We start from the raw sequence: 115,343 nt of genomic DNA on the forward strand, positions 1-115,343 counted from the left end.
AACGGTGGCTCAGGTGAATGTTTGGTCGCACAAACATCTTTACCTGAAGTCACCGTTCTTTTTTATCCGGGCTCCCCGGACTTCCGCGAAGAACCTTTTTTTTGCTCGATCTCAGCATGCGTATGCCGTGTATGCGACTTGGCTAAAGCCTCAACGCGCGCTCGTGGGTTGGGCAATGCCTTTGGCGACTGCCTCATCCAGCAATTGATCCATCTGCTGATTCGCCCTTTCCGACGTGAGCCGCATGCGCCCGGACAACGCCTTCTGTTGCTTGCCGAGCTCGGCCTGCTGTTTGCCGAGCTCGACCTGTTGCTGACGCAGGACATCCTCTCGCCGGCGGAATTCGTCACGCGACGCCTGTTGGGCCAGTCGCGCTTCCTGCGCCGCCGCGCGCGCGTCCTGATTGGGTTGTGCCACCAGCTGTGCGTCGAGCATGGCCTCACGGGCAGCCATCTGCCCCTGCTGCGCCCCGAGTTCACCTTGCCGCGCACCAAGCGCACCCTGCTTGCCGCCTAGCCGACCTTGTTGTGCACCGAGTTCACCCTGCTGCCGGGCAAGCTCTGTGATGGGTGCATAGGTGGCCTTGGCATGCTCGATGTAGCTCGCATCACGAATCATGTAGGCCTTGTCGCCACGACGAAACCACAGCACGGGTCCTTTGCCCTGGTGCAGCTGTTTTGCTACATCGAGATCGTTGTCGTTGCCGCTGATCATCACCGTATCGCCTTCGATCATCACAAACCCGCGGCCGGCATTCGCGTGGATGTCGACGTCGATATGGTTCGCATTGAAGCCGAGGTCAGGGGGGGGAGCCGGCGGCGGAGGCGGTGCCGGAGGTACAGGCGGCAGCGGTGGAACGGAGCGATTGTGGGGAGCAGGAGGAATCGGCGGCGTTGGCGCAGCGGCTGGTACTTGCTCGCCGGAGTCGGATTGCGTCATGCCCTGGGTCTGGTTCGGGCCCGCCGCAGTGACGCGGTAGGGGAGAACACCCGCGATGGCGACCAGCACCACCAGTAGCCAGCCGCGCGCGCGCGGCCTCGTATCGTTGACGGTTTGCTGCAACATGGTCAATCGCCTTTTCAGGTTCTGGAACGTGGGAGAGGCTCCGGCCAGGCCGGCATGCATGGGGTGGGCCACGCCGAGGCGCAGCAACAGGCGGCCATAGGTCTGTGGTGCGGCGCGATGCTGCTGCAGCACCTGTGCATCGCAGGCGGCTTCGCGATTGAGCGCGTACTCGCGCATCGCCCACGCCACCAGCGGGTGAAAGAAAAACAGCCGCTGTGCCATCGCCGGTATCCACACCAGCCACAGGTCGCCGCGACGCAGATGGGCCAGTTCGTGGGCGAGTGCCATCGCCGATTCCTCGGGCGTCAGCAGCTGGCTGGCGGGCAGCAGCACGATAGGTCGCCACAGGCCAGCGACCTGCGGCGACGCAATCGCGAGCGACATGCGCAGCTGTGGACAGCGACGTAAACCCAGTGCCCGAGCCTGTTGCGCACATAGCGACTGCAGCGTTTCGTCATGCAACGGCAAGGACCCGCGCAACACAGTGCGGGCCCATAGCCATTGGCGGGCGACCAGCAACAGTTGCACGAGCAGGCCAGCGAGCCACACCGCCAGCAGCAGACGCTGCCAATGGAACGAGTGGGTTGTCGTCGACGCGATGGGCGTTGCCGAAGAAGGTGATGCTGCGGCGAGTTCCGATGGCGCCATCGGTTCGGACAGCGGTGTTGTCGCGGTGCTACGCAGATCCGCCGACGCCGCTATGGCGAGGTCATGCGATGGCGTCGACAGCAGCGGCAGCCGTACCGGCGTGCTGGCTATCAGCCCCACCAGCAACTGTGCGGCGAGCAGCCACCACAGCATGCAGCGGATCGCCGGCGACAATCGCGGCATCCAGCGGCCTAGCAGCCACAGGGCGCCGATCAACAAGGTGGCCTGCGCACAGGTCCAGGCAAGGCGGACGAGCAGGGTATCGGCGAGCATGTCGATGGCGTTCATCTCAGGGCTCCTTGCGCTTGGATTGCAGCTGCACCACCAGCGCCTCAAGTTCGGCCAGCTCGGTATCGCTGACCTTGGCGCGCTCGGACATCCAGGCCACGAACGGGGACACCGAACCGCTCAGCGTCTTCTCGACAAAGCTGCCGACCGCGCTGCGCATCGCCTCGCCAGGACCGGTGGCCGTGCTGTAGCGATACATTCCCTTGAGCTGACGGCGCTTGAGATAGCCCTTGCTACGCAAGCGCTCCATCATCGTCAGCACCGTCGACCGTGCCAGCCCACGCGGCTCGCCAAATCCAGCGGCCACTTCACCCACTGAGGCGCTTTGGTGGTCAGACAAGTAATGCAGGAGCCCCAGCTCCTGGTCGCCGATGGTTGGCTTGGACATGTTCGCGGCACTTCGTGACTACAAGTGTAGTTAAAGCTACGCCTTGGCGACACGTGTAGTCAATAGGCCATGCGACCGAAGCTCTGGTAGGTCGGGGTGAGCAAAGCGATGCCCAACATCACGTCACGGATGACTGCCATGCGTTACCGAAGAGCCCATGTTTCCGGCGGGACATTCTTCTTCACCGTTAACCTGGATGACCGTTCCAGCGGCCTGCTCGTCGAGCACATCGACGCGCTTCGCCATGCGGTGCGCGCGGTCAAACAACGACATGCGTTTCAGATTGACGCGTGGGTCGTCTTGCCCGATCACATGCACGCGGTTTGGACGCTGCCGCCTGGCGACGCAGATTTCTCCACCCGCTGGATGCTGATCAAGGCTGGTTTTTCGCGCGCCATCGGATGAGGCGAGCGCATTCGCCGCTCAAGAGTGAGTAACGGCGAGCGCGGCATCTGGCAGCGGCGGTTCTGGGAGCATCAGATCAATGACGAAGCCGATCTCGCCAACCATGTTGATTACGTGCACATCAATCCGGTGAAGCACGGTCATTCCGCACGAGCGAGCGATTGGCCTTATTCGTCCATCCACCGGTATATCCGACAGGGTCATCTCAATGCAGATTGGGCGTGTGATGTTCTTGCGTTGCGATCTGGTGGCGAGCGATGCCCAACATCCCGTAGCCGTCAAAACGCCATGTCGAACGCCACCTCTCCCTGCACGCCGACCTGATATGCCGACACGCGGCGTTCGAAGAAGTTGGTGACTTCCTGCACGTCCTGCAGGTCCATGAAGTCGAACGGATTCCTGACGCCGTATTTTTTCGGCATGTCGAGCTGGGCCAGACGCTGGTCGGCGCAGTATTCGAGGTACTGGCGCATGTCCTTCACCGACAGGCCAACCACGCCGCCGGAAAGCACGTCCTCGGCAAACAGGGTTTCACAGGCGATCGCATCCTCCATCATCTGTTCGACTTGTACGCGCATGGCGTCGTCAAACAGTTCCGGTTCCTGCTCGCGCACGGTACGCACCACCTCGAACGCGAACGCCATGTGGCCGCTCTCGTCGCGAAACACCCAGTTGGTACCCGCCGCCAGGCCGTGCAGCAGTCCGCGTGAGCGCAGGTAATAGACGTAGGCGAACGCGGCGTAGAAGAACAGGCCTTCGATGCACGCAGCGAAACAGATCAGGTTGAGCAGGAACTGCCGCCGCTGTTCGCGCGTCTCCAGTCGGCGCAGGTTTTGCACCGAGTCGATCCACTTGAAGCAGAACTCGCCCTTGGCGCGTATCGAGGGGATGCTCTCGATCGCCGCGAACGCCTTGTTGCGTTCGGTGGGATCGGGAATATAGGTGTCAAGCAATGTGAGGTAGAACTGCACGTGCAGCGCTTCCTCGTACAGCTGGCGCGATAGATACATACGCGCCTCGGGTGCGTTGATGTGCTGATACAAATTCAGCACAAGGTTGTTCGACACGATGGTGTCGCCGGTGGCAAAAAAAGCCACCAGCCGATGAATCAGATGGCGATCGGCGACGGACATCTTCGACGTGAGATCGCCGATGTCCATCGAGAAATCGACTTCCTCCACCGTCCATGTATTGCGAATCGCCGCGCGATACATCTCGTAGAAACCGGGATAGCGCATTGGGCGCAGGGTGAGCTCGAAACCGGGATCGAGGATGTGCGCGTTGCGGGCAGATTCGGTGGACATGGGTTACCTCAAAATGGATTTGTGTAGGAGCGCACCGTGTGCGCGAAAAGGCTCGCCTCGGTGCTCACTGCTCCCTCCCCTGCTTGCCCCAAAAAAGGGACTATCTTCGGGCCGCAGGGGAGGGCCGGGACAGGCTGCTTTTGACTTTCCGCAAGCTCGGGCAACCCCCTCCCAGCCTCCCCCTGCCGAGCAGGGGGGGGGGCGCGAAGCGAGCCTTCCGCGCTCATGGAGCAAAGCAGGCTTACTGACAGGCCTCGCAGTACTCGGGATTTTCCAGCGAGCAGAACACCGCGGCATTGGCTTGCGCCTGATCCACGACCAGCACGGTCCGCTCCGCCGTCACCGTCGTCTTGGTGATCTTCGTCGCCGGGCGTGAGCGCAAGTAATAGGTCGTCTTGATGCCGGCCTTCCACGCGTACATGTACATCGAACTCAATTGGCCGATGTTCGGGTTTTCCATGAACAGGTTCAGCGATTGGCTCTGATCGATATAGGCGCCACGTGCGGCACCGAGTTCGATCAGTGCTTTCTGTGGCAGTTCCCATACCGTGCGGTAGATCGTGCGCAGGCGTTCCGGGATCGCCGCGATGCCCTGGATCGAACCCTCGGCGAGCTTGATCGCATCACGTATCTCGGACGTCCACAGGCCGAGTGACTTCAGCTCTTCGGCGAGATAACGATTCACTTGCAGGAAATCGCCGGACAACGTCTCGCGCTTGAACAGGTTGCTGACCTGCGGCTCGATGCACTCGTAGCAGCCGGCGATCGAGGCAATCGTCGCGGTCGGCGCAATCGCGATCAGCAGCGAGTTGCGCAGGCCGTGCTGTTTGATGCGCTCACGCAGCGCGTCCCAGCGCGCGCCATCGTGTGGTGTAGCACTCGGCCAATAGTCGAACTGCAGTTCACCGTTCGCTGCACGGCTCTCCTGAAAGCCCGGGTGCGGACCCTCTTGTTGGGCCAGCTCGGTAGACATAGTCAGCGCGTGGAAATAGATCTCCTCGGCGATACGTGTGGACAACGCCAACGCTTCGGTCGAGTCGAACGGCAGGCGTAGTTTAAAGAACACGTCTTGCATACCCATCACGCCAAGACCCACCGGGCGCCACTTCATGTTCGCGGTGCGGGCGGTGTCGATCGGATAGAAGTTGAGATCGATCACCCGGTTGAGCTGACGCACGGCAGTGCGCACGGTCGAAGCAAGCTGTTCGAAGTCGAACACGCTGCCTCCATCGGCGGCGCGCACAACATGTCGCGCAAGATTCACCGAGCCGAGATTGCATACCGCCGTCTCGGTGGCTGAGCTCACCTCGAGAATCTCGGTGCACAGGTTGGACAGGTGGATCACGTTGTCGGGATGCGCGGTCTGATTGCTGGTGGCGTTGCAGCGATCCTTGAACGTCATCCAACCGTTGCCGGTCTGCGCCAGCGTGCGCATCATGCGTGCGTAAAGTTCGCGCGCCTTGACTGTCTTTACCGCCAGGTGTTCGGCTTCGGCCTTGATGTAAGCCTCGTCGAACGTCGCGCCCCAGCTGTCGACCAGATGCGGTACCACTTTCGGATCGAACAGCGACCAGTCGCCGTCGGCCTCCACGCGGCGCATGAATTCGTCGGGGATCCAGTTTGCGATGTTGAGGTTATGCGCACGGCGCGCATCGTCGCCGGTGTTGTCGCGCAGCTCCAGAAAATCTTCGATGTCGGCGTGCCACGATTCCAGATACACACAGGCCGCGCCCTTGCGCTTGCCGCCCTGGTTCACTGCGGCGACTGACGCGTCCAGCGTCTTCAGCCATGGCAACAGGCCGTTGGAATGACCGTTGGTGCCGCGGATCAGCGAGCCGCGCGAGCGCACCCGTGAGTAGGCCAGGCCGATGCCGCCGGCAAACTTGCTGAGCTTGGCGACATCCGCATATTTGTCGTAGATCGACTCCAGCGAATCGGTCGGCGAGTCGAGCAGGTAGCACGAGCTCAGCTGCTCATGGCGGGTGCCGGCATTGAACAAGGTTGGCGAGCTGGCGATGTATTCCAGCGACGACAGCAGTCGATAGAGTTCAAGCGTTTCACCGATCTCGTTACCGCCGAGCGCGCAGGCAATGCGCATGAAGAAATACTGCGGGGTCTCGATCACCAGGCGCTGTTGCGGGTGCCGCAGCAGATAGCGGTCGTATACCGTGCGCAGGCCGAAATATTCGAAGCGGCGATTGGCGAGCGTATCGATCGCATCGTTCAACTTGCGCGCGTTCGCAGCGACGAAATCGCGCAGGCGATCGTTGAGGATGCCGATCTCCGCACCACGCGCGATCGATTGCGAGAAACTCTGGATCTCCTGGCCGCTCACTTCCTTGTCGATGTACGCACCGAGCAGGCGCGCCGCGAGCTGGCCGTATTCGGGCTCCTCGGCGGTCAGTGCCGCGGCGGTGCGGATCGACAGTTGGTCCAGTTCCTGCGTTGTGGCGCCGTCGTACAGGCCGCCGATCGTCTTCAGCGCCACGCGCAACGGGTCGACGCCGTGCAGGCCTTCGCCGCTGCGGGTCACCGCGCGCACGATCTTGTTGACGTCGACAATCTCCTGGCCGCCGTTGCGCTTGGTCACGCGCATCTGGCCCGGGTTGTGCGGTGGAGTCAGCGCAAAAGCGCTGTCGCCGGTTGTGGTGGATTGTGTCGTCATGGGGTGGGCATCGGACAGGGACGTCGTCATAGGTTCGGCATGGAAAATCGCGGGTGAATCCGTACGGGCGACGATGCGCTCGCGTGCAGCGGTATCGGCAGGTTGCATGGCAGTGGCTCCCAGCATGGGTCGTCAAACACCTGCTCCCGCGCGCAGGGCCTGAAGTGACGAATGCCGTGGAAAGTCACGGGACAGTCGCCCATCGGCGACCGTTCCGACGTGCTTCCCCACGGAAACCGTCACTACTCACCAGGGCACGTTCACCCTGATGTGCCGGCAGGTCTTCGGACTTGCGGACGAGGATCTTTCGATCCGCCTACTTGCCCCCGCTTCCCAGCCGCTGAGGGCCAGTGCTTGTGGGAGCTTTCGTTTCCGCTTTACCGCTGCGGGGCAGTTCCGGATTCACACCGGATTCCCTTTTAAGCCCGACCGACGATCGCGTCTGGACAGGCACCGACAGACACAACATATCGGGTGCCCCTGGCACGGTCAACCCAACAACTTGTGGACAAGTCGGGGGATAAGCCGCGCGGCACGAGGTGGGGCGGTGCGTCACGGGGCACCAAAAAATAGTTGCCGGAGTGGTTTCGTCGGTGGGCTGGTCTCGGAGCACGCTTGGGTGGTAGCCGCTATGCTTTCTTCACTGCGCGCTGGAGACCGTTGGTTGATGGAAGCCATGCCGAGTTACGTCCACGGCGTCAGCGTCAAGCCGTTGCTGGGCGATACCGTGGGCTCATTGCTTGACCGCATGGCGGCCGCGTACCCGCAGCAGCCGGCACTGGTGGTGCGCAGCCAGGGCGTGCGGATGAACTATCGGGAGTTCCATGCCGAAGTGGAGCGCGCCGCCGCCGGCCTGCTCGCGCTGGGCCTGCTGCGCGGCGACCGCATCGGCATCTGGGCGCCGAACCGCGTCGAATGGGTGATCCTGCAGTTTGCTGCGCCGAAAGCGGGGTTGGTGCTGGTCAATATCAATCCAGCGTACCGCGCACACGAACTGGAGCACGCCCTCAACCATGTGGACTGTCGCGCGCTGGTGTTGCCGCGCCGCTTCAGGACCTCGCGCTATATGGATGTGCTGGGTGAGCTGGCGCCCGAACTGGCCCATGCCGCGGCCGGTGCACTTCGCGCCGCGCGGCTGCCGGGTCTGCGCGAGGTGATCCTGCTTGACGATGTGGCTGCACCGGGTACGCATACGTGGTCGCAACTGCTGGCCGCCGGCGATGGGTCGGCCATCGTGCGACTGCGCGAGGTGGAGCGTGACCTGGGGTTCGACGACGCGGTGAATATTCAGTTCACTTCCGGCACTACCGGCACCCCAAAGGGCGCCACGTTGACCCATCACAATATCATCAACAATGCTTACTCCATCGGGGAGGCGATGCGCCTCACCGAGCAGGATCGGCTGTGTATTCCCGTGCCGTTCTACCACTGCTTCGGCATGGTGCTGGGCAATCTCGCCTGCGTTACCCACGGCGCCTGCATGGTTATCCCGGGCGAGGGCTTCGATGCGCTGGCCACCCTGGAAGCCGTGGAAGCGGAGCGCTGCACGGGCCTGCATGGCGTGCCTACGATGTTTATCGCCGAGCTCGAGCACGCACAATTTCATCGCTTCGATCTCACCAGTTTGCGCACCGGCATCATGGCCGGCTCGCCGTGCCCGATCGAGGTGATGCGGCGGGTAGTCAGCGAGATGCATATGGATCAGGTGACCATCGCCTACGGCATGACCGAAACCAGCCCCGTGAGCTTCCAGACCGTGCCGGAAGATCCGCTGGAGCGCCGCGTCGACAGTGTCGGACGCATCCATCCGCACCTCGAGGCAAAGCTGGTCGACGAGCAGGGGCGGACGGTGTCGCGCGGTGCGGTGGGTGAGCTGTGCACCCGCGGCTATTCAGTGATGCTCGGTTACTGGGGTGACGAGGCGCGCACGCGCGAGGTCATCGACGCGGCGAGCTGGATGCACACGGGCGATCTCGCTGTGCTCGACCCGGACGGGTACTGCAGCATCGTCGGCCGTCTGAAGGACATGATTATCCGCGGCGGCGAAAACGTGTACCCGCGCGAGATCGAGGAATTTCTGTACAGCCATCCGAAAGTGCAAGACGTGCAGGTATTCGGCGTGCCCGATGCGAAGCTCGGTGAGCAGGTCTGCGCTTGGGTGCGCTTGCGCGAAGGCAGCAGTGCAAGCGAGGCGGAGATCCAGGACTACTGCCGGCATCGTCTGGCTTACTACAAGGTGCCGCACTACGTGCGCTTCGTCGACGCGTTTCCGATGACCGTGACCGGCAAGATTCAGAAGTACCTGATGCGCGATGCCATGCTCAAGGAGCTTGGTCTGCCCTTCGCGCCGTCGGGCTGAATGCCGCAGGTGTCTGCGTCGCCCTCGACTTCAGAGCGCGTCGTGATCCAGTTCACCGGTGCGGATACGTATGACCTGCTCCAGCGTGCTGACGAAGATCTTGCCGTCACCGATCTTGCCGGTGCGGGCAGAATGCTGGATCGCCTCCAGCACGCGCTCCAGCTGGTCGTCGGCAATCGCCACTTCCAGTTTGATCTTGGGCAGGAAATCGACCACGTATTCGGCACCGCGATATAGCTCGGTATGGCCCTTCTGGCGGCCGAAGCCCTTCACTTCAGTGACCGTCACGCCCTGCACGCCGACCTCGGCCAGCGCTTCACGGACGTCGTCCAGCTTGAATGGCTTGATGATCGCCACGACCAGCTTCATGGGTTTTCCTCTACTCGACAGGCATCGGCGCGACGGGCGACGCGGCACTGCATTCTGCCTGCACGGCCGGGTGTTGTCGCCTGATAACGAGCCATGTAGGACAATCCTTACAGTTTCTGGCGGAGCATACCGATGGCACACCCAATTTCCATTCACCTAAACTTCATTTCGACGAGCTTGAGGCGCTATCCATGATGGATAGGCAGGATATCGATCAGATTGCCCTGCGACTTGTGTCGTTGGTACCGCCAGGACTGGCACAGGCGCAACAGGATTTGCGCGCCAACTTCCAGGATGTTCTGGCGCAGGGATTGCGCCGCCTCGATCTGGTCACTCGCGAAGAATTCGAAGTCCAGACTCAGGTGCTGGCGCGTACTCGCGCCAAAGTCGACGAATTGGAGCGACGCGTGGCTGAACTTGAGGCCGCCGTGGCTGCCCGCGGGAGCTAGTACCACCGACCTTCCGGAAGCCGCCCTCGATCCGTCACCTCACCTCGAGAACGATCGGGGGCGGTTATTTATCCAGCACTGCCGATGGAGTCGCTTGATGTCTGTACATATCAGCGACCCTTTCGTTCGTCAGCGACCTCTGGCCGCATGAGTCTTGCGGTCACCCTTAGCCGCGCCCAGGAAGGGATCGCCGCTCCGCAGGTCATGGTGGAGGTCCATTTGTCCGGTGGCCTTCCGGTGACGAATATTGTCGGTCTGCCGGAGGCAGCGGTACGCGAGGCGCGTGATCGGGTGCGCGTGGCGATCCAGAACACCGCTTTCGAATACCCCAACCGTCGCGTCACGGTGAACCTGGCGCCGGCCGAGCTGCCCAAGGACGGCGGCCGCTTCGACCTGGCCATTGCGCTGGGCATCCTAGCGGCGAGCGGCCAGGTGCCACGCGAGAAACTGGACGACTGCGAATTTCTTGGTGAGCTGGCCTTGACCGGAGCGTTGCGCGGGGTGCCCGGTGTGCTGCCGGCATTGCTGCGGGCACGGGCTTGCGGTCGTCGCGTAGTGGTGCCGCGCGAAAATGCCGCCGAGGCGGCGTTGGTGTCGGACGTAGACGTGCGCGTGGCGGACACGCTGGCCGAGGTGTGCGGCTGGTTGCGTGGCGCGCAAGAGTTGTCATTGCCGGTAGGCATTCCCTGCGATGGCGGCGCGCAAGATGGCCCGGATCTGTTGGATGTGCGCGGTCAGCTGCAGGCTCGGCGCGCATTGGAGATCACCGCCGTCGGTGGCCATCATCTCTTGCTGATCGGGCCGCCAGGTACCGGCAAGACCATGCTGGCCGAACGCCTGCCCGGCATCCTGCCGCCGCTGTCCGAGTCGGAGGCGCTGGAAACCTGCGTCGTACGGTCGGTGGCCGGACAGCACGCGGACCTCACTCACTGGCGACGACGACCGTTCCGGGCACCGCATCACACCGCCTCGGCGGTGGCGCTGGTGGGTGGCGGCTCGACTCCGCGGCCGGGCGAGATCTCACTGGCGCACAACGGCGTGCTGTTCCTGGATGAGTTGCCGGAGTTCAGTCGACACGTGCTGGAAGTGCTGCGCGAACCGATGGAATCCGGCCATATCGTGATTTCCCGGGCGGCGCGGCAGTCGACGTTTCCCGCGCAATTCCAGATGGTGGCGGCGATGAATCCATGCCCCTGCGGCTACGCCGGCGATTTGCGCCAGCGTTGTCATTGCACGCCGGATCAGATCAAGCGCTATCGCTCGCGTATTTCCGGACCGCTGCTCGACCGCATCGATCTTTGCGTGGAAGTTCCACAGGTGCCTCTGGCCAGCCTCGGCACACCGCGCGGCGTGCATGACGAGGATTCGGCCACGGTACGCGCGCGCGTACTCAAGGCGCGGCGACAGTCGTTGATGCGTGCGGGGCGGCCGAACGCAGAAATCAGCACGCGCGAACTGGAACGCGACTGCGCACTGGGGCCAGCCGAACGCCGCTGGTTCGAATCCGCGCTGGAGCGGCTGGGCTTGTCCGCGCGCGCCTACCACCGCGTATTGCGGGTCGCGCGCACGATCGCCGATATCGACGGCGGCGCCGCCCTGCTGGATCAATCGCATCTGGCCGAGGCGCTGCAATATCGCCGGCTGGGAAGCTGAAGGGGGCCGGCCCGTAGGTTGGGGTGAGCGCAGCGATGCCCAACAATCACGGCGCCTCTGTTGGGCATCGCTGCGCTCACCCCAACCTACGCACCCGCACCCACGCGTTACTTGCTGGACGTGTCGATCTCCGCATGCTCCGATAGCGCTCCGACGTTGGCCCAAGGATTGCGATGACTTTCGAGCTGGGCCTGATGCTCGCCGGCATGCTGATGATCGGCTTTCTGGCGCAATGGCTGGCGTGGCGGGTGAAGCTGCCGGCGATCCTGTTCCTGTTGCTGGCCGGGATCCTGCTGGGACCGGTCAGTGGCGTGCTTGATCCCGACAAGTTGCTGGGCGGGTTGCTGTTCCCCATTGTGTCGCTGGCGGTGGCGCTGATCCTGTTCGAGGGCAGCCTGACATTGCGCTTCCACGAGCTGCCGGGCATCGGCCATGTGGTCCGCGGGTTGGTCAGCTACGGCGCCGTGACGGCGCTGCTGCTGCTTGCGCTGGCGGCGCATATCGTCGCTGGACTGAGCTGGTCGATTGCCCTGCTGTTTGGCGCGCTGGCCTGCGTGACGGGCCCAACGGTGATTGCGCCGATGTTGCGCACGTTGCGTCCGAACGCACGCATCGCCAACACGCTGCGCTGGGAAGGCATCGTGATCGATCCGCTCGGCGCGCTATTCGCGGTGCTGATCTTCGAGGCGATCGTGTCGCGGCAGGAAGGTCACACGATCGGTATTTTCATCGCCACGATCGGTTGCGGCACGGTGATCGGGGCGCTGGCCGCGGTGCTGGCGGGTTTCCTGTTACGTCGGCAGATGATCCCCGAATACCTGCAGAACTACGCCGTGCTGGCGGCAGTGCTGCTCGCCTTCAGCGTGTCCAACGTGATCACGCATGAGTCCGGACTGCTGGCCGTGACCATCATGGGCATCGCGCTGGGCAACATGCGCGGCGTGCATATCGACGACATTCTCGACTTCAAGGAAAGCCTCACCACGGTGCTGGTATCGGTGCTGTTCATCCTGCTGGCGGCGAGGTTGCACTGGCCGTTGCCTCACGGGATGCTGGCTGCAGGCATCGCGTTGTTCGTGATTGCCCAACTGGTCGTGCGACCGCTGACCGTGCTGCTGGCGAGTCTGGGTAGTGGGCTGACTTGGCGCGAGCGCGCCTTGATTGGCTGGGTTGCGCCACGCGGCATCGTTGCCGCTTCGGTCTCGGCGCTGTTTGCTTTACGCCTCGATGCGCTCGGCGTCAGTGGTGGCGACGCCCTGGTGCCGCTGGTGTTTATTCTGATCATCGGCACTGTGGTTTTTCAGAGCGCGACCGCACGACCGCTGGCGAAGTGGTTGAAGGTGGCCGAGCCGGAGCCGCGTGGCCTGCTGATCTTTGGTTCCGATTTAGTGGCGCGCGCGATCGGTGGTGCGCTGGACGAAGCGGGTTTTCGCGTTGTGCTGGCCGATGACGATTGGGAAGGCATCCGCCAGGCCCGCATGGAAGGGCTCGGCACGTTTTTCGGCAACCCGGCCTCGCCGCATGGCGAGCGTCATCTGGACCTCACGGGAATCGGCCGGCTGCTGGCTCTGTCTACCCATCGCGAGCGCAACTCGCTGGCCTGCGTTCACTATCGGCAGGAGTTCGGTCGCGACAAGGTCTATCGGCTACGCAATCTGACGCCGCAACAGAACACCGATCGCCTTGCCCTATCCGGAAACCTGCTTGCACCGCCGTTGTTCAACGAGGAGATGACACACGGCCGTTTTGCCGAAATGCTCGGCCAGGGTTGGCGCATCAAGTCGACCAGACTAACGGCCACCTTCGACTGGCCGCATTTCATCGAGCAATACGGCTCCAACTCCGTGCTGCTGTTTGGGGTAGAGGAAAAGGGCGCGCTGCGGGTGGCCTCGGTCAAACGCGAACTCGAGCCGAAGCCAGGCTGGTTGGTGATCGCGCTGGTGCCGCCGGCCTCAACGTAAACGATGTAGGTTGGGGTGAGCGCAGCGATGCCCAACATTCACGGTGCCCCTGTTGGGCATCGCTACGCTCACCCTAACCTACGCGGCTGGTAGCGTCCGCGAATGCCCTTGTGGGAGCGGCTTCAGTCGCGATGCTCTTGGGCGTCGCGCAAGAACCGATCGCGACTGAAGTCGCTCCCACAGGTTGTTTCGCACACGGCGTGTGTGGCTTACGCGGCCGAGACCTGCCGCGGGGCGAATTGCGCTTCCTCGGTGGAGCCGGTCAGTGCGGTGGTCGAGGACTGGCCCTGCTGGATCGCCTGCGTCACCGCGTCGAAGTAGCCGGTGCCCACTTCGCGCTGATGCTTGACCGCGGTGAAGCCGCGGTCGGCAGCGGCAAATTCCTTTTCCTGCAGCTCGACGAACGCGCTCATCTGGCGGCGTGCGTAGCCGTGGGCGAGATCGAACATGCCGTAGTTGAGGCTGTGGAAGCCGGCCAACGTGATGAACTGGAACTTGTAGCCCATCGCGCCCAGCTCTTTCTGGAACGTGGCGATGGTGGCGTCGTCCAGGTTCTTCTTCCAGTTGAAGCTGGGCGAGCAGTTGTAGGCGAGCAACTTGCCGGGGAATTTCGCATGAATCGCCTCGGCGAATTTGCGCGCGTCATCCAGATTCGGCTTGCTGGTTTCGCACCAGATCAGGTCGGCGTAGGGCGCGTAGGCGAGGCCGCGGCTGATCGCCTGATCCAGCCCCGGGCGCACCTTGTAGAAGCCTTCAACAGTGCGCTCACCGGTAACGAATGGCAGATCGTTCGCGTCGATGTCGGAGGTCAGCAGATCGGCAGCATCGGCATCGGTGCGCGCCACCAGCAGGGTCGGTACGCCGCAGACATCGGCGGCGAGACGCGCGGCGTTCAACTTGTCCACAGCCTCGCGGGTTGGTACCAGCACCTTGCCACCCATGTGGCCGCACTTCTTCACTGAAGCCAGCTGATCCTCGAAATGCACACCGGCGGCGCCGGCCTCGATCATGGCCTTCATCAACTCGAATGCGTTCAGCACGCCGCCGAAGCCGGCTTCGGCATCGGCCACGATCGGCACCAGCCAGTCGGTGTCGTCGTTGCCCTCCGCATGGTGCAGCTGGTCGGCGCGCAGCAAGGTGTTGTTGATTTTCTTGACCACCAGCGGCACCGAGTTGGCCGGATACAGCGACTGGTCCGGATACATCTCGCCGGCCACGTTCGCATCCGCGGCGACCTGCCAGCCGCTGAGATAGATCGCCTGCAAGCCGGCCTTCACCTGCTGCATCGCCTGGTTGCCGGTGAGCGCACCCAGCGCGTTGACGAAGTCCTCTTTGTGCAGCGACTTCCACAGCCGCTCGGCGCCACGACGCGCGAGTGAATGCTCGATTGCAACGGTGCCGCGCAGGCGCACCACGTCCTCAGCGCTGTAGTTGCGCTGGATACCGGCCCAGCGGGCATTGTTTTTCCAGTCCAGCGAAATTTGTTCGGCGGTGGGCAGCGTGTTCTTCATGGTGTGGCTCCGTGGAATCGAAGGCGTGCAATCGAGGGTTTTGCGAGGTTCTGTGGGTGTGGCTTCAGCTGCGACGCTTTTCGTGTCGCGACTGAAGTCGCTCCCACAAAAGGCAGTCAGGCGAGCTGGTCGTAGGCGGGCAGGGTGAGGAAGTCGCCCAGCTGGTCGGCATGAGTCAGTGCGGACAGCAGCGCGGCCGCCGCGTCGGCGCGGGTGGCGCCAGGCAGATCGCTGTCACGCAGCCGGTGGACGTGCGCGGCGAGCGCGTGATCGAACAGGGCGAAGTCGATCGGCGCATGGTCGGGAAATTCCAGTCCACCGTGATGCAGCCACTGCCACAGCTGCGCGCGGGCGATCTCGGCGGTCGCGGCATCTTCCATCAGATGATGGATCGGTACGCAGCCGAGGCCGTCCAGCCAGGCGGCGGTGTAGCGCAGGCAGACCTCGACGTTGTTGTCGAAGCCGGCGCGACTGATCGTGCCGGCGCATGGCGCGATCAGCTGATCGCGCGTCACCTGCACATCCTTGCGCAGCACATCGAGCTGGTTCGGCGCTGGCATGTACTGGTCGAAGATTTCCTGCGCCACCGGCACCAGCGCGGGATGCGCGACCCAGGTGCCGTCGTGACCGGCTTGCACCTCGCGCAGCTTGTCGGCGCGAACCTTGGTCAGAGCAGCCTCGTTCGCTGCTTCATCGCCCTTGATCGGAATCTGCGCGGCCATGCCGCCCATGGCGAAGGCGCCGCGGCGATGGCAGGTCTGGATCAGCAACTCGGAATAATTCTTCAGGAACGGCACGGTCATCAGCACCTGACCGCGCTCGGGCAGCAGGCGGTCGCGATGACTGCGCAGGGTTTTCAGGTACGAGAAGATGTAGTCCCAGCGACCGCAATTGAGACCGACGATGCGACCGCGCAGCGCGTGCAGGATCTCGTGCATCTGGAACGCCGCAGGCAGCGTCTCGATCAGCACAGTGGCTTTCATGCAGTTCGATGGAAGCGCCAGCTCGGCCTCGGCTAGCGCCATCACCTCGTTCCACAGCGCCGCTTCTTCCATCGACTGCAGCTTGGGCAGATAGAAATAGGGGCCACGATCGCTGGACTGCAGGGTATGGGCGTTGTGGAAGACAAACAGACCGAAGTCGACCAGCGCACCGGCCATCGGCTCGTCGTCAACGCTGATGTGCTTGTCGACCAGATGCCAGCCGCGTGGGCGCACCACCAGCACTGCCGGGTTGTCGTGTACACGGTACTGCTTGCCCTCGGGCGTGCTGAATTCGAGTGTGCCATTCACTGCATCGCGCAGATTGATCTGGCCGTCCATCTGGTTCGCGAAGGTGGGCGCCGAGGAGTCCTCGAAGTCGGCCATGAAGACCTTCGCGCCGGAATTGAGCGCGTTGATGATCATCTTGCGTTCGACCGGGCCGGTGATTTCAACGCGACGATCCTGCAAGGCAGCTGGAATCGACGCCACGCGCCAGTCCGACTCGCGGATCGCGACGGTGTCGGCGCGGAAATCCGGCAGCGCGCCGGCGTCAAAGCGTGCCTGGAGTTCGCGGCGGCCCTGCAGCAATCGCTGCCGCGTGGCCTCGAAACGGCGATGCAGCCGGGTCAGAAAAGCCAACGCCGCCGGGGTCAGGACGTCCTCGTAGCCCGCGCGATCCGCGTGGATCTCAATCGCTTGGGGACCGAGCGCACCGGTATCGGGCGCGCCGTTGTCGAGAATCTCCCTGGGTACTGCCATGACTTCGCTCCGTTCTCGTTGGATAGAGCTCGAAGCTAGGCCGGATACCGTTATTTGACAAAGTGAATGTTTCAATCATTACTATGAGCATTACCAATACACCAGTCAACGTATTGAATAACCAGCATGAAAAAGCCCGCTGACCCCCTGAAAGAAACGAAAACGATGCGCCGTAAGGCATCAAAAAAGCCCGCCGCCGGTGACCGGGCGCCGGACGAAGGTGGGCGTTACTACTACAAAGGTAATCGGCACAAGCAGCTGCGCGCCTTTGTAACGGTGGTGAAGTTGGGCACGCTGACCCGCGCGGCCGAGGCACTGTTTTTGTCGCAGCCGACGATCAGCCTGCAATTGCAGGCGCTGGAACGCGAGCTCGGCGTAAGCCTGGTCGAGCGCCGCCGTCGCCGCATCAATCTCACCAATGCGGGCGAGGCGCTGTACGAGCTGGCGCGCCCATTGGTCGAGGGCTGGGAAACTCTGGATCGCGACTTCCAGGCCCGGGTGCAGGGCTTGCAGGGTGGCCGGCTGACCATCGCCGCTGGCACCTCGACGATCCAGTATTTGCTACCCGAGCTGGTGCGTCGCTACCGCGAGCGTTTTCCTGCCGTGCAGCTGCAACTGGCGAATGTCACCGGCAAGGATGGGCTGGCACTGCTGCGTGCGGATCAGGCCGACTTCGCGGTCGGCTCGATGCTGGATGTGCCGAACGACATCGCCTGGGCGCCAGTGCATCACTACGACCCGATGCTGATCATGCCGAGGGATCATCCCCTTGCCAGCAAGGAGAAGGTCACGCTGGAGGATCTGTCGCCCTACGGGCTGATCCTGCCGCCGCAGCGGCTATCCACCTACCGGTTGGTCGACCTGATGTTCCAGCAGCGTCAGGTGCCTTATCAGGTGGCGCTGGAGGTTGGCGGCTGGGACGTGATCAAGGAGTACGTGGCGATGGGGCTGGGCATCTCGATCGTCACCGGCATCTGCATCACCGAAGCCGATCACGCGCGTCTGGCCGTGCGCAACATGAAGCAGTATTTCCCGCAGCGCAGCTACGGTGTGGTGATGCGCAAGGGCAAGTTTCTCAGCGCGGAAGCGCGCGCCTTCATCGACCTGATCCGCCCCGGCCTGCTGACCCATCGTGATTATGATGAATCGGGGCACTCGCAGCGCTGATGCGTTGCCCACCGCCAAGGGCCACCCCACCCCAGCCCTCCACCGCCAGCAGGGGAGGGAGCACATCGAGGGCCTCTCGGAGATTCAAACTAGCTCAGACGTCGTGATGCTTGCCCTTGAATGGCGCGTAGAACGCGCGCAGTCGGGCGATGTCCGCGTCCATGTCGTCGCTGGTTTGGAACAGCGGCCCGACGCCGATGGTTCGGTTCGCGTAGTTGAAATACGCCGGCACGATCGGCACGCCGGCGTCGCGGGCGATGTGCCAGAAGCCGCTGCGCCAGCGCGCCACATGCCGGCGCGTGCCTTCCGGCGCGATGCCCAGCCACAGGGCGTCGCGCTGGCGGAACTGGTCGATCATCTGCTCGACGATACCCTTGGCAGCGCCGCGATCGATGGCCATGCCGCCGAGTTGGCGCAGCAGACTGCCGAGGGGTCCGACAAACAATTCCTGTTTGGCCATGAAGTGCACATCGGCGCCGATCGCCGCCTTCATCAGCAGTCCCCAGATGCCGTCCCACCATGACGAATGCGGCGCGGCGATCAGCACTGCCTTGGGCACGTCGGGGAACTCACCTGCCAGGCACCAACCGCACAGGCGAAGTATCAGGCGGCAGGTTCGGCGCCGCAATCCATCGCGCAGCCGCGGCATGCGCGGCGGTAGCTGCGCCGGCGAAGGGATGCGTTTGCTCATTCGAAGTCCGGTTTACGCGAACGGGTTTGCTTGATCTTGCCGCGCTGCTGCTTGCCGACCAGGCGACGTTCCTTGGAGGCCCGCGTCGGGCGGGTGGCGACGCGCTTTTTCGGCGGCACCAGCACGCCGCGGATAATCTCGACCAGTCGCTCGCGCACATCATCGCGATTGCGTGCCTGATCACGGAAGCGACGCGCTTGTATCACCAGCACGCCTTCGCTGGTCAGTCGGCGGTCGCGTCGGGCCAGCAGCCGCGTGCGAATTTCTTCGGGCAATGATGGCGAGTTGATCACGTCGAAGCGCAACTCGACCGCGCTCTCGGTTCGATTCACATGCTGCCCGCCCGGACCATCGGCGCGTAGGAAACGTTCGAAGAGTTCGGACTCAGGCAGGGTGATGGTGTCGCTGATGATCAACATGGCGGAAGTGTAGGGGGAGCAGGAGCGAGAGACGAGGGGCGAGTAGCGAGGGCGCAAAAATCGGACCGGTTGGCCGCACCCGCGAAAGCCTGCCATCGAGCGCCCTCGCTACTCGTCTCCCGCTACTCGCCCCTCTCCCGGCAACGTCCACTCGAAGCGCGCCAGCAAGCCTGCGTACGCCGCATCCAGCGGTGCCGCGATCAGCATCGGCGCACCGCTGAGCGGATGTGCGAAACGCAGCTGCCATGCATGCAGCAGCATCCGGTGACAATGAAAATATTGCTTGTACAGACGATTGTGGTCGCCGCGACCGTGCTGGCAATCGCCAATGATCGGATGATGGATATGCGCCAAGTGCTTGCGGATCTGCCGGAAGCGGCCGCTCTCCGGCTCGGCCAGCACCAGCGCGTAACGCTGCTGCGGATAACGACCCAGTTCGATCGGCACTTCGATGGTGGCGAGTCGCTGATAGTGCGTGCGCGCCTCACGGCGGGGGCCGGTTTCGCGTGAGCCGGGCAGCGGGTAGTCGATGCACCCTGCATCCGGCTCGGGCCAGCCACGCACTACCGCGAGGTATTGCTTGCGAACCGAGCGACCCATGAACTGCTCGCCAAGTGTGGCGGCAATTTCGCTGGATCGTGCGATCAGCAGCACGCCGCTGGTCGCGCGATCCAGCCGGTGCGCCAGATACACAATGCCACCGACCTGCTCGCGCAGCTGGTCAATCAGAAACTCTTCGGCATTGCCCACCATCTTGGAGCGATGCACGGCCAGGCCGGCGGGCTTGTTCACCGCGATCAGCGCATCGTCCTGGTAGAGAATGTCGAGCATGGTTACCGTGGGGAATGGTCGGGGGAGTAACTGTGGGAGCAACTTCAGTCGCGATCGCTCTGAGTGCGAAATACAGAGGCTAAAGCATCGCGACTGAAGTCGCTCCCACAGGGGCTGGCTGGTTTCAGCGCGAACGCGGCCAGCCGATGCTGAAGGACAGCAACCCAGCTGCAGCAATAAGCACTGGCGGCCAGATGCCGTGCTGCGGCGTCAGTGTCCACAACAGTGTGGCACCGAGCAGCAGTGAGCTGCCGAGCAGGCCGCAGGCCAGCAGTTTGTGCTGACGATGCGCCTGATCGCGCAGCAACTTCAGTGCTTGCGGATCGCTCAGCGTGCGTTGTTCGCCGCGACCGATCTGGCGCAGTGCATCGCGTACCAGTTCGGGTATCTGTGGAGCGCTGTTCAGCCATTCGGGCACGCGCTTGCGCACTTCGCGCAGCGTGCGCAGGGGGCTGTAGCGCTCACGCAGGATGCGCTTGAGTACCGGATGCGCAACCGCCCAGATATCGATCTCGGGGTCGAGCATGCGGCCGACGCCTTCGATATTCAGCAAGGTCTTTTGCAGCAGGATCAGCTGAGGCTGAAGGGTCAGCTCGAAACGGCGTGCTGTCTGGAACAGTTTCACCACCAGCTCGGCCAGCGATATCTGCGACAGCGGGCGGGTGAAGTACGGCTCGCATACAGTGCGCACCGCTGCTTCCAGTTCGTCCAGGCGCACGTCGGCGGGCATCCAGCCGGCAGCAACGTGCAGCTGCGCGATGCGCGCATAGTCGCGCTCGAACAGCGCGATGAAGTTTTGCGCCAGCCAGTACTGGTCAGCCTCCGGCAACGAACCCATGATGCCGAAATCCAGCGCGATGAAACGCGGTTCGGTCGTGCGCGTTGGATCGACCCAGATGTTGCCGGGGTGAGCGTCGGCGTGGAAGAAATTGTCGCGGAACACCTGTTCGTAGAACACCCGCACGCCTTTCACGGCGAGCGCCTTGCGGTCGAGTCCGGCCGCATCGATCGCGGCAATGTCGTCCGAGCTGATGCCATGCACACGCTCCAGCGTCAGCACGCGCTGCGCGGTGAGCTCCCAGTGCACGGCCGGTACGTACAGGTCGACGCCGCTGTCGAAGTTGCGCTTGAGCAGGCTGGCGCTGGCGCCCTCGCGTTGCAGGTCCAGCTCGTTCTCCAGCATCTTCTCGACTTCGGCGACCACGTCGAGCGGGCGGATCTTGTCGGCATTCGGATGCCAGCGCTGGGCCAGTTCGCCCAGCGAATGCAGCAGACGTACATCACGGGCGATCTGCGCATCGATGCCGGGGCGCAGCACTTTCACGACTACCTCGCGGCCATCGTGCAGCGTGGCAGCGTGTACCTGGGCGATCGACGCGGAAGCCAGCGGCGTTTCGTCGAATTGGGCGTATAGATGGCCAATCGGTGATTTCAATTCACGCTCGACGATGGCGCGCGCTTCGCTGCCGGGGAACGGGGCGACCTGATCCTGCAGCAGTGACAGCTCGTCGGCGATATCAGCCGGTATCAGGTCACGCCGGGTCGACAGCACCTGGCCGGCCTTGACGAAGATCGGCCCCAGTTCGGTCAATGCCAGACGCAGGCGTTCGCCGCGAGACAGTTGCCCGCTGTTGGCGCGCGGTCGCGCCAACAGCGGGCGCACCAGTTTAAGCGGGCGGAACAGATGCGCCGCGTCAACCAGCTCGTCGAGTCGGTACGCCAGCAGCACCGAGGCAACCCGCAGCAGCCGCGGCACGACTTTCAGCGGCGTCACGCGGCGTTGCCCTGCAGGCGCTGGGCTAGTCGCAGCACGCGCGATTCCAGCCGCTCGCTGCGTTCGCGTACGTTGTCCACGCCATCGAGAAAGCTCTCGACCTCGCCAGGTGCCAGCGCAATCCGCGCTTCATCGCGCAGCCAGTCGGCGCCATCTTCGGTGAGATGCGCAGCGGTTTCGCGCGCATGGGCCAGCCCCTTGCGTACAGCCTTGGCCAGCGGCACGCCCATGACATCGCCGAACGTGCGCGCGAAAGCCTCTTCGAAATCCGGGGCGAACTTGCTGGCGAGCTTTTCCAGCCGGCGCGCCAACTCGGCGTCCCCGGCGATCTCGACTTTGCCTGGCGCGATGCCGTCATCGTCGCGCCGAAACAGCATCGCGAGCAGACTGCCGGGTGTGGCAGCGACGCGTAGCTGGCTGTCTTCCAGCGGCGGTCCGACGATCAGGCGTGCATCTTTGACCGTCACTGCCAGCGCGATTTCCGGTCCGCGCAGATGCAGCTGCACGCTGCGGCCATTCAGCGCGGTGAGCCGTTGCTGGGTATCCGGATCGAGCGCAAGCGTGTGGTTCAGTGCGGTTTCCAGTGCGCGTCCGGCGAGTTTGCGCAGTGGTTGCGGTAACCAGGAGTTGGGAGTGGCGGCATTCATCCCGCGATTGTAGCCGTGCTGACCACAATCTGTAGGAGCTGCGGTGTGCGCGTGCTGGCTTTTAACTGGTTGACGTGGAGGGTTCGCGCACAGGGTACGCTCCTGCGAAACCAAGCTGGCGCCAGGCCTCGTAGACGGCCACGGCCACCGTGTTGGACAGATTCAGGCTGCGACTGTCCGGGCGCATCGGCAGGCGCAGGCGTTGTGCGGCCGGGATCGCCTCCAGCACTTCAGCGGGCAGGCCAGCCGTTTCGCAGCCGAACAGCAGCGCGTCACCGTCGGCAAAACGTGCGTCGACGTGGGCGACCTGCGCGCGGGTAGTGAAGGCGAAGACGCGGGGTGCGCCGATCGTGGCGAGACAGCTGGCCAGGTCGTCATGCACACAGATGCTGGCGTACTCGTGGTAGTCCAGTCCGGCGCGGCGCAGTCGGGCGTCGTCAAGTGCGAAGCCCAGCGGGCGGATCAGGTGCAGCATCGCGCCGGTGTTCGCACACAGGCGAATCACGTTGCCGGTGTTCGGCGGGATCTCGGGGCGGAACAGGATGACATGTAGCATCCGGTCATTATCGCCCGCTCCGACACGATTGCGCCGAACACGTCCTTCAATCGATTCGCCAGGTGCCTTCAACCGGGCAGGCGCGGGCAGACCACACCGTCCGGTGGCAGTGCGCAGCTGGTTGGCGCGGTCAGCAGGATCGAGCCCAGGCTCTGATTCGAGGCCAGCTGCACGCTCGGCGACGTAGTGGTCACCATCGCACCCAGGACCAGCGCACTCAAGGCGAAGCAGGCGGCAAACAGGCTGCGCAACATCAATGTTTCGTATTTCATGATCATCTCTCCGTCGAATGGATTAAGCCCTGCAGTCTTGGGAGAGCAAGTGGTGTGCCAACTATTTTGCGCAGCATAAATAGTTGATATGTAAGTATGTTCTTGATCTTGACCCAGCTGCCAACGATGTCCGCGGACAGTCGCTCTGCCCCCGCCGGACAACCGGACAATCGGACACTCATTCACCGGGCCAGATCGCGGCCCGCCCCGGCCATCCACGTTTTGGATTCGTTGGGGGACGCGCTGGCGCCCTCGCGTTAGGATGGAGCCTGGGTCGGCGACGGCTCTACCTCCTTTTTTCAAGTCACCGCTGCGGAGCCATCCATGCGCAAGACCCTGTTGTTGCTCGTCCCCGTGCTGTTGCTGAGCGCCTGCACCTGGGGGATCACTCTGGACGATGCCGCCCGCAACGTGCACACGGCCTGGAGCGGTGACGTATCCACCTGCCGCGATCTGGGTAAAGTCACCGTCTCCGTGATGGACCGCGTGGGTCCGATCGATCGCAACGACATCACCGTGCGTGACGAACTGGAAGTGATGGCGCGCAATCAGGCCGCGCAGATGCATGCCGACACCATCAAGCCATTGGCCGAGCCAAACGATGGTTCGCAGCCGTGGGGCGCCTACCAGTGCGGTGCACGCCAGATCGCGCCGGCGACTTCACCGGGCACGCCAGCGATACCGAATTCCGCTCCCGGCAATGCACAGACCTTCCCGGTCAAGGGCGGCTGAGTCGCCGCAAACCCTGAAACCGGAGGCGCCCGGTGTGCCTCTTGATGGCTGGCCTGCAGCAGGGCTGTCCGCATCGGGGTAGGCGCACCCATCGCGGTTTGCGATGATGGGCAATGTTGCGGATGCCAAACCCCCCATGAACAAGCTGATGACCACGCCCCGTCGCCTGGCACGGCGGATCCTTTCGCCGCTGCGCGCACCAAAGGCGCAGACGCTGCTGGGGGCGTTGCCTTCGTTCGCGCTGCCTGCTGCTGCGATCGAAGTGCTACCCGATCCCGCCGCGTTTCGGCAGACGCTGCTGCAGCTCATCGCACAAGCCACGCGCCGTATCGTGATTGTGACGCTCTACCTGCAGGACGATGACGGTGGCCGCGAAGTGCTGGATGCGTTGTATGCGGCGAAGGCCGCACATCCCGAATTGCAGATTTCGGTATTCGTCGATTGGCATCGTGCACGGCGTGGGTTGATCGGCAAGCAGAAAAGTGAAGGCAATGCCGGTATGTACCGTGAGTACGCCGAGCGCCTTGGGCCGGGCGTTGCGATCTATGGTGTGCCGGTGCAGAACCGTGAGTTGTTCGGCGTGCTGCACCTGAAGGGTTTTGTGATCGATGATGCCGTGCTGTACAGCGGCGCGAGTCTCAATGACGTCTATCTGGAGCGGCAGGGTCGTTACCGGCTCGATCGTTACCACCTGCTTCGGCATCGCGGACTGGCCGATGCGATGGCCGCTTTCGTGCATCATGATTTCTTCGGCAGCGATGCCGTGCGTCGCTTGAATGTATCCGAGGTCCCAGTCACGCGCACCCTGCTGGGGCCGATCCGCGAATTTCGCCAGGCCTTGCAGCAGGCCCACTACGACGTGCCGCGCGACGCATTGGGGCCGGCCGACGTGGCGGTGACGCCACTGCTCGGTTTCGGTCGCACCGACAACGCGCTCAACGACACTTTGCTTGCGCTGTTGCGCAGCACGCGCGAGCGGGTGATTCTGCTGACGCCGTATTTCAATCTGCCCAAGCCGGTGCGTGTCGTGCTGGGCCAGTTGCTGCGACGCGGCTGCACGATCGACATCATGATCGGCGACAAGACTGCCAACGATTTCTACATCCCGCCGGGACAGCCATTCAAGACGATTGGGCTGTTGCCCTATCTCTATGAAAACAATCTGCGGCGTTTCGCACGGGCGCATCGACGACAAATCGCCAGTGGCCAGCTGAATATTTATCTGTGGCGCGATGGCGACAACAGCTATCACCTGAAAGGCCTGTTCGTCGATGACGACGTGGCCGTCCTCACCGGCAACAATCTCAATCCACGCGCATGGGCGCTGGATCTTGAAAACGGCCTGGTGCTGCGCGACCCCGCGCGATTGCTGCATGCGAAGCACCAGGCTGAATGGGCGGCGTTGAGGCGACATGCCACGCGGCTGTCCGATGATCTCGCGCTGGAAAGCCCTCGGCATTATCCGGCGGAGGTGCGCAAGCAACTGAAGCGGTTGAACCGCACCCGCCTCGATCGGCTGGTCAACCGGTTGCTTTGATCGGTCTTTATAGGAGCGCACCCTGTGCGCGATCGCTTGTCGCGATGATCAAGAGCAATCGCGCACAGGGTGCGCCCCTACAACGGTGCTGGCGCAGGAGCAAGGGCGAGGCGCTGTAGCCGCATGCCCAGCCAGCGATCCACGTCAGGCCATTCATCGGCCACGATGCTGTAGCAGACCGTGTCGCGCAGCGTGCCGTCGGGACGGCGTTTGTGGGCACGCAAAATACCGTCGTAATGGGCGCCAAGGCGCCCGATCGCGCGCTGCGAATCGAGATTGCGGCGGTCGGTGTGCAATTCCACTGCCACGCAATGGATCACCTCAAACGCGTGGCGCAGCAGCAGTCGTTTGCAGGCGGTGTTCAAGTGACTTTTCTGCCAACGTCGCGCGTACCAGGTGTGGCCGATCGCCAGACGTGGCAGTTCGGTCACGATGTCGTAATAGCGGGTCGTGCCCACGATCTCGCCGCTGGTCAGTTCGCGCACGGCGAACGGCAGCATCAGCCCTTCGCTTTGGGCTTGCAGGGCTTTTTCGACATAGCTGCGTGCCTGTCCCGGGGGCGGCACACTGGTGAACCACAGGTTCCACAATTCACCGTCGGCCGCAGCGGCTTCCAGTGCCGGCACGTGATCGAGGCGTAACGGTTCCAACGCGACGTATTCGTCCTGCAGGCAGGTCGGGGTCAGCTGGCTCATCGATATTCCGGTCTGAGGCGATCGCGCTCAGGCGTCGAGGTCGGGAATCAATTTGCTTTCGAGTCGTGCGATGTTGTCTTTCAGCAGCAACTTGCGCTTCTTCAGCCGGGTCAGCTGCAATTCGTCGCGGCCAATCGCCGTGGCCAGCTGGTCGATCACCGTATCGAGGTCACGATGCTCCATCCGCAGCTCGGCCAGCAGATGGACAATTTCGGCGTGATCCTGAACCTGCATAGCGACGAAGACGGCGGCTAGGGAGAACCCTCCTAGTCTAACGCCGTTTGGGCCCGTCGGACGCCCATCGGCCAGCTGGCTACAACGAGGTTTTCTCCGTGCCCACATCAAAGTGCCGATGGGAATTGCCATCCATTCCCGTACAGAAATACATCGGCCGCAGCGGGAAAGCCGAGGCTGCCGCCGCCGTAGACCGGCAATGCCATAAGTGCGTGCACCCACCGCTGTCGCGCCTCGTTCACCGGTGTCCAACGCGACAGCGACGAAGACATGTTGCTTGACGCAGGATGCGGCGGCGCACTATGAATGCGCATCCGCCCACGCGACACAGTGATACCAAAGCCGCGCAACATGACTGATCAAACTTCGAAGGTGGCCGCCCGAACACCGGCCCGCGCGTGGCGCATTGGCGTTCTGGAAGACGATGCGCAGCTGCGTGAAGGCATCATCCTTCCGGGATTGCGGTATTTCGGTTTTGAGGTGACTGGCGCGGGGACGGCCTCCGAGCTTTACCGGAACATGCTTCGACAGCAGTTCGACCTGGTGGTGCTGGACATTGGCCTGCCCGATGAGGACGGCCTGAGTGTCGTGCAACATCTGCGCGAGATTTCCAAGCTCGGCATTTGCATGCTGACCGGCAACACGGGCCAGGAAGACCATATCCGCGCGCTGTCCAATGGCGCCGACGCGTTCCTGTCCAAACCGGTGAATATCGAGGTGTTGGCGGCGACGCTGCATAGCGTCGCGCGTCGTCTGGCGCAGAACGACGCTGCAGCAACCTTGCATGGAGTGACCGAGTCGGGACACTGGCGCCTGGACACGGACGACTGGTGCCTGGTCACACCGAGCGGCCTGCCGCTGCCATTGACGGCTCCGGAGCGTTGCATACTTCGGGTGCTGGTGGCAGCCGCGGGTGAGCCGGTCTCGCGCGAAACGTTGATTGCCGCGCTGACTTGCGATGTCTACGAATTTGATCCGCACCGCCTGGAAATGATGGTGCATCGACTGCGCCGCAAGGCACAGGAAGCGGCCGGCCAGCCCTTGCCGCTGCTGACGCTGCGGGGGCAGGGCTATCTGTTCGCCAGCCAATCCTGAGCTGTTCTCTCCACTTGCTTGAGCGAAGGTCGCGAGGCTAGACGGATATGGCGTGTTGCTGCCGTGACGCGATGTACAACGGCACTCGAATCCTGAAACGGGTGCCCTTGCCGGGTGCACTGGTTATATCGATCGCACCGCCTGCCGCCTTGATCATGCTGGCGACGACCGCGAGCCCGAGCCCGGTTCCGCGTCCGAAAGGTTTGGTGGTGTAGAACGGTTCGAACACCTTGGCCTGGACTTCGGGGCTCATGCCCATACCGGTATCGACAAGGCTCAGCAGTAAAGTTGGTTCCGCTCCATCGCGCTCCGGGTCGCGCTCCATATCCTGTTCCAGAATCAGGCTGAAGCGGCCGCCGTCGGGCATCGCATCGCGCGCGTTCGCCGCAATATTGAGAATCATCAGCTCGAATTGGCCGCGATCCAGACGTATCGGCATATCGTGGGCGCGCAACACGATATCGAGCTGAATGTAGGAGCCAAGCAGCTGGCGCAGCATCGGTTCGAGCTCGGCGAGTGCACCGGCTGCATCGAATACCTGGGTGTGACTCGAATCCTGTCGACTGAAATTGAGCAGTTTTCGACTGATCGCCAGCGCGCGCAGCGCAGCTAGCTCGACGCCTTCGAGCGCGTCAAGCAGAGCTGGCGTACCGCGATCGGCGAGCTGTTCGCGTTGCGACGCGTAGCCAAGTACGACATTCAGCACATTGTCGAAATCGTGTGCAACGCCGCTGGCGGCGCGACCGATGGCATCCAGTTTCTGGGAGTGGATCAGCTGGTGCTGGGTGCGCTCGCGCTCCTCCATTTCGGTCTTCAGGAGTTCGTTGGTTCGAGCCAGCACCCTGGTGTGCTGCAGTGCCTCGGCCAGCATCGTTCGCAGCGCACGAGTCGTGTAGTCAATGGCGAAGCTGATCAACAGGTAGGCCACAGCCAGCATCGGCAGTGTGTGAAACGCGTCCCCGAAGCTCAGTCTCGGTCCGGGCAACCATAGGGCATCGGCCAGTTGTCCCAATACAAATGAGCCCATCACGGCCGCAAAGACGGCCCAAGGCGTGCGGCGACCCAGCACGATGCCGCCGATCGCCAGCAATAGTGTTGCCGAAGGGTCGGGCGGCGCGTGGCGATAACCCGTGGTGGCGTAGTTCGCAGCGAGCGACAACAGGCAGATGCACAGAAAGATCTGAATGCCCGTGTTGAAGTGTCCGCGACGGACTACCACGACGCCGATCCACGCAGCCAGTGCGACCGCAATGTCGGTGGCGAGATCGGTTATCGCATCCAGCGTCCAGCTTTCGGGTAACCCGACCGATGGCTCGGCGGCCATGTAGTAAAGGCGCCCGAGCACGATCGACAGGCCGAACGCGATCATGAGTACTTGAATAAAACGCGCGTTGAGGCGGTCGATCGGACTGTTCGTCGGAGTCCTGTCAAGCCAATCCCGCACCGCGCGAACTCCCGGAATCGTCACCGGATTGTCCTCGGAAACTGCGACCTGCCAGACCATTTTTCTCTGCCTGTCTGGCGTGAGCAAGCGTGAGTTTCGTGAGCCCGGAAAGCTGGGTGTGAGCCGTGTGAAAACGTGCGTGACTTCACATTCAGCGTCGCCGAATCTCGAGGTGGATTACACATGGGGACGTCCTTCGGGCGTCCCTTTCATTGGGCACCTTTAGGCATGCGTTGGCAGTCCGTTGTGAATTGCACCGCGGGGAGCGGGAGCATCGCCGAAGGCTATTTGGGGAGAGTTCTGTTGAACACAATTTACAGCAAAGTCTGGAACCACGCGCTCGGCGCCGTGGTGGTTGCTTCCGAGCACGCCCGTTCGGCGGGTAAGGGACGCAATAGCACGGTACGTAAAGCCGTTTTTGCAGCCCTGATGGGTGGTTTCGCGCTGGCGCCGCTGAGCGCCATGGCCTGCGGCACGGCGCTTCCGGGTATCAGTCTTGCCGATACGACGGATTCGCTGACCTGCACCACCACGATGACGCAAGGCATCCAGGCGGTCACGCCGCCAACGATCACCACCTCTGCGGGCACGGGGATCAGTGAGGGCGCGGGCTACCTCACGATTTCGGCACCCAACGGCAACGCGCCGATCTTTGCAGCGGTGGGCGGCTATAGCGACGTGGCAGCCGGTTCCGGCGCCAATACCTTCGGTAGCTACAGCGTCGCCATGGGTACGAACTCCCTGGCGCAGGCTGACAACAGCACGGCTTTGGGTTACAGCTCGAACGCCATGGGCAATGCAAGCGTGGCTCTCGGCTCCAGCGCGACTTCCGCGGGTGCCAACAGCACGGCTCTGGGCGCGAGCGCGAATGCGGCGACCGATACCAGCTTGGCCGTGGGTGAAGGCGCACAGGCGACGGGCGCGGCGGCGATGGCGGTGGGTACCGCATCGACCGCCAGCAGCACCAACAGCATTGCGCTGGGTCAGGGCGCGCAGTCAACAAGCAACTACGCCATAGCGATCGGTAGTGCGAACTCCGCGGGTCTCATCACAACGGCCAGTGGCTCCAACAGCATTGCGCTTGGTGACGGCGCGCAGGCAACCTCCAGCAACGCCATGTCCCTAGGCTCCGGTTCGTCGGTGACAGGCTCCAGCGGTGTTGCAATCGGCGTCAACGCGGTGGATACCAAGGTCTCCAACGGTGTGGCGATCGGTCCCAACGCAGCGCTCGTGTCGGGCCCCGGTGGCTGGCTGGGCCTTACCAACGACACCGCCGTCGGCAACGGCGCCCTGTCGTCAGGCGCTACACAGTCCACGGCGATCGGTGCCAGCTCCGTCGTCGGCGATTTGACCAACAACACCAGGATCGCCCAGGCCACCGCTGTGGGCTACTCCGCTTTTGCAACTGCCAGCGACACCACGGCGCTTGGTGCCGGAACGCAGGCCACCGCGCAGTTCGCAGTGGCGATGGGTTACGGCGCGGTCGCGTCCGGCGTCTCTTCGCTGGCGATTGGCAACGGTTCGATCTCTCCGGGCGCTGGCTCTACGTCGATTGGCAACAATTCCAAGACCTACGGCGTCAACAGCATTGCCATCGCTGCTGGCGGCGGCGCGGGATCGGTGGGAGGAGCTCTTACCGACGTAGGTGCAGATAACGCAGTGGTGATCGGCTTCGACGCCGAGGCCAAGCAAACCACGGGATCCGGCGGATCCGTCCAGAACGCGATAGGGTCGGTCGTCGTTGGCGCCAACGCTATCTCCTACGGTGGTTCGTACGGCGTTGCCGTTGGCTATGGCGCCGGTGTTGCCCAAGGCAGCGTGGACGCCATCGGCATTGGTCATGGAGCGGTCGGTTACGGCGACGGCGCCATCGGCATTGGCGCAGACTCGTTTGCGATCGGTCCGGGCTCGATTGCCATCGGTAGCAGCTACTCCGAATTTGGAACCGGTGGTCTCGCGCCGCAGACCGCGGGCACCGAGGCTATCGCGATTGGCTCGACCTCCCATGCGTTCAGCGACTACAGCGTCGCGCTAGGTTCGGGGGCCTTTGCCAGCGGCTCCGAATTGTTAGGCGGCGATCCAACGGCCGGATCGATCGCCATCGGCTACAAGGCGACGGCGGACGGTGACGGCAGCATGGCTCTCGGCCGCAATGCCGTCGCCAATGGTCAGCTCAACACCACCATGACCAACGCCACGGCCGTCGGCGTCAACAGTGTGGCCTGGGGTACGGACTCGGTGGCGCTCGGCAACCATGCCATTGCGGCCAGTACGAGTGACGAAGCACTCGGCACCAACGCTTGGGCCGGTGGTGGTTTTGGCGGCACGCGCAACATGGCGATCGGCAATGGCGCCATCGCCGGCAACCCGAACGACGGCGACGTCGATGGAACCCAGCCCAACCTGGACATCAGCGACTCCATCGCCATCGGTGCCGCATCGAGTGCCAGTGCGAATCAGGCGCAGGCGATGGGTATCAGCGCGATTGCCGCCGGCCAGCAGAGCTTGTCAACGGGCTTCCAGGCTGACGCCGAGGGTGATTATTCGACCGCCGTAGGCTCCAGCAGCTACGCCTTGGGCGTGGGTGATACGGCTATCGGTAGCGGAGCGGCTGCATTGGGCACAAACGGCATGGGTACGGCCATTGGCTATGGTGCGACCGTACTGGGGCAGAACGCGGTCGCGCTCGGTGCTAACTCCATTGCCGATCGGGATAACTCGGTGTCTGTGGGTGCGGTGGGTGCCGAACGGCAGATCACCAACGTTGCCCCCGGTACGCAGGCTACCGATGCTGTCAATTTTAGTCAGCTCAATTCAGCGGTTGTATCCGGTGTTGGCCAAGCCACCGCGCTGGCAGTGAACTATGACGCTGCCGACATGAGCAGCATCACGCTGGCTGGCGCCAGCGGCACGGTAATCCATGGCGTCGCCGCGGGTGTCCAGGGAAGCGACGCGGTGAACATGAACCAGCTCACCACCCTGAGCAACCTGGAGAGTCAGGACTTCCAGCAGATCAACCTCCTAAATACCCAGATGACTACCGTCCAGGGTGAAATCAGCACGTTGCAGCAGACCCCTTCGGGTGGTGCTGGCATGCCGAGCACGATTGCAGTGGATGGCACTGGCAGTGCTTCGGTCGTCACCGGTTCGGGTGGCGTAGCGATGGGCACCAATGCCAAGGCCGGCGGCACCAACGGCACAGCGGTCGGCGGCAACAGCTTTGCGGCCGGCCCGAACGACACGGCACTGGGCGGCAATGCCCAGGTGAATGCGGACGGCAGCACGGCGGTGGGTGCGAACACCACCATCGCCGCGGCGGCGACGAACGCCGTGGCGGTGGGCGAGAGTGCGTCGGTGACGGCGGCTTCGGGCACGGCCATCGGCCAGGGCGCTTCGGTGACTGCGGCCAATGCGGTGGCTCTGGGTCAGGGTTCGGTGGCCAACGTGGCCAATACGGTCTCGGTCGGTACGGCCACCAACCAGCGCCAGATCACCAACGTTGCGGCCGGTGTGCAGGCGACTGACGCGGCCAACGTCAGCCAGGTCAATGCGGCGCTGGCTACCGCCAAGACCTATACCGATGCGAGCGCGCAGCAGACGCTTCAGGCAGCCAACGCCTATACCAACTCGGTCATAGGCAATCAGCAGTCCATCTCCAACCTGCAAGCCCAGATGAATGACCAGTTCAGTCAGGTCAATCAGCGTCTGGATCGCGTGGGTGCAATGGGCGCGGCGATGTCGCAGATGACGGCCAACACGTCGGGCCTTGCCGGTGACAACCGCGTGGGCTTCGGTGCCGGCAACTACAACGGTCAGGGTGCGTTCTCGGTGGGCTACCAGCGTGCGTTCGACTCGAATCGAGCGAGCGTGTCCATCGGTGCGTCGGTATCCGGTTCCGAATCTTCGGTCGGCGTCGGCGGCGGCATCAGCTGGTAAGGCGAGAGCGGGGCGCAATGCGCCCCGCCTCCACACCACACGCATTTAATTTTTGGGGATCTAAATCATGAATCGTTTGACCATGCTTCACCTCGCTGCGCTTACCGCAGCGATTGGCATCCCGTCGGCACACGCTGCCAATTTTTCGATATCGCCAAATGTCATCGGCGTTATTAACGCGCGCACCATGCAGGACAGCGGCCAGTACGACCGCTTCATCGTCACCTATCGCAACGGCAGCACGGAGCGTGCGAATTCGCAGGTTGCCGCGCAGACCATGCTGGTTGCGGCCTCCCGTGCGAAACTTTATGCCACGGCAAATACGACGTCGGGCGTTGCGCTCGGCGTGACCTGGAGGCGCAAGCTGGCAGTGGGTGCCGACCTGTTGAGCACGAGCCGCAAGCTCAGCAAAACCGAAGCAACCACACTGATGCAGCAGATCGCCACTGACCCTTCGGTAGCACATGTCGAAGCCGACGTGATGATGCATGCGGTGAAGGATTTCGCTCAGGCAGCCATCAAGCCTGCCGCCGCCAGCCCGGGCGGCAGCACGCCAAACGACCCGCTGAATGTCACCAATCATCTTCAGTGGCACATGCAGCCCGGCAATGGCGCCATGACGACAGTGGGTCGTGACACGACCGCCTATCCGAACTGGGGTGGCAACAACGCCTCCACGGCATGGGCAAGCTATGACGGCACCGGCGTTACCGTGGCGGTGATCGATACCGGCGTCACGCACCATGGCGATCTCAATGAGGGGTTGACCGGTGCCGGCTATGACGTGATCACCGATGCGCTGACGTCCGGACGTGCCGTCGACGGACGCGTACCCGGTGGTTGGGATACCGGCGACTGGACCACGGGCGCGGCCTATTCAAGCTGCAACGGGGGTTCGCCTGAAGCCAGCAGCTGGCACGGCACCCATGTGTTCGGCAATATCGCGGCGGTCAACAGCAACGGTGTCGGCGTCGATGGCATTGCAACGAATGCTGCGGTGGTGCCGATCCGGGCACTGGGCCATTGCGGTGGCGCCACCTCCGATATCGCCGACGCCATCGAATGGGCTTCCGGCGGTACGGTGCCGGGCATCCCGACGAATCCGAATCCCGCCCAGGTCATCAGCATGAGTCTCGGCGGTGCCGGGTCATGCAGTAGCGATGATGTCACCAGCACAGCGATCAACGATGCCATTTCGCGTGGCGTCACGGTGGTGGTGGCCGCGGGTAACGACGGGCAAGACGTAGCGAACGCTTCACCGGCCAGCTGCCCGGGCGTGATCGCGGTGGCCTCGGTGGGCATCACCGGCAAGCGCGCGTTCTATTCCAACTACGGCAACGGCGTCACCATCGCTTCTCCGGGTGGTGGCATTTATCCCAACGATGCCAGCAGTGGCACCACCACGCCTGATTCAGGCTTCGTCTGGTCGACGGTCAATGACGGTGCGACCACGGAAGATCAGACCGCCAATGGCCCGACCTATGGCGGCATGGCTGGTACCTCGCAGGCGACACCGCACGTCACGGGTGTCGTTGCACTGATGATCGAGGCTGTCAAAGAAGCCGGACACGCCACGCTTACCCCCGCACAGATAAGCCAGGCGTTGACCAATTCGGCACGCAGCTTCCCGGCAGCGCCTGATCACACCATCGGTGCCGGCATCGTGGACGCCAATGCGGCGATCCAGGCGGCCATCAACATCGACAACATTGCCCCCTCCATCCCGCTCACCAGCGGCGTCGCGGCGACCGCGGCTGGCAGCGCGGGCGGATCGAACCTGTACAGCGTCAGCGTGCCGGCCGGTGCAACCAACCTGACGATGCGCACGCTGGGCGGTACCGGTGATGTATCGCTCTACGTCAAGCGCGGCAACCCGCCGGGCTCCAGCGGTGCCGGTGCCGACTTCAGCTCGGTCAAGCCGAACACCAACAACGAGACGGTAGTCGAAACGGCGCCCGCCGGAGGCGTCTACTACATGCTCGTCACCGGCGGCACGAAGAACTTTGCCGGGGTGCAGGTGCTGGCCAACTTCGTCACGCACTGAGCCTTGCATGCAGCGGTGCGGTGATATCGCACCGCTGTGACAGGGAAAGGCTCGGATGATGGCTAGGCGAGAGCGTTTCCTGGCCCAGTCCCATGCCAGTTGATGGGGTGCGCTTGGTCAGAGCCAAAGCAAAACCAAGCCCGGGCGAGGTTCCTTCCTCGCCCGGGCTTTTTGTTGTCTCGATTCGTGCTTCACGCGTTCGGGCTTCGGCGCCGGAAGCGCGCCGGCCAGCCAGCTACAATAACCTTCCTATCTGTCTGATTCGCCGTCATGTCCGCCCAGCCCGACCCCCACCACATGCCAGCCGCCGAGGCCGACAAACTGGCCAAGCGCCTGCGGCATCAGGTGGGGCAGGCGATTGGCGATTTCGGCATGATCGAGGACGGCGACAAGGTGATGGTGTGCCTGTCTGGGGGCAAGGACTCGTACACCATGCTGGATATCCTGCTGCAATTGCAGGCGAAGGCGCCGGTGCGCTTCGAGCTGATCGCGGTGAACCTGGACCAGAAGCAGCCGGATTACCCTGAGCATGTGCTGCCGGATTACCTGACCGCGCGCGGCGTGCCGTTCCACATCATCGAGCAGGACACCTACAGCACGGTGACGCGGGTGATCCCCGCAGGCAAGACCATGTGCAGCCTTTGTTCCAGGCTGCGTCGTGGTGCGCTGTACCACTGGGCGGCGGCCAACGGCATCACGAAGATTGCGCTGGGTCATCATCGCGACGACATTCTCGCCACGTTTTTCCTCAACTTGTTTTACCAGGCGCAGCTGAAGGCGATGCCGCCGAAGCTGCGCTCCGACGATGGCCGCCATGTGGTGATCCGGCCGCTGGCGTATTGCAAGGAGGCCGACATCGCCGACTATGCCTCGCTCAAGCAATTCCCGATCATCCCGTGCAACCTTTGCGGCTCGCAGGACAACCTGCAGCGCAAGGCGGTGCAGCGAATGCTGGCCGAGTGGGAGCAGGTGCAGCCCGGTCGCAGCGAGAACATCTTCCGCGCGCTGGGCAATGTGTCACCCTCGCAGCTGGCCGATCGCGAGCTGTTCGATTTTGCCGCGCTGGGTGCTAGCCCTACTGCGGCTGCCGCATGGCCCCTGGGCGCAGCGGATGAGACGGCGACAACGCATACTTGAATACTTCGGTATCTTTGCAGCCTTGTATTTCCACCCCACCTAGTCGAGTAGCCACCGTGTCCTTCTTTGCATCCGTTGAAATGGCTCCGGGCGATCCGATCCTGGGCCTGACCGAGACCTATCTGGCCGACAGCCGCCCCGGCAAGATCAATCTGGGCGTGGGCATCTATGTCGACGAGCAGGGTCGCATCCCACTTCTGCCGACGGTGCATGAAGTGGAGCAGGCGCTGGTGGCCGCGGGAAAGCCGCGCGGTTATCTGCCGATCGACGGCCTGCCGGCCTATACGAAACTCACTCAGCAGCTGTTGTTTGGTGCCGAGTCGCCACTGCTGGCGGCCGGACGGGTGGCGACTACGCAGACCATCGGCGGCAGCGCGGCGTTGCGTGTGGCGGCCGACCTGCTCAAGCAGGTTGCCGGGGCGGGCGCGAAGATCGCGATCAGCAACCCGAGCTGGGGCAACCACCATGTGGTGTTTCGCACTGCTGGTTTCGAGTTGCTCGAGTATCGCTACTACGACCCGCAAAGCCACGGCCTGGATTTCGCCGGCATGCTTGAGGATCTGGGTAAGCTGGAACCCGGCACGGTGGTGTTGCTGCATGCGTGCTGCCACAACCCGACCGGCGTCGATCTCGATGAGGCGCAATGGCAGCAGGTGATCGCGCTGATGCAGGAGCGCCGGCTGTTGCCGTTTATCGACATCGCCTATCAGGGTTTCGACAAGGGCATCGACAAGGATGCCACCGCCGTGCGCATGCTGGCGGCGTCGGGTACCGAGGCGTTCGTGGTGGCCAATTCGTATTCCAAGTCGTTCTCGCTGTATGGCGAGCGGGTCGGTGCGCTGTCGATGATAGGTGCGGATCGTGATGAAGCCGCGCGATTGCTGTCGAAGATCAAGCAGACCATCCGCGCAAACTACTCCAGCCCGTCCGCCCATGGCGCAAGCCTGGTGGCCGGCGTACTGGGCAGTCCCGAGCTGCGCGTGCGCTGGGAGCACGAACTGGGCGAGATGCGCTCGCGCATCCACACGATGCGCGCGGGTCTGGTCGACAAGTTGGCCGCCCTTGGCGCGCCGGATTTCGGTTTCATCAACAAGCAGGCCGGCATGTTTTCCTACTCGGGCCTGAGCAAGGCGCAGGTGCACCGGCTGCGCGACGAATACGCGATCTACGCGCTGGATACCGGGCGCATCTGCGTCGCTGCACTGAATCACGCCAACCTCGATACCGTGGCGGCTGCGGTGGCCGCGGTCTCACGCTGAAACAACGAAGCCGTCATTCCGGCGCTGGCCGGAATCCAGTGCGCTGGTGCCGCCCGCGTCACCACTGGATCCCGGCCAGCGCCGGGATGACGGCAGTCTTCCTTCTAGCTTGTCTTGCATCGGATCTTGAATGTTTTTTCGCAATCTCACGCTGTTCCGTTTTTCCCCCGCCGTTGCCACCGATCTGAAGCGTCTCGATGAGGCCCTGGCCGAGCATCGCCTGCGCCCCTGTGGTCCGCTGGAGATGTTCACCAAGGGTTTCGTGCCGCCACTCGGGCGTGGCGAAGAAGAGCCGCTCACGCACACCGTGAAACACTGCACCCTGCTCACCGTGGGCGGCGAAGATAAATTGCTGCCGGCACAGGTGATCAACGAAGAACTGCATCGCAAGGTGCAGAAAATCGCCGAAGAGGAAGGCCGCAAGGTCGGTGGTCGCGAGCGCAAGCGGATCAAGGAGGATCTGCTGACCGAGCTGCTGCCACGTGCGTTTGTGCGCAACTCGCGGATGTCCGCCTATGTCGACACGAAGCACGGTTGGCTGGTGCTGGACACCTCCAGCCGCAAGTCGGCCGAGAACGCGCTGACCCAGGTCCGCGAGGCTCTGGGCAGCTTCCCGGCGGTGCCGCTGGCGCCCGAAGAAGGTCCGCGCGTATTGATGACCGACTGGCTCGCCACCGGCAACCTGCCGGCCGGCCTGACCCTCGGCGACGAGTGCGAGCTGCGCGATCCGGCCACGGCTACCGGCGCGATCGCCCGCTGCCGCCGGCAGGATCTGGATGCCGAGGAAGTGAAGGAGCATCTGCGCAACGGCAAGCAGGTTTTCCTGCTCGGGCTGACGTTCGACGACCGCATCAGCTTCGTGCTGGGCGAGGACCTGATCATCCGCAAGCTGAAATTCCTGGATGTCGTCATGGACGAACTGGGCGACAGCCAGCAGGACGCCCGGGCCGAGCTGGATGCCAGCTTTGCCCTGCTGACGCTGGAACTGGAGCGGTTGCTGGGCAAACTGGAGGAATGGTTTGGCTTGCCGCGTCCTGCCGATAGCTAAATGCCTGCTCATGAGTAGGCTCTCCCGCCGCTGAACGAAAAATCCACACCATCGCGGTAGCCGGAGCGGCATACTGAGCGTCCGGTCGCTTGCGGGCGGTTCGGATCCCCCTCTTCTACAGAACAGGCCGAGGTGCTACGGGCAGGGTCATGGCGCAACATCTGGAAGGCGATTGGCTGGAACTGGCGACGATCAGCGGCAACACCATCATGGTGCTGAAAGCCGCCCACCCGCGCGCGCGCCGACTGCGCCTCACCGTTACGGCCAAGGGTGCACGGGTGTCTTATCCCCAAGGTACCCATCCGGCCCAGGTCAACGCGTTTCTGCGCAGCCATGCCGAATGGCTGGAGCAGAAGCTCGACGAGCTGAACCTGATCTTGAAGCCGCTGCCGCCGTTGCGCGTGGGTTATTCCACCGACATTCCGCTGCGCGGCGAGACGGTGACGCTGGACTGGGCCGAAGGCCCTTACCCGCGCATCGAGCCAGGCGACGTGGGTCTGACCCTCGTCATCCCGCGCCCGCATTCGCGCGCGCTGCCGATCGCCCGCGGCCTGCTCGCCTCGCATCTGGAAGCAATGATGCGCCGCGATGTCTCACGGTGGCTGGCCGGATATGTACCGCAGCTGGGGCTGGCGCCGACCGCGCTGAAAATTCGCCCGATGAAAAGCCTGTGGGGCAGTCTGGATACGCGCGACCGCATCAACCTCGATCTCGCCCTCGCGCTGGCTCCGCCGGCCGCTTTGCGCTACGTGCTCGTGCACGAGTTGTGTCACCTCAAAGTGCGTAGCCACGCGCCGCGCTTCTGGGCGCAGGTCGAAAATCTTTTTCCCGACTGGCGCGAACAGCGTGACTGGCTGCGTTTGAACGGCGCCACGCTGAAGGCGGAACTGGATCGGCTGGTCGGCGACGTCGCTGATTGAGCGGCTTCGCAAGGGACGCTTGAGGCTGGTCGGCGATATCATCCGGTATCGCTCATGGGGACCGCGACATGCACATTCCATTCGAGGCCATCGCCGTGGGTGCGTGGCTGGCATGGCTGCTGTACTGGGCCTGGAGCGCACGTGGCGTGAAACCGGCCACGCGTGTGGAATCGCCGCTGTCCCGCTTTGGCAAGTACTCGTTGCCGATTCTCGCGGCGATCGTGCTGCTGCAGCCGCTTGGAATGTATTCGGGCACCGTGCTGGATCGAAGCTTCGTACCGTCGTCGCTGTGGATCGTCTGGCTGGGGCTGCTGATGACCATCGCCGGCCTGCTGTTTGCCTGCTGGGCGCGCGCGATCCTCGGTCGCAACTGGAGCGGCGTGGTGCAGCTCAAGCAGGATCACGAACTGATCGAGGCGGGCCCGTATCGTTACGTGCGGCACCCGATCTATAGCGGCCTGCTGCTGGCATTTCTCGGTACGGCATTGATGATCGGCGAATGGCGCGCGCTGCTCGCGGTGGCGATCTTTGCGGTTTCGTTCTGGCGCAAGCTACGGCTGGAGGAGCGCTGGCTTGGCGAATACTTCGGCGATGCCTACGCCGACTACATGCGGCGGGTAAAGGCGCTGGTGCCCGGGCTGCTCTGACGTTTGATCACGAGCCTCTCGCATCGAGGGGATCCGCCAGCCACCCGTCAGCTGAATTCAGATGTCTCTGGGCTGCCTTACATACCGCGTGCCCAGCAGCACGTCCCATAGCGGCGTGGTGACGCCGAAGTTGCTGTCCGGATGGTAGTGGTGCACGTGGTGGGCGCCGGCCCAGCGTCGCAGCACCGGGTGCTTGAAGCGGACATGGTGGATGGTGAAGTGGCTCAGTCCGTAGGCGATGTAACCCAAAGTCACCGAACCCATCATCAAAAGTGCAAATCCGGTGGGTAGGATCAACACGACCAGGCCGGTCAGCACAAGCAGCACTGCCCCCGGCAGGAAGAACGGCAAGGAGTCGTAGCCGAGCGGGCGCTCGTGGTGCATGCGATGGCCCTGGGCGAACAGCGGTATCCGCGTGTGGAACATCCAGCGATGGAAGAAATACTCGACGAAGCTGAAGGCAAACAGCCCCAGCGCGACGGCCAGCACTGCTGACAGCGGGCCGCCAGTGTGCAGTCGCCAGCCTTCGGCGACAAGCAGGAGGCAGAGCGTCAGATCCACGCCGACCTCAACCCAATAGTTGGTCGGTGTAGACGACATACGCACAATGGAATCCACACCTGCGCGCACGAGGTTTCGCTTCATCGGTCGCTGCATAGTTCCATCTTCTTCCAAGAAAACCGGCCTATCTTCGGGCTCATGCCTTCATTGTACATGTTGCCCCAAAATCGCAATGATGTTGATCAGCCAGCTGACTCGCAGTTAACCGACCCGAATGCAAGGGCGGTCCGGTTGTACCGACCCGGCTCAGTGCGCGAGCGCGAATCCGGTGAGGATCTGCACGGTTTCAGCGGGTTTCTCCAACATCGGCATGTGGTTGCAGTCGTTGATCGTGCTGGTGCTGATGGCGCTGGCATGGGTCAGACCGTTGCGCAGGCTGTCCAGGGCGGAGATATCGACAATCTTGTCGTCGCGGCACCACAGGCCGAGTACCGGCATGTCGAGCTGGCCCAGGCGGTTCTGCAGCGCGAGGTACTGCGACGGGTCGCGCAGCTCGTTGAACGTGTGCTCGATGAACGCTCGGTCCGCCTGATTGCGCTTGATCAGCACATCGACAAAGCGCCCGGGCAGGTTGAGCGGCTTTTCAAACGCCAGCGCTGTGGCGCGGGCAAAGCCGGCGCGGTCGTCAAACACGAACGGGTCCTTGCCGGCCATCGACTCGCGGGCAAACGCGTTTTCCTGATACTTCAGGCCAAACGAATCGATCAACGCCAGTCCGGTGACATGCTCCGGATGTTCGGTCGCGTAGACGCCAGCAACCGCGCCGCCCAGTGAATGGCCGACCAGCAGGAAACGTTGCAGCCCCAGGGTCTGTACGAACGATTCAAGTCGCGCGGCCTGGGCATCGACGTTGTAACTGGCATCGGGCTCGCGTGAGGACTCGCCCCAGCCGGGCAGGTCGGGAATGATCAGGTGAAAGTGAGGGGTCAGCAGCTTGGCCGTCTCCAGCCACACTTCCTTGTTGGCGGCGAAGCCGTGCAGCAACACGATGGTCGGGCCAGTGCCGCCTTCGTAGTAGACCCAGTTCGTATCGCCGGCCTGCACCGAGTGCTTGTCCAGATTCGCTGCCATCGCCTGGCGCATGTAGTTCGCACGCATCAGCCACTGCGGCGCGAACAGGTAACTGCCGCCAAACACGATGACAAAAATCGAGAGAAGCCAGGCCAGGAATTTCAGCCGGCGCAGCAGCATGCGTTTCCAGAGCGGGATGTTGGTGGCACTTGCTGATGGCGGCATGATTGTTTTTTTGGAATTCATCGGCTTTGGTCGGATTTGCTCCCTCCCCTGCATGCCCCGAAGCAGGGACTACTGCGGTCGCAGGGAAGGGTTGGGGAGGGGTGCTCCTTGCGCGAAACACCATGAGCAACTCAATTTTCGATCTTGTGCGCCTTGGCAAAAATGGCTTCCACCGCTTGCTGAGTCAGCGGGTGGTAGCCCGGTTTGGCCGTGGCATAGACCTTCTCGGCATACGTCAGACCTTCCGGGGTCGTCGCCAGTGCCTGGTAAAGCGGCAGTGTGAGGTAAAGCCGGCCGATGCGGGTCATATGATCGGCGGCGGCCGGCCACACGGCCTTGTCACCGGCAGCGATCGCATGGGTATACCAGCGCATGCCGATCTCGGCGTTCGGGGTGCCGGTGAGATGCCAGGCCGAGTCGATCTGCTGAATTTTGGCCAGTGGCGTGACGTCGGGCAGCCGGTTGAGGAAGTACATCCACTCCTGCGTATTCCAGCCCTTCGCATCGAGCTTGTCGGCAGACAGCTTTCCGTCGAGGAACGCACTGCGCTCCTGGTCGATTTTGTCGAAGCGTGGCGAGTCCGGCAGCGGTGCGTTCTTCGGGATGCCTGTGCCGTAGACCCAATCCTTGACCTCGGCCAGGTTCATCTTGCCGGGATACTTGTCGATCAGGTTCGGTTTCATGTAGTCGAGCATCTGCTCGGTGGTGATGCTCTGGAACGCGAAGTGGTTGAAGTAACCCTTGAGGTAGTCGTCGAATGCCGCGCGGCCGAAGCGCTGCTCCAGCGTGCGCAGGAACCACGAGCCCTTGCTATAGGCAACGTCGGACAACGAATCATCAGCATTGATGCCGCGTGGATCCGGTGCCAGCTTCTGCGAATTGGCCGGCATCTTGCCGATTTCCTTCTGCAGCGCGCGGGCGTCCAGCAGCGCTTCCTCGTCGGCCTGAGATTTGCCGTACAAGGCCTCGGTGATGCGACCCTGCACGTACGTTGTGACGCCTTCGTTGAGCCAGATGTCACGCCAGGAAGCGGCGGTGATCAGGTTGCCGGACCATGAATGCGCCAGCTCATGCGCAACCAGTGAAACCAGACTCTTGTCGCCCACGAGCACGGTCGGCGTGGCGAACGTCATGTTCGGGTTTTCCATGCCGCCATACGGAAAGCTCGCCGGCAGCACCAGAATGTCGTAACGACCCCAGCGGTACGGACCGTACAGCTGCTCGGTGGTGGCGATCATTTTCTCGGTGTCTTCAAACTCGTGCGCGGCCTTGCCGACGACCGAGGGTTCGGCATAGATGGCCGAGCGCGGGCCTGTTTCCTTCACCGCGATATCGCCGGCCCCGATGGCCAGCAAGTAGGACGGAATCGGATGCGGCTGGTCGAACGTGTAGTTGCCATTCAAGGGGTGATTGGCGTCGTTGAGCGCGCTCATCACCACCCGCACATCCTTCGGCGAGCTGACATGCGCGGTGTAGGTGAAGCGGATGGCGGGTGAATCCTGCAACGGCACCCATGAGCGCGCGTGGATCGACTCGGACTGCGAGAACATGAAGGGCAGCTTCTTGTCCGCGGTCTGCTCCGGCGTGAGCCATTGCAGACCGGACGCATCCGGCGAGGTGACGTAGACGATGCGCACCTGTGCCGGGTGCGTCGGCGCGGCAATTGTCAACTTGCTGCCCAGCTGTTTGTCGCGCGGCGCCAACACATAGTTCAACGGCGTGGTCTTGCCATCGGCGCCCAACGCCTCGATTTTTGCGATCTTCAGATCGCGCGTGTCCAGTACCAGCGAAGGCGCTTGTGGATTCTTCCAGTCCAGCTTCAGCGTGGCCTGACCATCCAGCTCCCGGTGTGGGAAGTCCAGCTTCAGATCCAGGTCGAGGTGGGTCACCTGCACCTGGTCGGGCTGCGCATAGGAATGCGGCTCGGCGGCATGGGCTGCCAACGGCAACAGCAGCGTGCCAAAGGTGAGGGCGGGCAGAAGGCGCATGGAGGGATCTCGGACCGGAAAACCCCGAGTATGCCACCCCCCCTGCCTGCACCGCCCGTGACAGAGGTAGGGGCTACGGCAACTCCTTGACTGAGTGCGGGTCGATCGCGTAGGGATGCATGGTGGCCAGAAAGCCGGGCTGGGCCTCGATTCTTGCGATCCAGGCGTGGAAATGCGGATACGGTTCCAGCGACAACCCGGCCTCTTCGGCGCGGCTGGCGTATGCGAATACCGCCATATCGGCGATTGTGTAGATGTCCCCGGCGAGGAATGGCCGCGTCGCCAGTTCACGTTCCAGGATGTCCAGCGTGCGGCGCGCCGCAGCACGCTTGCCCTCGATCATCTCGGTCGAGCGGTGCGGCAATTTGCCGGTCATCGTCCAGTAGCGCAGCGAGCCGATCACCGACTCCACTCGTTCCTGTTCGAAATGCAGCCATTGCTGCACCTTCGCGCGATCGAACGGATCGGCCGGCAAATACGTCGTGCCATCGGCGAGATACGCGAGGATCGCGTTCGATTCCGCCAGCGTGCACCCATCCTCGAGCTGGATCGCCGGCACGGCGCCGGTCGGGCTGATGCGCATGAACTCCGCGGTCTTGCCTTCACCCTCGAAGATGCTGATTGGCACCGTGCGATACGGCCGGCCCAGATGATTGAGCAACAGGCGCACTTTCCAGGCGTTCTGCGAAGGCAGGTAGTCGAACAGGGTCAGCATGGCAATACTTCCGTCGATGAGGGAAGGTCAGCCTAAAAGCCTGAGCGGGACACGGCCATCCGCTTCTTGTCACTTCAGCAGTAGCGATCGGCCAGCCGGTCGGTAGCCTGCACCAACACGTCGACGATCGCTGGTTCTGACGCGGCGTGGCCGGCCACCACGATATGGAAGTCCGCCTCGGGCCATGCGGTGTGTAGATCGACGGCGTTTTTGGCGGGGCAGATGATGTCGTAGCGGCCGTGCACGATGGTGGCGGGGATGTGGCGGATCTTCGCAACGTCGCGCAGCAACTGGTCGGGCTCGAGCCAGCATTGGTGGCGAAAATAATGTGCCTCGATGCGCGCCAGGCTCAGCGCGATTTCGGGCGAGGCAAAGCTTGCTTCGGTTTCCGGGCTTTCTTCCAGCGTGATGCTGCCTCCTTCCCACGCGCCCCAGGCCTGCGCAGCGGCGAGTCGTACCGCTTCATCGTCCGAGTTGAGCCGGCGCCAGTAAGCCTCCATCATCTCGCCGCGTTCCTCCGGGGGAATCGCGGCGGCGAAACGCTGCCATTTCTCCGGCAGGATCCGCGAGGCGCCGCCTTCCTCGTAGAACCAGCGAATCTCTTCGGGTCGGCACAGAAAGATGCCGCGCAGCACCAGCCCGAGCACGCGTTCGGGATGTGCCTGCGCGTAGGCGAGCGCCAAAGTGGAGCCCCACGACCCACCGAATACCACCCAGCGCTCGATGCCGAGTTTTTCCCGGATCGTTTCGATATCGGCGACGAGGTGCCAGGTGGTGTTGTCGGTGAGGTCGGCGAACGGCGTGGACTGCCCCGCGCCGCGCTGATCGAACAGCACGATGCGATAGCGCGCCGGATCGAAGAAGCGCCGATGATAGGTCGCCAACCCCGAGCCCGGACCGCCATGCAGAAAGATCACCGGCAGGCCAGCAGGATTGCCGCACTCTTCAATGCGCAGCGTGTGAATCGCATCGACGGCCATGCGGTGGGTCTGGTATGGGTCGATCTCGGGATACATCTCGCGCATGACGGTTGTCTCTAAAGGCAATGGTTGGCCGGCGACGATCAACTGGCGCCGAATTGCAGGGCTGCCGTGAGGTCCCCGGGCGGCGGTCCGCCAGCGGCCATCATGGCATCGTCGCGCACGCGCAGGCCGGGCAGCTCGCGCAATCCGAAACGGCGCGTGATGAAGCGCAGGATCGAGCCGGTGTCGTAGATGGTGTGATCCACGAAGCCCTTCTTCGCAAATGGCGACACGATCAGCGCCGGAACGCGCGAACCCGGTCCCCAGCGATCGCCCTTCGGCGGCGCCACGTGATCCCACCAGCCACCGTTCTCGTCCACCGTGATCACCACCAGCATGTGCGGCCACTGCGGACTTTTCTGCAGCGCGTCGACGATGCGCGCGAGATGGCGGTCGCCCGCTTCCACATCGGAGTAGCCGGCATGCATGTTCAGATCGCCCTGTGGTTTGTAGAACGACACCGCCGGCAGCGTGCCGGCTTCGATCGCGGCGATGAAATGATTGCCGCTGGCCAGTTCGCCGATGCCTGCATCGCGCAGATGCTGTTGTCGTGCTGGCGTGCCAGGCGCGAACTGGCGGAAGTAATTGAACGGCTGATGATGGATCTGAAACGCGGGGCTGGCTGGGAACGTGTGGCTGTCGTTGTCGCCATGGCCGTCCAGCGCCAGCTGCCAGCCGCCGGCATACCAGGCCCAGTCGATGCCGGCTTCCGACATTGCATCGCCGATGGTCAGGTGCTCCTGTGGCGGCAACGTGGTCGGACTGGCCGCGTCAGCGAGTTGCGGATTCTTCGCGTCGTGGGTGAAGGCCGGCGCATAGGCCGGACCGATGGTGTTCACCGCCCAGAAGTCGGGCGTCAGGACATCGGGCGAAGCGAACTTTGAGCGACCCTGCATGGCACTGGCCGGCGAGTCGTCGGCTAGCCTGGGGTGAATGCCGGTGGGGTCATCGCCTTGCACGACGGCGATCTGGAATTTCCCCGGTCCCTGATCCGCATGCGGATAAAACGGCGGTTGCGCGGCGACCAGATATTGATGGTTGAGGAACGAGCCGCCGAAGGCGCCCATGAAGAAGTTGTCGCACAGGGTGTACTGACGGGCCAGCTGCCACAGCCGCAGGTTGACCGCAGTGTCGGCGTAATGGCCCATCACCATCGCGCCGGTATTTCCCCAGGCAACGAAGCCGTCGTTGCGGCCGCCATTGATCTGCAGCTGGTTCTCGTAGAAGCGGTGCACCAGGTCGCGTGTGACCACGCCGTGCGGCAGCGGTGCGCCATCGGGCGTGTGCAGCGCGAACGGCTGGTTCGGCAGGCCGGTGATCGCCTGCTCGTCGATCTGGTACTGGCGGTGATCGACAGTCTGCGCCTGTGGCGCCAGACCGCCCCAGATCGGCGGCAAGGTGGTGAGCAGCGTGCCGTCGCGATCGCGCTGCCGATACTCCGGCGAGGCCAGATCCTTCAGCGGCTGCGCGAGACCCGGGAAGTGGGCGAACAAATTGTTGAAACTGCGGTTCTCGGCGTACAGCACCACCACTTGCTGGATGTGCTGGCGCAGCAGCGCATCGAGTGCCTCAGCTGGAAGTTCATGCGCGCCGATCGCCGCCGCCGGACCGTTGCCGGCCCGACAGCCGCCAAAGGTCAGCGCCGCGCCCGCCAGGGCGATGCCGCCGAGCAGGCGACGGCGTTCGGGGTTGAGCGGCGCGTCGTCGGCGCAGACCGACGGCTTGTCAGTGGGCTTGTCGGTCATCGGATCGATCGGCTGTCTGGTTGGCGACTAGGAGTGTGGCGTTGCCTCATCATAGAAGCGTGACAGATCCGCCTTCACCTGTTTCAACGCGTTCACGTCGAAATAGATCATGTGGCCGGACGGATAGAAGCCGAACTCGATGTTCTTGTGGATGCTGGGATCCAGCCCAAGATGGCCGAGGTCGAACTCGGTGGCATAGAACGGCGTGGCCAGGTCGAAATAGCCGTTGGCCGAGAACACCTTCAGGTGCGGATTGCGACGCATCGCCGCCGACAGGTCGCTGCCGACGTAGGGCGCCTGCATGAAGCCATGCTCCTGCTTGCGTTTCCAGTCCCAGCCACGGTTGATCACACCGTAGTTATTGGGCAGATAGGGGCTTTCCTGGGTGAACTTCAGCTCCGTGGCGGCGTATTGATTGAACGCAGCAAGGTAAGCGCCGGTGGCGGCGTCACTGGCCGCATCACCCTCGGGCGTCTCACCGGCGGCGTCAGGATCGATGCCCTGGAAACGGCCGTCCAGACGGCCAACGGTGCGGTGCTGGTCGCGCAGCAATTCCTTGCGGAAACGACTGGGGTCAATGCGCAGGTTGGCTTCCTTGATGTAGGTCGGCGACAGGCCGATGTACTGGCTCAGCTGGTTGGCGATGCGGTCGGCCTCGGCCGGCTCGATCGCGTCGCCCTTGGCGAGGGCGAGCGTGTAATCGGTATCGGCGAAATGGCGCGCTCCGGCGAGAAAGCTCGCGATATCGGCGGGCTTGTTCGGTACCTTGTTGTGATACCAGGCGATCGCCGCTTCGCTCGGCAGGTTGACCACGAAGGCATGGTCGACACCGGTCGTCGCCCACACATTGAAGTCGAGAATCGAGGACATCAGAACGACGCCGTTGAACTCCATGCCCTGCTCCTGCAGGTCCTTCACCAGCACTGCCGAACGCGTCGTGCCGTAGCTCTCGCCGAACAGGAATTTCGGCGAGTTCCAGCGATGGTTGTCGGTGACGTAGCGGGTGATGAATTTCGCATAGGCTTCGGCGTCCTGATCCACGCCGTAGAAATCCTTGCCCTCGGCGGTGCCGGTCAGCTGCGAGTAGCCGGTGCCAGGCGCGTCGATGAATACCAGGTCCGACTTGTCGAGCAGGCTGTTCTCATTCGGCACGGTTTGATAAGGCGGTGGCGGAATCGGCTGGTCGCCCTGATTGGCCACGCGTACCGGACCGAACGAACCCATGTGCAGCCACATGGTCGAGGAACCCGGTCCGCCGTTGTACATGAAGGTCACCGGGCGCTTGCCCGATTTGCCGTCGTCGACCGTGTACGCAACATAGAAGAAGCTGACGGTGGGCTTGTCTTTGTCGTTCTTGATCAGCAGCGTGCCGGCGGTGGCCTTGTAGCTGATCGAGTGGCCATTGATGCTCACGCTGTGTTTGGTGACGACGCTGCGTTCGGGTGGAATCGGCAGCGCGTCTTTCTTGCTGTCCTTGTCAGACTGCGCCTTGGCGGCATCCTTGGGGGTGTCGTCGTCGGCATGCACGATGCCACCGAGGGTCAGTACCAAGGCGAGGGCGAGCGGGGCGATGAGAAACTTGCGCATGGTCAGTGGCTCCGCATCAACGCTGTAGAGCAGCGTGGTCGTAGAAGTGCGACACGTCAGCCTTGAGCTGCTTCAACGCATCGGTATTGAGATAGATCATGTGCCCCGAGGGGTAGTACAGAAACTGCAGGTTGCCGCTCAGCGACGGGTCCAGATTCATGTGCGCCAGGTCGAACTCGGTAATCGAGAACGGCGTGGCGAAATCGTAGTAGCCGTTGACCGACAGCACCTTGAGGTTGGGGTTGGTGCGCATCGCGTGGCCCAGGTCACCAGCCACGTAGGCCAGCGGCAGTGGGCGCATCTGGTCGGCAGCTTTGTGCTTCCAGTCCCAGTCCTTGTTGATGTCGCCGAACGTCGGCCGATAGTCCAGGTCGGTGTGGTAGTTGAGCTGCTTGTCGACGTAGTCGTGGAAGGCGCTGACGAACGCGCCGCTGATGCCGGCGTCGGACGCGTCGTAGTCGGGGGTCTCGCCGGCGGCATCGGGATCGGTGCCGGTGAAGCGGCTGTCGTAGCGGCCCAGGGTAAGGCGCTGGTCGCGCAGCAGCTCCTTGCGGAAGCGGCCGGGTTCAACCCGCAGGTTCGCCTCTTTGATGTACTGCACCGACAATCCGGTGTAGGCAGCGAGCTGGTTCGCCACGGTATCGGCTTCAGCGGCCGGTAGATTCTGTCCCTGCGCCAGTGCGGCGGCATACGGGCCAGCGGCCCAGGCGCGCACCTGGGCGAGGAAACCCTTCAGGTCGGCCGGCTTGTTCGCAATCCTGTTGTGGTACCACGCGGCGGCGGCATAGGTAGGCAGATAGCCGATGTAGAGCTCGTCATAGCCCGGGATGCGGATGCCGTAGTTGAGGATCGACGACATCAGGATCACGCCGTTGAACGCCATGCCCTTTTCCTGCAGCGCATCGACCAGGGCTGCCGAACGGGTGGTGCCGTAGCTTTCGCCATACAGGAACTTTGGCGAGTTCCAGCGCTGGTTGACGCTCACATAGCGCTGGATCGCGCGGGAAAACGCGGAGATGTCCTGGTCCACGCCCCAGAAATCCTTGCCGGTGGCCTTGCCCACCGGACGCGAGTAACCGGTGCCGACGGCGTCGATGAAGACCAGGTCGGTTTTGTCGAGCAGGCTGTCGCTGTTCGGTACCAAGTTGTACGGCGCCGGCGCGGTGGCTTCGGGGCTGGTCGTCTCGATCCGCACGGGCGCGAACGAGCCCATGTGCAGCCACATGCTGGAGGAGCCGGGGCCGCCGTTGTACAGGAATGTCACCGGCCGCTTGTCAGCTTTGGTGCCGTCCAGCGTATAGGCTACATAGAACACGCTGGCCTGCGGTTCACCTTTGTCGTTGCGGATGATCAGCGTGCCGGCGGTGGCCGTGTACTTGATCGTCCGGCCGCCGATGCTGACGCTGTGCTGCGTGCGCGTGGCAGCTTCAGTGGCGGGGGGCGTGGCGTCGTCGCCGGTTTCATGAGCATCGCTGTGGTGGTTTTTGTCAGCCTTTGCGGGCGCGGGCGCCTCATCGGCATGGCTGGCAGCCAGTGGGGCGAGCGCGAATGCGCCGGCCAGCAGCAGGGAAATCAGGAAGCGCATGGGAACCCCATCTCATCGAACGAGCTCCGAGTATGCGTGCCTGCTCGCAACGGCGACCGTGACAAAAGTACTGGTCCAAAAATTTAGACGTCTAAATCAGGCGTCCAAAGCAGGGCACCCATGTAGGCTGCTGGGGCTGCTGCGGAGACGGGCGTCAATCGCTTGACATGACCTGCCCGGCGGTCCACATGGCGCGGGTCAGCGGCCGGTTCGCGTGCGGCGTCTGCAGTACGATCAACGTGGTCGTGCTGATGCTGGCGTGAATCTTCAGCAGGCGGTCGAGCACGGTTTCCAGATGTGTGATCGAGATCGCCACCACGTGCAGCAGCGCTGAGTCCTCACCGGCCAGGCGCCGACACTCGAGTACCTCGGGGATGTCCGCCACCAGCGTGCCCACGCGTGCGCAGACCCCGCCGTCGCAGCGCACGCGCACCATCGCGTCGATCGTGTAGCCAAGGCGCTTCGGATTGATCAGAGCGCGATAGCCGGTGATGACGCCGGCCTCTTCCAGCTGCTTCACCCGCTCGGCGACCGCCGGCGCGGACAGCCGCACCTTGCGGCCGAGTTCGGCGTAGCCTTGCCTCGCGTCTTGCTGCAGTGCTTCGAGCAGCTGCCAGTCCTTCGCGTCCAGTTCCGGTTTCGATTCCAAGGTCATAGGCTCGATTGTCGATTCGTTCAATGGCGAAACATCGGTACTGTACGCCGATCCATTATTCCGGCGTGCATCGCCACAGCTTAGGATGCGCACATCTTTCCCACTGGAACCCGCCCCCATGGATGCCAACCAACGCCTCGACGGGCGTGCACTCAGTTACATCGGCATCGCCTTGCTCACCTGGTCGTCGGCGTATGCCGCGATTGCCTATGCCATGGCTTCGTTTACCCCTGGCGAGGTGGCGTTCGCACGGCTGGCGATCGGTTCGTTGTGTTTTGCCGTATTGCTGCTGGTCAAGCGTGTGCCCTTGCCGGCGCTGCGAGATTGGCCGCAGCTCGCGCTGCTCGGCGTGATCGGGCTGACGGTGTACCACCTGTGTCTCAATTATGCGGAAACACGCATCTCCAGCGGCACTGCGGCGATCCTGATTTCGCTGGTTCCCGCGGCTACGGCCGCGGTGTCGGCGATCTGGGTGCACGAACGCCTGTCCGCACGCACGATGGTCGGACTCGGGGTGGCGCTGGTCGGCGTGGTGATGGTGGTGCTGGCCAGCGGCAAGCAGGTGAAGTTCGAGCCGATGGCCGCGCTGGTGCTGCTCAGCGTGATTGCCTCGGCGATCTATTTCGTGGGGCAGAAGCCGTTATTCGCGCGCAACAGCATGATCGGTGTCACCGCGTTTACGTTCTTCGCCGGCACGCTGGGCACGCTGCCTTTTGGGGCACCAGGTTTGACGCAGGCGCTGGTCGATGCGCCGTGGTCGCACATCGTCGCGCTGCTGTGGCTTGGCATCGCACCGAGCTTCATCGGCTATCTTGCGTGGAACGCCGCGCTTCGGCGCGCCTCGGCCTCACAGGTTTCCAGTTTCATCTATTTCTCGCCACCGATCGCGGTGCTGATCGGTTGGGTCTGGCTGGGTGAGCGGCTGACGGCGTTGACTATCGTCGGTGGCGTCATCACCGTTGCTGGCGTGGTGCTTGCGAACACGCGGCGGCGACCTGTGCTGGTCGTACCGGTAACATCCGATGCGTGCAAACAGAACTGACCCATACAACAGGGGAAAGCGGCATGTACGAGCTGCATATCGCGAACAAGAGTTACTCGTCCTGGTCGCTGCGGCCGTGGCTGCTGCTGAGCGAGCTCGACATCCCGTTCCACGAACGGCTGGTGTCATTCGCGTCCGGCCCGGGTTTGAACTGGAAGGCATTCCGCGCGTTCTCGCCGAACGGCAGGGTGCCATGCCTGCGTGACGGCGATATGGTCGTATGGGATTCGTTGGCGATTGCCGAATATCTGGCCGAGCGGCATCCGGGCGTATGGCCGTCCGATGCAAAGGCGCGTGCCTGGGCTCGGTGTGCCGCGGCCGAAATGCATTCCGGCTTCGGCCCGCTGCGCTCACATTGCCCGATGATTTGCGGCCTGCGCATCCGGTTGTCCGAGGACTTGCCACCATCGTTGCGCGCCGACATCGCGCGCATCGACGAACTATGGAGTGAAGGGCTGACGCGCTTCGGCGGTCCATTCCTCGCGGGCAAAGCGTTCGGGGCCGTCGATGCGTTCTTCGCACCGGTGGCCTTTCGGATCCAGACATATGACCTGACGCTGGGCGATGCGGCGACGGCCTACGCGCAGCGCCTGCGTGACCTGCCGGGCCTGCGCCGCTGGTATGCCGAGGCGCTGCTCGAGAGCTGGCGTGACCCGACCCACGAAGACGAAGCGAAGCAGGTCGGTACGTTGCTGGAGGATCTGCGCGCGCCAGTGGATTGAAGCGCTGGCTCCGTCATCGTCAGGGCTGCGCTGGCAGCGCCGAGGCCTTCGTTGAATGGCGCACCTGCCAGCGCGCCAGGGCAACCAGCAGCAGCGCGATCGCGATGAAGACCAGCAGCACCGCGCAGGCATCGATCAATACGCGCAGATAACCGAGCGTGGTGACGTCGAGGAACGGGTAGGGGTACCAACCGTTCACGGCACCACGTACCAGCACGTACGCGAAATATGCTGCCGGATACATCTGCCAGTAGACAACCTGCTGCCAGCGCAGCGTCGCCTTCGGCACCGCAATCCACCAGTACAATAGAAACAGCACTGGCATCACATCGTGCAGGGTCACATCGGCGGCGAGCTGCCAGCCCTGCGGATGCCATAGCTGGCGCAGCAGCAGGTTGTAGATGGCGCTGACGATCACGATGCTCATCGCGATCGCGGTATGCACATCCGGCCGCCCGAAGAAGCGGCTGATCGCTCCGCGTGGTCCGCTTGCCGCGGCAATCAGCGCCAGTGCCACCAGCACATTCGTCGTAATCGTGAAGTAGCCGAGGTACGTCCATATCCCGACCCACACACCCTTTCCACTCTCGACCGTCAGCTGGATCGACAGCAGGAGCTGCAGCACGATCGCGAGCCAGCCGAGCAGCGCGGCGGCGGCAGCGAATGGGCGGTAGCGTTTCATTTTGGCAGCAGCTCTAGGCCGCGCCGTTTCCCTGAAGGTCAGAAAATTGACCGCTCAGAGGGTCGTACAGGGCGCCCCAGTTACTTGGGCCGCCGTCGCATACGACAGCAGCCTTTAGCTGCCACTCCGCATCTTCTCCCTGGGTGAATGCATCAGCGGCCCAGGCGTTGATGTAAATGTAGTGCTGACCGCCGATCACGACTCCGATGTACTGCCGACGGGAAATCTTTGGATCGCCGATGGACTCACTGATCCCATGTTTTTTTTCCGAGGCGAGCTGAGCGAGATGAGGCAGGTCGCCTTCCAATTGCTGGACGGCTTCCTTACGCGGTTCCCAAAGCCCTGTTACGCCAGCAACGTTGGGACGAGAGCATTGATGGAGCGCTTTCTGGGCCTCGGCGCCATGCAGCACGGTGTAGTGAACATCCGCAGTGGCGGCGATAGCAGGCGCAGCGAACAGCAGCGCTAAAAGAACAATCGGCAAGTGCTTCATGAGACATCCCCCTGGATGAGCCGCCGTTTCAGAGCTTATACGCTCGATGGATTGCTACGATACCTCCACTCAGGTTGCGCACCTCGACACGACCGAAGCCGGCGCGTTCCATCATGCCCTTGAGGGTTTCCTGATCCGGATGCTTGCGAATCGACTCGGCCAGGTATTGATAGCTGTCGGCGTCGCCGGCGAACAGCTGGCCGAGCTTCGGCAATACCTTGAACGAATGGAAATCGTAAAGCTTGCCGAACAGTTCGCTCTGCACCTTGGAAAATTCCAGCACCAGCGCGCGGCCACCGGGCTTGAGTACGCGGCAAATGTCGGCCAGCGCCTTGTCCTTGTCGGTGACGTTGCGCAAGCCGAATGCCATCGTCACCGCATCGAACGAATTGTCGGGAAACGGCAACACCTCGGCATTGAGCTGAGCCCAGCGCAGGCCACTGACCAGGCCACGATCGGTCATGCGGTCGCGGCCAACGCCGAGCATGGCCGCGTTGATGTCGCCCACGACGACCTCGCCCTCGTCACCGACGACGGGCTTCAGCAACGCAGCGATGTCGCCGGTGCCACCAGCCAGATCCAGCACGCGGTCACCGCGGCGCACTCCGCTAACGGCGACGAAATGGCGCTTCCACAACCGATGCACGCCGAACGACATCAGATCGTTCATCAGGTCATAGCTGCGCGCGACCGAGGTGAACACCTGGCCGACAAGTTTCTGCTTGTCCCCGACGGGAACGTCGCGGAAACCGAAATGGGTGGTTTTGGGCTGCTCGTTCATGGGGTACATGGTAGCGGATCGAGGGCAGGGCCACGTGGTGGGATAGGGTCGGGTCGGCGGTTCCGGGACCGACAATTCCCCGTCACCCCGGCCAATGCCCGGGCCCAGCGCCTTGCTGCTCTTGTGGGAGCGACTTCAGTCGCGATGCTCTGGTTTGGCTTTGCTGTTTGGCTTGGGTGCTTCAGGGCTCAAGAGCGTTTCGTCCTCCTGCGGAGGGAGAAACGCTCTGCATTGCAAAACAGCAAAGCCAGAGCATCGCGACTGAAGTCGCTCCCACAAGAGCAGCTTCACCCTACATGCGCCCACAGGGGATGGCGCCCGCTTACAGCGTCGGCTTGCCGTCTTCCTTGTAGACCACACCACCCTTCATCACAAAGCTGACCCGCTGCATCGCGGTGATGTCGTTCAGCGGATTGCCCGGCACCGCGATAACGTCGGCCTGGCGGCCCACAGCGATCTGTCCGAGGTCGTTCTGCTTGTGCAGCAGTTCGGCGGCATGCGTGGTGGCGGCCTGCAGAACGAACATCGGCGGCATGCCGGCCTGCACCATGTATTCGAACTCTTTCGCGTTCTCGCCGTGCGGGTAGACACCCGCGTCGGTGCCGAATGCGATCTTCACGCCGGCCTTGTATGCCTTGCCTGCGGTGGCCTGGATGATCGGCCCGACCTGCAACGCCTTGGCAGTGACCTGCGGCGGATACCAGCCTTCCTTCGCTTTTTCTTCGGCGAACTTGCCGGCGATGATGGTCGGCACATACCACGTGCCGTGTTCCTTCATCAGCTTTATGTCTTCGTCGTTCATGAAGGTGCCGTGCTCGATCGAATCGACGCCGCCCAGTACCGCGCGGCGGATCGCCTCGGCGCCGTGCGCGTGCGCGGCCACGGTGAAACCGTAGTCATGCGCGGCGGCGACGACAGCCTTGATCTCCTCCAGCGTCATCTGCGAGTTGTCGGCGCTGGCGCTTTCGTCGAGCACACCGCCGGAGGGCATGATCTTGATCATGTCGGCGCCATCCTTGTAGTGCTGGCGTACGGCCTTCCATGCGTCGTCGGGCGAGTTGATGATGCCGTCCTTGGGACCGGGATCGCCCTGCAGATCCCAGCGATAACCATCGGTCTGGTCGGCGTGACCACCGGTGGTGCCGACGAACTGGCCGGCACTGAAGATGCGCGGCCCGGGCACGGTGCCGGCGTTGATCGCGTTGCGTAGCGCGATGGACTCGTTGTGGGAGTCACCGAGATTGCGCACCGTGGTGAAGCCGGCCAGCAGGGTACGTCGCGCATACAGCGTGCCCAGGATCGCGTAGTCGGCGGGATTGAGGCGGAACTGGTCGCTGTAGGTGGTCTTGCTGAACTGCACGGTCAGGTGGGCGTGCGAGTCGATCAGGCCAGGCATGCAGGTGGCGTCGGCGAGTTCGATCTGCCGATAGCTGGCGCCGGCCTGGTGTGCGGCATCCTCGTAAGGCTTGCCGTCGACGGTGCCGCTGCGCAGCTCCTTGATACGTCCGTCCGCCACGATCACCGTCGTTGCGCCCAGCAACTTGCCGGCTACCGGATCAACCAGGCGCGCGCAATGCAACACGCTGACATCGTGATCGGCCGGTGCATCGGCAGCCAGCGCGGCGGCTGGCAGCGACAGGACGATGGCAGCAAAGGCGAGTGCGCGGCTTTTGGTCATGGAGGGTCTTCCGGCTGGGTAAGCCCCATCTTAGGCATGCTTACCAACCATCGTCACCGTGACATTCGGCATGGCCGTCCATTCGCGGATGGTGGTGTGGCGCACGCCGCCGTCTTGGGGCGTGCATCCTTTGGCCTGTTTAATCGCGTGGCGATGCGTCGTCGTCAGCAGGCGTCACGGCGACATGCGCATGCGTCTGATGTTCGGTCTCCACATGTCGCTGGTGGAGATCCGCGCTGGAGGCATCGGCCGGTACGTTGCCGAATAACTGGCCGGTGGTCGGTTCTGACTTTATGTCTGCTTCAACTTCCGGCGCCTCGCCAACGGCCATCTCTTTCTCATTGCCGCCGGGAGTGATCTTGAGGATCGAATGACGAACCTCGCGCGAAAGGATCAGTCGCGCGTCGTTAACCATGCCTTCCAGTGCGCTGTCGTAGTCGAGCTTGCCGGCCTCGTCGGTCCACACCACGCGGCGCTCGCGCAGCTTCTGGATGAAGCCGCGGAACAGTGCCTTGTCGAAGAATTCCGGTGCGGACAGTTCGTTGAGTAGGCTCAGTCGTTGCGCGGTCAGCGTGCAGGCGTTTTCGAGTTCGGCGCCAGTCAGCATGTGCGGACCGTTCTTGGCCAGCGCGGCGATAGTGATGTAGTAGCGCTCGAATGCCTGGATCAGGCTGCGCGCGATCACTTTGAGCTGGAACGCGCTGTCCTCCTGGCCTGCGCCGCGTTCGAGCACACGGCCCTCGCCGGTGGATTCGAGCAAGCCGCGGCGTACGAAGAAATCGATGGTCGCCTGCAACTCTGCACAGAAGCCTTCGACATCCCATGGCAAGAACAACTCGCCCTGGATAAACGGATAGATGATGCGACCGAGCCGCAGCACCGAGGCGCGCGACATGCGTCGGTTGTTGAGGAAGCAGCAGGCTACCCACGCGGCAGTTGCGGTGAGATGCAGCACGTTGTTGCGGAAGTAGCTGAGCAGTACAGCCTGTTCGCCGCTGGTGGTCAATACGTCGCCCAGTGGATGCTGCACGCGCTGGACCCAGCCCATCTGCTCGCCATAGGCGATGATCGCCGCCGGGTTCATCGGGGTCAGCGTGACACGGTCGGAATACGGCAGTTCTTCGAGCAGTGCCTTGCTCAGCGAAAGTTGCGCCAGCAGATCGCTCTCGGCCATCGCGTGCTTGGGCGTGGCCAGCAGGGCGAGCGCCAGCAGGTTGATCGGATTGACGTCGGCGGCGCGGTTGACGTTGATCTGGATCTGTTCCGCCAAGCGGTCGGTGACGCTGTTCAGCCACTCCGGTTTGGCTTCCGGATCGGCGCTCTCCGTCCGCCAATCGGCACAAGCCGCATCCAGCAGCGGGTTCAGTTCGATGGGCTCGCCGAAGTTCAGTGCGACGTGACCGTAGCGCTGGCGCAGCACTTTCATCAGTCCGCGCAGCAGGCCGAATAGCGACTCCTTCTCCTTCGGCTGGCCGCTGAGCTCGCCGGCGTACGAGTTGCCCTCCACCAGTTTTTCGTAGCCGATGTACACCGGCTGGAACAGCACTGGTCGGCGTGGCGCACGCAGGAACGCGCGCACCGTCATCACCAGCATGCCGGCGCGCGGCGCCAGCAATCGGCCGGTGCGCGAGCGGCCGCCTTCGATGAAGTACTCCATCGGCACGCCACGGTCGATCAGTTGCGCGACGTACTCGTTGAACACCACCGAATAAAGCGCATTGCCCTTGAAGCTGCGGCGCAGGAAGAACGCGCCGCCGCGGCGAAGGATCGGCCCGATCCCCGGCAGGTTGAGGTTCACCCCGGCGGCAATGTGCGGCACCACGACGCCGGATACGTGCAGCTGATAACTGAGCAGCAGGTAATCGGCATGGCTGCGATGGCAAGGCACATAGACCACTTCGAAGCCGGGCGCTACGGCGCGGGCCTTGTCGAAGTGATGCATGGCGATGCCGTCGTACAGCTTGTTCCAGAAATTGCCCAGCAGAAACGACACCGAGCGCACCACCGGATGCGAATAATCGGCGGCAATTTCCAGCACCAGCTTGTGTGCTTTGCGCCATGCCTTGGCGTGACTGATTTTTTCCTTTGCGGCGCTGGCGGCGATCGCGGCGCGCACCGGTTCGGCATTCAATACGGCATCGACCACGGTACGTCGGTGCGACAGATCCGGCCCGATGACGGCCGCGCGAATACGGTGAAAGTGGGTGCGCAGGACGCGCGCGATCTTGCGCGTGAAGCGCTCGGGCGCAACATCGCCGGCTTCGTCCAGCGCGCTGCGCAACGAAACCGGCGCGGAAAAGTGCACCACGGTGTCGCGCCCATTCAAGAGCATCGCGAGCAGCCGTCGGAAGCGGCCGACCATCACCCAGTTTTCCGAGAACAAAACGCGGAACCAGCCACTGTCGCGGCTTGGCGCGCGGCCAACATAGATCGACACGGGCACCAGCTGCACGTCGCGTTCCGGCATGCCCTCCAGCGAACGCACCAGTTGTCGCAGCGGCTCGTTGGGTGTGCGTTTGCGGTTGCGCCCGAACACCCAGCCGTCGCGGCGCGCCAACGCAAACACCGAGCGTTTGCGGCGGGTGCCGGCCAGTGGTTGCATCGGGTTGGGCAGGCCGGCCTCGCGACAGGCCCGCTGCAGGATCAGCGCATCGGAAAAACCGTCGCGCTCGATGACATAGCAGACCGGCACGCCGGCGCGCAGCAGCGCGGCCGGCTCGGCCGGATCGCGGCGAATGCGCAACCAGGGCTGCAGCAGCTGCCCGGCCAGGTTGAACCACCAGGGAGCCCGCTGGCGGGGAGTGGAGTCGGCGCTGGAAATATTCTGCATCCGTCTATTCTAATGGCTGGGATGTTCAGTCTTTAGCAGGTGTGGTGCCGGCCGCTGCCGGAGCGCTGGCGCTGCTGGCTGGCTGATTGTGTTGTTCACTCAGTTGCCGGTGCGATTCGCGCACATTGTTCAGCATGTCCTCGCTGTACCAGCGGCCATCCTGCTGCACGAGCTTCGATTCGGTCGACAGTGGCTTGCCCAGCAGGATGTAGTCGATCTTCACGCGAGCGTGGCCGGTGCTGCTTTCAAGCGGCGTGCGCTCGATCGGCGTGACCTTGATTGAATTGAGCGTGTCGTCCACCGACAGGCCGTAGATCCCCAGCAGCTGCCTGGCGCCGGCGAAGCCCAGCGAGTATTTCGCCATCGTGGTGTCGAAATCCATCGTACGCAGTTGCTCGGGGGTTTTCAGGTCAAGCTTGCGCGCGGTCGCCACGGCGATGCCAACGGCTTGTTTTGCCTTGGCCTGATCAAACCATGGTGTCTGTTGCGCCCACGGCGTGAGCACGTCGAGCACGGCATTGGCCTGGGTCTTCTGCTCGCCGGTCAGGGTCTTGTTCTGGGTGACGCCGTTTTTCAACAACGCCGCGCCGACGCTGATCAACACCGGCAACTGATCCTTGTACTGCTGTTCCACGGCAGTCAGCTTCGGCTGAAGTTCGGCGTATAGCTTGTTCTCGGCGTCCGGGGCGGTGAGCTGCTGCATCGCCTGGTTGAACCTGGCGCGATCCTCGGCGGTGACGGGCTGAGGATTTTGCTGGAGCTGGCTCCAGTCAGTACGCATCGTGGCGTAGTCGGCCGGTGGCAGCGCGTGCTTCCAGAGCCCGTTGAAATCACCCGCCTTGAGCAGCTCGACTGAAGCCTGCATGGCGGACTCCGGTGTGCTGCCGCCTGGCTTGGACGCGTCGTCCTTGCCATGGCAGGCCGTCAATGCCAGCGCGACGAGCAGCGGCAGCAAGGTGAAGCGAAGAGCTGGCAGGCGCATGCAGGGGCTCGCTTTGAATGATCGCGGGATGAGGCGCCGATGCGGCGTCATGGCCGGGCAGGGTAAGCGGCGCCGTGGCACACAACAAGAGCCAGTCGTGCGCGATGCGGCGGCACAAAAAGAAAACCCCGCGGGCATGGAGCCTCACGGGGAAATCCGGCAGAGCCGGAAGGGAAATGGCCTTGCCTGCAAAGTTTTGGGTCAGCAGGTGTTGGCAAGCCAAATATTACTTGTTCGCTAAATCTAAGGCAATACCTTTGTTTTGTTTAATAACGTATTGATTTATAAGTATTTTGATGCGCACTTGGTTTACTGATAGCGCAGCGCATCGATTTTCTGTTGGCGCCGCTGCTCGCGGGGAGCGCTCCAGTCGTTGTTGAACAACGCCGGCTCCCACGAACCGTAGGTCGGATTCGGCAGCACAAACCAGCGCGTGCCGATCCACGGTAGATAGTCTGCGACAGCGGCGCGGCGGCCGGCCGGCGTGTTGGCATTCACGTCGATGAAATCGCCTAGCTGGTCACCGAACTGCATCAACACGCGGTAGTGCTGGCCGACCAGCTGGCGACGACAGCCCTTCTCGCTACCGACCTGATCGCAACCTTCGAGTATCGTGCCGAGACCGAGAAACGCTTCCGGGCCGCTCACCGGGAACCCCGCCTTGCTCAGGTTCGCCACGGTGGCCTGGTCCAGATCCTTGGCGCGGTTGGAAATGTAGATCACCGCGATGCCATGACTGGCGGCGAAGCGGGTGAACTCGACCGCACCCGGCAGTGCGCGGGCCTGGCCCTCTTTGCACCATGCCGCCCAGTCAGCCTCGTTGAATTCGCCGCCGCTCTTCACCAGGCGCGCCTGATAGGGCGAGTTGTCGAGTGCGGTTTCATCGATATCCAGGATCACCGCAGGCTTCAGATGCCCGAGCGGAGCAATTCGATCCGCCTTGCCCAACGCATCCCAATGGCTGTCGTGCAATGCGCCGAGCAGCTGCGATTCGGCGTCGCGGTAAGTCTGCAGATAGATCAGATCGTGTTCGATCGCAGTCTGGCTCCAGGCCACCGCATTCAAGTTGTCATTGGCGGCGGGGACGGCCGCCGCTGGCGCAACTTGCCCGTCGCTTGCCGGGGGCGCGGACGGGTGAGGTGCGGTTGCACAACTCGCCAGCAGGGCGAAGGCGACCAGGGTCGCGGGCAGGCGAAAAGACATGCGGGATTCCTTGGGCTCAAAGATGATGACGATAGCTGGATTTTATGACAGCCCCTTTGTGCCAGGGCTGGCAGCCACGGCGGGCTGCTGACAGACTGAGGGCCCGCACCCACCTGGTTCCGCCCCGCATGGATTCTCCGTTGGTCGCTTCGCGCGAATCCTCGCCCGCCATCCGCTACGCAAGTTATCTGCTGGCTGCCGTGGCACTGTTGCTGATACTCGGCTTTCACCTGGTGTCGGCGTTGCTGGCCGGTTTGCTGGTGCATGAGCTGGTACATGCGATGGCACCGCTGCTGGGCCAGCGCATTTCCGGCGGGCGGGCGCGGGTGCTAGTGGTGGCCGCGCTGGGTGTGATCGTGGTGGGCTTGCTGATCGCGCTGATCCTCGGCGCGATCACCTTCTTCCGCAATGAAATAGGCAACCCCGAATTGCTGTGGCAACAGCAGCTGATGCCGCTGGTGGAAAAAGCCCGCCAGCAATTGCCGTCAGCGCTGGTCGATCACCTGCCGGACAGCGTCGCCGACCTGCGCGAGGCTGCGCTCGACCAGATGCGCAAGCATGCGCTGACCCTGCAACTGGCCGGCAAGGTCGCCGTGCGAGTGTTCGTGCACATCATCATCGGACTGGTGTTGGGCGCGCTTGTCGCGCTCAGCGACAGCACCCGCGCCGCCCATCAGGTGGGGCCGCTGGCCGCGGCACTGAGTTTGCGCTGCAAGCAGCTGGCCGCGGCGTTTCGCAACATCGTGTTTGCGCAGATCAAGATCTCGTTGATCAATACGCTGTTCACCGCAATCTTCCTGCTCGGTGTGCTGCCGCTGATGGGCATCCATGTGCCGTTGTCCAAGACCCTGGTGGTGCTGACCTTCATCGTCGGTCTGCTGCCGGTGGTGGGCAACCTGATATCGAATACCGCCGTCACGATTGCCGCGCTATCGGTGTCGCTGGGTGTGGGCGTCGCTGCGCTCGCTTTCCTGATCGTCATCCACAAGCTCGAGTATTTCCTGAATGCGCGCATCGTCGGCATGCAGATCAACGCGCGTGCCTGGGAACTTCTGGTTGCCATGTTGGTGATGGAAGCGGCATTTGGCTTGCCTGGCATGATCGCGGCGCCCATCTATTACGCGTATCTGAAGAGTGAGCTTGAATTCGAGAAGCTGATTTGAGCGTGGGCCGACAGGCTGTGGATATTCACGAATCAAGCTGGATACCGGCATCGCGCAGCAGTTCGCGCAGCCCGCTCAGCTGCGGCTCGTAATTCTTCCAGCGCTGCATCGCGCTTCGGTAGATGGGCTCACGTACCTGCACCACGCTGGCGGTGGCAACCGGATTCGGGTTCTCCTCGAAACGCAGGCAGCCGTCATGCCAGGGCAGGCCACAGAATTCCAGCAACTGACGCGAACTGGACTCCTGGCTATTCACCAGGGTTTCGTATGGCATCTCCAGGATCCGCCCCGGAAACACACGCCGCCAATGCCCCATAAGGCGATCAAACAGAACGAAGTATCTACCCGTATCAAGCAGATCGAATGAGTAGCCGAAGCGACGTGATTTAGGCGGGAAAAGCTGGCGGAAATTACTGAGGCAGGTATCCATCGGATCGCGCCGCAGGCAGATGATTTTTGCATTCGGAAACGCGTTGGCGATGAACCCCGCATACAGAAAGTTGTGCGGCAGCTTGTCGATGAAGCGCGGTTTGTGAGCGGTCCCGGGTCGGGTGCTGGAAAGATAGATTTCGCCCAATTGCTTCCAGTCAACTTCGCGTGCCCCGGTGATGGTCGCGGCGTCGATCAATGCGGAAGTCTTGCTGCCCGAAAGATGCTTGAGCGACATTCCGAAGTTCAGCAGCTCTCCCGCGGAATGCACGTCGGGATGGCTGGAGATGATGCGATCCACCAGGGTGGTGCCGGTGCGTGGCATGCCGATGATGAAGATGGGTTCTTCACTCGGGCAGCCTGCCGCCGGGGCGCGCGGCTGCGGGAATGTTTCCGCAATGGCCGTAAACAACGCCTCGTCCTGTCGGATCGAGTAGTCGCGGTTCGCACCTGCCGTTTTTCCACGTACGAGATGCTCAAACGCGTTTGGATAGTCGGCGAGATCTTCGTATTCCTTGGCTAGTGCCATATGCAGACAAACCAGCGCAGCGGCATCCGCCGCATCCGCACCGATGTGCGACAACTGCGCTTGCAACCGCGCCACGTGATTGTTGGCTGGCGTCTGCTTGCGCAACTGCGCCAGGCCGAGATGAGCTCGCCAGTAGTGCGGATCCAACGCCAGGCACGCCTCGATTTCGGCCTCGGAGGTTGCTAATTCGCCTGCTGACAACAATGCGGTGGCGAGGTTGTAGTGATAAGCCGCATGGTGTGGCGCCAACGTCACTGCCTGGCGGTATGCGGTTACCGCAGCAACGTAGTCGCCGACTTGTGTATAGATCGCACCCAACGTGTCGAGCATCGCCGGATCGACCGGTGACAAGGTCACGGCACGATCAGCAACGACCTTTGCATCACGATTTCTGTTGGCGAGCGTGAGCGCTTTCGCAAATTGCACCATGAATTCGACGCGCGCAGGATCCAGTAAGACTGCCTTGCGCAGATATTCCAATGCCGCCGGCATCTGCTGCAATTCAAGGGTGGCCATGCCTGCAAGGTAGTGCGCCCCGGCGTGGCCGGGCGCGAGCGGTAACAGACGCTCAGCCAGTTGCCTTGCCTGCTGCCATGAGCGCTGCCTGAAAGCGCTGGTCAGCTGGACATAAAGTTCAGCTGGGTCGGTCATGAAGTTTCAGGCCGGTAGGGAAAGACACGCGGTCAGCCTCTACACCAGGAGACGAAGTCAGCTTCTGCTGTATACCACCGGTTGGGTCGACTCAGCGATTGCCCAGCATGGCCGCAATTTTTGCCATATGCGATTCCGCCGTCTCGCGCGTCACTTCCTTGTCAGCTTCCGGGTCCTTGCCCTGCCAGTGCAGATCGGCCTGCGGCAATTCGTGCAGGAAGCGGCTGGGCTGGTTGCTGTGGACGTCGCCATAGCGCTTGGTTTTGGCAGACCAGGACAGCGTGAGCAATTCCTTGGCGCGGGTGATGCCGACATACATCAGTCGACGTTCCTCATCGATGCGGCCTTCGTCCAGCGCGCCTTCGTGCGGCAGCGTGCCGTCCTCGCAGCCGACGATGAAGACGAAGCGGAACTCCAGTCCCTTCGCCGCGTGCAAGGTCATCATGCGCACCGCATTGCCCGGTTCGTCGCGGTCGGCATGACTCAGCAAAGCCAATTGCGAGGCGAGATCGCCGGCGCTGTTGCCGCCTTTCTGCATCGCGCGGAACCAGTCGGCGAGCTCCTTCAGATTGCCCAGCCGGCGCTCGCGCAAAGCCGCATCGGGAGTGCTGGCTGCGATCTGTGCGGCATAGCCGGTGCGTTGCAGGATGGTCTCCACCAATTCGGCCGCGCCCTGATGCAGTGACGCGCTTCGCAGCTCGTCCAGCAGGTTGGCGAACGACGCGAGTGCCGCCGCCGGGCGCGGTGTCAGCTGGCGCAACACGCTGTCGCTGCGGGTCGCTTCGAGCATCGAGCCCTGCCTGCTCTGCGCGAGCTGGCCGAGCTTCTCCAGCGTGGTCGAGCCGATCTCGCGCTTGGGCACGTTGACCACGCGCAGAAACGCGGCGTCGTCGCTGGGGTTGGTCAGCAGGCGCAGGTAGCACAGTAGGTCCTTCACCTCGGCGCGGTCGAGAAAGCTGAGGGCACCGGTGAGGTGATAGGGGATTTTCGCCAGCCGAAGGGCTTTTTCCAGCGGACGTGCCTGGAAGTTGCCGCGATAGAGGATCGCGATGTCGTGCCAGCGGGCTTTGTGCTTCTCGGCCAGCGTGGTGGCGATCGCGGCGACGCGCTCGGCCTCGTGCTCGGCTTCCTTGCACTCCAGTACACGGATCGGCGCGCCTTCCGGATGCTCACTCCACAACTTCTTCTCGTGTAGGTGCGGGTTGTTCGCGATCAGCTGGTTCGCCGCGCGCAGGATGCGCTTGCCGCAGCGATAATTCTGCTCCAGCTTGATCACACGCAGGCTCGGCCAGTCGCGGCCAAGCTGGTCGATGTTCTCCGGATTCGCACCGCGCCAGGCGTAGATCGATTGATCGTCATCGCCGACGCAGGTAATCCCGCCACGCTCGCCGGTCAGCACCTTCAACAGCCGGTACTGCGCGTCGTTGGTGTCCTGGTATTCGTCCACCAGCAGATAGCGCAGCCGCTCGCGCCAGATGGTGCGCGCTTCCTCATCGGACTCCAGGATGCGCAGCGGTAGCCGGATCAGGTCGTCGAAGTCGACCGCGTTGAAGGCGGCGAGGCGCTGCTGGTACATGTCATAGATCGTTGCCGCTTCCAGCTCACGTGGGCTACGTGCGGCAGCTAGCGCCTCCTCTGGAGACAGGCCGCCGTTCTTGGCGCGACTTAGCAGGTTGCGCAAGCCGAACAGCACGTCGGGTTTCACGCCCTTCGGTGCCAGTTCCTTGATGATGCCGCCGCTGTCGTCCGCATCCAGCACCGAAAAGCCCCGGCGCAGCCCGGCGCGCGCGTGCTCGAGCTGCAGGAATTTCAGGCCCAGCGCATGAAACGTACTAACCGTCAGCGCCTGCGCATCCTCCGTGCTGACCAGCTTGCTCACGCGCTCGCGCATTTCGCGCGCGGCCTTGTTGGTAAACGTGATCGCGGCGATCTTCGACGGCGGCAGTTTCTTGCGCGCGATCAGGTACGCGATCTTCTGCGTGATCACCGAGGTCTTGCCGGAGCCGGCGCCGGCCAGCACGAGCAGCGGGCTGTCGCAATGTTCGACGGCGGCCAGTTGTTGCGGATTGAGCATGGATCGAGGGCTGCGTGAGGCGGCGAGCGATGTTACCAGAGCGTCACGGCGCGCTGACTGTCTTGGCCCATAATCATTGCCAATGAGGGCCGCTACCCTGGCGGTGCCGAACGGGATGAGCATGACGGATCAGGCGAACATGGCGGTCGAGTCGTGTGACGTAGTGGTGATCGGCGGAGGCCCGGCTGGCAGCACGGCGGCGACCTTGCTGGCGCGGCGGGGCTACCGGGTGATCGCGCTGGAGAAGGCCCGACACCCGCGATTTCACATCGGCGAATCACTGCTGCCCATGAATCTGCCCGTGTTCGAGCGTCTGGGTGTGCTGGACAAGGTGCGCCAGCTCGGCGTGTTCAAGCCCGGAGCGGATTTCGAGGCGGAGAACGAGCGCGGTTACAACACGTACGCGTTTGCGCGAGCGCTCGGCAACAGTCCGCCGCATGCGTATCAGGTGTGGCGGCAGGATTTCGACAAGATGCTGTACGACCATGCACGCGAAAGCGGCGCGGATGCGCGTGAAGGGCACGAGGTGAGGCAGATCGAGCAAGCCGGTCCGCGCGAATCGTGGCTTGACGTGGTGACCGACGAAGGTGGCGCTTATCGAATACAGGCGCGTTACGTGGTCGATGCCAGTGGTCGTGAAGCGTTTGTATCCAGCAAAAACAAGCTGCGGCGCAAGAACGACGAGCACCAGAGCGCCGCGATCTTCGGCCACTTCCGCGGCGCAGAACCTCGCGCGGGCGAGGATGCCGGCAACATCAGCATTTACAGCTTCGCGCACGGCTGGATGTGGATGATCCCGCTGCCGGACGGCGTCATGAGCGTGGGAGCGGTCTGCCGTCCGGATTACCTCAAACAGCGCAAGGGCCGTGCGGTGGAGTTTCTGCTGGAGACGCTACAGATGAGTCCCGCACTGTGGCGGCGCGTCCAACATGCCGAGCTGATCGGTAACGAAGTCCGCGTTACCGGCAACTATTCGTATGATTCGACGCGGATGGGCGGCCCGGGCTGGGTGCTGGTGGGCGACGCGTTCGCGTTTCTCGACCCAGTGTTCTCATCTGGCGTCTATCTGGCGATGAGCGGCGCCGAGCAGGCTGTCGCGGTGGTCGATCAATCGTTGCGCGATCCCGACCGCGAACCGGCGCTGCAACGCAAGCTGGAAAAACGCCAGCGTGCCGGCATGGCGCGCTTCTCGTTCTTCATCTATCGCTTCAACGGGCCGGTGATGCAGGATATGTTCCGTGATCCGCGCAACATCTTCCAGCTGGAGCAGGGCGTGATCTCGATGCTGGCTGGTGATCTGTTCGACACGCCGAAGGTGCTGCTTCGGCTGCGGCTGTTCAAGCTGATCTACGCGGTTTTCGCGTTGATCGACTGGCGCCGCTCGCGTGCCGAGCACAGGTATCGGCTCGCCCAGGCCCGCGGCGAGTTCACCGGCGGCACCACTCCGCTGGACAAGGCCTGAGCACGAGGTAAGGGGCGGGTAGTGAGAGGAGGGCGGTCGATAGCGCATACTTCCGCCCGTCCTTCACTACCGTCTCTACGCCACTCGAACATGGCCAAGCTTTATTTCTATTACTCGGCAATGAATGCCGGCAAGACCACCTCGCTGCTGCAGAGCGCCTACAACTATCACGAGCGCGGCATGCGCACGCTGATTCTCACCCCGGCGCTGGACAACCGTTATGGCGAGGGAGTGGTTGCTTCGCGCATCGGCCTGAAAGCGAACGCGCTGCGCTTCAGCAGCGCAGAGAATCTGCTGGCGCGGGTCGAGGCTGACATTGCTGCGCATGGGCCATTGCACTGCGTGTTCGTGGATGAGGCGCAGTTTCTGACCAAGTCACAGGTATGGCAGCTCAGTGACGTGGTCGATCGGTTGAACGTTCCCGTACTGGCCTATGGCCTGCGCACCGATTTCCGCGGCGAGCTGTTCGAAGGCAGCCGTTACCTGCTGGCCTGGGCCGACAATCTCGAAGAGATCAAGACGATCTGCCATACCGGCCGCAAGGCCACGATGGTGGTACGCGTGGACGAACAGGGCCGCGCTGTCACCGATGGTCCGCAGGTTGAGATTGGCGGCAACGAGCGCTATGTCTCGGTGAGCCGCTCCGAGTTCAAGAAGATCAGCGAAGGCAGCGGGCGCATCGAGCTGCAGCAGTCGGTGCTGCCGCTGGGTGAACGGGAGTAGTTCACGCGCCGTTGCTTACAACCCGCATTGAATCAGGCTCCATTGAATCAGGCTCCAAGGAATTAGCATGACCGAAGCAAGCCAAACCTCCGCATGGCCGCGGCCCTACTGGCAACCCAGCAGCGAAGAAGTGCTGCTGCAGTTCTATGTCTTCGGCAAGTTCGAGCAGGAGCTGGTGATACCGGCGATGCGTTACGAAAGCCCAGGTCTGCCTGCGGGTGTCGACATCCAGCGCTTTCAGAACCTCGCGCTGCGCCAGTGGGAGGGCTACCCCCTCAAGGGTGCGCTGGGCGAAATCCTGCGGGATGAGTCTCCCGAAACATTCGAGCAGGCGCGCACGGCTCCCGATGTGCTGGTGGTGCGCGGAAAGATCAGCGATCGCAACACCCTCGACTACCTGCGCGATACGCTGGGTGTGCTCGCTGCATTGCTCGACATCGGCGGCAGTTCGATCCTCGATCCGCAGATCCTCAGCCTGTTCAGCGCCGAAGACTGGCGTCGGCGCTATCTGGTGCAGGGCGGCGCACCGCCGCGCAACCATCTGCTGGTGCTGCGCAACGCGGAAGAAACTGCCGGTCGCTCATGGATTCATACCCGCGGCATGCGCAAATTCGGTCGTCCGGACATCAGCCTGCGCAATGTGCCCGACCGCGAGATCGACCACGCCGGTGCGCTATGCGAACACCTGATCGACCTGCAGTCGCTCGGTACGCATTTCGCCGCGGGCCAGCTGCTGGAAGTCGACGGCCTGTCCGAGGATCTCGTCGCGCAACCCGGCGGCAGCCTCGACGACCCCCAGTTCAACAATACCTACGTGGCATTCCACTGGCCGAAGTAACCGATCTGCTTTCGTAGGTTGGGGTGAGCGAAGCGATGCCCAACGTCGATGACCCCACGCTAGGCCACCGTGTTGGGCATCGCTCCGCTCACCCCAACCTACCTGGTTGGCCGAAGCGCGCGCGAATTTCTCTTGTGGGAGCGACTTCAGTCGCGATAGCTCTGGCCTCTCGGGAACATCGCGACTGAAGTCGCTCCCTCAAGAGCCAATCAGCGCTGACAGTGCGGGCACCAGAATGTCGAGCGTTGCCCCAGCACGACTTGCCGGATCGCCGTACCGCATACGTGGCAGGGTTCGCCAGTGCGGCCGTAGACGTTGAGTTCGCGGAAGAAATAGCCGGGCGCGCCATCGGGGTTGATGAAGTCGCGCAGCGTGGTACCGCCGCGTTCGATCGCCCAGGCGAGGATACGTTTGACCTCGTTCGCGAGTCGCGTGTAGCGGGCGCGCGAAACGCTGCCGGCGGCACGGCGAGGATCAATGCCGGCGGCGAACAGCGCTTCGCTGGCGTAGATGTTGCCCACCCCGACCACCACGGCGTTGTCCATCAGAAACAGTTTCACCGCGGCCTTGCGGCCGCGCGAGATATGCCACATGAGATCGCCGTCGAACGCTTCGGTCAGCGGTTCCGGACCGAGATTGGCCAGCAGCGGATGGATTTCACCGGGCGCCTGCCACAAAAGACAACCAAAGCGGCGCGGATCAGTGAAGCGCAGGATGCGGTCGGCTTGCGTGGCCGTGCGCTCCAGTGCGATATCGACATGATCGTGCTTCCCGATCGGCGCATCAGGCGGCAGCACACGCAGCACGCCGGACATGCCTAGATGCAGCAGCGCGCTACCGGCCTCCGTGTGCAGCAGCAGATACTTCGCGCGTCGCTCCACGGCGTCGATCCGCTGCCCCGGCAACAGCTCGCTGATCGCCGCCGGTATCGGCCAACGCAAGTCGGGACGGCGCAGCGTGACACCGAGCACCCGTCTACCGATCAGGTATGGCGCGATGCCGCGGCGGGTGGTTTCGACTTCGGGCAATTCGGGCACGGGTGATCCTCTGGGAGTGCTCTGATTGCGCGGGTGACTTCGCCGATCAGTGCAGCTCAGTGACTTTTGTGGCCGGCGGTCGCGGCATGTAACGCACCGACACCAGCGCTACCCGTGGGCCGACACGCACGTAGCGTTGGGGCCCGGTGACCGACGTCTCGCCAAACTCCAGCTTCTGGCCATCCAGCACGAGTACGGCCAGCGGCGGGGCCAGGCCGATCTTCGCCGGCTGGAAATCGCTGTCCGGGCGCCAACGGAGCACGCTGGCGCCCGCGATGTCGGTCAGGTCGGCGAGACGGGCGTCGTCGACACGCACCGACGTACCGTCGGTTTGCCACCAATGCTCGCCGCGCTTTTCGTAATGTGTGGTCGCTGCTCCGCCGAAGGTCAGGGATATGTGGCTGATACTGGCCGGATCAAGCGTCAGCAGGGTGCCGGGAGCGTCCTGCGCGTCGCGTTGCAGCTGCCAGCCCGCCCATGCCAGCAAAGCCACGACGGCGAGCAGCAACACGAGACGCTGGCGAGTGGCGCGTTTCATCGTTCAGCGCCGGCGCCGGCGCCACACGATCAGGCCGCCGATGACCAGCAGCAACAGCGGCAGCACCAGGACAAAACCGATGCTTACCATGTCCAGGTCGTTCTGCGAAATCTGCAGCAGTCGATCCGGCGCACCGCGTGGCGGCAGGTCGACCAGTTTGTCGTCACCGAGCAGCCAGTCGAATACGCGCTCGCCCAGCGCGCGATTGCCGCCGTTGCCGAGGAAGGTATTGGAGAGGAAATCGCCGTCTCCGATGACCACCGCGCGCTGCTCGCTCTTGTCCGGGCTGGGCGACAACCGGCTCAGCGCGAAACCGAAATCCAGCGGCCCCTTCAGCTCGCCAGCGTTCGCATCGAACCGGATATCCGAAGGCTTTGAATTGTCGATCGGATGGAATTCAGTCCAGCTCTGCGCACTGGAGCGCAGGAACGAATGCACCGCCCAGTCGCCCTGCGATACCAGCGCCAGCGCAGACACCTGTGGAAACAGCGTAGTGAGCGTGAAATCGCGGGTGATCGAATGCAGCGGATAGGCACCCAGCGTGATCATGCGCGGGTCGTGCAATCCCAGCGCCGCGCCGGAGCCATCGACCAGCACGCCTGGCAGCACGTGCACGCCGAGCGTGGCGGCCAGCGGCTTGAGGCCGAGATCGTCATTGGCCGGTTCGGTCATCCACAGCAGGTTGCCGCCGTTCTGCACATAGGCGACTAGTGCTTGTACGGCGCCCGGCGGCAATGCCAGCGACGGGCTGGCCAGCACCACCAGATCGGTGTGCTGCGGCACTGTCGTGACCTGCGCGAAGTTCAGCGGCACCACACGTACGCCGCGGCCTTCCAGTTGCGTCGTGAACGTGCCGAGGTCGGCATTCGCCTGGCCGTCGGCGCGTCGTTCGCCATCGCCGCTGACGAACGCCACGATGCGATCGCTGCCGCGTATGAGTCGCTCCAGCGCATTGGTAAGGCTGCGTTCGGACAGTTCATCCAGTCGCTGCTCATGGCCGTGATAGCGCAGGATCAGCGCGCCATCAACGGTGATGCCCAAGGCGCGCATCTTGGCCGGATCGAGTTGCGGATCGACAAAGCGCAGACTCAGATCGGGCTTGACCTGCTGGTAGCGCTGCAGAAAGCCGGCCACGTCCTGGCGCAGATCGCCTTGCGGATTCGCATAGCTGACGATCTCCACCGGGCCGGTCAGCTGGGCCAGCACCGCGCGGCTTTCCGCGGACAGGCTGATGCGGCCGTGGGCGGTCCAGTCGGTTTCATGGGCGAAGCGGGTACTCAGATAGCCCAGTGCACCCACAGCAAGGATCAGCAGCAGCGCAAACAGCCAGCCGTCCAGACGTCTAAACATGTTTTGCATCAGCCACGCTCCTTGTCGGCGGTCAGTCGGCGCGTGGCCAGCGCCAGTGCAAGCAAGATCAACAAAATGAACCACGACACGTCGGCGGTCGATACCAGCCCGCGCAACAGTGGCTGCAGGTGCGAACTCATCGCCAGCCAGTTGATCGCGCCACCGTTGACGCCGGCCATCTGCGCGCCGAGGTTGACGCTCCACAGTGCGAGGGCGATGACCAGAGCAACGGCAGCGGCGATCGCCGGGTGCGAAGCGAACGTCGAGCAGGCGACGCCCACAGCGGCGAGCGTGGCGAGCATCAGTGCGAGCCCCAGCGTGGCTGCGCTCAGTTTGCCCCAGTCGAAGTTGGTCGCATGTGCCAGCGACAATGGCATGGCCAGGGTCAGGGCAAGCCATAGCAGCAGCCAGCCCAGCACGGCCAGATACTTGCCCAGCACGATGGACGAGGCCGGCACGCCGGCGGCAAACAGTATCGGCAGCGTGCCGTCGCGGCGTTCACCGGCGATCACTGACATGGTCAGCAGTGGAACCACCAGAAACGCCAGCTGGGCGAGTTGACCGAGCAGTGGCACGCCGACCAGATCGGTAAAGCCCGGGCCGTCAGGCAGCGCGCCGCGCTGAATCTGTCCGGCCAGGAAACCGCCCAGCAGCAAGGTGAAGTTCCACGCCAGCCAGGCCAGGGTCAGCGCGGCCAGCACCCAGGCCAGCGGACGTACCAGGAGGCGGCGCCATTCGAGACGGGTTACGGCAAGGGTATTCATCAAAGCCTGAGTCATGCGGCGCGCGCCGAAGGGGTGTTGCCGTGCATGGCGATCTCGAAAAAGGTTCGTTCAAGCGCTGCATGATCGTCGCTGTGCACCGGTCCTTCATGCCGCAGGCTGCCCTCATGCAGGATCGCGACGCTATCGCACACGGCAGTCACCTCGGTGAGCAAATGGGTGGAGAGGATCACCGCGGTGCCGCTGGCTGCCTGCTCGCGGATCAGCGTGCGCAACGCGGCCACCTGCACCGGATCGAGCGCGTTGGCCGGTTCGTCCAGCACCAGCAGGGCCGGCTGGTGCAGCAGCGCACAGGCCAGTCCCAGGCGCTGGCGCTGGCCTTGCGACAGCACGCCGGCCAGACGCCGGGCCAGCGGCTGCAGTTCCAGTCGCTCGATGATCGCGGTGCGGGCGTGGCGCAAGGCCGTACCGCTCAACCCGCGCAGGCGGCCGTGTGCATCCAGGTGCTCGCTCACCGTCAGCTCGGCCCATACCGGGGCACGTTCAGGCAGCCAGCCGATCAGCCGGCGCGCCAGTTCGGGTTGTTCCAGAAAATCCGCTCCGTTCAGCTGGATGCTGCCGCTGTCCGGGCGCAGCGCGCCGGCAATCATCGACAAGGTGGTCGATTTCCCGGCCCCGTTGACGCCGAGCAAGCCCAATACCTGGCCGCGTTGCAGCGTCAGGCTCAGGTTCTGTACGGCTGGCCGGCCGGCACGGCGACGGTTCAGCTGGTCCAGTTGCAGGATGGGCGCGGGCGATACGTCAGTAGGCGAGGTCATTGCGTGATTGTCACGGCGCCCCCATTGTTAAACAACTGGGGGAGTGACCACTTGTGCGAACTAACGAGATATTCGCGCCTGCCTCTTGACCGGCTGGTATCCTTGTGTATCAGACCATGCTGGCGGGTACGGAATCCCCTCGACTAGACTGAATTCGTCCCTTACCCGGTGCTTTCCATGCTGAACGCAGTACTGAATTTCCTCAACGATGGCCTGACAGGCGCCGGTTGGGTCTCAAAGCTGATCTATATCCTGATCATGACCCAGCTCACCATTTTCACGGTGACGCTGTACCTGCATCGCAGTCAGACCCATCGTGGCGTGGATTTCCACCCGGTTCTGGCGCATTTCTTCCGCTTCTGGGGTTGGCTGACCACCGGCATGGTGACCCGCGAGTGGGTGGCGGTGCATCGCAAGCACCACGCCAAGGTCGAGACCGAAGAAGATCCGCACAGCCCGATGATCTACGGCATCAAGAAGGTGTTCTGGGACGGCGTATCCCTGTACCGCGACGCCTGCGAGTCGAAGGCCGACATGACACAGTACGGCCGCGGCACGCCGGACGACTGGGTCGAGCACAACGTCTATGGCGCCCACCCGTACTGGGGCCCGACCCTCATGCTGCTGATCAACCTCGCCCTGTTCGGCGTGATTGGTGCGGCGATCTGGGCGTTGCAGATGGTCTGGATCCCGTTCTGGGCCGCCGGCTTCGTCAACGGCATTGGTCACTGGGCCGGCTACCGCAATTTTGAAAGCGCCGATACCTCGCGCAACCTCATTCCGTGGGGTTTCTGGATCGGTGGTGAAGAGCTGCACAACAATCACCACGCTTACCCGAGCTCGGCAAAGTTCGCGCTGCGCAAGTGGGAGTTCGATATTGGCTGGGCAACGATCTGCGGCCTGCGTGCGATTGGACTGGCCAAGGTGCTGCGCGTGGCGCCGTCGCTGGATGTGCGTCCGAACGTGAACCTGCTGCCGGATGCCGACATGCTGAAAGCGGTGCTCACCCATCGCATCCAGGCCATGACGGATTACTACCGTGGCGTCATTCTGCCGACCCTCAGCGAGGAAGCGCAGCACGCCGGCGAAAGCCTCAAGTCGATGCCGCGCCGCATCCGCCTGGCCATGGCCGACGGTGGCCGCTGGCTGGATAGCGAAGGGCGTGAGCGCATGCAGGCCGTGCTGGCCAAGCGCCCGACGCTGAGCACCGTATGCGAATTCCGCAGCCGCCTCGCGGCGCTGATGGAGCAGCGTGGTGCCGATCAGGCCCTGAACGGTCTGCAGCAGTGGATCCACGAGGCGGAAGAGAGCGGTATCCGTGCCTTGCAGGAGTTTGCCCAGCGGCTCAAGGGCTACGCGGTCGCCAGCGCCTGATTGGCACTGTCCATTGAATGATGAAAAGCCCGCCATTGGCGGGCTTTTTCTTTGGGCCCCGAAGCGCGCCCACGCTCACTTTAACCGTCCCAGAGTGCCTCGTTCGTTGTCCCCCTCCAACCCGTCATCCCTGCGCAGGCAGGACGCGCAAAGTGCGAAGAACGCTCGAAGAGCGGCCCCGAAGGGGCGAGCGAAGCGAGTCACCCAGAGCTCTTGGCAATCATTCGATAACAGTTCTGGATCCACCACGGCGCGCTCGCAAGCGGGCAACAAAAAAACCCGCCACGAGGGCGGGTTTTCTTTGAGGGCGCTGGACCCCTGCCTTCGCAGGGGGTGAGCAACGGTGGGCCACGCGCTATGCGCGTGGACCGTTGCTCACTTGATCTTGCCTTCCTTGTACATCACGTGCTTGCGCACGACCGGATCGTATTTCTTGAACTCGAACTTTTCCGGCGTGTTCTTCTTGTTCTTCTGCGTGGTGTAGAAGTGGCCGGTGCCGGCCGAGGAGATCATGCGGATCTTGTCTTGTGTCTTGTTAGCCATGGCTCAATCCTCAGACCTTGTCGCCGCGGGCGCGCATTTCGGCAATCACGGCCTCGATGCCTTTCTTGTCGATGGTGCGCAACGCGTGGTTGGAAACGCGCAGCTTGATCCAGCGGTTCTCGCTGGCCACCCAGAAACGACGCTCATGCAGGTTGGGCAACCAGCGGCGACGGGTACGGTTGTTGGCGTGCGAGACGTTGTTGCCGCTCTGCACACCCTTACCGGTGACTTGACATACACGGGCCATGATGACCTCCGTAATTCTTGTTTACCGCCCGTTAGCCAGGGCGACATCGGCCCAGCGGCGCTGTGCGCCACGCGATGCTGGAGGTGTTGCAAACGCATGATCGTGAGGTCCGCATCGCGTGGCGGACTGCCCCAACTACAGGGTCGACATAGGCGAGCCGCGTATTCTCGCAGAAAAACAGGGCTGTACGCAATCTGCCCCGGTTCAGCGCATTCCGCCCGGCGTGCGCGTGGCAGGGATGTATGGAACAATCAGCCTCTTTTGACAGACAGAACTCGAGGGATTCCCCATGGCAGACGAAATCGCCAGCGGCCAGGCCAATGGCCAGGTCAATCAGCCGCAGCTGGCAGTGCAGAAGATCTATGTGAAGGACGTCTCTTATGAGGTGCCCAACGCCCCGCAGATCTTCCACGACGTCGACGAGAACGATCAGCCGCAGGTCCAGTTGAATCTGGCGCAGAAGGCGACCGATCTGGGCAACAACTTGTTCGAAGTGGTGCTTACCCTCACCCTGACCTGCACCGTCGGCCAGCGTACCGCGTACCTGGCGGAAGTGGCGCAGGCCGGTCTGTTCGGCATTGCCGGTTTCAACGCCGACGATCAGGCCGGGCTGCTCGCCAGCTACTGCCCGAACATGCTGTTTCCGTACGCCCGCCAGGTGATTTCCTCGTTGGTGCTGGAGGGCGGATTCCCGCCGTTCCTGTTGCAGCCGATCAACTTCGACGCGTTGTACGCCGAACAGCAGCGCCGCATGATGAGCGGTGACGGAGCTCCGATCACGCTCAACAGCTGAGCGGGGCGACATGGCTGACCGTCCGACTCTGGCGATCCTGGGCGCCGGTTCCTGGGGTACCGCGCTGGCGGCCCTGACGGCCCGCAACGGGGTGCCCACCCGGTTGTGGGGGCGCGATCCGCAGGCGCTGGCTGTGATGGCGACGAGCCGTTGCAATCAGCGCTATCTGCCGGACATCGAACTGCCGACCACGCTGGACTACGAAAGCGATCTGGCGGCTGCCGTGCGCGGTGCCGCGATCGTGTTGATCGTGGTGCCCAGTCACGCATTCGCCTCGATGCTGGCCGAGCTTGCGCCACTGCTCGACGCCAATAGCGCCATTGCATGGGCGACCAAGGGCTTCGAGCCGGGAACCGGGCGGTTTCTGCACGAGCTGGTGGCCGAGCGGCTGCCAGGTCGTGCCGCGGCGGTGATCACCGGCCCGTCGTTTGCACGCGAAGTGGCGGCGGGTCTGCCGAGCGCCGTTACCGTTCATTCGGAAGACGACGCGTTTGCGCATCAGCTGGCCAGCCTGTTGCATGCGCCGAACCTGCGCGCGTATTCCGGTAGCGACATCCTCGGCGCCGAACTGGGCGGTGCGATGAAGAACGTGCTGGCGGTCGCCACCGGCATTGCCGACGGCATGGGACTGGGCCTGAATGCCCGTGCCGGCCTGATCACCCGCGGCATGAACGAGATGCTGCGTCTCGGCGTGGCGCTCGGTGCGCGGCCGGAAACACTGATCGGCCTGTCCGGCCTCGGTGACCTGGTGCTGACCTGCACCGGCGATCTGTCGCGCAACCGTCGACTGGGGCTCGCGCTCGGTCACGGCGTGGCGATCGATGAAGCCGTACGTCAGATCGGCCAGGTGGTGGAAAGCGTGCTGACCGCCGACGAAGTGAGTCGACTGGCCAACAAGCACGGGCTGGATCTGCCGATCAGCGCCGGCGTGCGTGCCGTTTTGCATGGCGAGGTCACGCCGGTGGACGGGCTCCGCGCACTGATGGCACGCGAGCAAAAACCGGAATATCCGCACGGTTTGTTCGGCACCGCCTAAGCTGCGTGTGAGTCTTCCATGAACGATTCACGAGCGGTCTCAAACGTCGTCCATCGCGATGCTCGCTGGCGGGTGAGCATCGGCTGCAAGGCCTGCTAAGCTCATCGTTTTGGTTGTCGCCACGGATCGCATGCGCATGCAGCAGCCGGACGAGAAACAGCTCGCCACCACGTCGCCCGCTGGCGATGACGAAGCCTTGCCGCTCGCTTGGCGAAAGATGTTGGCCGCGCCGACGAAGCCGGCCGTGTCTGACGATCACAGCGTGCTCGGTTTCTTCCTGGAAGTGATGCCGGAGGAAGGCGCTGCCTTCGCCCGGCTGGATGTCGCGCCGGTGCTGTTGTCGGTGGCCGAGCACGGCCGCTACGCGCGACCGGTGCCGCTGGACAGCAGGCACTTGGCGCAGTCGCCGCTGCAACCACACGAACAACGACTGGCCGCCACCATGCTCGGCTTGCCGCAGAGCGTGCGCAAGGGTCGCAGCTATGCGCGCCTCAGTGGTCATGTCGGTGACACCTTGCTGGCGGAAATACTCGACACCGCGCCCTGTTTCCTCGGCGGCCTGGCCGGCCTCCGGTTGTCCCGCGGCAAATCGCATCAACTGAACTGGCATTGGCTGATGGAGCCCGATGGCGGTCAGCGCCTGCTGCCGGCCCTGCCGCACAGTCAGCGCCTGCTGCGCCTGGATCATCTGTGGTATCTCGACGCCGAGCGCGCCACGCTGGGGCCGCTCGAGGCCGCAGCCGAAGAAACCCGCTGGCTGGAACTGCCGTCGCTCAAACACGAGCATGGCAAGCGCCTGCGCAACCGCCTGCCCACCAGCCGTCTGGCCACCCGAGTGCCGTTGCCACAAGTATTTGGCGAGCTGCGTCGCTCGGAGCTGGCGCCAAAACCGGTGCTGACCATGCATGCGCTGACGCGCCACGCGCGACTGGCTGCAGGCACGCCGCCGCTGGGCTATGCACGACTGGCATTCGACTACGCTGGTGAGCGTCTACCCGGGCGTGGCGGCGAACCGCTGGTGCGGCGCGTGCGCAATGGCCAGCTGGTTGAGATCATCCGCCGTCGCGCCGAAGAGCTCTCCGCGATGGAGCAGCTCGAGCACGCCGGCCTCACGCCCGGCGTGGACACCGAAGGTTTGCCGTGGGACGTGGCTGACACCTTGCCCGACGACGCATGGCTGTTTCCCGGCACCGGTTACGCCGGCGCGCTGGAGGTCAACACGCCCGCCCGTTGGCTCGCGCTGCGGCCCAAGCTCGAAGCAGAAAATTTTCAGGTCGAATACGCGCCGAGCTTCCCGTTTGAAGTATTGGAAGGCCCAGTGCGTTGGTACGGCCACGCAGTGGAAGATGCCGACGATCACGCCTTCGATCTCGAAATCGGCATCGAGCTGGACGGTCAGCGCCACAACCTGCTTCCCGCTGTGGCGCAGGCGCTGGCCGAGCATCAGCTGAACCTGAGTCCGGCTCCGAACGAGCCGGAGGATGCCGTGTGGTACGCGCCGGTCGACGCGCGCCGCCGCGTGCCGGTGCGCTTGAAAGAGTTGCGCGGGCTGCTGGCGCCACTCGCCGAATATCTGGAGAAGCCGCGCAAGAAACTGCACCTGCCACGGGTGCAGGCCGGTCGGCTGGAAGAACTCGTTGCGGCAATGCCGGGCAGCGGCAGCCTCGAAGCCTCCGAATCGCTACGCGGATTTGCCGCGCGTCTGCGTGATGCCGCCGAACGTGCCAGCGACGTCGTGCCGGAAGGACTCACGGTGGAACTGCGGCCGTATCAGCGCGAAGGCCTGCGCTGGTTGAACGCGCTAGCCGAAGCCGGCGTTGGCGGCGTGCTTGCCGACGACATGGGTCTGGGCAAGACACTGCAGCTGATCACGCACCTGCTTTCGCTGAAGCAGCATGGCGCGCTGACCCAGCCGGCATTGATCGTCGTGCCGACCAGCCTGATCCCGAACTGGCAATCAGAGATTGCCCGCTTCGCGCCGATGCTGCACGTGTTGACCCTGCACGGGCCGCAGCGCGCCGAGGAATTCGCCCAGCTCGGCGCGCAGGACATTGTGCTGACCAGTTATGCCTTGCTGCCGCGCGATGTCGTGACGCTACGCAAGCAGTTCTTCGCGCTGATCGTGCTGGACGAGGCGCAGCAGGTGAAAAACCCGCGCACGCAGGCACGCCGCGCACTGCTCAGCCTGTGCACCTCGCGCTATGTCTGTCTCACCGGCACACCGCTGGAAAATCATCTTGGCGAGCTGTGGTCGCAAGTCGACCTGGCGGTGCCCGGCCTGCTTGGTGACGAGGGTGCCTTCCGTCGTTTCTACCGTGTACCGATCGAAAAGCAGCACGACGAGGAATGCCAGCAGCGGCTGAATCTCCGACTCGCGCCGTTCATCCTGCGCCGTACCAAGGCGCAGGTGGCACAGGAGCTGCCACCGAAGACCGAGATCACCCGGCGCGTGGTGCTGGAAGGTCGCCAGCGCGAACTCTACGAAGGCCTGCGCTTGTCGCTGGCCGAAGAACTGCGCGAGGTCATTGCCCAGCGCGGCATCGCGCACTCGGGCATCGTGGTGCTCGACGCGCTGCTCAAGTTGCGCCAGGTCTGCTGCGATCCGCGCCTGGTGAAACTGGAAGCCGCGCGCGGCGTGCACGAATCGGCGAAGTTCGAATTACTGATGGACATGCTGCCGGCCCTGCTCGATGAAGGCCGCAAGGTGCTGCTGTTCTCGCAGTTCACCGGCATGCTGAAACTGATCGCCGCCGAGCTCGATCGCCGGCGCATCCGTTACGTCACGCTTACCGGCGAAACCCGCGACCGCGCCGAGCCGGTGCAGCGTTTCCAGAATGGCGAAGTGCCGTTGTTCCTACTGTCGCTGAAGGCCGGCGGCGTCGGTCTCAACCTCACCGCGGCCGACACCGTCATCCACTACGACCCGTGGTGGAATCCCGCCGCCGAGGCGCAGGCCAGCGACCGCGCGCACCGCATCGGCCAGGACAAACCGGTGTTCGTGTTCCGCCTGATCACTTCGGGCACGGTGGAAGAACGCATCGAGGAACTGAAAGCCCGCAAGGCCGAACTGGCCGCCGCGGTGCTGGAGGGCGGCGGCAGCCGCGAAAAGCTCAGCTTCGATCAGGGTGATCTGGATGCGCTGCTGGCGCCGGCTTGAGGAAGTTCAACACACGCGCAGAACCTAAACCGTTCGCCCCGAGCGTAGCCGCGTAGCGGCGAAGTCGAAGGGTGCTGCCGAGAGGCTTCGACTCCGCGCCTGCGGCGCTACGCTCAGCCCGAACGGTGTGTGGCATATCGAACGGTATGTGCAAAGTTCAGCCGTTCGCCCCGAGCGTAGCCGCGTAGCGGCGAAGTCGAAGGGTGCCACCTAGAGGCTTCGACTTCGCGCCTGCGGCGCTACGCTCAGCCCGAACGGTGTGTGGCATATCGAACGGTATGTGCAAAGTTCAGCCGTTCGCCCTGAGCGTAGCCGCGTAGCGGCGAAGTCGACTAGAGGCTTCGACCCCGCGCCTGCGGCGCTACGCTCAGCCCGAACGGTGTGTTTTCGATCAGGGCGATCTGGATGCGCTGCTGGCGCCGGCTTGAGGAGGTTCAACACCCGCGCAGAACCTAAACCGTTCGCCCTGAGCGTAGCCGCGTAGCGGCGAAGTCGAGGGGTGCTGCCGAGAGGCTTCGACTTCGCGCCTGCGGCCCTACGCTCAGCCCGAACGGTGTGTGGCATATCGAACGGTATGTGCAAAGTTCAGCCGTTCGCCCTGAGCGTAGCCGCGTAGCGGCGAAGTCGAAGGGTGCCACCTAGAGGCTTCGACTCCGCGCGTGCGGCGCTACGCTCAGCCCGAACGGTGCGTTGCATCAATGCTCGTGACGGTGCAGCAACGATTCGCCCGATTCCACCAACGCCAGTGCCGCGGCGCCCATCAGGCCGGGCTCGGGGTTCATGATCGCCTGCGTCGGCACCTGTTCCATGGTGACGCGAAAACGGCCCTTGGCTTCGAAGCGCTCGCGGAAATTGCCGCGCTCCATCCATGGCAGCAGGATCGGTACCAGTCCGCCGGTGAGGTACACGCCATCCCATGCGCCCAGGGTCAGGACCAGGTCACCAGCGACGCTGCCAAAGATGCCGACAAAGGTCTCCACGACCTGCACGCAAAGGGGATCGCTGTTGGCGTTGGCACGCGTGCTGATGTCTTCAGGCTTCAGCGGTTCGGGAGTCTGCCCGGCGATTTCGCAGAGCACGCCGTACAGATCCACCAGGCCGTTGCCGCAGACCAGCCGTTCATTGGAAACCCGGCCGTAGCGCTGGTTGAGCCGCTTGAGAATTTCGATGTCTTCAGGCGTGTGCGCCGCGAAACCGGCGTGACCACCTTCAGTCTGCAACACACTGCACTTGCCCTGGCGCAACAGCAGACCGCCGACGCCGAGTCCGGTGCCCGGCCCAACGATCACGAACGTCTGTTCGTCCTGTGCACCCAGCTTCGGTAGCGGCAGCTTGCCCACGGGCACCAGATCACTCGGCTGCAGCAGCGTCACCGCCATGCTCTGCGCCGCAAAATCGTTGACCAGGCGCACTGACTGCAGACCCAGTTCGACCTGCAGCTTGTGTGCCGAAATAGCCCACGGGTTGTTGGTGATCTGTACGGTCTCGCCTTCGCTGATGCGTCCGGCGGCGGCTATCAGCGCGTGCTGTGCCTGCAGTCCGCTGTCGGTGAAGTACTGGCGGATTGCGTCGGCCAGCGAAGCGAAATCATTCACCCGGTAACGGCGGACATTGTCCATCTGCAGCGGCGTGCTCGCGGCCGGGTCAGAAATTGCAAAGCGCACATTGGTTCCACCGAGATCGGCGAGCAGGGTCGGGGCGGAAACGCGCATCGGAACTCCAGCGGGTGAAGCGAGGGGAACGCCAAGCTTGCCGTGAATGCCATCCATCGTCCATCACTCGTGGCGATTCCGGTGCGCCGGCGTGTCGTGTCCGGTGATGCGTGTCAGGTTGGCGACTTCCCCTTGGGGTGCTTGCCGCTGGAGGCAGGTGGACTATGGCTGCCACCTTTGTGCTTATGCCCCGGGGCTGGACTGGGTGCAGGCGTGGGTGCTGGCGCAGGCGTGGGTGCCGGACTCGACGATGTGGCCTGCAAGGCGCTGAGCAGGGCCTGACCGTTCGGACTGCCCAGCCCGGTGCAGGCGTCCCAGCCCTTCGCGGCTTTGTAGCTGCCGTTGTTGCCCTGGGTGATGTCATGGAATGCCGTGCTGGCGACGCCGTACAAGGCGGCATTTGCTGCACCTAGCGACCGGCCGAGTTTCTGGTTGAGGCGCGCCACCAGCGCTGCCCATAGCGGGGCGACCGCGCTGGTACCGCCGACGGTCTCATTCTGGCCGTCGACACGCACGTCGTAGCCGGTGACCGGGTCGGCATCGCCGGCTACGTCGGGTACGCCGCGTCCGACGAAACCATTCGACGCCGCAGGCACCTTCGATGCTGACTGCCAGCTGGGTAGTGCGAACACGGTGCTGACGCCTCCCCCGGTGGCGCCCTCGTCGGCGGTGGTTTCGTTCCACACCACTTCGCTGCTGATCGTGCTGCCACTGGCCAGCAGCTTGGTGCCGCCACAGGCCAGCACGGAGGGACTGGAGGCAGGGAAGTCCACATGCGGCGTGCTGCCCTTGATGCCGTCGCTGGAGCCGTCGTCGCCGGCCGCCACGGTCACCGTCACGTCCAGCGTGGCGGCATCCTGCAGCGCAGTCTCCATCGCATTGCGCGAAGCCGTACTCCAGCTGCTTTCCGGACCACCCCAGCTGATCGACATCACCGTGCACGGCAGGCTGTTGTTATGCGCAGCCTGCGAGATCGCGTTGTAGAAACCCTGGTCGGTGTTTCCCGCGAAGTAGACAACCAGCTTCGCCGCCGGCGCCAGCGCACCGGCGACCTCGATGTCCAGCATCACTTCTGCGTCGGCAGAACCGCCGGGCTGGTTGCTTCCGCTATCGACGGAAACGGCGGTGACCGAAGGCGTCGCCAGGCCGAGTCCGCTGAAGTAGGTGTCCAGATCGGCCTGCGTGTAGCCACCGCCGAGTTCGATGATCGCGATGGTTTGGCCGGTGCCGTCGGTGCCCGCGGGGAAGTTGTACAGCTGGCCGACCTGCAGCGGTGTGTAGGTCGTGGCCGGCTTCGCCTTTGCGATACGGAAATGCGGTTTGGCGACCGGTCGCCGATCCAGCCCCAGCACCGCGATCACGGCCGGGTCGGGCAGCACGGGCGCCTGCGCGGGGCCAACATAGGGGGTGCCGCCGGGGGTCAGCTCGTAGTGGCCAAGTTGCACGCCAAACGCCTGCTGCAGGGCTTGCGCGGTGCCACTCAGATGCAGCGTGCGCCGACCCGGTTCGCAGGCCAGCTCCTGCAGACCATGCTGGCGACCGAACGCGCGAACTCGTTCCATATCCGCCGGATCGGCACCGTAGCGCGCTTCGAAGTCGGCATGCCGGGCGCTCCGCGATGGCGATGGTCCGAGAGCTGCCAGCGGATTCTTGCGACGCAGAACCAGGGTCACGTTGAGCGTTTCGTTCGGATCGTGCGGGCCCAGATAGTGGGCACCGACCGGCAAATGCCAGTCGGCGGCCGAGGTGGCCGGCTTGCTGGTGCTCATGGGACTTCCTCCGGCGGGGTACGGCGGGTCGTGAGGCCCAGCGTGCACCCGAAAGCGTTACGGCAAAGTGTCCGGCTGGCTGGTAGGTGACCTACCCCGGGCGCAAAGCCCGTGGGAAACCCTGTGGGAGCGACTTCAGTCGCGATAACACGACCTGAGGTCATGCTGATCGCGACTGAAGTCGCTCCCACAAGAGATTCGCGCACACGGTGCGCTCCTATGGTTCGTGCCCGGTGTGACGGGCCGACGATGTCGCAGCACGGCCGCGGGCCTTCGTAGTGGCCTAAAATGCCCGGAATATGACCAGTCAGGATCAGCGATGAGCTTTCCCGCCATCCGCATGCGCCGCATGCGTCGCGATGCGTTCTCCCGTGCCTTGATGCGCGAACACACTTTGCTGCCGAGCGACTTGATCATGGTCGCGTTCGTGATTGAAGGGGAGGGTCAGCGCGAAGCGGTGCCGTCGATGCCGGGCGTGGATCGGCTCTCGATCGATGAGCTGCTGAAGCTGGCCGGCGAATGCGCGCGACTCGGTATCCCGGCCCTCGCGCTGTTCCCGTCGCCGGGTTCGTCGGTGAAGAGCGAAGACGCGGCCGAGGCATGGAACCCCGATGCCCTGATGCAACGTGCGACCCGCGCGCTGAAGGCAAAGTATCCCGAGCTGGGTCTGATCGGCGACGTCGCGCTCGATCCGTATACCACGCATGGTCAGGACGGCCTGATCGACGATGCCGGTTACGTCATGAACGAGCCGACGGTCGAGGCGCTGATCAAGATGTCGCTGGCGCAGGCCGAAGCCGGCATGGATTTCGTGGCACCGTCGGACATGATGGACGGCCGTATCGGCGCGATCCGCGATGCACTGGAAGACGCCGGTTACATCCATACGCGCATCCTCGCCTACTCGGCGAAATACGCCTCCGCCTTCTACGGGCCGTTCCGCGATGCGGTGGGTTCGTCAGCGAATCTCGGCAAGGGCAACAAGCACACCTACCAGATGGATGTCGCCAACAGCGACGAAGCGCTGCACGAAGTCGAGCTGGACATCAGCGAAGGCGCCGACGCGGTAATGGTGAAGCCGGGTCTGCCGTACCTGGACATCTTACGTCGAGTGAAAGACACGTTCGGCGTACCGACGTTCGTGTATCAGGTCAGCGGCGAATACGCGATGCTGAAGGCTGCCTCGCAGAACGGCTGGCTCGATGAAAAGGCGGTCGTGCTGGAATCGCTCACCGCGATGAAGCGCGCCGGCGCCGACGCTATCCTTACCTACTACGCGATCGATGCGGCGCGGTGGTTGCGCGGTGAGTGAGGGGCTTGGATTCAGGGGGGTTGGATTCTGCTGTGCTCCCTCCCCTTCTTCGGGGCAAGCAGGGGGAGGAGCGAACATCGCGCACCCTACGAAATGGCCCTATGGCGCCGGGTGACTTGATGTCAGTCTGATGTCGGGCTTCGCTACGCTCACCCCAACGTACGCGTTACGCGTCTCGTTGGACGTTACGCGTACTGCGCGATGCCGTTGCCGAATGACCAGTTCTCTTTCGACACTTCGACCAGGTTGATGAGCACATCTTCGATGCGCAGGCCGGGGTCGGTGGAAAAGTTATCGGCGATGCCCTGATATAGCGCCTTCTTCTGTTCCACCGTGCGACCGCTGTTGCAGGTGATCTGAACGATCACCAGGTCGTCGCTACGGGCGATGCCCAGATAATTCGGATCGTATTCGAATTCGTCGGCGTCGTGCTGGCTGATCACGATGAAGCGATCGTTCTCAGGCACGTTGAAGGTCTCGCGCATGGCCTTGTAGACGCCATTGCGAAGTGCGGTGAGATGGGCGGGCGATTTGCCGCGACGGAGGGCGATACGGACGAGTGGCATGGCGATTCTCCTGGGCAGGATTAGCGTTGCGGCGTCGTGGGTTGGGGTGAGCAAAGCGAACCCCAACGGAATGGCCTCGCAATACTGGGTGGCCTGATGTCTACCTCATGTTGGGGTTCGCTGCGCTCACCCCAACCTACGCACTCAATACGCGAATTCGCGGAACACCGGGTCGACGCTGCCGTTCCAGGCGCCGTGGAACAATTCCAGCTTGCGTTCGGCGGGGGTCTGGTTGGCTTGCACGATCTCGATCATCGGTTCGAGGAAGATGCTTTCATCGGCGCCGTTCTTGTTGAGACGGGCGCGGCGTTTGAGGCCGTGGCCGGCGATCTTCAGGGCTTCCTCGGCAAGGTTGCGCACCGTGCCGTTACGGAACGGCAGCTTGAGCGCATGCTTAGGCACGCCGTCTCGCAAGGCATGGCGCTCGACGCGGCTGAAGTCCTTGACCAGGTCCCACGCGGCATCCAGCGCCTCGTCGTCGTAGAGCAAGCCGACCCAGAACGCGGGCAGCGCGCATAGCCGGTTCCACGGGCCGCCGTCGGCACCGCGCATCTCCAGATATTGCTTCAGCCGCACCTCGGGGAACGCCGTGGTGAGGTGGTCGGCAAAGTCCTTCATGTTCGCCTTGGTGCCCGGCAGCATCGGCAGTCCGCCGGTCATGAACTTCTTGAAGTCCTGTCCGGCCAGGTCGATGTACTTGCCGTCCTGGAAGCTGAAGTACATCGGCACGTCCAGGATGTAGTCGACGTAGCGCTCGTAACCGAAGCTGTCTTCGAACACGAAGTCGAGCATACCGGTGCGGTCTTTGTCAGTATCGGTCCAGATGTGCGAGCGATAGGACAGATAGCCGTTTGGACGTCCTTCGGTAAACGGCGAGTCCGCAAACAGCGCGGTCGCGATCGGCTGCAGCGCGAGACTGGTGCGAAACTTCTTGATCATGTCCGCTTCGCTGGAAAAATCCAGGTTCACCTGCACGGTGCAGGTGCGCGTCATCATGTCCAGGCCGAGCGAGCCGACCTTGGGCATGTACTCACGCATGATCTTGTAGCGGCCCTTCGGCATCCATGGCATTTCGTCGCGGCGCCATTTCGGCTGGAAACCCATGCCGAGGAAACCCAGTCCCATGTCATCCGCGATCGAGCGCACTTCCTCCAGATGCGAGTTCACCTCGCAACAGGTCTGGTGGATCGTTTCCAGCGGCGCACCGGACAGCTCCAGCTGGCCGGCGGGCTCCAGCGTGATCGAGGCTTTGTCGCGCGACAACGCGACCGGGTTCTCGCCTTCGCGGGCCACATCCCAGCCGTAGCGGGTGGCCAGTGTTTCCAGCAGCAGCTTGATGCCGCGGTCGCCCTCGAACGTGGGCGGTCGCAGTGTGTCGGTGAGGAAGCCGAACTTCTCGTGCTCGGTACCGATGCGCCATGCCTCGGGCGGCTTCTCGCCAGCGGCGAGGTAGTCGGTGAGTTGTTGGCGGTCCCGGATCGGGGTGCTCTTGACGGCACTGGGTATGGACACGGGCAAAGCCTCAAAGGATGTGCGGGGAACTATGGGGGTGTTACATGACAACGAAAGGGGGGTGCGGCAAATAATTGTACGTGGCGGTACAGATGGTTCGCATATGTCGAAATGCATGGTGCGAATGAGTCAAAGACGCTAGGTCACCATTGGCAGCTGTCGCGAATGACGTCTCAGTGCGGTCGTCGATCGATCCACCATTGTCTCAGGCAAGCAGGCGTATGAGTCGATGTGCACAACGGGATCAGATCGCAGTGTCTGAAAATCCATTCGCGGAGTCGTCGTTTGAGAGCGAGTGCTGGCGCCTCCACAGCGTGCGAGCCGAAACAGGTGGGTTCTGCAAGCTTTAAACAGGAAGGCCGGCATTGAGCCGGCCTTCCTGTTTAAAGCTTGCAGCAGAATCAGCGCTTCATCGAATTGAAGAACTCGTCGTTGGACTTGGTGTTCTTCATCTTGTCGAGCATGAATTCCATCGCGCTCAGCTCGTCCATCGGATGCAGCAGTTTGCGCAGGATCCAGATCTTGGAAAGCATGTCCGGTTCAATCAGCAGATCCTCGCGGCGGGTGCCGGAGCGGTTGATGTCGATGGCCGGGTAGACGCGCTTCTCGGAGATGCGGCGGGACAGGTGCACTTCCATGTTGCCGGTGCCCTTGAACTCCTCGTAGATCACCTCGTCCATCTTGCTGCCGGTTTCGGTCAGCGCGGTGGCGATGATGGTCAGGCTGCCGCCTTCCTCGACGTTACGGGCGGCGCCGAAGAAACGCTTCGGACGCTGCAGCGCGTTCGCGTCCACACCGCCGGTCAGCACCTTGCCGGAGCTCGGTACCACGGTGTTGTAGGCGCGGGCGAGGCGGGTGATCGAGTCGAGCAGGATCACCACGTCCTTCTTGTGCTCGACCAGGCGCTTGGCGCGCTCGATCACCATTTCGGCGACCTGCACGTGGCGCACGGCGGGCTCGTCGAAGGTGGAGCTGATCACTTCGGCGCGCACGGTACGGGCGATTTCCGTCACTTCTTCCGGACGCTCGTCGATCAACAGCATGATCAGGTGCGCATCGGGATGGTTGTAGGTGATCGCCTGGGCAATGTTCTGCAACATCATCGTCTTGCCGGACTTCGGCTGGGAGACGATCAGGCCGCGCTGGCCGCGACCGATCGGCGCGATCAGGTCGAGGATGCGGCCGGTGATGTCCTCGCTCGAACCGTTGCCGCGCTCCAGCTTGAACGACTTGCGCGGGAACAGCGGGGTGAGGTTCTCGAACAGCATCTTGTTCTTCGACGCTTCCGGCGGATCGCCGTTGATGTCGTCGACACGAAGCATCGCGAAGTAACGCTCGCCTTCCTTGGGATGGCGCACGCGACCGGTGATGTAGTCGCCGGTGCGCAGGTTGAAGCGGCGGATCTGGCTGGGCGACACATAGATGTCGTCGGGGCCGGCCAGGTAGGACTCGTCGGCCGAGCGCAGGAAGCCGAAGCCATCCTGCAGGATTTCCAGCACGCCTTCGGCCCAGATGCCGCCGCCGGAGCGGGCGTGCGCCTTGAGCACGTTGAAGATCACGTCCTGCTTGCGGGCACGGGCGACGCCTTCGTGCACGCCCAGCGACTCGGCGAATTCCAGCAGCTGGATCGCGTTCTTGCGCTTGAGCTCGGTGAGGTTGATCAGGCGATCGTTGCTGCCCGGATCGGCATTGTCGTCATCCACCGGCAGCCCGTTCGGGTTCGGCCGTGGGTTGCCGCCGCCCTGCGGACGCTGCTGCGGGTTCGGGTTGGGGCCGCCACGCTCATTGCGCCGACGGCGGCCGCGGCCGTCACGTGCTTCGCGATTGGGGTTGTTCGGATTCTGACCCTGATTCGGGTTTTGGCCCTGATTCGGGTTCTGACCCTGGTTCGGATTCTGGCCCTGACTCTGGCCTTGACCCTGGCCAGGTGCCTGGTTCGGGTTCTGAGCCTGGTTCTGGCTCTGATTCTGATTCGGGTTCTGGCCCTGATTCTGCCCTTGGCCCTGATTCTGGCCCTGGCCCGAATGCTGGGACTGACCCTGGTCCAGGTTTTGGCCCTGGGCGGAAGCGGGCTCGCGCGACTCATGCGGCGCGCGCTGCGGCGGTGCTTCGTTATAAGACGGCGGGACCGACGGCAGTGTGGTCTGAACCGGTACCGACGGAGCAGGGCGCTCGGCGGCAGGTGGTGCAGGCGCGCGCTGTGCGGGCACGGGTGGGAGAGCCGGCATGGCGGGCTTGTCGGCCGCTGCAGCTTTCTCGGCATTCGCCGCCGCAATCGCTGCTGCCGTCCGTCGTGGCGCGCGGGTGCGCGGCTCGGGCTTGGCTTCGGCGCTGTTGACGTCGTTCGGGGTTTTATTATCGTTATCGGACACGGGCTATCCTCGCGGGGCGCCGTTGAATTACAGGAGGGAGGGTGTGCGTCGCGCGGAAGGCGCTAAGGGGACAGGACTGTCCCGACGGACGCAGGCAATCTAGCACCCGCCGCGTGCAGCCGTAAAGCACGCGACGGGGGGCAGTTCAAATTACTGCAGAAATATCGTTCAGTAGCGGGTTCAGATGGCCTTGTCGATCATCTGGGTCAGCTGACCCTTGCTGACGGCGCCGATCTGGGTCGCTTCGACTTTGCCGTTCTTGAATACCATCAGGGTCGGGATGCCGCGCACGCCATAGGCGCGGGGGGTCTGCTGGTTGTGGTCGATATTCACTTTGACGATGCGCAGCTTGCCTTCGTACTCCTTGGCCAGATCCTCGAGCATCGGCGCGATGGCCTTGCAGGGGCCGCACCATTCCGCCCAGAAATCCAGCAGCACCGGGGTTTCGGACTTGAGCACCTGCTGCTCAAAGGCATCGTCGTTCACATGGGTAATCAGGTCGCTCACCGGTATCTCCGTGGCTGGGGCACAAACGTTCGAGTGGAAATGCAAGGATGCAACAATGGGGTGCCAAACAGGGGAAAACAAGCACCTGACGACGCCGGGAACGCACGTTCAGGTGATCCTGCACCCCGGGTCGGCCCCGGCCTGACAGACTCCCAGGCCGTCATCAGCTACACTCAGGCGCCCATGAAGCGCGAGTCGGGCCGGAACGAAGGAGTTGCCATGGCGGCATATCTTCATTCCAGCGCAACTCAGGGCACGATTCAAGGGCGACTTTCACAGTCGCCCGTCAGATCGACGCCAACGTCCGACGCCGCCCACCGCGGCGCGACCTTGGCGAGCCTGACACTGAACCGCTTCGCTGCGCATCGCGCACCCGTCCTGCACCGCCCTCCGCCGACGTTCGGCGTCTGAGCGGCACAGCGCATTCCGCCGCCGTCTGGCAAGGTTTCCAATCCGCATATGTCACAAACTGTACTCACTGATACTTTCTTCACCAACTTCGATTTGCATCCATTGCTGCAGCAGGGTCTGGACGACAGCGGTTTTACCCGCTGCACGCCGATCCAGGAGATGACCCTCCCGCTCGCCCTGGCCGGCCGCGATGTCGCCGGTCAGGCGCAGACCGGCACCGGCAAGACCTGCGCGTTCCTGGTCGCGCTGATGAATCGCCTGTTGACCCATCCCGCCGTCGCCGAACGCAAGGACAGCGACCCGCGTGCGCTGGTGATCGCGCCGACCCGCGAGCTGGCGATCCAGATCGAGAAGGACGCCAAGGCCATCGGCCGCCACACCGGCCTGCGCATCGCGCTGATCTACGGCGGCGTCGATTACGACAAGCAGCGCCAGCAGCTGAAAGATGGTTGCGACATCATCATCGCCACCCCGGGCCGACTGCTCGATTACCACAAGCAGAATGTGTTCGGCTTCAATGGCGTCGAAGTGATGGTCATTGACGAGGCCGATCGGATGTTCGATCTGGGCTTCATCAAAGACGTGCGCTTCATCTTCCGCCGGCTGCCGGTGCGCGAACAGCGCCAGGTGCTGCTGTTCTCCGCCACGCTGTCCCATCGCGTGCTGGAGCTCGCCTACGAGCACATGCACAACGCCGAGAAGCTGGTGGTCGAGAGCGACAACGTCACCGCCGACAAGGTGCGCCAGCTGGTCTACTTCCCGGCCAAGGAAGAAAAGATGCCGCTGCTGCTGAACCTGCTCGAGCGCACCAAGGCCGAGCGCAGCATCATCTTCGTCAACACCAAGGCGGCCGCCGAACGCATCACCGAGCGGGTCAAGCGACACGGCATCCGCGTCGGCGCGATCTCCGGTGACGTGCCGCAGCTGAAGCGACAGAAGCTGCTCCAGCGTTTCCAGGACGGTCAGCTGGACATCCTGGTGGCCACCGACGTGGCGGCGCGCGGCCTGCACATTCCCGCGGTCAGCCACGTCTTCAATTACGACCTGCCGCAGGACGCGGAGGACTACGTGCATCGCATCGGCCGTACGGCGCGACTCGGCGCCGAAGGTGACGCGATCAGTTTTGCCTGCGACCTGTATGCGATGTCGTTGCCGGATATCGAGACCTATATCGGCCAGAGCATCCCGGTCGCCAGCATGGATGCGGATCTGCTGATCATGCCCAAGCCGCGCGCGCTGGACGCCGAGTTTGTGGCGAATGCCGCCGCCGACAGTGCTGCGTTTGGCGACGTGGTGGCGCCGCGTCCGGGCGAGGCCCCGCGTCGTTCGCATGGTTCCACCAGCCGTGATGGCCAGCGCAGCAGTGGTGGTGGCGCCCGTACGGGTGCGCGGCCGCCGCGTGAGCGCAAGCCAGCTGTCGCTGCTGTCGAGAGTAAGGTCGTGCACGCTGAAGTCGAGGTGGCACAGCCCGTTACGGTGGCAGCGAGCACGGCCGGCGTAGTACCGGGCGCTATCGAAAACGGCAGCGCCGAGGGTGCGCGCAAGCCACGTCGTCGCCGTGGCGGCCGCAATCGCCGCCGCGAGGGTGGCCCGGTCGAGGGTGGCGAGACGAAAGGTCACAGCATCACGACGGCGGTCGCCGAAGGCAATCGCGCACCCCGTGGCGAACGTCGTCCGTCGCATGGTGCGGAATCCACCGCCAGCGCAAACCGCCCATCGCGGCAGGTCGCGGTGACCTCCGGCGTGGCTGGCGAGCATCATGCCCATCCGAAGAAGCCAGGCTTGTTCCGCAGGCTGAGCCGGTTGTTCACCGGTCGTTGAGCCCGCTCTGAGTGCATCGATTGCCGCGGCCTGAATCCGCGGCGATCGGTGAGTGCCGAAAGTTCTCAACTCGATGCCGGCTTCCCTTATCCTTGCCGCTGGAGCGGCATGCAGGTGTGGGGAGACGCGGTGATCCTTTTTGATCAAGTCAGCAAACGCTACGAAGGTGGCCACGAGGCGCTGTCGCAGCTTTCGTTCGAGGTGCCGACCGGCGAGATGGCGTTTGTCACCGGCCATTCCGGCGCGGGCAAAAGCACGCTGCTCAAGTTGCTGGGGCTGATCGAACGGCCTTCGCATGGCCTGATCAAGCTGGACGGCAAGAACCTCGCGAAAATCCGTCGCGGCGGCATTCCCAAATATCGCCGGCATATCGGCATGGTGTTCCAGGATCACCGCCTGCTGATGGAGCGCACGGTATTCGCGAACGTCGAGCTGCCATTGACGATCGCCGGCATCGCCCGAGCCGAGCGCGCGCGGCGGGTGAGGGCGGCGCTGGAGAAGGTCGGCCTGCTTGCCTATGAGCGCCAGCTGCCGGCCACCTTGTCGACCGGCGAGCAGCAGCGGGTCGGCATCGCACGGGCCATCGTGGCGCGACCGAGCCTGCTGATTGCCGACGAACCGACCGGCAACCTCGATCCGCAACTGGCGCTGGAGATCATGGGCCTGTTCGGTGAATTTCAGCAGGTCGGCACCACGGTGTTGATCGCCAGCCACGACCTGCCGTTGATCAAGCGCATGAAGAAACGCGTGATCGTGCTCGACCACGGTCGGCTGGTGGCCGACCTGGCTGCGCAGGAGGTGCTGTGAATACGCCACCCGAAGATCTCAACGCGACGCTCAACGCGCCGCCCCCCGAAGCCTTGCCGCGCAACGAGCACAGCCGCGGTCGCCGCGTCGCCAGCTGGCAGGAACATCATGGCTGGAGTGCCGCGGCCAGCCTGCGTCGCCTCGCCTCGCGCCCGCTGGGTAGCCTGCTGACGATTACCGTGATGGGGCTGGCGCTGGCCTTGCCTCTGGCATTCTATCTATTGCTGGGCAATGTGCAGAAGCTCGGCGAGGCGCTGGGGCAAAGCCAGGCGATCAGCGTATTCATGCAGCCCGGCCAGGGTGCGCAGCAGGCGCAGTTGCTGGCCCAGCAGCTCGCCGATCGGCCACAGGTGGCCTCGGTCATCGTGAAAACTCCGCAACAAGGCATGGATGAACTGGCGAAAATGCAAGGATTCTCCGGTGCCCTGCAGACGCTGGACAGCAACCCGCTGCCGTATGTTTTGCAGCTGCAGCCGCGCGAGGGCCTGAGTGCCACTGAAGTTGAGCAGCTGGCGGCCGACGTGCGCACGATGCACAGCGTCGATCTGGTGCAGGACAGCGGTAGCTGGCGGCAGCGTCTTGATGCCTTGCTCGGTGTTGGCAATCGGGCAGTGCTGGTGCTGGCCTCATTGCTGGCGTTGGCGGCACTGCTGGTGGTCGGCAATACGGTGCGTGTGGATATCGCCAGCCGCAGCGAGGAAATCGGTGTGCTGCTGCTGGTCGGTGCCAGCAGTGCCTTCGTGCGTCGACCGTATCTCTATGCCGGCATCTGGTATGGCCTGTTTAGCGGCATTCTGGCGGCTTTGTTGGCAGTACTGATCGAATTCGCGCTGGCCGACCCGGTCGCGCAATTGAGCCGCGCCTATGATGGCAAGTTGCAGGTTGGTGGCTTGCCACTGTGGTTGCTGCTCGCCGTTCCGGTGGCGGCTGCCGCACTGGGTTGGCTGGGCGCGCGGCTGGTCAGTGCTTGGCAGTTGCGCAAGGCTGCGTGAGTCGAGTGGCCTTCTTACAGAGTGATCCGTATCGCAAGCGTTGATGCCGCGGTCAGTGCACTATCTGTTGTATTGAAGCGGACGCAGGGGGTGTGGCCGCGGGTTCATCGGCGAGGATCGCTACAGGCCATGTGGGTGAGTTGGGAATGAGTACAAATATCAGCAGACGTCTGCTCACCGAGGCACCGCGCGTGCTGGTGGTCGACGGCTCGCGTGTGGTGCGACAGTTGATCACCCGCGTGCTGCAGGCCGAGCTGCCCGGCGTGGAGGTGGTGGGTTGCGGCAGCGGCACCGAGGCCACGCAGGTGCTCGGCGAAGGCGTGTTCGACTTCATCACCATTTCCCTTCGGCTACCCGACATGGACGGGCTGGAGCTGGCGCGTTTCGTGCGCGAGTCGGCGCCGCAGGCCTATGTACCGATCGTGGTGGTGTCCGGCGACGTCGATGGTCGCCTGCACAGCCGCACGCTGGGTGAGCATGTCACCGATTATTTCGACAAGGCGCTGGGTTTCCAGGCGCTGGCCGAGTTCATCCGCGGCTACGTAAGCCCGCAGTCCGTCGCGGAAGGTACTGTGCTGTACGTCGAGGACAGTCGCGTGGTGGCCCTGGCGACCCGGCGCATGCTGGAGAAAATCGGCCTCAGTGTGCGCCACGTGGTCAGCGTTGAGGACGCGCTGGCCATGCTCGAGACCGATCGCGTGCAGGGCAACGTCGGCGCCGACGTGGTGCTTACCGACGTCAGCCTGAAAGGCGAGCTGACCGGTGGCGACCTGCTCAAACGGATTCGTGGCGAGTTCGGATACGGCAAAGGCAAATTGCCGGTGCTAGTGATGACCGGCGATGAGAATCCGGCCAATCAGGCCGCCCTGATCAAGGCCGGTGCCAACGATCTGGTCGAGAAGCCGGTCGAGGAAGCCCTGCTGATCACCAAACTGCTGTTCCAGTTGCGCGTGGCGCGGCATCTGCGCACCCACACGGGCGACGCATGAGCGACGAGCGGGTCAAGCTGGAGCCGTCGTGGAAGCTGCGGCTGGGTGATTATCTGCAGCGTCCGGAGATGCAGGCGCTGGCGGCTTTCCTGCGCGAGGAGAAGCACGCTGGCAAGCAGATATATCCGCCCGGTCCGGAGATCTTCGCCGCGTTCGAGCACACTCCGTTCGACGCCGTTCGGGTGGTGATCCTGGGCCAGGATCCGTACCACGGCCCTGGTCAGGCGCATGGCCTGTGCTTTTCAGTACGCCCAGGCGTGCGCGTGCCACCGTCGCTGGAAAACATCTTCAAGGAGATCCAGCGCGACCTGGGCATCCCGCGGCCTGACCATGGCTGCCTCACGCCTTGGGCTGATCGGGGCGTTCTGTTGCTCAATAGCGTGCTGACCGTCGAGGACGGACGCGCTGGCTCGCACCAGGGCAAAGGGTGGGAAGGCTTCACCGATGCGGCGATCGACGCACTCAACCGGGAGCGCGAGGGTCTGGTGTTTCTGCTGTGGGGTGCCTACGCGCAGCGCAAGGGGCGGCTGATCGACAGCAACCGGCATTGCGTGCTCAGCGCGGTACACCCATCGCCGCTGTCGGCCCACCGCGGGTTCATCGGCTGCGGCCATTTTTCCGCCGCGAACGACTTCCTGAAGGCCCAGGGGCAGCGGCCGGTCGACTGGTCATTGCCATCGCGTTCCGCATTGCAGGGCGGTTTCACGCCGGCTTGAACGCCGCTTTGGGACCCTTATGTGGATACCGGGAACGGGACTGGACGTCGGTCACAAATATCTGTACGATGCAGTTCATTAAGTGCCGGAACTAAGCCGGCATTTAGCACTCGAAGTACCCGAGTGCTAATCTTGTAAATCGATTCCGGAGGTTTCATCCATGTCTCAAGCCTTGGTGACCGCCAATCTGCCGCTACCCAGTGTGGTTGGCAGTCTGGATGCCTATATTTCTGCGGTTCACCGCATTCCCGTCCTCAGCCAGGACGAGGAGCAGTCGCTGTCGCGTGATTATCTCGAAGACGCGAACCTGGCTTCGGCCAAAAAGCTGGTGATGTCGCATCTGCGTTTCGTGGTGCATGTGGCTCGTGGTTACAGTGGTTACGGCCTGCAGTTGGCCGACCTGATCCAGGAAGGCAATATCGGCCTGATGAAGGCGGTCAAGCGCTTCGACCCGGATCAGGGCGTGCGCCTGGTCAGCTTTGCGGTGCACTGGATTCGCGCCGAGATGCACGAGTTCATCCTCAAGAACTGGCGCATCGTGAAGGTCGCCACCACCAAGGCGCAGCGCAAGCTGTTCTTCAACCTGCGCAAGAACAAGAAGCGCCTGGGCTGGATGAACGCCGAAGAAGTACGCACCGTGGCGAAGGATCTGGGCGTGCCGGAAGCGACCGTGCGCGAGATGGAGTCACGTCTGTCCGGTCGCGATATCGGTTTCGAAGCACCGGCTGATGCCGACGACGATGCCAAGCCGGCGCCCGCGGCGTTCCTGATCGACGACGGTGCTGATCCGTACGAGAACGTGTCCGATGCCGACTATGCCGACAATCAGATGGATACCTTGTCGGACGCGTTGAGCCATCTGGATAAACGCTCGCGCGACATCATCCAGCGCCGCTGGCTCGATGACAACAACAAGGCCACCTTGCAGGATCTGGCCGACGAATACGGCGTCTCTGCCGAGCGTATCCGCCAGGTCGAGGCGAATGCGATGAAGAAAATGCGCGGGCTGTTTGCCGCCTGAGCGACGACTGATCGTCTGCGATAAGCAACGGCCCCGCGAGGGGCCGTTTGCGTTGGTGAGGGCTTTGCGTAGGTTGGGGTGAGCGAAGCGAAGCCCAACGTCTCCGCGGGGGGCTTGAGGTACCGTTGGGCTTCGCTTTAGCTCACCCCAACCTACATGGGCTGTCGTCAGCGGTGGACGGTGGCGGTGTGCCCGAGCGCCATTCCCTTGAGCACGTTCAACGCCTGCGACAGTTCGTAGTCGCTGGTGGCCAGCTTGGCGTCGGCGGCGCTGCCGTCGTCGTTGATGTTGGTGTCAGCCTTGGCGTTCTCGTTGGCCAGATGGTTCGGCAGATCGGCTTCGGAGCTGATCAGGATCGGCGCACTGTCAGCCTTGTTCACGGTCAGGTCGGCCAGCGCGATATCGGGCTTGATGCCTTCGGCCTGGATCGATGTACCGTTAGGTGTGTAGTAGCGCGCGGTGGTGATTTTCACGGCGTGGTCGGCGTCCAGCGGCAGCACGGTCTGTACCACGCCCTTGCCGAAGGTACGCTGGCCCATGATCAGCGCACGATGGTTGTCCTTGAGCGCACCGGCGACAATCTCGGCGGCCGAGGCCGTGCCGTTGTTGGTCAGCAACACGATCGGAGCACCATTGAGCTGGTCGCCGTGATGTGCGCTGAAGCTCATGTTCGCGTCCTGCAGTCGGCCGCGGGTGGTGACGATGATGCCGGAGTCGAGGAAATTGTCGCTCACTCCCACGGCCGCCGTGAGCAGGCCGCCGGGGTTGTTGCGCAGATCCAGCACGGCACCTTTTTGCGGGCCGTTCTTCTTGATCAGGTCACCGAGCTTTTTATCCAGGTCATTGGCAGTGTCGTCCTGGAACTGACTGATCCGTACGTAGGCGTAGCCCGGTTGCAGCTCACGCACCTTGACGCTGCTGACGGCGATGTTTTCGCGCACCATGTGCAGGTCGATCAGCTTGTCGGTGTTCGCGTGAACGATGGTCAGGGTGATCTTGCTGCCCGGCTTGCCGCGCAGCTGGTCGAACATGCTGTCGACGTTCTGCGGGTCGATCACGGTGCCGTTGATCTTGACGATGCTGTCGCCTGCCTTGATCCCGGCACGCGCCGCCGGGGTGTCGTCGATCGGCGAGATGATGCGCAGGCCGCCATCCTCCTGCAGCACCTCGATGCCGAGGCCGCTGTACTGGCCGGTGGTGTCTTCGTTGAGCTGGGTCAGGCCCTCACGGTCCAGGTACTCGCTGTGCGGATCGAGTCCGCTGAGCATGCCGGTGATCGCCGCCTTCATCAGGGTCTTGTTGTCGACCTTTTCCACATAGGCCTGGCGCACCACCTCATAGACCCGGCTGAAATTGCGGATGTCATCCAGGTCGACCTGATCATTGCTGGAACTGGCGCGGGCTGGCGCGCTGGTGCTTATGGCTGCAGGCAGATCGACTGGCGGAGCGGCCACGCTGGAGGCCGCGGCAGGCGTCGTTTGCGCATGCATGAGCGGCGCTGAAAGGAGAAGCGGGACAGCCAGCAGCAGGGTGATCTGGCTACGAGAGGAGAGACGCATGCTGGGACTCCATGCAAAAAACAAGTGTCGCGCCGGAACGCAACTGAAATATATGGTTGTGACAACCGAACGCGGGCGCAATTCCTGCGAAGTACGCACTGATTCGGCCAGAGTACGCTCCTAGCCTGCGATTCGCTGTCAAAGGCGTCAACGGCGCTGACTTAACCAGCTGCGTGGATCGACCGGTTGGCTGTCTTTGCGTAGTTCGAAATAAACCCCCGTGTTGATGCCGGTGGGCGGGCTGGCGGTGCCGATCGCCTCGCCGACCTCGACCTGATCGCCGACGCCATGCAGCAGGGTCTCGTTGTTGCCGTACATGCTCATCCAGCCGTTGCCGTGGTTGACGATCAGCAACATGCCGTAGCCGCGCAGGAAACCGGCGTAGATCACCCGGCCGCGTGCCACCGCGTGAATCTCGCTGCCGCCGTTCGCCTTGATCAGCACACCGTTGCCGTAGCTGTTGACCACCCCGCTGGCGGGCCAGGGCAGGTTGCCGCGGATATCGGCAGTGGCGCTGCCGACGGGAATGGGCGGCGGCGGCACGTTATGGCCGGGATGTGCCTTCCGTGCAGCCTCGCGTGCAGCGGCATCGCGGGCTGCCGCTTCGCGCGCAGCCTCTTCGATCGCCTTCTGCAACTTGTCGACCAGCTGGTTGAGCGATTGTGCGTTCTGCTTCAGCGCGGCCAGTCGCTGCGCCTGGTCTTTGTATTGCGCATCGGTGTCTGCCGCCAGCTTCTGCTGCGCTGCGCGCTGCGCGGTCAGCGTCTGCGCCTGCTGCTCGCGTTGCAGCTTGGTGGCCTGCAACGCCTGTTGTTGATGGGTGATCGTGTTCTCCAGGTCCTGCAGTTTGACCAGATCCGCCATCAGCTGCTGCACGCGCTGCACGCGGTCCTGCTGGAAATACTTCGAATACACCAGCGCACGGGAGATGCGTGCCACGTCTTCATCACCCAGCAGCAGGCGAAGGTCCGAGCCCTGGTCAAGCGCGTAGGTGGCTCGCAGCAGGTCGGCGATCGCTGCGTGCTGGCTGTCCAGCTTCTGCTGCAAATCAGCGCGTTGCTGCTGCAACTGGTCAAGGTCGTGCTGCTTGGCGGTTAGATCGGTGTCGGTCTGGTGCACCGCCCGCGCTGCACTGGCCAGCGCATCGGCTTGCTGCGCCAGCTGGGCGTTGACGCTGTCGCGGCGCGCCGCTGTATCGGCTTGCTCCTTCGCCAGCGCCGCCATCTTGCTGCGGACATCGGCGAGCTTCTGCTCGGCCGCGGCCTGTTCGGTATGGCTCTTGCTGTCCTGCTGGGCGGTCGCTGGGGTGGCGAAGGCGCCAGTCAGCAATGCACCGGCGATCAGGCCGGAAAGAAGAGAGCGCGGGAACTGGTTGGGCTTGGGCATGCGGCCGATTATCCCTGAGCTTTGCGGCCGCGGCGAGACGGCAGAAATGGCGTCGTGTCGCCCTGTTCGCCCACGCCGGTTACGCCGGTTTGTCAGCGCGCGCTGTTACGCCGCCAGGACCGATTTTCATTTGGACGCCTAAATGGCTTTGACGCGGCGCACAAAATGTGCGTAAAGTCGGGTCGCAAGCCTTCCACAAGCTGCTCGCCGTCCTTGTTGCGGCAGGTCGTTTGCGCCTCAGCGAATCGTTAGCCAGTGAAGAGGGTTTCGGTCATGCAAGTTGCGCCGCGTCTGTACGACGCCAGTTTTGAACACGACAGCTGCGGCTTTGGCCTGGTGGCGCAGATCGATGGCCGCGCCAGTGCATGGGTGGTCGATACCGCGTTCTCCGCGCTGGCAAAACTCTCACATCGCGGCGCGGTGAATGCCGATGGCATCAGTGGCGATGGTTGTGGTGTGTTGCTGCATCGGCCGCACGACTGGCTGCGCGCGCTGGCGGCGGATTCAGGTATCGCGCTTGCCGAACGCTTTGCGGCGGGCGTGGTGTTTCTTGATCCGGCTGGTGGCGAGAAGGCGGCCCAAGTATTGGAGCGCCACCTCACCGAAGAAGGCGTGCATGTTGCCGGCTGGCGCGATGTGGCGGTTAACGCCGAGGCCTGCGGCCCGCTTGCCGCCGCCGCACAACCGCGCGTGCGCCAGATTTTCGTGGATGCCGGCGCTGCCATGGACGATGAGGTCTTCGAACTGGCGTTGTTCCGTGCGCGTCGTCGTGCCGAGACCGCGCTGACCGACGATCCGCAGTTCTACGTGGTGACCCTGTCTGCTGCGGTGATCGGCTACAAGGCGATGGCCGCACCGGGTCGGCTGCGCGAGGTGTTCGCGGATCTCAGTCACCCGGCACTGGCCGCCGATGCCGTGGTGTTCCATCAGCGTTTCTCCACCAACACCACGCCGCAGTGGCGGTTGGCGCAGCCGTTTCGCCTGCTTGCGCACAATGGCGAGATCAACACGATCCGCGCGAACCGGCGCTGGATGCAGGCGCGCGAGTCGATCATGCGTTCGCCGCGGGTGGATCTTTCAGATATCGGCCCGCTGGTGCGCCAGCAGGGTTCCGACTCGGAGAGCCTGGACAACGCTTTGGAGATCTTGCTGGCCGGCGGGCTCGACCTGCTCGCTGCGATGCGTGTGCTGGTGCCGCCGGCGTTCGCTGCGCGCGAGAATATCGACGAGGATCTCGCTGCGTTCTACGAATACTATGCGCTGCACAGCGAGCCATGGGACGGTCCAGCCGGGCTGGTGATGTGCGACGGTCGCTATGCCGCCTGCACGCTGGATCGCAACGGCCTGCGGCCCGCGCGCTGGGCATTGTCAGACGACAACCATCTGATCGTGGCGTCCGAAGCCGGTCTGTGGGACGTGCCGTCTGCCCGCGTGATCGCGAAGGGTCGCCTGGCGCCGGGCGAAATGATCGCGGTGGATTTCACCCAGCATCGTCTGCTGCGCGATGCCGACATCGACGAGATCAACCGCACTCGCGCACCGTATCGTGACTGGCTGCGTGCCGGTGTGAGCTATCTGGAATCGGATCTGATCGACCCCACGCTGGCGGCTGAGCCATTGCCCGCCGACGAGCTGCACTGCTATCAGAAGCTGTACGGCCTGTCGCGCGAGGAACGCGAGACGGTGCTCAAGGTGATCGCCGAACTCGAAGCCGAAGCAACCGGCTCGATGGGCGACGACACCCCGGTCGCGGCGATGTCGCGGCAGGTGCGGCCGCTGTTCGATCGTTTCCGCCAGGGTTTCGCGCAGGTCACCAATCCGCCGATCGATCCATTGCGCGAGAAGCTGGTGATGTCGCTGGTGACGCAGATCGGACCGGAAGGCAACGTGTTCGAGCTGAAGGCGGAGAACGCGAAGCAGGTGCTGATCAACTCGCCCATCCTGTCGCAGCGAAAGCTGCGGCAGCTGCTGGCGCTGCCGCAGTTCGTCGGCACACCGCGCTTCGATTTGATGTATTCACCCAGTGAGCAAAATCTGGAATCGGCGCTGCGCGCGCTCTGTGAACAAGTGGCGCAGGCCGTGCGCCGTGGTTGCGCGCTGGTCTTCCTCAGCGACCGCTACCCGCAGCGCGAGCAGTTGCCGATCCATGCATTGCTCGCCACCGGCGCGGTGCACGCGCATCTGATCGACCGGGGTCTGCGTTGCCAGTGCAACATCATCGTGGAGACCGCCACGCCGCGAGATCCGCATCAGTTTGCCTGCTTCGTTGGGTTCGGTGCCACCGCGATCTATCCATGGCTGGCCTATCAGAGCCTGTTCGAACTGGGTCGCGAGGGCCACATCGACGGCGACCGCGTGGAAATCGGTCGCAGCTATCGGCGTGGTATCCGCAAGGGGTTGTTGAAGATCCTGTCCAAGATGGGCATCTCCACCATCGCAGGCTATCGCGGCGCGCAACTGTTCGAGATCGTCGGGCTGGCACCGGAAGTGGTGAGCATGTGTTTTCCAAGCACGCCATCGCGCATCGGTGGTGCCGGCTTTGCAGAACTCGAGCATGAGCAACGCCTGCTCGCGGCCGAAGCGTGGAACCAGGCGCTGCCACTGCGTGCTGGCGGTCTGTACAAGTTTGTCTACGGCGGCGAGTACCACATGTACAACCCGGACGTGATTGCGACACTGCAGCTCGCGGTGCGCACCGGCAATCCGGCTGACTATCGCGTGTATGCCGACCATGTCGATCATCGGCCACCGTCTGCGCTGCGCGATCTGCTGGGACTGAAGCCTGCCTCGGCGCCGATTGCGCTGGAGGAGGTCGAACCGATCGAGGCGATCCTCAAGCGCTTCGATTCGGCGGGCATGTCGCTCGGCGCGTTGTCGCCTGAAGCTCACGAAGCGCTCGCAATCGGTATGAACCGGCTGGGTGGTCGCAGCAATTCCGGTGAGGGCGGCGAAGACCCGGCGCGCTACGGCACCGAGAAGATGTCGAAGATAAAGCAGGTCGCGTCGGGCCGTTTCGGCGTCACGCCGGCGTATCTGGTCAACGCCGAGGTATTGCAGATCAAGATCGCACAGGGCGCCAAGCCCGGCGAGGGAGGGCAGCTGCCGGGCCACAAGGTCGACGCCACCATCGCACGATTGCGTTATGCCAAGCCGGGCATCGGTCTGATTTCGCCGCCGCCGCATCACGACATTTATTCGATCGAGGATCTGGCCCAGCTGATTCACGATCTGAAGGAAGTGAACCCGAGCGCGCTGATCTCGGTGAAGCTGGTTTCGCATGCCGGCGTTGGCACCGTCGCCGCCGGTGTGGTGAAGGCTGGCGCGGATCTCATCACGGTGAGCGGTCACGACGGCGGCACCGGTGCCAGTCCGCTTACGTCGATCAAGTACGCCGGCACGCCCTGGGAACTGGGCGTGGCCGAGACGCAGCAGACGCTGCGCCGCAACGACCTGCGCGGTCGCGTGCGGCTGCAGACCGACGGCGGTCTGAAGACTGGCCTGGATGTGATCAAGGCCGCACTGCTCGGTGCCGAGAGCTTCGGTTTCGGCACTGGCCCGATGGTTGCGCTGGGCTGCAAATATCTGCGCATCTGCCATCTCAACAACTGCGCCACCGGCGTGGCGACCCAGCATCCGGTGCTACGCAAGGAACACTTCATCGGACTGCCGGAAATGGTGATGAACTATTTCCGCTTCGTCGCCGAGGACGTGCGTGCACACCTGGCGCAACTGGGTGTGCGCAGCCTTGGCGAAATCGTCGGTCGCACTGAACTGCTGGAGCAGACCGCAGGCACTACGCCGGTGCAGCACAAGCTCGATCTCTCGCCACTGATCGACGGCACGGGCCTGAGCGCCAGCAGCGATTTCGCCTGCACGCTGGCGCGCAATCCGGTACGTGACGATGCCGCGCTCGCTTCGCGCATCGCCGTGGACACGGCGCCGCTGGTGGAGCTGGGCGAGAGTGGTCATTTCAACTATGCGATCGCCAACACCGATCGCGCGATCGGTGCGCGGCTGTCCGGTGCCATTGCACGTCGGCACGGCGACCACGGCATGGACGAGCACCCGATCTGCCTCAAGTTGGAAGGCGCAGCGGGGCAGAGTCTCGGCGCATGGAACGCCGGTGGCCTGCACATCGACCTTACCGGCGAAGCGAACGACGGTGTCGGCAAGGGCATGGCCGGCGGCCGCATCGTGGTGCGCCCGCCGCTGGATGCGCCATACGCCAGCCAGGATGCTGCGATCGTCGGCAACACCTGTCTGTACGGTGCCACCGGTGGTGAGCTGTTCGCGGCGGGTCGCGCGGGTGAGCGATTCGCGGTGCGCAACTCCGGCGCGATGGCGGTGGTCGAAGGTGCGGGTGATCACTGCTGCGAGTACATGACGGGCGGCGTGGTCGCCGTGCTCGGCAAGGTCGGTCTCAACTTCGGTGCGGGCATGACCGGTGGCTTCGCCTACGTGCTGGACCTCGAGCGCGATTTCGTCGACTGCTACAACCACGAGCTCGTCGACATCCTGCGTATCTCGCCCGAAGGCATGGAGAACTACATGCAGCACTTGCGCAGGCTGGTCACGCGCCACGCGGAGCTGACCGGCAGCGCCTGGGGTCGGCAGATACTGAACGATTTCCGCGGCCTGCAATACAAGTTCTGGCTGGTGAAGCCGAAGGCGGCGAGCCTCGCTGCGCTGGCCGAAGAGCTGAGGGTGGCCGCATGAACGACAAATTGTTCCAGTTTCTCAACGAGCCGCGACAGCCGCCGCGCACGGTGCCGGTCGCGATCCGTGTGCTTGGCTACGGCGAGATCGGTGGCGATTTCAATACGGCTAGCGTGTCGACACAGGCGGAGCGCTGCATCGATTGTGGCAATCCGTACTGCGAACACGTCTGCCCGGTGCACAACTACATTCCGAACTGGCTGAAGCTGGTGCAGCAGGGTCGCATCATGGAAGCGGCCACGCTGATGCACGAAACCAATCCGTTGCCGGAGATCTGTGGCAGGGTATGTCCGCAGGATCGCCTGTGCGAAGGTGCCTGCACGCTCGAGCAGACCGAGTTTGGCGCGGTGACGATCGGCAGCGTGGAACGCTGGGTAACCGACGAGGCGTTGCGTCAGGGATGGCGACCGGATCTGTCGGCGGTGCGTGAGACCGGCAAGCGCGTGGCGATTGTCGGTGCGGGCCCGGCGGGGCTGGCCTGTGCGGATCGTCTGCGCCGTGTCGGCATTGCCGCCGATGTCTACGACGGCCAGCACGAGATCGGAGGCCTTCTCACGTTCGGCATTCCGCCATTCAAGCTGGACAAGGCGGTGGTGCGCACGCGCCGCGAAGTGCTGGAAGGGATGGGCGTGCGCTTCCTGCTCGGACGCGAGGTCGGCCGCGATGTGGAGTTCGGTCAGTTGGTGGACGACTACGACGCGGTGTTCGTCGGCACCGGCGCCTATACCTATGTGGACGGCCAATTGCCCGGACGCGAGCTGCGCGGTGTACATGACGCGTTGCCCTTCCTGATCGCCAATACAGAGCGGCTGTTGCGCGATGAGCCACCGGCGCACGCGTTCGATCTGAAGGGGAAAAACGTGATCGTGCTGGGCGGTGGCGATACCGGCATGGACTGCAACCGCACGGCGATCCGCCTTGGCGCAGCCTCGGTGACTTGCGTCTATCGCCGCGACGAGGCCAGCATGCCGGGTTCCGCGCGCGAGGTGAGTTACAGCCGCGAGGAAGGAGTGGAATTCCTGTTCCATCGCCAGCCGCTGGAGATTCTCGGCAACGAACACGGTGGTGTGCGTTCGGTACGCGTGATCGAGACTGCCCTGGTCGATGGAGGCGATGGTCGGCCGCGTCCACGCAACGTGGCTGGCACCGAGTGCGAGATCGAGGCGGACGTGGTGATCCAGTCGTTTGGTTTCCTGCCCAGTCCGCCGGACTGGCTGACCACGCATGGCGTGAAGCTGGCGCCTTCAGGCCGTGTCATTACCGGCGCCGATGGTGCGTTGCCGCTGCAGACCAGCCATCCACGTATCTTTGCCGGTGGCGATAACGTGCGCGGAGCCGATCTGGTGGTGCGCGCAGTGTATGACGGGCGCGAGGCCGCCGGTTCGATCGCACAGTTGTTGAGCTGCCCATCTGAAGTCACGGCCCGTGACGTCGAGCAGCATCCGTGGGCAGCGGTTGCAGCGTTGTGATGTAACGGCTTAAGGTGCGGGAGCAACAAAGAACGGCGCGCCGATGATCGGCGCGCCGTTCTGCTTCATGCAGGCACAGCTCCTGTCACAGCGACTTCCTGCTGTTGTGGGAGCGACTTCAGTCGCGATGGCCGCGCCGAAAATCATCGCGACTGAAGTCGCTCCCACAAGAGGGTGACGCAGTGAAGTGAGGCGATCAGCATCCTCTCTCAGGTAGGCCTACACTCAGTCCGGTGCCTGCTCGTAATGCCTCCTTCTTGTGGAATCTATCCCATGTGCCTGATCGCCTTTGCCTGGAATGTGCACCCACGCTGGCGCCTGGTGCTGGCGGGCAATCGCGATGAGTTTCATGCGCGTCCGAGTGCACCTTTGGCGCGCTGGGACGATGCTCCGATCATCGGCGGTCGCGACCTGCAGGCCGGTGGTACCTGGCTGGGAGTGACCGATACCGGGCGCTGCTGCGTAGTGACGAATGTGCGCGATCCGCGCGATCCGCAGTTAGGCGTGTCGCGCGGGATGCTCGCCACCGACTTTCTTGTGGGCAGCATGGATGCCACGACACATGCACGGCAGTTGCTGGGTACGGCCTCCGAATATCGGCCATTCAACCTGCTTACATTCGATGCGCTCGATGCGTTCTATCTGGGCAATCGGCCCGAACCGCGGGCGCAGGCAGTGGCGCGGGGCGTGCACGGCCTGTCGAATGCCGATTTCAATACGCCATGGCCGAAGACGCGCAAGTTGATGAGCTGTCTCCAGGGCTGGGTCGACGCGGGTGGCGAAGACGAGTTCAACCCTTTGTTCAACGCGCTCGCTGACGAGCGCGTCGCACCGGATGCAGAATTGCCGGATACCGGCGTCGGTCTCGAACGCGAACGCATGCTATCGCCAGCCTTCATCCGTAGCGAGCACTACGGCACCCGCGCCAGCACGATCGTGGCGATCGGTCATGACGGCAGCGGGGTGATCGTGGAACGACGCTTCGGGCCGAATGGCCGCTTCGATGGTGAAACCATCCTGCGGATCGCCGATTCGTTGCTCGCCACTCATTCATCGACGTAACGTCCGCGCTGTGCAGCATGCGATGCATCCGCTATAGGGGCGACGCCTACGCACACCGGTGGCATCCCCATCTGCCGTCGCCGTCAGCCGCTGGCTAGCCTGTCGACAACGTCCACGGATTGGAGGCTACATGCGCATGGGATGGCTGTTGCCGGTCGTCGGTATCGTGGTGCTGATCTCCACTTCAACGCGTGCGGCAGACTGTCCCGACTGGTCACCGACGCAGGCAAAGCAGGAGCTCGGCGCGTTGCATGGCCGGCTCGACGACTGGAACCACAAGTACCGGGTCACCGGTCAATCGCCGGTCGACGACGCTGTCTACGATCAGGCGCTGAAGCGCTTCGCTGACTGGCGTCGATGCTTTCCGACGCAGGCATCGGCGATGCCCGGCGATCTCGTCGATGCCCGTGGCAACGTGCGTTCGCCGGTGGCGCAGACTGGGCTGGCCAAGTTGCCGGATGCCGTTGCATTGGCCGCATGGATGCATGCACGCGATCAGCAGGATCTGTGGGTGCAGCCGAAGGCCGATGGTGTCGCGGTCACCTTGCTGTATATGGACGGCCAATTACTTCAGGCGACCAGTCGTGGCGACGGCGTCCACGGCACAGACTGGACGGCCACGGCAAGACTTATCGATGCCATTCCCAAGCATCTGCCAAATGCACCCCGGCGCGTGGTGCTGCAGGGAGAAATTTACTGGCGCATTTCCGGCCATGTGCAGGCGAACGATGGCGGTGCCAATGCGCGTTCGGCGGTGGCCGGCGCGCTGGCCCGCGAAACCCTGGATGCGGATACTGCCGCGCAGATTGGCCTGTTCGTATGGGACTGGCCCAGCGGGCCGGCCGACATGCCGGCGCGGCTGGCTGGGCTCAAGGCCATGGGCCTGACTGACAGCGTGACCTACACCCATGCGGTGCAGACGCTGGACGACGTCAAGCGCTGGCGGGAGCAATGGTATCGCCATGCGATGCCATTCGCCGCCGATGGCACAGTGGTCCGTCAGGGTCACCGGCCGCTGGCAACGACATGGCAAGCCGCGCCACCCGCATGGGCCGTTGCCTGGAAATATCCGGCGGCGTCGGCACTCACCGAGGTGCGCGCGGTTACCTTCACGATCGGCCGCAGCGGGCGCATCACACCGGTACTGGAACTGGTGCCGGTGCAGCTGGACGATCATCGCGTGCAGCGCGTCAGCGTCGGCTCGGTCGCGCGCTGGCGAAAACTGGATATCCGTCCCGGGGACCAAGTCGAAGTGGTGCTTGCCGGGTTGACCATACCGAAGTTGCAGTCGGTGGTATGGCGTACAAAAGAACGCGCCACGGTAACCCTGCCGGACGTGCAGGCGCATGATCCCTTGAGCTGCTGGCAGGCCGTGCCCGGCTGCGAACAACAATTTCGCGCGCGTTTGCTGTGGCTGGGCGGCAAGCAGGGTCTGCAGCTGGATGGCCTCGGCGCTGGCACCTGGCAGGCGTTGATCGACGCCGGCTTGATCCACGATCTGCTTGACTGGATGAGCCTGACGCCGGCGCAGCTGGCCGCCGTACCGGGGTTCGGGCCGACCCGCGCAAATGCATTGGCTCAGACATTTGCCAGCGCACGTCAGCGTCCATTTGCCCGGTGGCTGCGCGCGCTCGGCATGCCAGCCACTGGCGGCGCCGAGTTGCCGGACTGGGCCGCGCTGAGCACACGCAGTTCAAGTGACTGGCAGGCGATCGACGGCATAGGCCCCGTCCGTGGAAGTCGTCTGGCCGTGTTCTTCGCCCGTCCCGAGTTGCGCGCTCAGGCGGCTCGGCTGCATGCGGCGGGGGTGCAGGGATTCTGAGGTTGATTCGGGCGCGAATTGTAGGAGCGCACCCTGTACGCGATGCCGCGCCTGCGCGCTCAAACATGTTGCTGCACCGCCAGATCGATTTTGCGCACAGGGTGCGCTCCTACACATCACGAACGCTCAGCTCTCGAGCTTGCCGTCGACGTAGTACCAGTGGCCGTGTTCGCGCACGAAGTGGCTGGTTTCGTGCTGCCGTTGCGCACGACCACCGCCGAGGCGATAACGGGCGACAAACTCCACGGTTGCATGGCTATCGTCAATGCCCTGATGTTGACGGATCTCCAGCCCCAACCAGATCGGCGCCGGCAATTGCGCGGCCAGCCGCAGTGAAGCCGGGCGCGTATCGGCGTGCCAGCTCGCCAGCAGGTAGTCCTCGCGCTTCAGCACGTAGGCGCTGTAGCGTGCGCGCATCAGTTGTTCGGCCGAGGTTGCCGCGGCGCCGTCATGCAAGGGCCCGCAACATTGCGTGTATCCGGCCGGATTGCCGCAGGGGCAGGGCGTCAGGGTGTCGATCGACTTCATGCCGCCTTTGTACCCGGTTCGGCGGGTTTCTGCAGGCGCAAGCTTTGATCAAGTGTGGATGCGTCGCCAGACGCGGCAGCGATTGTTCGCCGGCATCGCGATATCCTCGACGAGGGCGAAGCCGGCGCTGGCTGCCAGGGCGTCCACCGCTTCGGCATCGCGGATCGCCATATGTGCTCCGCGTGCCTGCAACCATTGATCGAAGGCGGCATTGCTGTCACTGCTGTAATGGCCGTGATAGTTGAATGGGCCATAGATGATCAGCGTGGCGCCCGCGCGGGTGATTCCCGGCAGCTGGGCGAACAGGCGCTGCACTTCCGACCACGCCATGATGTGCAGGGTATTGGCGCTGAACACCGCGTCAAACGTGGCTTCGGGCCATGTACCAGCGACATCGAGCTCCCACGGCGTCGGCGTATTGGGAAGCGCGGCTTCATCCAGCCATGCCCGGATACCCGGCAGATTTTCTTCGCGATCCGAGGTCTGCCAGATCAGCCGCGGCAGTGCGGCAGCGAAATGCACCGCGTGCTGGCCGGTGCCGCTGCCGATCTCCAGCACGCGCTGGTCACCGACGAGGTAATCGCGCAACACCGTGAGAATGGGTTCGCGATTGCGCTCGCACGATGGCGAGTTCGGTTTGTCCTCGTGACTGCTCAGACGGGCCGGCCGCGGAGCACCCGTGCCGGCAACATCAGCAGCGCACCGAGGAACGCGAATACCGCGCCCACCGTGATCCCGACCAGGCGCAGCGGCAGCAACAGCAGCCACACGATCGGATACAGCACCAGCGCCAGCAGCGCGAGCGGCCAGCAGAACACCAGCAGCAACAACCAGAGCAGGAAACCGGCCATGGGATGACCTCGCAGGGGTGGAATAAGCGGACTCTAGCGCAGCCTGCAGCGTGTGCGTAGATGACCTCCGCCACCCCCGTCGAGCCGGTTCAGGCGCTCAGCCCATCGGACTCACGCCAATCAGCCACAGGTGCAGCCAGCACGCGAAGATGACCCAGGCCACGACCCCGATCAGCAGAGTCAACGCGTCACCCCTGACCGTACCCGGCGGATACGTGGTGCCCGCCAGTCGGTCACGGCGGCGCGATACCGCGAACAGCACGATCGCCCATACCAGGAAAGCGCCGAATAACACGATGTCATGCAACATGCCGGTCGCAAGCAGGTGGCCGAATGCCCATACCTTCACCGCCAGTACCTGCGGGTGGCCGAGTTTTGCCTTGAAGTGATTGCCCGGCACGCGCGCGGCGAAAAACAGCACGAATGCGATCAGCGTGAACGGTGCATTGAGATGACGCAGCCACATCGGCGGGACGTAAAGCACTACCGGCTGCTGACGCGCCAACCCGAAGCCCCAGCAAATCAACACGAAGCCGATCAGCGAAACCAGCGCGAACAAACCCTTCCAGCGTTTCGCGCCGAGTCGCGCGATCTGTCGTTCGCGCCAGCCGTCCGCGAAGATGCGCAGCGAGTGCGCACCAAGAAAGATCAGCAGGCCAAGGATCAGCATCAGCATGGGGGGTCACCTCATCGCAGCGGTGCGGCGAGTATAGGCGTCCGTCAGGCCGTGCGCCGAATGCCGATGGCGAACGCCAATGCACCGTCCCGCAGCATGATGTGGCCGGTAGCTGGCGCATGCGCCAGCCATGCATCGCCGGTGTGCAGCATGCCGTCGACGGTCTCGATATCGCCGTGGACGGCATAGATCAGGACAACCTCGGGGGTAAGCGGATGGGCTCCCGGCTCTTGCCATACCTGCACTGCGCCACGTACCTGCGTTCGGCGCACCATCAGATTGAAGTCACGGGTGGGGCCATCAGTGAGCGTCACCGCCACTTTGCTCTCACCGGCGAAGGCGAACGGTACGAACGGCGTCGTCAGCGCGTGCATGCGGCCGTCGTCCAGCGTCATCGTGAAGCCGGCGCCGTCGAGCAGCGCAATATGGCGGTCGATACCGGGGAAGGAGGAGAACGGCGCGGCGCTGTCGACCTCGGCGATGCTCACGCGCCACAGGATATCTTCGCCGCTGGCGCCGGTCGGATGGACGGCTATTTCACGCGTGGTCCCGAGGCCATTCTTCCACGGTTGCGGCGGACAATCCTGTGCGCGGATGATCGACGAGTTCATGCGCTCCTCTCGATCACGCGTTCAAACGGTGGCAAGGCCTTGAGCATGCCGCTGCCATAGCGCTTGGTCACCACGCGGCGGTCGAGCAGCACGATGCGACCGCGGTCAGTTTCGTTGCGAATCAGCCTGCCACAATACTGGGTCAGCAGTCGCGTTGCTTCAGGCACGCTAACCTCGATGAAGGGGTTGCGCCCGCGCGATTCCAGCCATTCGGCATACGTCGCACCGACGGGATCGGTGGGCACGGCGAACGGCAACTGCGTGATCACGACCGTCTCGCACAGCTTGCCGGGCAGGTCGAGGCCTTCCCCAAACGAGGCGAGGCCAAACAGCGTGCTGCCCTTGCCGGCTTCGATGTCGGCGATGTGTTCGGCGACCAGCTGCGATTTTCCCAACGAGCCTTGCGCACGCACCTTGCGCACCTGCGCGATGGGCAGTTTCTGAAGCACGCGATCGAGCTTCGCGCGCGAGGTGAACAACACCAGATTTCCAGCGTCCCAGTCGAGGTTGTCGGCCAGCCATTCGCTGATTTCCTCGGCATGCGCTTCGCGTGCGTCCGGCAGCGTGCGCATCGCCGGCACTTCCAGTCGTGCCTGCACGGCGAGGTCGAAAGGCGACGGCAGGCTCATTGTCACGGCATCATCAGGCAGGCCGACAGCATCGGCGAAGCCGCGGAAGTTGCCGCCTGCGCTCAGGGTTGCCGAGGTCATCACGACACCACTGGCGTTACCCCACAGCACGCTGCGCAGCAAGCCGCCAGCAGATACTGCCGAGGCATGACAGACCAGTTGCTGATCGCCACCCAGCGTGACCCAGCGCGCCAGCGGCGGCGCGTTATCGGCATCGTCGCTCGACCAGGCGCGCCACGTGCTTGCCTGCTTGCCGATGCGTTCGAGCGCGATCCCCAGTTCCCGCGACAACGCCTCCTGGGTCGGGCCGCCGTCGGTCATCTCGACCACGGCACGGCGTACGGCGGTGAGCCAGCGTTGCACTTCACCAGTGCACAGGTTTAGCACCCGCGCATGCTCAACCCACGGCTCCGGCAGCTGACCGAGCGAGCCGCGGTACATGGGCTCGGCCTCGGCGGGATCGGGTAGCCAGCCGAGGCGGATGTCTTTCTCAAGCTCCTCCAGCGCATTGCTGAGCTCCTGCAGTTTCGCGTCGCCGGCATCCAGCGACAGCTTGCCCAAAGTCTGCTTGTCGGTGAGCGAATACGCGGCGTGCACCTGCCGCCCGAGCCGGCTCAGCTGGCGCACGGTAACGCTCATGTACACCTCGGCGGCACCGCGATCGATCGCCTTGCCCGGCACGTGATGGCCTTCGTCGAAGATGTACAGCGTCTCGTCCGGGCGTGGCAGGATCACTCCGCCCCAGCCCTCATCCTCGCCCGGCATGGTGAGGTCGGCCAGCACCAGATCCTGGTTGGCCACGATGATTTCAGCATCGTCCACCGCGCGGCGTGCGGCGAAGAACGGGCAGATCATGAACTGACCGCACTTGCGCCCGGTGCAGCCACCGGCGCTGGTGGTCACCATCGGACGCAACAGGTCGCTGACTGCCTCCGGTGCGCTGTCCATGTCGCCGTTCCACTCGCCGTTGTCGAACGCTGCGCTCAATTTGCCCAGCGCCTGCTTGTCGCGTGGCTGGGGCGGCTTAAGCCACAGCGCCAGATCCGCATCGAAGCCGGCCAGGCCCATCTGCCCGGAGTCGTTGAGGCTGTTCGCCGCCATGCGCAGGTTGCGCGGGCACAGGTAACGCCCGCGGCCCTTGGCCAAGGCCACTTTCGCCTCGATGCCGTTGAGCTTCAGATACAGCGGGATGTCCCGTTGTACCAGCTGTTCCTGCAGCGCCACCGTGGCGGTGGCGATCAATAGCTTCTTCTTCTGGAAGCGCGCCACTTCCACGCCGGCAATCAGATAGGCCATCGACTTGCCAGTGCCGGTCGGCGCCTCGATCACGGCCACCCCACCGGTCTTGCCCAGTGCCCGAGCCACCTCGGCAATCATCCTTCCCTGCGAGGCGCGTGCGCGAAAGCCCGGCAGGCCGTCTTTCAGGCGTGCATAAGCGGCGCGTATGGCGTCTTTGGTGGTATCGGCGAGCATGGTGAAGAAACCTGTGGCGCGGGTTATGCATGAAACATGGGCACGGATGCCGTCAGCCACCGGGAATCGCCGGCGCAAGGCGGCGACGTGCCGGAGTGCAACATGGCTGGATGTAAGAGGGGCAGTTTATCGGTATTGCGTGTCCGGCAGGTTCCTGCTGGTGCTACGCCAGCGCTGTCGCGCGTATTGAGGGGGTATGCTGATGCCGGATGCTAGCGGGGTCGGGCTGGGGGGAGCTCTATCGATGAAGCACGCGGATGCTGTTGAGTCGACGTTGTTCGACGGCTCGTTGCAGCTGACATGGCTGGCTCACCTGACGGCGGACCAGACGCCATACGAGGTGGCCGAGGTGATTGCTGGCCTGGTGCAGGCCCGGCAGGGTTGCCATGCCGCCTGCGTGCTGTGGGGTCTGGAGCAGCCGGCCACCTATAGCAGCGTTCCGTCAGCGCGGATCGATCCAGCCGATTGGCCGTGGTTGCGCGACGCCAGCAAATCAGACTCGCCGCACTGGAGCCCGGATCAGCGCCGTGTCGCGATTCGCCTGTGCGAGCAGCCCGAATCAGCGCTGCTGCTGTTGAGCTTGCAGCCGGGGCACGATGTCGGGGATTTTCTGGACGAGTTGGAGGCCGCGCTGCAGCTTGCCGGTCAGCATCTGCGCCGGTCACTGGAGTGGTTCAAGCTGCAGCATTCGCATCAGCAGCTGGAGCGTTCCGAAGCGCTGCAGCGCGCGCTGTTCGCGATTTCCGATCTGGCCGGCTCCGAGCGGGACATGCCGGACATGTTGCGTGGCATCCACGCCATCGTCAGCACGTTGATGTACGCGGAAAATTTTTTCATCGTCACGCGCAATACCGAGCTGGATACGATCCGCTTCCTGTATTTCATCGATGTCGAGGACCCGACTTCGCCCGGCAATGGCCAGGATCTGCCGTTGAGCGCGATCGAGCATACGCTGACCTGGTATGTGATCACCGACGGCAAGGCACGCATGGGCAGTGCCGAGGAGCTGCGCAGTCAGGTGCCGGGGCCGATGGCCATGATCGGCTCAGACAGCTTCGACTGGCTCGGTGTACCGATGCTGCGCGACGGTCAGCCCGGCGGCGCGCTGGTGGTGCAGAGCTACCAGCAGAACATCGGCTATTCGGACGAAGACCTGGCGCTGCTGGAGTTT

At 63.5% G+C, this 115,343-nt stretch carries 94 protein-coding genes and 1 riboswitch (1 of these 95 running past the window's edge); of the genes, 38 read left to right on the plus strand and 56 right to left on the minus strand.

From position 1 onward, the window contains the following. Window positions 1–150: 150 nt before the first annotated feature. Window positions 151–2,001 (minus strand): M56 family metallopeptidase, encoded by a 1,851-nt coding sequence (locus HDE77_RS15600; RefSeq protein ID WP_184418786.1) that lies wholly within the window; start codon window positions 1,999–2,001, stop codon window positions 151–153. Window position 2,002: 1 nt separating this feature from the next. Next, window positions 2,003–2,389: a BlaI/MecI/CopY family transcriptional regulator gene (locus HDE77_RS15605; RefSeq protein WP_184418788.1), complete on the minus strand. Its 387-nt coding sequence runs from the start codon at window positions 2,387–2,389 to the stop codon at window positions 2,003–2,005. Window positions 2,390–2,497: 108 nt separating this feature from the next. Between HDE77_RS15605 and HDE77_RS20685 the strand changes: the two genes are divergently transcribed. Then, the gene (locus HDE77_RS20685) at window positions 2,498–2,794 is read left to right on the plus strand and encodes a hypothetical protein (protein ID WP_304625356.1); all 297 of its coding nucleotides are present in this window, start codon (window positions 2,498–2,500) and stop codon (window positions 2,792–2,794) included. Between the two features lie 278 nt (window positions 2,795–3,072). Here HDE77_RS20685 and HDE77_RS15615 read toward each other — a convergent pair whose 3' ends face one another. Next, on the minus strand, window positions 3,073–4,098 hold the full coding sequence (locus tag HDE77_RS15615; RefSeq protein WP_184418790.1) for a ribonucleotide-diphosphate reductase subunit beta: 1,026 nt from the start codon (window positions 4,096–4,098) through the stop codon (window positions 3,073–3,075). A gap of 241 nt (window positions 4,099–4,339) precedes the next feature. Further along, window positions 4,340–6,763 carry a ribonucleoside-diphosphate reductase subunit alpha gene (locus HDE77_RS15620; protein WP_184418937.1) on the minus strand — a complete coding sequence of 808 codons (2,424 nt, stop codon included), beginning with the start codon at window positions 6,761–6,763 and terminating at the stop codon, window positions 4,340–4,342. A gap of 257 nt (window positions 6,764–7,020) precedes the next feature. Next, window positions 7,021–7,236: riboswitch (cobalamin riboswitch) on the minus strand. A 194-nt stretch (window positions 7,237–7,430) separates the two neighbouring features. On the opposite strand from HDE77_RS15620, the gene HDE77_RS15625 reads away from it, so the two are divergent. After that, complete coding sequence (locus HDE77_RS15625) at window positions 7,431–9,122, plus strand: AMP-binding protein (protein ID WP_184418791.1); 1,692 nt, start codon at window positions 7,431–7,433, stop codon at window positions 9,120–9,122. A gap of 30 nt (window positions 9,123–9,152) precedes the next feature. On the opposite strand, the gene glnK is transcribed toward HDE77_RS15625, so the two are convergent. After that, window positions 9,153–9,491: a P-II family nitrogen regulator gene (gene glnK / locus HDE77_RS15630; protein WP_184418792.1), complete on the minus strand. Its 339-nt coding sequence runs from the start codon at window positions 9,489–9,491 to the stop codon at window positions 9,153–9,155. Window positions 9,492–9,682: 191 nt separating this feature from the next. Between glnK and HDE77_RS15635 the strand changes: the two genes are divergently transcribed. From HDE77_RS15635 to HDE77_RS15645, 3 genes are all read left to right on the plus strand, one after another. Then, window positions 9,683–9,940 (plus strand): accessory factor UbiK family protein, encoded by a 258-nt coding sequence (locus tag HDE77_RS15635; RefSeq protein ID WP_184418794.1) that lies wholly within the window; start codon window positions 9,683–9,685, stop codon window positions 9,938–9,940. A 147-nt stretch (window positions 9,941–10,087) separates the two neighbouring features. Then, window positions 10,088–11,593: a YifB family Mg chelatase-like AAA ATPase gene (locus tag HDE77_RS15640; RefSeq protein ID WP_184418796.1), complete on the plus strand. Its 1,506-nt coding sequence runs from the start codon at window positions 10,088–10,090 to the stop codon at window positions 11,591–11,593. A 173-nt stretch (window positions 11,594–11,766) separates the two neighbouring features. After that, on the plus strand, window positions 11,767–13,554 hold the full coding sequence (locus tag HDE77_RS15645; protein WP_184418798.1) for a sodium:proton antiporter: 1,788 nt from the start codon (window positions 11,767–11,769) through the stop codon (window positions 13,552–13,554). Window positions 13,555–13,763: 209 nt separating this feature from the next. Here HDE77_RS15645 and aceA read toward each other — a convergent pair whose 3' ends face one another. Both aceA and aceB read right to left on the minus strand, forming a co-directional pair. Beyond that, a complete protein-coding gene (gene aceA, locus HDE77_RS15650) occupies window positions 13,764–15,065 on the minus strand; it encodes an isocitrate lyase (protein WP_184418800.1) in 1,302 nt (433 codons plus the stop codon). Window positions 15,066–15,181: 116 nt separating this feature from the next. Beyond that, window positions 15,182–16,807 (minus strand): malate synthase A, encoded by a 1,626-nt coding sequence (aceB, locus tag HDE77_RS15655; RefSeq protein WP_184418802.1) that lies wholly within the window; start codon window positions 16,805–16,807, stop codon window positions 15,182–15,184. A 126-nt stretch (window positions 16,808–16,933) separates the two neighbouring features. Between aceB and HDE77_RS15660 the strand changes: the two genes are divergently transcribed. Further along, window positions 16,934–17,974, plus strand: a complete 1,041-nt coding sequence (locus tag HDE77_RS15660; protein ID WP_184418804.1) for a LysR family transcriptional regulator — start codon at window positions 16,934–16,936, stop codon at window positions 17,972–17,974. Window positions 17,975–18,068: 94 nt separating this feature from the next. On the opposite strand, the gene HDE77_RS15665 is transcribed toward HDE77_RS15660, so the two are convergent. The 7 genes from HDE77_RS15665 to HDE77_RS15695 all read right to left on the minus strand — a co-directional run bounded on the left by HDE77_RS15665 (window position 18,069) and on the right by HDE77_RS15695 (window position 23,164). Next, entirely contained in the window at window positions 18,069–18,665 is a 597-nt protein-coding gene (locus HDE77_RS15665; protein ID WP_184418806.1) for a lysophospholipid acyltransferase family protein, read from the minus strand. Beyond that, entirely contained in the window at window positions 18,662–19,084 is a 423-nt protein-coding gene (gene arfB / locus HDE77_RS15670) for an alternative ribosome rescue aminoacyl-tRNA hydrolase ArfB (RefSeq protein ID WP_184418807.1), read from the minus strand. Before arfB ends, HDE77_RS15665 begins: the two co-directional genes overlap by 4 nt. A gap of 108 nt (window positions 19,085–19,192) precedes the next feature. Continuing rightward, on the minus strand, window positions 19,193–19,915 hold the full coding sequence (locus HDE77_RS15675) for a pseudouridine synthase (protein ID WP_184418809.1): 723 nt from the start codon (window positions 19,913–19,915) through the stop codon (window positions 19,193–19,195). A gap of 124 nt (window positions 19,916–20,039) precedes the next feature. Next, a complete protein-coding gene (gene ubiB / locus HDE77_RS15680) occupies window positions 20,040–21,689 on the minus strand; it encodes a ubiquinone biosynthesis regulatory protein kinase UbiB (protein ID WP_184418810.1) in 1,650 nt (549 codons plus the stop codon). Next, window positions 21,686–22,336 carry an SCP2 sterol-binding domain-containing protein gene (locus HDE77_RS15685; RefSeq protein ID WP_184418812.1) on the minus strand — a complete coding sequence of 217 codons (651 nt, stop codon included), beginning with the start codon at window positions 22,334–22,336 and terminating at the stop codon, window positions 21,686–21,688. Before HDE77_RS15685 ends, ubiB begins: the two co-directional genes overlap by 4 nt. Before the next feature lie 61 nt (window positions 22,337–22,397). Continuing rightward, window positions 22,398–22,892 carry a tRNA (cytidine(34)-2'-O)-methyltransferase gene (locus tag HDE77_RS15690; protein WP_184418814.1) on the minus strand — a complete coding sequence of 165 codons (495 nt, stop codon included), beginning with the start codon at window positions 22,890–22,892 and terminating at the stop codon, window positions 22,398–22,400. A gap of 68 nt (window positions 22,893–22,960) precedes the next feature. After that, window positions 22,961–23,164 (minus strand): hypothetical protein, encoded by a 204-nt coding sequence (locus HDE77_RS15695; protein WP_184418816.1) that lies wholly within the window; start codon window positions 23,162–23,164, stop codon window positions 22,961–22,963. A gap of 324 nt (window positions 23,165–23,488) precedes the next feature. Here HDE77_RS15695 and HDE77_RS15700 point away from each other — a divergent pair, with 324 nt between their 5' ends. Together HDE77_RS15700 and pssA are read left to right on the plus strand one after the other, a co-directional pair. Then, the gene (locus HDE77_RS15700; protein ID WP_184418818.1) at window positions 23,489–23,896 is read left to right on the plus strand and encodes a DUF4156 domain-containing protein; all 408 of its coding nucleotides are present in this window, start codon (window positions 23,489–23,491) and stop codon (window positions 23,894–23,896) included. Between the two features lie 136 nt (window positions 23,897–24,032). After that, window positions 24,033–25,433 carry a CDP-diacylglycerol--serine O-phosphatidyltransferase gene (gene pssA / locus HDE77_RS15705; RefSeq protein ID WP_184418820.1) on the plus strand — a complete coding sequence of 467 codons (1,401 nt, stop codon included), beginning with the start codon at window positions 24,033–24,035 and terminating at the stop codon, window positions 25,431–25,433. Between the two features lie 77 nt (window positions 25,434–25,510). Here the strand turns inward: pssA and HDE77_RS15710 are convergent, their stop codons facing one another. Both HDE77_RS15710 and HDE77_RS15715 read right to left on the minus strand, forming a co-directional pair. Beyond that, on the minus strand, window positions 25,511–26,128 hold the full coding sequence (locus HDE77_RS15710; protein ID WP_184418822.1) for a GNAT family protein: 618 nt from the start codon (window positions 26,126–26,128) through the stop codon (window positions 25,511–25,513). Window positions 26,129–26,155: 27 nt separating this feature from the next. Beyond that, window positions 26,156–26,362 (minus strand): DUF465 domain-containing protein, encoded by a 207-nt coding sequence (locus HDE77_RS15715; protein ID WP_184418938.1) that lies wholly within the window; start codon window positions 26,360–26,362, stop codon window positions 26,156–26,158. Window positions 26,363–26,713: 351 nt separating this feature from the next. Here HDE77_RS15715 and HDE77_RS15720 point away from each other — a divergent pair, with 351 nt between their 5' ends. Continuing rightward, window positions 26,714–27,457 (plus strand): response regulator transcription factor, encoded by a 744-nt coding sequence (locus HDE77_RS15720; RefSeq protein WP_184418824.1) that lies wholly within the window; start codon window positions 26,714–26,716, stop codon window positions 27,455–27,457. Between the two features lie 37 nt (window positions 27,458–27,494). Here the strand turns inward: HDE77_RS15720 and HDE77_RS15725 are convergent, their stop codons facing one another. Next, window positions 27,495–28,961 carry an ATP-binding protein gene (locus HDE77_RS15725; protein ID WP_184418826.1) on the minus strand — a complete coding sequence of 489 codons (1,467 nt, stop codon included), beginning with the start codon at window positions 28,959–28,961 and terminating at the stop codon, window positions 27,495–27,497. Window positions 28,962–29,204: 243 nt separating this feature from the next. Here HDE77_RS15725 and HDE77_RS15730 point away from each other — a divergent pair, with 243 nt between their 5' ends. The 7 genes from HDE77_RS15730 (at window position 29,205) to HDE77_RS15760 (ending at window position 39,892) form a co-directional block, all read left to right on the plus strand. Further along, window positions 29,205–32,837 (plus strand): ESPR-type extended signal peptide-containing protein, encoded by a 3,633-nt coding sequence (locus HDE77_RS15730; RefSeq protein WP_184418828.1) that lies wholly within the window; start codon window positions 29,205–29,207, stop codon window positions 32,835–32,837. A gap of 67 nt (window positions 32,838–32,904) precedes the next feature. Next, window positions 32,905–34,881 carry a S8 family serine peptidase gene (locus HDE77_RS15735; protein ID WP_184418830.1) on the plus strand — a complete coding sequence of 659 codons (1,977 nt, stop codon included), beginning with the start codon at window positions 32,905–32,907 and terminating at the stop codon, window positions 34,879–34,881. 270 nt (window positions 34,882–35,151) lie between these two features. Further along, window positions 35,152–36,018 carry a tRNA 2-thiocytidine(32) synthetase TtcA gene (gene ttcA, locus HDE77_RS15740; protein ID WP_184418832.1) on the plus strand — a complete coding sequence of 289 codons (867 nt, stop codon included), beginning with the start codon at window positions 35,152–35,154 and terminating at the stop codon, window positions 36,016–36,018. Window positions 36,019–36,074: 56 nt separating this feature from the next. Beyond that, window positions 36,075–37,277, plus strand: a complete 1,203-nt coding sequence (locus HDE77_RS15745) for an amino acid aminotransferase (protein ID WP_184418834.1) — start codon at window positions 36,075–36,077, stop codon at window positions 37,275–37,277. A gap of 130 nt (window positions 37,278–37,407) precedes the next feature. Further along, entirely contained in the window at window positions 37,408–38,325 is a 918-nt protein-coding gene (locus HDE77_RS15750; protein ID WP_184418836.1) for a recombination-associated protein RdgC, read from the plus strand. Window positions 38,326–38,474: 149 nt separating this feature from the next. Continuing rightward, window positions 38,475–39,245 carry a YgjP-like metallopeptidase domain-containing protein gene (locus HDE77_RS15755; RefSeq protein ID WP_184418839.1) on the plus strand — a complete coding sequence of 257 codons (771 nt, stop codon included), beginning with the start codon at window positions 38,475–38,477 and terminating at the stop codon, window positions 39,243–39,245. 68 nt (window positions 39,246–39,313) lie between these two features. Further along, the gene (locus tag HDE77_RS15760; protein ID WP_184418841.1) at window positions 39,314–39,892 is read left to right on the plus strand and encodes an isoprenylcysteine carboxylmethyltransferase family protein; all 579 of its coding nucleotides are present in this window, start codon (window positions 39,314–39,316) and stop codon (window positions 39,890–39,892) included. Window positions 39,893–39,949: 57 nt separating this feature from the next. On the opposite strand, the gene HDE77_RS15765 is transcribed toward HDE77_RS15760, so the two are convergent. From HDE77_RS15765 to HDE77_RS15805, 9 genes are all read right to left on the minus strand, one after another. After that, window positions 39,950–40,537: a sterol desaturase family protein gene (locus HDE77_RS15765; protein ID WP_184418843.1), complete on the minus strand. Its 588-nt coding sequence runs from the start codon at window positions 40,535–40,537 to the stop codon at window positions 39,950–39,952. Window positions 40,538–40,699: 162 nt separating this feature from the next. After that, the gene (locus tag HDE77_RS15770; RefSeq protein ID WP_184418939.1) at window positions 40,700–41,644 is read right to left on the minus strand and encodes an alpha/beta fold hydrolase; all 945 of its coding nucleotides are present in this window, start codon (window positions 41,642–41,644) and stop codon (window positions 40,700–40,702) included. Between the two features lie 176 nt (window positions 41,645–41,820). After that, entirely contained in the window at window positions 41,821–43,677 is a 1,857-nt protein-coding gene (locus HDE77_RS15775; protein WP_184418845.1) for a M1 family metallopeptidase, read from the minus strand. 73 nt (window positions 43,678–43,750) lie between these two features. Continuing rightward, window positions 43,751–44,392, minus strand: coding sequence for a glutathione S-transferase family protein (locus HDE77_RS15780; RefSeq protein ID WP_184418847.1), 642 nt, complete (start codon window positions 44,390–44,392; stop codon window positions 43,751–43,753). 74 nt (window positions 44,393–44,466) lie between these two features. Continuing rightward, the gene (gene pip / locus HDE77_RS15785; protein ID WP_184418849.1) at window positions 44,467–45,417 is read right to left on the minus strand and encodes a prolyl aminopeptidase; all 951 of its coding nucleotides are present in this window, start codon (window positions 45,415–45,417) and stop codon (window positions 44,467–44,469) included. Window positions 45,418–45,455: 38 nt separating this feature from the next. Then, window positions 45,456–47,159 (minus strand): acid phosphatase, encoded by a 1,704-nt coding sequence (gene acpA, locus HDE77_RS15790; RefSeq protein WP_184418851.1) that lies wholly within the window; start codon window positions 47,157–47,159, stop codon window positions 45,456–45,458. Between the two features lie 27 nt (window positions 47,160–47,186). Beyond that, entirely contained in the window at window positions 47,187–48,746 is a 1,560-nt protein-coding gene (locus tag HDE77_RS15795) for a peptidase S10 (RefSeq protein WP_184418853.1), read from the minus strand. 16 nt (window positions 48,747–48,762) lie between these two features. Continuing rightward, window positions 48,763–50,331: a peptidase S10 gene (locus tag HDE77_RS15800; protein WP_184418855.1), complete on the minus strand. Its 1,569-nt coding sequence runs from the start codon at window positions 50,329–50,331 to the stop codon at window positions 48,763–48,765. Between the two features lie 154 nt (window positions 50,332–50,485). Next, window positions 50,486–50,980 (minus strand): Lrp/AsnC family transcriptional regulator, encoded by a 495-nt coding sequence (locus HDE77_RS15805; RefSeq protein ID WP_184418940.1) that lies wholly within the window; start codon window positions 50,978–50,980, stop codon window positions 50,486–50,488. A gap of 124 nt (window positions 50,981–51,104) precedes the next feature. Between HDE77_RS15805 and HDE77_RS15810 the strand changes: the two genes are divergently transcribed. Both HDE77_RS15810 and HDE77_RS15815 read left to right on the plus strand, forming a co-directional pair. After that, window positions 51,105–52,028 carry a DMT family transporter gene (locus HDE77_RS15810; protein ID WP_184418856.1) on the plus strand — a complete coding sequence of 308 codons (924 nt, stop codon included), beginning with the start codon at window positions 51,105–51,107 and terminating at the stop codon, window positions 52,026–52,028. A 23-nt stretch (window positions 52,029–52,051) separates the two neighbouring features. Beyond that, complete coding sequence (locus HDE77_RS15815; RefSeq protein ID WP_184418858.1) at window positions 52,052–52,750, plus strand: glutathione S-transferase family protein; 699 nt, start codon at window positions 52,052–52,054, stop codon at window positions 52,748–52,750. 19 nt (window positions 52,751–52,769) lie between these two features. Here HDE77_RS15815 and HDE77_RS15820 read toward each other — a convergent pair whose 3' ends face one another. From HDE77_RS15820 to HDE77_RS15850, 7 genes are all read right to left on the minus strand, one after another. Continuing rightward, window positions 52,770–53,432, minus strand: coding sequence for a Pr6Pr family membrane protein (locus tag HDE77_RS15820; protein WP_184418860.1), 663 nt, complete (start codon window positions 53,430–53,432; stop codon window positions 52,770–52,772). A 13-nt stretch (window positions 53,433–53,445) separates the two neighbouring features. Next, window positions 53,446–53,925, minus strand: a complete 480-nt coding sequence (locus tag HDE77_RS15825) for a hypothetical protein (protein WP_184418862.1) — start codon at window positions 53,923–53,925, stop codon at window positions 53,446–53,448. A 28-nt stretch (window positions 53,926–53,953) separates the two neighbouring features. After that, a complete protein-coding gene (gene ubiE / locus HDE77_RS15830) occupies window positions 53,954–54,706 on the minus strand; it encodes a bifunctional demethylmenaquinone methyltransferase/2-methoxy-6-polyprenyl-1,4-benzoquinol methylase UbiE (RefSeq protein ID WP_184418864.1) in 753 nt (250 codons plus the stop codon). A gap of 322 nt (window positions 54,707–55,028) precedes the next feature. Continuing rightward, window positions 55,029–56,384, minus strand: coding sequence for an amidohydrolase family protein (locus tag HDE77_RS15835; RefSeq protein WP_184418866.1), 1,356 nt, complete (start codon window positions 56,382–56,384; stop codon window positions 55,029–55,031). Window positions 56,385–56,523: 139 nt separating this feature from the next. Further along, window positions 56,524–59,214 carry a glycerol-3-phosphate 1-O-acyltransferase PlsB gene (gene plsB, locus HDE77_RS15840; protein ID WP_184418868.1) on the minus strand — a complete coding sequence of 897 codons (2,691 nt, stop codon included), beginning with the start codon at window positions 59,212–59,214 and terminating at the stop codon, window positions 56,524–56,526. A gap of 25 nt (window positions 59,215–59,239) precedes the next feature. After that, on the minus strand, window positions 59,240–60,196 hold the full coding sequence (locus tag HDE77_RS15845) for a hypothetical protein (protein WP_184418870.1): 957 nt from the start codon (window positions 60,194–60,196) through the stop codon (window positions 59,240–59,242). Window positions 60,197–60,505: 309 nt separating this feature from the next. Beyond that, entirely contained in the window at window positions 60,506–61,399 is an 894-nt protein-coding gene (locus tag HDE77_RS15850; protein ID WP_184418872.1) for an HAD family acid phosphatase, read from the minus strand. A gap of 128 nt (window positions 61,400–61,527) precedes the next feature. On the opposite strand from HDE77_RS15850, the gene HDE77_RS15855 reads away from it, so the two are divergent. Beyond that, the gene (locus HDE77_RS15855) at window positions 61,528–62,562 is read left to right on the plus strand and encodes an AI-2E family transporter (RefSeq protein ID WP_184418874.1); all 1,035 of its coding nucleotides are present in this window, start codon (window positions 61,528–61,530) and stop codon (window positions 62,560–62,562) included. A gap of 25 nt (window positions 62,563–62,587) precedes the next feature. Here the strand turns inward: HDE77_RS15855 and HDE77_RS15860 are convergent, their stop codons facing one another. Together HDE77_RS15860 and HDE77_RS15865 are read right to left on the minus strand one after the other, a co-directional pair. Further along, the gene (locus HDE77_RS15860) at window positions 62,588–64,171 is read right to left on the minus strand and encodes a sulfotransferase (RefSeq protein ID WP_184418876.1); all 1,584 of its coding nucleotides are present in this window, start codon (window positions 64,169–64,171) and stop codon (window positions 62,588–62,590) included. A gap of 91 nt (window positions 64,172–64,262) precedes the next feature. Then, window positions 64,263–66,245, minus strand: coding sequence for a UvrD-helicase domain-containing protein (locus tag HDE77_RS15865; RefSeq protein ID WP_184418878.1), 1,983 nt, complete (start codon window positions 66,243–66,245; stop codon window positions 64,263–64,265). Window positions 66,246–66,360: 115 nt separating this feature from the next. Here HDE77_RS15865 and HDE77_RS15870 point away from each other — a divergent pair, with 115 nt between their 5' ends. From HDE77_RS15870 to HDE77_RS15880, 3 genes are all read left to right on the plus strand, one after another. Then, window positions 66,361–67,707 (plus strand): NAD(P)/FAD-dependent oxidoreductase, encoded by a 1,347-nt coding sequence (locus tag HDE77_RS15870; RefSeq protein WP_255482764.1) that lies wholly within the window; start codon window positions 66,361–66,363, stop codon window positions 67,705–67,707. A 90-nt stretch (window positions 67,708–67,797) separates the two neighbouring features. After that, window positions 67,798–68,430, plus strand: coding sequence for a thymidine kinase (locus tag HDE77_RS15875; protein ID WP_184418880.1), 633 nt, complete (start codon window positions 67,798–67,800; stop codon window positions 68,428–68,430). A gap of 67 nt (window positions 68,431–68,497) precedes the next feature. Beyond that, window positions 68,498–69,268 (plus strand): hypothetical protein, encoded by a 771-nt coding sequence (locus HDE77_RS15880; RefSeq protein ID WP_184418882.1) that lies wholly within the window; start codon window positions 68,498–68,500, stop codon window positions 69,266–69,268. A gap of 209 nt (window positions 69,269–69,477) precedes the next feature. Here HDE77_RS15880 and mutM read toward each other — a convergent pair whose 3' ends face one another. Genes mutM through HDE77_RS15905 form a run of 5 tightly spaced genes read right to left on the minus strand, consistent with a single transcriptional unit; the run spans window position 69,478 to window position 73,733 of the window. Then, window positions 69,478–70,305, minus strand: a complete 828-nt coding sequence (gene mutM / locus HDE77_RS15885) for a bifunctional DNA-formamidopyrimidine glycosylase/DNA-(apurinic or apyrimidinic site) lyase (protein WP_184418884.1) — start codon at window positions 70,303–70,305, stop codon at window positions 69,478–69,480. 46 nt (window positions 70,306–70,351) lie between these two features. Beyond that, window positions 70,352–70,843: a hypothetical protein gene (locus tag HDE77_RS15890; protein ID WP_184418886.1), complete on the minus strand. Its 492-nt coding sequence runs from the start codon at window positions 70,841–70,843 to the stop codon at window positions 70,352–70,354. Window positions 70,844–70,846: 3 nt separating this feature from the next. Continuing rightward, window positions 70,847–72,202, minus strand: a complete 1,356-nt coding sequence (locus tag HDE77_RS15895) for a DUF4350 domain-containing protein (RefSeq protein ID WP_184418888.1) — start codon at window positions 72,200–72,202, stop codon at window positions 70,847–70,849. Then, window positions 72,202–72,972 (minus strand): ABC transporter permease, encoded by a 771-nt coding sequence (locus tag HDE77_RS15900; protein WP_184418890.1) that lies wholly within the window; start codon window positions 72,970–72,972, stop codon window positions 72,202–72,204. The genes HDE77_RS15895 and HDE77_RS15900 overlap by 1 nt, the downstream gene beginning before the upstream one ends. Further along, window positions 72,969–73,733: an ABC transporter ATP-binding protein gene (locus HDE77_RS15905; protein ID WP_184418892.1), complete on the minus strand. Its 765-nt coding sequence runs from the start codon at window positions 73,731–73,733 to the stop codon at window positions 72,969–72,971. The genes HDE77_RS15900 and HDE77_RS15905 overlap by 4 nt, the downstream gene beginning before the upstream one ends. Window positions 73,734–73,910: 177 nt before the next feature. Here HDE77_RS15905 and HDE77_RS15910 point away from each other — a divergent pair, with 177 nt between their 5' ends. Further along, window positions 73,911–75,107, plus strand: coding sequence for a fatty acid desaturase (locus tag HDE77_RS15910; RefSeq protein ID WP_184418894.1), 1,197 nt, complete (start codon window positions 73,911–73,913; stop codon window positions 75,105–75,107). A gap of 375 nt (window positions 75,108–75,482) precedes the next feature. Here the strand turns inward: HDE77_RS15910 and rpmG are convergent, their stop codons facing one another. Both rpmG and rpmB read right to left on the minus strand, forming a co-directional pair. Continuing rightward, window positions 75,483–75,650 carry a 50S ribosomal protein L33 gene (gene rpmG / locus HDE77_RS15915; RefSeq protein ID WP_184418896.1) on the minus strand — a complete coding sequence of 56 codons (168 nt, stop codon included), beginning with the start codon at window positions 75,648–75,650 and terminating at the stop codon, window positions 75,483–75,485. A 10-nt stretch (window positions 75,651–75,660) separates the two neighbouring features. Further along, a complete protein-coding gene (rpmB, locus tag HDE77_RS15920) occupies window positions 75,661–75,897 on the minus strand; it encodes a 50S ribosomal protein L28 (RefSeq protein WP_184418898.1) in 237 nt (78 codons plus the stop codon). A 289-nt stretch (window positions 75,898–76,186) separates the two neighbouring features. Here rpmB and secB point away from each other — a divergent pair, with 289 nt between their 5' ends. From secB to HDE77_RS15935, 3 genes are all read left to right on the plus strand, one after another. Continuing rightward, window positions 76,187–76,690: a protein-export chaperone SecB gene (gene secB, locus HDE77_RS15925; RefSeq protein ID WP_184418899.1), complete on the plus strand. Its 504-nt coding sequence runs from the start codon at window positions 76,187–76,189 to the stop codon at window positions 76,688–76,690. Between the two features lie 10 nt (window positions 76,691–76,700). Further along, the gene (locus tag HDE77_RS15930) at window positions 76,701–77,726 is read left to right on the plus strand and encodes an NAD(P)H-dependent glycerol-3-phosphate dehydrogenase (protein WP_184418900.1); all 1,026 of its coding nucleotides are present in this window, start codon (window positions 76,701–76,703) and stop codon (window positions 77,724–77,726) included. Between the two features lie 136 nt (window positions 77,727–77,862). Then, window positions 77,863–80,883 (plus strand): DEAD/DEAH box helicase, encoded by a 3,021-nt coding sequence (locus HDE77_RS15935; RefSeq protein ID WP_184418901.1) that lies wholly within the window; start codon window positions 77,863–77,865, stop codon window positions 80,881–80,883. Between the two features lie 695 nt (window positions 80,884–81,578). Here the strand turns inward: HDE77_RS15935 and glk are convergent. Both glk and HDE77_RS15945 read right to left on the minus strand, forming a co-directional pair. After that, window positions 81,579–82,595 (minus strand): glucokinase, encoded by a 1,017-nt coding sequence (gene glk, locus HDE77_RS15940; protein ID WP_184418902.1) that lies wholly within the window; start codon window positions 82,593–82,595, stop codon window positions 81,579–81,581. Between the two features lie 113 nt (window positions 82,596–82,708). Continuing rightward, window positions 82,709–84,364 carry a S53 family peptidase gene (locus tag HDE77_RS15945; RefSeq protein WP_184418903.1) on the minus strand — a complete coding sequence of 552 codons (1,656 nt, stop codon included), beginning with the start codon at window positions 84,362–84,364 and terminating at the stop codon, window positions 82,709–82,711. A gap of 319 nt (window positions 84,365–84,683) precedes the next feature. Between HDE77_RS15945 and hemB the strand changes: the two genes are divergently transcribed. Beyond that, window positions 84,684–85,676, plus strand: a complete 993-nt coding sequence (gene hemB / locus HDE77_RS15950; protein WP_184418904.1) for a porphobilinogen synthase — start codon at window positions 84,684–84,686, stop codon at window positions 85,674–85,676. Window positions 85,677–85,861: 185 nt separating this feature from the next. On the opposite strand, the gene HDE77_RS15955 is transcribed toward hemB, so the two are convergent. The 4 genes from HDE77_RS15955 to trxA form a co-directional block, all read right to left on the minus strand. After that, window positions 85,862–86,242, minus strand: a complete 381-nt coding sequence (locus HDE77_RS15955; RefSeq protein ID WP_184418905.1) for a tautomerase family protein — start codon at window positions 86,240–86,242, stop codon at window positions 85,862–85,864. A 144-nt stretch (window positions 86,243–86,386) separates the two neighbouring features. Then, window positions 86,387–87,754 (minus strand): glutamate--cysteine ligase, encoded by a 1,368-nt coding sequence (locus HDE77_RS15960; RefSeq protein WP_184418906.1) that lies wholly within the window; start codon window positions 87,752–87,754, stop codon window positions 86,387–86,389. A gap of 401 nt (window positions 87,755–88,155) precedes the next feature. After that, entirely contained in the window at window positions 88,156–90,126 is a 1,971-nt protein-coding gene (rho, locus tag HDE77_RS15965) for a transcription termination factor Rho (RefSeq protein WP_184418907.1), read from the minus strand. A gap of 180 nt (window positions 90,127–90,306) precedes the next feature. After that, on the minus strand, window positions 90,307–90,633 hold the full coding sequence (gene trxA / locus HDE77_RS15970; RefSeq protein WP_184418908.1) for a thioredoxin TrxA: 327 nt from the start codon (window positions 90,631–90,633) through the stop codon (window positions 90,307–90,309). A 459-nt stretch (window positions 90,634–91,092) separates the two neighbouring features. Between trxA and HDE77_RS15975 the strand changes: the two genes are divergently transcribed. The 6 genes from HDE77_RS15975 to rpoH all read left to right on the plus strand — a co-directional run bounded on the left by HDE77_RS15975 (window position 91,093) and on the right by rpoH (window position 97,390). Beyond that, on the plus strand, window positions 91,093–92,865 hold the full coding sequence (locus tag HDE77_RS15975) for a DEAD/DEAH box helicase (protein ID WP_184418909.1): 1,773 nt from the start codon (window positions 91,093–91,095) through the stop codon (window positions 92,863–92,865). 108 nt (window positions 92,866–92,973) lie between these two features. Continuing rightward, window positions 92,974–93,672: a cell division ATP-binding protein FtsE gene (gene ftsE / locus HDE77_RS15980; protein ID WP_184418910.1), complete on the plus strand. Its 699-nt coding sequence runs from the start codon at window positions 92,974–92,976 to the stop codon at window positions 93,670–93,672. Continuing rightward, window positions 93,669–94,664: a permease-like cell division protein FtsX gene (gene ftsX / locus HDE77_RS15985; RefSeq protein ID WP_184418911.1), complete on the plus strand. Its 996-nt coding sequence runs from the start codon at window positions 93,669–93,671 to the stop codon at window positions 94,662–94,664. The genes ftsE and ftsX overlap by 4 nt, the downstream gene beginning before the upstream one ends. Window positions 94,665–94,810: 146 nt before the next feature. After that, the gene (locus HDE77_RS15990) at window positions 94,811–95,653 is read left to right on the plus strand and encodes a response regulator (protein ID WP_184418912.1); all 843 of its coding nucleotides are present in this window, start codon (window positions 94,811–94,813) and stop codon (window positions 95,651–95,653) included. Beyond that, complete coding sequence (ung, locus tag HDE77_RS15995; protein ID WP_184418913.1) at window positions 95,650–96,369, plus strand: uracil-DNA glycosylase; 720 nt, start codon at window positions 95,650–95,652, stop codon at window positions 96,367–96,369. Before HDE77_RS15990 ends, ung begins: the two co-directional genes overlap by 4 nt. Window positions 96,370–96,529: 160 nt before the next feature. Continuing rightward, complete coding sequence (rpoH, locus tag HDE77_RS16000) at window positions 96,530–97,390, plus strand: RNA polymerase sigma factor RpoH (protein ID WP_184418914.1); 861 nt, start codon at window positions 96,530–96,532, stop codon at window positions 97,388–97,390. Window positions 97,391–97,557: 167 nt separating this feature from the next. On the opposite strand, the gene HDE77_RS16005 is transcribed toward rpoH, so the two are convergent. Together HDE77_RS16005 and HDE77_RS16010 are read right to left on the minus strand one after the other, a co-directional pair. Then, a complete protein-coding gene (locus HDE77_RS16005; protein ID WP_184418915.1) occupies window positions 97,558–98,949 on the minus strand; it encodes a S41 family peptidase in 1,392 nt (463 codons plus the stop codon). A gap of 147 nt (window positions 98,950–99,096) precedes the next feature. Beyond that, on the minus strand, window positions 99,097–100,335 hold the full coding sequence (locus HDE77_RS16010; RefSeq protein ID WP_184418916.1) for a peptidoglycan DD-metalloendopeptidase family protein: 1,239 nt from the start codon (window positions 100,333–100,335) through the stop codon (window positions 99,097–99,099). A 273-nt stretch (window positions 100,336–100,608) separates the two neighbouring features. Here HDE77_RS16010 and gltB point away from each other — a divergent pair, with 273 nt between their 5' ends. The 4 genes from gltB (at window position 100,609) to ligB (ending at window position 109,404) form a co-directional block, all read left to right on the plus strand. Beyond that, window positions 100,609–105,051 carry a glutamate synthase large subunit gene (gene gltB / locus HDE77_RS16015; protein WP_184418917.1) on the plus strand — a complete coding sequence of 1,481 codons (4,443 nt, stop codon included), beginning with the start codon at window positions 100,609–100,611 and terminating at the stop codon, window positions 105,049–105,051. Continuing rightward, window positions 105,048–106,520 carry an FAD-dependent oxidoreductase gene (locus HDE77_RS16020; protein WP_184418918.1) on the plus strand — a complete coding sequence of 491 codons (1,473 nt, stop codon included), beginning with the start codon at window positions 105,048–105,050 and terminating at the stop codon, window positions 106,518–106,520. Before gltB ends, HDE77_RS16020 begins: the two co-directional genes overlap by 4 nt. A gap of 273 nt (window positions 106,521–106,793) precedes the next feature. Next, a complete protein-coding gene (locus HDE77_RS16025) occupies window positions 106,794–107,582 on the plus strand; it encodes an NRDE family protein (protein ID WP_184418919.1) in 789 nt (262 codons plus the stop codon). Between the two features lie 130 nt (window positions 107,583–107,712). Beyond that, entirely contained in the window at window positions 107,713–109,404 is a 1,692-nt protein-coding gene (ligB, locus tag HDE77_RS16030) for an NAD-dependent DNA ligase LigB (RefSeq protein ID WP_184418920.1), read from the plus strand. Window positions 109,405–109,530: 126 nt separating this feature from the next. On the opposite strand, the gene HDE77_RS16035 is transcribed toward ligB, so the two are convergent. From HDE77_RS16035 to dinG, 6 genes are all read right to left on the minus strand, one after another. Then, on the minus strand, window positions 109,531–109,932 hold the full coding sequence (locus tag HDE77_RS16035) for a YchJ family metal-binding protein (RefSeq protein ID WP_184418921.1): 402 nt from the start codon (window positions 109,930–109,932) through the stop codon (window positions 109,531–109,533). A gap of 48 nt (window positions 109,933–109,980) precedes the next feature. Next, the gene (locus HDE77_RS16040; RefSeq protein WP_184418942.1) at window positions 109,981–110,589 is read right to left on the minus strand and encodes a DUF938 domain-containing protein; all 609 of its coding nucleotides are present in this window, start codon (window positions 110,587–110,589) and stop codon (window positions 109,981–109,983) included. Continuing rightward, window positions 110,586–110,783: a hypothetical protein gene (locus HDE77_RS16045; RefSeq protein ID WP_184418922.1), complete on the minus strand. Its 198-nt coding sequence runs from the start codon at window positions 110,781–110,783 to the stop codon at window positions 110,586–110,588. Before HDE77_RS16045 ends, HDE77_RS16040 begins: the two co-directional genes overlap by 4 nt. Window positions 110,784–110,880: 97 nt before the next feature. Then, a complete protein-coding gene (locus tag HDE77_RS16050; protein WP_184418923.1) occupies window positions 110,881–111,459 on the minus strand; it encodes an NnrU family protein in 579 nt (192 codons plus the stop codon). Between the two features lie 44 nt (window positions 111,460–111,503). Continuing rightward, window positions 111,504–112,070, minus strand: coding sequence for a HutD family protein (locus tag HDE77_RS16055; RefSeq protein WP_184418924.1), 567 nt, complete (start codon window positions 112,068–112,070; stop codon window positions 111,504–111,506). After that, a complete protein-coding gene (dinG, locus tag HDE77_RS16060; RefSeq protein ID WP_184418925.1) occupies window positions 112,067–114,172 on the minus strand; it encodes an ATP-dependent DNA helicase DinG in 2,106 nt (701 codons plus the stop codon). The genes HDE77_RS16055 and dinG overlap by 4 nt, the downstream gene beginning before the upstream one ends. A 244-nt stretch (window positions 114,173–114,416) precedes the next feature. Between dinG and HDE77_RS16065 the strand changes: the two genes are divergently transcribed. Continuing rightward, window positions 114,417–115,343, plus strand: partial view of an EAL domain-containing protein gene (locus HDE77_RS16065; protein ID WP_184418926.1) — the start only. The gene runs 2,028 nt beyond the window's last position; 927 of the gene's 2,955 nt are visible here — the first part of the coding sequence; the start codon lies at window positions 114,417–114,419; its stop codon lies off the right edge, out of view.

Source organism: Rhodanobacter sp. MP7CTX1 (assembly GCF_014205795.1).
GTDB lineage: Bacteria > Pseudomonadota > Gammaproteobacteria > Xanthomonadales > Rhodanobacteraceae > Rhodanobacter.

Bases quoted from the DNA above. Each gene is read 5' to 3' on its own strand.
- HDE77_RS15600 (WP_184418786.1), bottom strand. From the start codon at position 2,001: ATGAACGCCATCGACATGCTCGCCGATACCCTGCTCGTCCGCCTTGCC.
- HDE77_RS15605 (WP_184418788.1), bottom strand. From the start codon at position 2,389: ATGTCCAAGCCAACCATCGGCGACCAGGAGCTGGGGCTCCTGCATTAC.
- HDE77_RS20685 (WP_304625356.1), top strand. From the start codon at position 2,498: ATGCCCAACATCACGTCACGGATGACTGCCATGCGTTACCGAAGAGCC.
- HDE77_RS15615 (WP_184418790.1), bottom strand. From the start codon at position 4,098: ATGTCCACCGAATCTGCCCGCAACGCGCACATCCTCGATCCCGGTTTC.
- HDE77_RS15620 (WP_184418937.1), bottom strand. From the start codon at position 6,763: ATGACGACACAATCCACCACAACCGGCGACAGCGCTTTTGCGCTGACT.
- HDE77_RS15625 (WP_184418791.1), top strand. From the start codon at position 7,431: ATGGAAGCCATGCCGAGTTACGTCCACGGCGTCAGCGTCAAGCCGTTG.
- glnK (WP_184418792.1), bottom strand. From the start codon at position 9,491: ATGAAGCTGGTCGTGGCGATCATCAAGCCATTCAAGCTGGACGACGTC.
- HDE77_RS15635 (WP_184418794.1), top strand. From the start codon at position 9,683: ATGATGGATAGGCAGGATATCGATCAGATTGCCCTGCGACTTGTGTCG.
- HDE77_RS15640 (WP_184418796.1), top strand. From the start codon at position 10,088: ATGAGTCTTGCGGTCACCCTTAGCCGCGCCCAGGAAGGGATCGCCGCT.
- HDE77_RS15645 (WP_184418798.1), top strand. From the start codon at position 11,767: ATGACTTTCGAGCTGGGCCTGATGCTCGCCGGCATGCTGATGATCGGC.
- aceA (WP_184418800.1), bottom strand. From the start codon at position 15,065: ATGAAGAACACGCTGCCCACCGCCGAACAAATTTCGCTGGACTGGAAA.
- aceB (WP_184418802.1), bottom strand. From the start codon at position 16,807: ATGGCAGTACCCAGGGAGATTCTCGACAACGGCGCGCCCGATACCGGT.
- HDE77_RS15660 (WP_184418804.1), top strand. From the start codon at position 16,934: ATGAAAAAGCCCGCTGACCCCCTGAAAGAAACGAAAACGATGCGCCGT.
- HDE77_RS15665 (WP_184418806.1), bottom strand. From the start codon at position 18,665: ATGAGCAAACGCATCCCTTCGCCGGCGCAGCTACCGCCGCGCATGCCG.
- arfB (WP_184418807.1), bottom strand. From the start codon at position 19,084: ATGTTGATCATCAGCGACACCATCACCCTGCCTGAGTCCGAACTCTTC.
- HDE77_RS15675 (WP_184418809.1), bottom strand. From the start codon at position 19,915: ATGCTCGACATTCTCTACCAGGACGATGCGCTGATCGCGGTGAACAAG.
- HDE77_RS15685 (WP_184418812.1), bottom strand. From the start codon at position 22,336: ATGAATGCCGCCACTCCCAACTCCTGGTTACCGCAACCACTGCGCAAA.
- HDE77_RS15690 (WP_184418814.1), bottom strand. From the start codon at position 22,892: ATGCTACATGTCATCCTGTTCCGCCCCGAGATCCCGCCGAACACCGGC.
- HDE77_RS15695 (WP_184418816.1), bottom strand. From the start codon at position 23,164: ATGAAATACGAAACATTGATGTTGCGCAGCCTGTTTGCCGCCTGCTTC.
- HDE77_RS15700 (WP_184418818.1), top strand. From the start codon at position 23,489: ATGCGCAAGACCCTGTTGTTGCTCGTCCCCGTGCTGTTGCTGAGCGCC.
- pssA (WP_184418820.1), top strand. From the start codon at position 24,033: ATGAACAAGCTGATGACCACGCCCCGTCGCCTGGCACGGCGGATCCTT.
- HDE77_RS15710 (WP_184418822.1), bottom strand. From the start codon at position 26,128: ATGAGCCAGCTGACCCCGACCTGCCTGCAGGACGAATACGTCGCGTTG.
- HDE77_RS15715 (WP_184418938.1), bottom strand. From the start codon at position 26,362: ATGCAGGTTCAGGATCACGCCGAAATTGTCCATCTGCTGGCCGAGCTG.
- HDE77_RS15720 (WP_184418824.1), top strand. From the start codon at position 26,714: ATGACTGATCAAACTTCGAAGGTGGCCGCCCGAACACCGGCCCGCGCG.
- HDE77_RS15725 (WP_184418826.1), bottom strand. From the start codon at position 28,961: ATGGTCTGGCAGGTCGCAGTTTCCGAGGACAATCCGGTGACGATTCCG.
- HDE77_RS15735 (WP_184418830.1), top strand. From the start codon at position 32,905: ATGAATCGTTTGACCATGCTTCACCTCGCTGCGCTTACCGCAGCGATT.
- ttcA (WP_184418832.1), top strand. From the start codon at position 35,152: ATGTCCGCCCAGCCCGACCCCCACCACATGCCAGCCGCCGAGGCCGAC.
- HDE77_RS15750 (WP_184418836.1), top strand. From the start codon at position 37,408: ATGTTTTTTCGCAATCTCACGCTGTTCCGTTTTTCCCCCGCCGTTGCC.
- HDE77_RS15755 (WP_184418839.1), top strand. From the start codon at position 38,475: ATGGCGCAACATCTGGAAGGCGATTGGCTGGAACTGGCGACGATCAGC.
- HDE77_RS15760 (WP_184418841.1), top strand. From the start codon at position 39,314: ATGCACATTCCATTCGAGGCCATCGCCGTGGGTGCGTGGCTGGCATGG.
- HDE77_RS15765 (WP_184418843.1), bottom strand. From the start codon at position 40,537: ATGAAGCGAAACCTCGTGCGCGCAGGTGTGGATTCCATTGTGCGTATG.
- HDE77_RS15770 (WP_184418939.1), bottom strand. From the start codon at position 41,644: ATGCTGCTGCGCCGGCTGAAATTCCTGGCCTGGCTTCTCTCGATTTTT.
- HDE77_RS15775 (WP_184418845.1), bottom strand. From the start codon at position 43,677: ATGCGCCTTCTGCCCGCCCTCACCTTTGGCACGCTGCTGTTGCCGTTG.
- HDE77_RS15780 (WP_184418847.1), bottom strand. From the start codon at position 44,392: ATGCTGACCCTGTTCGACTACCTGCCTTCGCAGAACGCCTGGAAAGTG.
- pip (WP_184418849.1), bottom strand. From the start codon at position 45,417: ATGCGCGAGATGTATCCCGAGATCGACCCATACCAGACCCACCGCATG.
- acpA (WP_184418851.1), bottom strand. From the start codon at position 47,159: ATGACCGACAAGCCCACTGACAAGCCGTCGGTCTGCGCCGACGACGCG.
- HDE77_RS15795 (WP_184418853.1), bottom strand. From the start codon at position 48,746: ATGCGCAAGTTTCTCATCGCCCCGCTCGCCCTCGCCTTGGTACTGACC.
- HDE77_RS15800 (WP_184418855.1), bottom strand. From the start codon at position 50,331: ATGCGCTTCCTGATTTCCCTGCTGCTGGCCGGCGCATTCGCGCTCGCC.
- HDE77_RS15810 (WP_184418856.1), top strand. From the start codon at position 51,105: ATGGATGCCAACCAACGCCTCGACGGGCGTGCACTCAGTTACATCGGC.
- HDE77_RS15815 (WP_184418858.1), top strand. From the start codon at position 52,052: ATGTACGAGCTGCATATCGCGAACAAGAGTTACTCGTCCTGGTCGCTG.
- HDE77_RS15820 (WP_184418860.1), bottom strand. From the start codon at position 53,432: ATGAAACGCTACCGCCCATTCGCTGCCGCCGCCGCGCTGCTCGGCTGG.
- HDE77_RS15825 (WP_184418862.1), bottom strand. From the start codon at position 53,925: ATGAAGCACTTGCCGATTGTTCTTTTAGCGCTGCTGTTCGCTGCGCCT.
- ubiE (WP_184418864.1), bottom strand. From the start codon at position 54,706: ATGAACGAGCAGCCCAAAACCACCCATTTCGGTTTCCGCGACGTTCCC.
- HDE77_RS15835 (WP_184418866.1), bottom strand. From the start codon at position 56,384: ATGACCAAAAGCCGCGCACTCGCCTTTGCTGCCATCGTCCTGTCGCTG.
- plsB (WP_184418868.1), bottom strand. From the start codon at position 59,214: ATGCAGAATATTTCCAGCGCCGACTCCACTCCCCGCCAGCGGGCTCCC.
- HDE77_RS15845 (WP_184418870.1), bottom strand. From the start codon at position 60,196: ATGCGCCTGCCAGCTCTTCGCTTCACCTTGCTGCCGCTGCTCGTCGCG.
- HDE77_RS15850 (WP_184418872.1), bottom strand. From the start codon at position 61,399: ATGTCTTTTCGCCTGCCCGCGACCCTGGTCGCCTTCGCCCTGCTGGCG.
- HDE77_RS15855 (WP_184418874.1), top strand. From the start codon at position 61,528: ATGGATTCTCCGTTGGTCGCTTCGCGCGAATCCTCGCCCGCCATCCGC.
- HDE77_RS15860 (WP_184418876.1), bottom strand. From the start codon at position 64,171: ATGACCGACCCAGCTGAACTTTATGTCCAGCTGACCAGCGCTTTCAGG.
- HDE77_RS15865 (WP_184418878.1), bottom strand. From the start codon at position 66,245: ATGCTCAATCCGCAACAACTGGCCGCCGTCGAACATTGCGACAGCCCG.
- HDE77_RS15870 (WP_255482764.1), top strand. From the start codon at position 66,361: ATGAGCATGACGGATCAGGCGAACATGGCGGTCGAGTCGTGTGACGTA.
- HDE77_RS15875 (WP_184418880.1), top strand. From the start codon at position 67,798: ATGGCCAAGCTTTATTTCTATTACTCGGCAATGAATGCCGGCAAGACC.
- HDE77_RS15880 (WP_184418882.1), top strand. From the start codon at position 68,498: ATGACCGAAGCAAGCCAAACCTCCGCATGGCCGCGGCCCTACTGGCAA.
- HDE77_RS15890 (WP_184418886.1), bottom strand. From the start codon at position 70,843: ATGAAACGCGCCACTCGCCAGCGTCTCGTGTTGCTGCTCGCCGTCGTG.
- HDE77_RS15895 (WP_184418888.1), bottom strand. From the start codon at position 72,202: ATGCAAAACATGTTTAGACGTCTGGACGGCTGGCTGTTTGCGCTGCTG.
- HDE77_RS15900 (WP_184418890.1), bottom strand. From the start codon at position 72,972: ATGACTCAGGCTTTGATGAATACCCTTGCCGTAACCCGTCTCGAATGG.
- HDE77_RS15905 (WP_184418892.1), bottom strand. From the start codon at position 73,733: ATGACCTCGCCTACTGACGTATCGCCCGCGCCCATCCTGCAACTGGAC.
- HDE77_RS15910 (WP_184418894.1), top strand. From the start codon at position 73,911: ATGCTGAACGCAGTACTGAATTTCCTCAACGATGGCCTGACAGGCGCC.
- rpmG (WP_184418896.1), bottom strand. From the start codon at position 75,650: ATGGCTAACAAGACACAAGACAAGATCCGCATGATCTCCTCGGCCGGC.
- rpmB (WP_184418898.1), bottom strand. From the start codon at position 75,897: ATGGCCCGTGTATGTCAAGTCACCGGTAAGGGTGTGCAGAGCGGCAAC.
- secB (WP_184418899.1), top strand. From the start codon at position 76,187: ATGGCAGACGAAATCGCCAGCGGCCAGGCCAATGGCCAGGTCAATCAG.
- HDE77_RS15930 (WP_184418900.1), top strand. From the start codon at position 76,701: ATGGCTGACCGTCCGACTCTGGCGATCCTGGGCGCCGGTTCCTGGGGT.
- HDE77_RS15935 (WP_184418901.1), top strand. From the start codon at position 77,863: ATGCAGCAGCCGGACGAGAAACAGCTCGCCACCACGTCGCCCGCTGGC.
- glk (WP_184418902.1), bottom strand. From the start codon at position 82,595: ATGCGCGTTTCCGCCCCGACCCTGCTCGCCGATCTCGGTGGAACCAAT.
- HDE77_RS15945 (WP_184418903.1), bottom strand. From the start codon at position 84,364: ATGAGCACCAGCAAGCCGGCCACCTCGGCCGCCGACTGGCATTTGCCG.
- hemB (WP_184418904.1), top strand. From the start codon at position 84,684: ATGAGCTTTCCCGCCATCCGCATGCGCCGCATGCGTCGCGATGCGTTC.
- HDE77_RS15955 (WP_184418905.1), bottom strand. From the start codon at position 86,242: ATGCCACTCGTCCGTATCGCCCTCCGTCGCGGCAAATCGCCCGCCCAT.
- HDE77_RS15975 (WP_184418909.1), top strand. From the start codon at position 91,093: ATGTCACAAACTGTACTCACTGATACTTTCTTCACCAACTTCGATTTG.
- ftsE (WP_184418910.1), top strand. From the start codon at position 92,974: ATGCAGGTGTGGGGAGACGCGGTGATCCTTTTTGATCAAGTCAGCAAA.
- HDE77_RS15990 (WP_184418912.1), top strand. From the start codon at position 94,811: ATGAGTACAAATATCAGCAGACGTCTGCTCACCGAGGCACCGCGCGTG.
- ung (WP_184418913.1), top strand. From the start codon at position 95,650: ATGAGCGACGAGCGGGTCAAGCTGGAGCCGTCGTGGAAGCTGCGGCTG.
- rpoH (WP_184418914.1), top strand. From the start codon at position 96,530: ATGTCTCAAGCCTTGGTGACCGCCAATCTGCCGCTACCCAGTGTGGTT.
- HDE77_RS16005 (WP_184418915.1), bottom strand. From the start codon at position 98,949: ATGCGTCTCTCCTCTCGTAGCCAGATCACCCTGCTGCTGGCTGTCCCG.
- HDE77_RS16010 (WP_184418916.1), bottom strand. From the start codon at position 100,335: ATGCCCAAGCCCAACCAGTTCCCGCGCTCTCTTCTTTCCGGCCTGATC.
- gltB (WP_184418917.1), top strand. From the start codon at position 100,609: ATGCAAGTTGCGCCGCGTCTGTACGACGCCAGTTTTGAACACGACAGC.
- HDE77_RS16020 (WP_184418918.1), top strand. From the start codon at position 105,048: ATGAACGACAAATTGTTCCAGTTTCTCAACGAGCCGCGACAGCCGCCG.
- HDE77_RS16025 (WP_184418919.1), top strand. From the start codon at position 106,794: ATGTGCCTGATCGCCTTTGCCTGGAATGTGCACCCACGCTGGCGCCTG.
- ligB (WP_184418920.1), top strand. From the start codon at position 107,713: ATGCGCATGGGATGGCTGTTGCCGGTCGTCGGTATCGTGGTGCTGATC.
- HDE77_RS16035 (WP_184418921.1), bottom strand. From the start codon at position 109,932: ATGAAGTCGATCGACACCCTGACGCCCTGCCCCTGCGGCAATCCGGCC.
- HDE77_RS16045 (WP_184418922.1), bottom strand. From the start codon at position 110,783: ATGGCCGGTTTCCTGCTCTGGTTGTTGCTGCTGGTGTTCTGCTGGCCG.
- HDE77_RS16050 (WP_184418923.1), bottom strand. From the start codon at position 111,459: ATGCTGATGCTGATCCTTGGCCTGCTGATCTTTCTTGGTGCGCACTCG.
- HDE77_RS16055 (WP_184418924.1), bottom strand. From the start codon at position 112,070: ATGAACTCGTCGATCATCCGCGCACAGGATTGTCCGCCGCAACCGTGG.
- dinG (WP_184418925.1), bottom strand. From the start codon at position 114,172: ATGCTCGCCGATACCACCAAAGACGCCATACGCGCCGCTTATGCACGC.